Genomic DNA, 115,343 nt, shown 5'->3' with positions numbered 1-115,343 from the left:
GTAATGGAGCAGTTCCATTTAGAATTGATCAGCGGAGAAGAAGGAATTAACCGCCCGATTACGATGAGTGATTTATCACGGCCCGGTATTGAAATCGCCGGTTATTTTACATATTACCCGAGAGAACGGGTGCAGCTTTTAGGAAAAACGGAGCTGTCATTTTTCGATCAGCTTCCTGAGGAAGATAAAAAACAGCGGATGGAATCGCTGTGCACCGATGTGACGCCGGCTATCATACTTTCCAGAGATATGCCGATTCCGCCGGAGCTTGTAGAAGCGTCCGAGAAAAACGGTGTGCCGGTGCTCAGATCGCCTCTGAAAACAACCAGACTGTCAAGCCGGCTGACGAATTTTCTTGAGAGCCGTCTCGCGCCGACAACCGCCATTCACGGCGTGCTCGTGGATATTTACGGCGTCGGTGTGCTCATTACGGGAAAAAGCGGCGTCGGTAAAAGTGAAACGGCGCTGGAGCTCGTCAAACGCGGCCATCGCCTCGTCGCGGATGACTGCGTCGAAATCCGGCAGGAGGATCAGGACACGCTCGTCGGGAATGCGCCTGATCTGATTGAGCATCTGCTCGAAATCAGGGGGCTCGGCATTATAAATGTCATGACGCTGTTCGGAGCGGGCGCCGTCAGAAGCAACAAAAGAATCACAATCGTCATGGACCTTGAGCTTTGGGAGCAAGGGAAACAATACGACCGTCTCGGGCTGGAAGAAGAAAAAATGAAAATCATTGATACGGAAATTACAAAACTGACCATTCCCGTCCGCCCGGGGCGAAATCTCGCCGTTATTATCGAAGTTGCCGCGATGAACTTCAGATTGAAGCGGATGGGCTTAAATGCCGCCGAGCAATTTACGAATAAGCTGGCGGATGTCATTGAGGACGGCGAACAAGACGAATAGGAGTTGGCAATGATATGAACGAAGCAGGTACACCAATCAATCCGATTGCCTTGCAGCTCGGGCCTTTATCCGTGCACTGGTACGGAATCATTATCGGTGCGGGTGCGTTATTAGGGCTTTGGATGGCCATGAGGGAGAGTGAAAAGCGGGGGCTGAAAAAGGACATTTTTATTGATCTTGTTCTTTTCGCCATTCCGATCGCAATCATTTGCGCGCGGGCATACTATGTGCTTTTCGAGTGGAGTTATTACTCGGAACACCCCGGGGAAATCATTAAAATTTGGAAAGGCGGCATCGCCATTCACGGCGGATTAATCGGCGCGATCGCAACAGGCATCGTCTTTTCAAAAGTAAGAGGCATTTCATTCTGGAAGCTCGCGGATATTGCCGCACCGAGTATTTTGCTCGGCCAAGCCATCGGACGCTGGGGGAACTTTATCAACCAGGAGGCTCACGGCGAAGCGGTCAGCCGTTCATTTTTGGAAAGTCTGCACCTCCCGGATTTCATCATTAATCAGATGTACATAGACGGACAATATTATCACCCGACTTTTCTGTATGAATCGCTGTGGAGCTTTGCGGGAGTCGTGATTCTGCTTCTGCTCCGCCGCGTGAACCTGCGCAGGGGCGATCTGTTTTTGACGTATATTATCTGGTATTCGATCGGCAGATACTTTATTGAGGGAATGCGGACGGACAGCCTGATGCTCACGAGCCAGCTTCGGATCGCGCAGGTTATTTCCATTGTGCTGATTGTTCTTGCGATTATTTTAATGATTTTCAGACGTGTGAAAGGGTATGCCGAAAAGCGGTATGCGGATACAGACTGACGTCTGAAATCGGAAAGGACATAAGATGACTGATAAACGTTTAACCGCCATTTTATTCGATCTCGACGGCACGCTGGTTGACACGAATGAACTGATTATCGCTTCTTATCTTCATACGCTTGATCATTATTGCCCGGGGCAGTATAAACGGGAAGATGTGCTTCCGTTTATCGGCCCGCCTCTGTACGAAACGTTTTCAGGCATTAATGCCGAAAAGTGCGATGACATGATCAGCATGTACAGAGCATTCAACCATGAAAAGCACGATGAGCTCGTCACGGAGTACGAAACGGTTTATGAAACGCTTGATGAATTGAAAAAAGCGGGCTATCAGCTCGGTATTGTCACCACAAAGCTGAGGGATACAGTCAATATGGGATTGAAGCTGACAGGCATCGGGGCGTTTTTCGATACTGTCGTCACGCTTGATGATGTAAAGCACCCGAAGCCTGACCCCGAGCCTGTGAGGCTTGCGCTCAGCCGGCTGGGGTGCGATCCGTCGGAAGCCATGATGGTCGGTGACAATTATCACGATGTCATGGCGGGGAAAAACGCCGGCACGAAAACAGCCGGCGTCGCGTGGACGATTAAGGGCGCACAGGCGCTTTCCGCTTATGAACCCGATTATATGCTTGAGAAAATGAGTGATTTATTGCACATCACCGGAGTGAAGTAATCAGTGAGAAAAACAGACCGCCATCCGGTTTCAGGTGCAAATTCATTGTGGCATGTTTATCAGACGGTTCCCTTTCTGAAGGTGATGAAAAATTTCATCATCATTCAGATCGCAAGGTATACGCCGTTTCTAAGCGTGAAGAACTGGCTGTACCGCACCTTTTTGAAAATGAAGGTCGGAAAACAGACGTCATTCGCGCTGATGGTAATGCCGGATATCATGTTTCCCGAAAAAATCACTGTCGGAAAAAACAGCATCATTGGCTACAATACGACGATTTTGGCTCATGAATATTTAATACATGAGTACCGGACCGGTTTTGTCACAATCGGTGACGAGGTGATGATCGGGGCAAACACAACGATTCTGCCCGGCGTTACCATCGGGAACGGAGCCGTCGTATCGGCCGGCACGCTTGTACACAAAGATGTCCCGGCCGGGGCGTTTGTCGGAGGAAACCCGATGAAGCTGATTTATACGGACGAAGAAATGAAAAAACGAATGGGAAACCCCGCTGATTAACGTCAGCGGGGTTTTTTTAGGACTTGATCACAATGGCCTGGCTGCCCATCTGCTTCCAGGCTTTTTCGAATTCAGTCCGGTCAGTTTTTCTGTTTTTATAGCCATAAGGGTCATTGACGTATACATAATCGTGATCATAACCGGTGACGGCTACGCTGTGCATGCTGTACGTAATGTCGACTTTTCCGTTCGGCGTATTCCAAGTCTGCATATTATCAACCGGTTTGAAGGAAGTGGTGATAATCACCCAGACCGGCCGTCCTTTTTCAAGCTGCCGGTACACTGAAGAAATGTCTTTTCCCGTAAGGTCATATACTTTGTTTCCCGCGTACTTTTTGGCAAGTTTATCAATCGGCTCATGATAAACGCCTAAACCCGGGCCGTTCTCCATGTCTCCGGCGAATCCTTCGTTCGGATCTCCTTTCAGCCCGCTGCTGTATGTGAGCGGAACCGTATTGATTTGATCCGCCAATGTATTTTTTGATACATGATATCCGGCATTATTCAAAATCATAGCAAGGCTTGTTACCTCACAGCCATTGTACAGTCTGGGTGAATCCATCTGTCTGTACAGAACGACATTCAGTGGTGATGCGCTCCCTTTTAATGGTGTTTTCTCATCAGGCTCGTCAGACTGCTGATTGAAAAAATTCAAATGGATATCGTTTGTATAGATGTTGTACCCCAGATAGACAAGGACGGCTGTCAGAATCAGCACACATAATGTTCCAAGCGTCTTCATGATTACTCTCCCTTGTTTCTGATGAAGCTATTTAATGTATTATAGCATTTCTGTTCAACCTGATTGGATTGTTCCGATATGTTTACAGATTTATTCATGATTTAGTCATGATTATGGGAAAGAATAGGAGGACATTGGGCGTTGCAATCCGTTCTTTTATCTGCTAACATATTATCATATTAGCGAACTAAAGGATTCGGAATTTTTCTTCAGAAAAAGCGGGGGTGCTAAAGGGAATGTTTATGTTTGAGAAACCGCATGGCATGAGAGATACGCTGCCCGGTTTATACGAAGCAAAGAAGAAAGTCCGTTCCACACTAACGGATTTAATTGATAAATGGGGTTATCAGTTTATGGAGACACCGACTCTTGAATTCTATGAAACAGTGGGTGCCCAGTCAGCCATTGACGAACAGCAGCTGTTTAAGCTTCTCGATCAGGACGGAAAAACGCTTGTGCTTCGGCCTGACATGACCGGACCGATTGCCAGGGTGGCGGCGTCTAAGCTGCACAAAAACAATCATCCGCTCAGAGCGGGGTACGCGGCAAGCGTCTACCGCGCTCAGGAGCGGGAAGGCGGACGTCCGGCTGAATTCGAACAGGTCGGCGCGGAGCTGATCGGCGATGGATCAACAAGCGCGGATGCCGAGGTGATTGCGCTCGCGGCCGGCGCTTTGAAAAACGCGGGATTGCGCCAATTTAAAATCGCGATCGGCCATGCCGGGCTCGCAGATGAGCTGTTTGTCGAGGTTTTGGGAAATGCCGAGCGGGCGGATGTTCTGCGGCGCTTTCTCTTTGAAAAGAATTACGTGGGGTACAAAGAACATGTCAAGTCGCTTCCGCTTTCTTCAATAGACAAAAGCCGGCTGCTCGGACTTCTGGAATTGCGCGGCGGAAAAGAGATCTGCGCCAAAGCGGGGGAGATCATCGGCATCTCCGGGCAAAGCGTGATTCAGGAGCTGGGAGACCTGTGGGACATTCTTGAAGATTACGGGTGTGCCGAGCATATTCGCCTTGATCTGAACATGGTAAGCCATATGAGTTACTACACGGGGATTTTATTCGAGGTGTACGCGGCAAATGTCGGGTTTGTCATCGGAAGCGGCGGCCGTTATAACAATCTTCTCGGCCATTTCGGCAGCCCTGCTCCCGCCACGGGCTTCGGGCTCCGTATCGACAGGCTGATTGAAGCGCTCGGCATCCGGGGAGAAACAAGTGATGCGGACGCCGTTATTTTCAGCAAGGAGCAGCGGCCGCAGGCCATTTTATTCGCGGAGGAAGAAAGGGCAAGAGGCAGAAAAGTCGTCCTGCAGGATTTGGCGGGCATTGAAAATATCGATCATATGACAAAATCATTCGCAAACGTCACCTACTTTATCGGTGCCAGAAAGGAAGAGCAGAATGGGTAAGGTACTCACAATGGCTATGCCAAAAGGACGGATATTTGAGGAAGCGGCCGGATTGCTGAGGCAGGCCGGATACAGGCTGCCCGGGGAGTTTGAAGAATCGAGAAAATTGATCATCGACGTTCCGGAAGAAAATCTCCGCTTTATTCTGGCAAAGCCGATGGACGTCACGACATATGTCGAGCATGGCGTCGCTGATGCCGGTATCGCCGGAAAGGATGTCATGCTTGAAGAAGAGCGTGACGTATATGAGGTGCTCGATCTGAATATCAGCAAATGCCATCTCGCCGTTGCAGGGCTTCCGGGAGCGGATTGGAACGGAGTCGCTCCGAGGATTGCGACAAAATATCCGAATGTTGCGTCAAGTTATTTCAGAGAACAGGGCGAGCAGGTGGAAATCATTAAGCTGAACGGTTCCATTGAGTTGGCGCCTTTAATCGGGCTTGCTGACAGAATCGTGGATATCGTATCAACAGGGCGGACATTAAAGGAAAACGGTCTCGTAGAGTCGGAACATATTTGTGACATCACATCGCGTTTTATTGTCAACCCGGTCAGCTACCGCATGAAGGACGATGTAATCGACGAAATGGCGGCCAGGCTGGCAAGGGTTGTGGAAGGAGACACGGCAAAATGAAAATAACCGCAATAAAAAAAAGCGAGCGGTTTTCACTGAAGCGTTCTATTGACAGCGGAACCGAAGAGCAGCGAAAAACCGTCAGAGCGATTATTGAAGACGTCAGAAAAAACGGCGACAAAGCCGTTTTGGCCTATACAAAAACATTTGACGGGATCAGCCTGGACCAGATGGCGGTGAGCGGGGACGAAATCGCCGAGGCGTACCGTCTGCTTGATGATCAGCTGCTGGAAGTGATCAGGCAGGCAATTGCCAATATTAAAGAATATCACGAGCGCCAGCTGCAATCCTCTTGGTTTTACCACCGCAAAGACGGCACGATGCTCGGACAGAAAATAACGGCGCTCGATTCCGCGGGCGTATATGTGCCGGGCGGGACGGCCGCTTATCCGTCCTCCGTTTTAATGAATGTCATCCCCGCTCTTGCTGCGGGAGTGGAGCGGATCGTTCTCGTCAGCCCTCCGGGAAAAGACGGCCGCCTTTCGCCGGGCGTTCTGGTTGCGGCGTCTGAGCTCGGGATAAATGAAATTTACAAAGCGGGGGGCGCACAGGCGATTGCCGCGCTCGCTTACGGAACGGACACGATACAGCCTGTTGATAAGATTACGGGCCCCGGCAATATATTTGTGGCACTCGCGAAGCGCGAAGTCTTCGGTGATGTGGATATTGACATGATTGCCGGTCCCAGTGAAATCGTGGTCCTGGCAGACGATACGGCGGTGCCGCAAGAAGTCGCCGCTGACCTGCTTTCACAAGCCGAACACGATATGCTCAGCTCAAGCGTGCTTGTCACCGATTCAAGGAAGCTTGCCGAAGCGGTATCCGATGAGGTGGATAAACAGCTTCAGACGCTGCCGCGTAAAGAGATCGCCGAAGCGTCGATCATGGATCACGGGCGCATTTATATCTCGGAATCGATGGAGGATGCGATAGACACGGTGAACGCGCTGGCGCCCGAGCATTTAGAAATCATGACGCATTCGCCGGAGGCTTTGCTTGGAAGCATCAGACACGCGGGAGCGATTTTCTTAGGACGATACAGCGCTGAACCGGTGGGAGATTATTTTGCCGGACCGAATCACGTTCTGCCGACAAACGGCACGGCACGGTTTTCAAGCCCGCTGAATGTCACAGATTTTCAAAAGAAATCGAGCATCATCTCTTACAGCAGGAAGGCTTTTGAATCCCATGCGGACAGCATTGCCGCCTTCGCGAGACTGGAAGGGCTTGAAGCGCACGCAAAATCGATTGAAGCGAGAAACGGAGGAAGTGACCGATGAGAAAAGCGGAACGCGCCAGAAAAACAAATGAGACGGATATTAAGCTGGCTTTCGGGATAGACGGAGAAGGAAGAGCAGATATCAGCACGGATGTGCCGTTTATGACCCATATGCTTGATTTGTTTACAAAGCACGGGCAATTCAATTTAACCGTTGATGCAAAAGGCGATACGGAAATAGATGATCACCACACGACTGAAGATATCGGCATCTGCTTAGGGCAGGCTCTTTTGGAAGCGCTTGGTGATAAAAAAGGCATCAAACGGTACGGATCAGCGCTTGTGCCGATGGACGAAGCGCTCGCCCAAGTTGCCGTAGACCTGAGCAACCGGCCGCACCTTGAGATGCGCGCTGCATTTCCGCAAGCGAAAGTCGGCACGTTTGATACCGAGCTTGTACATGAATTTTTATGGAAACTGGCGCTCGAAGCGAGAATGAATCTGCACGTGATCGTTCATTACGGTACGAATACCCACCATATGATAGAAGCCGTGTTTAAGGCGCTTGGCAGAGCGCTGGATGAAGCGTCATCCATTGATCCGCGGGTTAAGGGTGTACCATCAACGAAAGGAATGCTGTAAATGATCGGTGTAATTGATTACGGAATGGGCAATTTATTCAGCGTGTCAAAGGCGCTGGAACGCGTCGGCGTCCCGTATCTCGTATCAGACCGGCCGGAAGAGCTGGAAAAAGCGGATGCTTTTATTCTTCCCGGTGTCGGATCGTTCAGTGACGCCATGGACAATTTACACAGCATGAAGCTTGATCGATTCATTCACCGCATGGTTGAGGAGGGGAAGCTGCTTCTCGGCATCTGCCTCGGCATGCAGCTTATTTTCGAAAAAAGCAGCGAAAACGGCACTGCAAAAGGACTTGGCTTATTAGCCGGAAAAGCAGTGAGACTAAAAGACAGGGACGCTGAAGGAAACAAGCTGAAGGTGCCGCATATGGGCTGGAATCGGCTGACGTTTCACCAAACGTCTCCTTTGCTTTCAAAAGCGGAAGAAGGCTTCGTTTACTTTGTCCATTCCTATTATATAGACGGGATGGAAGACGGAGATCTTCTGGCAAGTGCCGAGTACGGCGTTCGAGTACCCGCGGTCGTCGGGAAACGCAATGTCTTTGGGACGCAGTTTCACCCGGAAAAAAGCGGCTCGGCCGGAATGGCGATCCTAACACAATTTACAAAAATGGCAGCGGAACAGAAGGTGAAGAAATGAGCGCTTTTACATTATATCCGGCAATCGATATGAGAAACGGCAAATGCGTCCGGCTCATCCAAGGTGATTACGGCAAGGAAACAATATACGGAGACTCGCCTTTAGACATGGCGGCGCAATTTGCAAAAGAAGGTGCGGAATGGATTCATCTTGTGGATCTTGACGGCGCGAAAGCAGGCAAGAAAGTAAATGACCGGCATGTTCTTGACATCGTGCAGCAGCTTGATGTCAAAGTCGAGATCGGCGGCGGCATCCGTTCTGAAGCAGACGTGTACGGTTACTTATCACAAGGCGCCGATCGTGTCATTCTCGGCAGTTCGGCCGTTTCTGATCCGGCGTTTGTGAAAAGCATGCTGAAACAATACGGCGGGAAAATCGCCATCGGTCTCGATGCGAGGAACGGGTATGTCTCGACGGAAGGCTGGCTGGAAACATCCTCCGTAAGAGCGGCCGATCTGGGCCGTGAATTGGCTGTGGAAGAAGCGGAAACCTTCATTTTCACGGATATTGCAACTGACGGCATGCTGTCAGGACCGAACATTGAAAGCACCGTCCAGCTCGCAAAAGCAACGGGAAAAACCGTCATCGCTTCAGGCGGGGTCAGCTCAGTCGCTGATCTAAAAGCGCTGGCCCGCTACAAAGACGCCGGTGTATCGGGAGCGATTATCGGAAAAGCGCTGTATACTAAACAATTTACATTGGCCGAAGCGCTCAGCGGGGTGAGGGACGCATGATAACGAAACGAATCATTCCGTGTCTTGATGTGAAAGAAGGACGCGTGGTCAAAGGCATTCAATTTCTCGGGCTGAAAGATGCCGGCGATCCTGTCGAGCTGGCTGAAGCATATGACAGGGAGGGCGCTGACGAGCTCGTTTTTCTCGACATTTCCGCTTCTCATGAAGGCCGCAAGACGATGACAGACGTCGTTGAACAAGTTGCTGCAAAACTGGCAATTCCGTTTACGGTCGGCGGCGGAATCAATCAATTAAGCGATATGAAACGAATGCTTCGCGCCGGCGCTGATAAAGTATCCGTTAATACAGCGGCCGTCCTCCGGCCCGAGCTGATTACGGAAGGGGCGGACTTTTTCGGCTCGCAATGCATCGTAGCGGCGATCGACGCAAAGTATGACGAAGACTCGGGTTGCTATAAAGTGTACACACACGGCGGCAGAAAGAAAACCGAGTGGGAAGTCACAGCCTGGGCAAAAGAAGCCGTCAGCCGGGGTGCGGGTGAAATCTTGCTGACAAGCATGGACGCAGACGGAGAGAAAACGGGCTTTAACCATACGCTCACAAAGCTTGTTACACGTGCCGTCCCGGTGCCCGTCATTGCGTCAGGGGGAGCCGGCAGCGCGCGCCATATGCTTGAAGCGTTTACGATCGGTGAAGCGGACGCCGCGCTTGCAGCTTCAATATTTCATTACAAAGAAACATCGATAAAAGAAGTGAAAGATTATATGAAGAAACACGGGGTGAATGTGAGATGAAACGGGCAGATGAACTGCGGTTTGACGAGGCCGGACTGATTCCCGCCATCGTACAGGATGCGGCAAGCAAAGAAGTGCTGACACTGGCTTATATGAATCGTGAATCATATGAAAAAACGATAGAAACGAAAGAAACCTGGTTTTACAGCCGTTCACGGCAGGAGCTGTGGCATAAAGGAGCGACGTCGGGGAATACCCAAAAGGTAAAAGCTATCCGCTATGATTGTGATCAAGACGCCCTTGTCGTGCTGGCGGAGCCTTCAGGACCCGCATGCCACAAGGGAAGCTACAGCTGCTTTACTCCGGAAAAAGCGGACGTGCAGGATCGTTTCGGCATCTTAAATGAACTGGAAAGCGTAATCGCCAAACGGCAGACGGAGATGCCTGACGGGGCTTACACAACGTACCTGTTTCGGGAAGGTGTCGATAAAATCCTCAAAAAAGTCGGCGAAGAAGCCGCAGAGGTTATTATTGCCGCGAAAAACCGCGATCATGAAGAATTAAAATGGGAAGCGGCGGATTTGCTTTATCATTTGCTCGTTCTATTGCGAGAGCAGTCGCTTCCTCTGGACGACGTGCTTGCCGTCCTTGCGAAACGCCATTCGTCATCTGAGTAAAACAAACCTCACGGAGAGATTCGTGAGGTTTTTTACATGCCAAACCTAAACATTCATTAAAATATTCCTTATTTCTCAACCGGAGGCAGATGAATTTGATAATATTGACTAATAGAGTTTATTTTGGTTTTTATTAAAAATGTACGTTTTGTTCATATTCCGTTCATGCTCATCCGTTATAGTATAAACAGTGATATAGGAGGAAAACATATGCCGAATAAACAACCGAAACCAAAAGGGAAATTCAGTTCATTCTTTTCATTAGTCAAAAAAACAAAACCATCATACGGAATGCTGGCCTTCGCGCTGTCTCTCAGTATTGTGACAACGCTCGTCAGCCTGCTGATTCCGCTATTGACAAAGCAGCTCGTTGACGGTTTTTCCATGTCGTCGCTGTCAGGCATGCAAATCGGGATCATCGCAGCCGTATTTATCGTACAGGCCGCATTAAGCGCCTACGCCACATACGCCTTGAACTACAGCGGCCAGAAAATCATCTCGGGGCTGCGTGATATGTTATGGCAGAAATTAATTAAACTGCCCGTCTCTTATTTTGACAAAAACGCCACGGGCGAAACGATCAGCCGTGTCACCAATGACACGATGGTGGTAAAAGAGCTGATCACAAACAATATCAGCGGATTTATTACCGGAATCATTTCCGTTATCGGATCACTGACGATCTTATTTATCATGAACTGGAAGCTGACATTGCTCGTGCTGATCGTCGTGCCGCTGGCTGCGGTTATTTTAGTGCCGATCGGCCGGAAAATGTTTAAAATATCTCGGGAAACACAGGATGAAACAGCGAGATTCACCGGATTGTTGAACCACATCCTCCCGGAAATCAGGCTTGTGAAAGCGTCAAACGCTGAAGAAGCGGAATACGGCCGCGGAAAAGCGGGCATCATGGCGCTCTTTAAACTCGGTCTGCGTGAAGCGAAGGTGCAGTCACTTGTAGGCCCGCTTATCACACTCGTATTAATGGCGGCGCTGGTCGCTGTCATCGGGTACGGCGGAATGCAGGTATCATCAGGTGAACTGACAGCCGGCGCACTCGTTGCCTTTATCCTGTATTTGTTTCAGATCATTTTAAGCCGATGGGCCAGATTACTTCATTTTTCACACAGCTTCAAAAATCCGTCGGCGCAACAGAACGGATGATTCATATTCTTGCAGAAAAAGAAGAAGACATCCAGACCGGGAAAGCGATTGAAAACGCGGATCAGCCGATTAAGCTTGAACAAGTCTCATTCGGCTACAAAACAGATCAAACCATCTTAAAAGACATTACGGCAACGATTGAGGCCGGCAAAGTCACTGCGATTGTCGGACCGAGCGGCGGCGGAAAAACAACGTTATTTAAACTGCTTGAACGATTCTACAATCCGACGGCCGGCAGTATCCTGCTCGGGAATGAACCGATTGATACGTATTCCCTTGAATCATGGCGGGAGCATATCGGCTACGTGTCTCAAGAAAGTCCGTTAATGTCAGGCACCATCCGCGACAATATCTGCTACGGATTAAAACGCGAGGTGACCGATGAGGAACTGAGAAAAGCGGCCGACATGGCCTACGCCCTGCAATTTATTGAAGATTTACCGAAGAAATTTGAAACCGAGGTCGGTGAACGGGGGATTATGCTGTCAGGCGGACAGCGCCAGCGCATCGCCATTGCCAGAGCGCTTCTCCGCAATCCGAGCATTCTTATGCTTGATGAAGCGACATCAAGTCTGGACAGCCAATCTGAAAAATGGGTGCAACAGGCGCTGGAAGTCTTGATGGAAGGCCGCACCACCATCGTGATCGCCCACCGCTTATCCACGGTTGTGGATGCAGATCAGCTTCTCTTTGTCGAACAGGGTGAAATCACCGGACGGGGCACACACCATGAATTAATGGCATCCCATTCGCTGTACCGTGATTTTGCGGAGCAGCAGCTGAAGCTGAATGCCGACTTAGAAAACAAAGCTGTGTAAAGCAAGACTTTATGAAAAGAAAGCAGCTGAAAAGCTGCTTTTTATTTTACAGCTTAGCCGATATGGCACAGTGACGGACCGTTTTGAGAGTCTGCTGAAGATACAGGAGACTAAAAAATTTGAAAAAGCAGAAGGAGGGATTTTCATGGCTGTCATATTGGTTGCGGATGATGACCGCCATATCCGTGAGCTTGTCCGCCTTATGATGGAGCAGAGCGGATTTGACGTCGCAGAAGCGGAAGACGGGGAAGCGGCGGTGCAGCTGATAGAATCAACACATATTGATCTCATCATACTGGATGTGATGATGCCGAAAATGGACGGATTTGAAGTCAGTGAAGCCGTCCGCAGCTTTACGGATATTCCGATTTTGATGCTGACGGCAAAAGGCGAAACGCTGGATAAAGTGCAGGGTTTTACTTCCGGAGCGGACGATTATCTCGTCAAACCGTTTGAGCCGCTTGAGCTGGAAGCAAGGGTCAAAGCATTGCTGAAACGCTACCGGATCACCGCTGAAAAACTGCTGACCATCGGAACGGTCACATTAGATAAGCAATCCCGTACTGTAACGCGCGGCGGCGGTTCGGGAATGACGCTGCCCCGGCGTGAATTTGAGCTTTTATTTAAGCTCGCCGGTTATCCGAATAAGACGTTTTCAAGAGAGCATTTAATAGAAGATATTTGGGGCTTTGATTATGAAGGTGACGAGCGGACGGTTGACGTTCATATTAAAAGGCTGAGAGAACGGTTTCCTGAAAAGGACTATCCGTTTGCCATTCATACGGTGCGGGGTCTCGGCTACCGGTTTGTGGTGACAGAATGAAACGGATTCTCAGAACGGCGGGAAGAATCATCATCCTTCTCGTATTCACTGCATTTTTATGGCTTGCTGCCCACTTGATCGTTCAGGGCTTCGGTGTTATATGGCCAATTTTGCTGACGCCGTTCGTCGAGCAAATTCTGACACTTTGGCTTGTGTTCGGCCTGCTGTTTTTAACGATGTTTATTTTTTCAAAGTCAGCGCGTAAACGACATCATGCGATCTGGGATTCGCTCACCGCCACGATCAAGCAATGTCGAGCGGCAACTTCACCGCGGCCGCTTCCCGGAAAATGGAGAAAATTGAGCGGGATCACCCCGTGACGAAGTTGGCTGATGAACTGTCGACACTCGCCGCGGAACTGAGTGAAATGGAAAAACTGAAACAAGAATTTATTTCAAACGTTTCCCATGAAATTCAAACCCCGCTTACTTCATTAAAGGGCTATGCGCACCTCTTAAAAAAACCGGATTTATCATATGAGGAGCGGGGGCGCTACTTACACATCATCGAGACAGAAACAGAACGATTATCAAAAATCAGTGAAAATCTGCTGAAGCTCACCGCACTCGAACGTCAGACCGAACCGATACAAAAAAAACCGTTCCGCATTGACAAACAGCTGCGGCGCACCATATTGACTTGTGAGCCAGAGTGGTCCGCCAAACAGATTGAGTTTCTCATTGATTTACAGGAGTCGTATGTGTACGGAGATGAAGCGCTGCTCAGCCAAGTCTGGATGAATCTCATTCACAATGCTGTGAAATTTACCGGAGAAGGAGGCCGCATATCCGTTAAAATTACAGATTTGCCGGAGGCTGCGGCCATCGAAATCGCCGACAACGGAATCGGAATGGAGCCTGAGCAGGCAGAGCGCGTATTTGAACGGTTTTATAAAGCGGATAAAGCGAGAAACGCGGGGGGAAGCGGGCTCGGCCTGTCCATCGCCAAAAAAATCGCTGAGCTGCACGGCGGTTCGATAGAGGTTGAAAGCAAGCGCGGCGAAGGAACCCTTTTCCGCGTCATTCTTCCTGCCGACCCTCATGAAACAAACAGCTAAAATCTGGTCGAACCAGCCAGTAAAAAACGAAGCCGATCCTGTCTTTTGAACTATTGAGGCGAAACCGTTTTATGGTATACTACTGACGGTAATACGTATAAAACGGAGGGTATTTGTGGGAAAACACACTTCTGAACATAAAAAGCACGCACAAATTGTCCAGCTGCTTCAGGATGGACAATATTTTTTTCATAAAGGCTTAAAAGCATATAAAGAGCGGAATTTAAAACGGGCCAGCAAACTGATTCAGCGAGCCGTTCATCTCGAACCGAATGATTCCGAAATGCTGTCCCGGCTGGCCGTCATTTATTCTGAAATGGGGCACTACCAGCAGTCAAATGAGCTGTTCGACTTTATTTTGGTGAACCTGAAAGAAGAAATGCCCGAGTGTCATTATTTTAAAGCGAATAATTTCGCGCATTTGGGGCTCTTTCAGGAAGCATACAAAGAAGCGGCGGCTTATTCTGATGCCGATCCGGACGGAGAATTCAGCGAAGAGATTGAAAACCTGATGGAGCTTCTGGATTTCGGCGAAGCGGGTGAAAACGAATCGCTCTATGACCAAGATGAACTGCTGATCAGGCAGGACCGGGCAAAAGCGCTTCTTGAGAGCGGCCAGCTTCATGAAGCGGTTGTCATGCTTGAAGAGATTACAGCCGATTACCCCGAGCTTTGGTCCGCATACAACAACCTGGCGCTCGCTTATTTTTACTCAGGCAATGTAACAAAAGCGAAACAGACGGTATTTGAAGTGCTTGAGAAAAACGAAGGCAATCTCCACGCCCTGTGCAACTACCTTGTATTCTGCTATTACGAGAGGGAAGATGAAAAAGTCGGAGAATTGAGCGAAAGGCTCGCCAATGTGTATCCGATATTATTCGAACAGCGTTACAAGCTGGGGGCGACGCTTGCGCTTGTCGGCAGACATGATCTTGGCTATAAGTGGCTCCGTTCTCTATACAAAAGCGGATTTGAAGGCGACGACACGTTTTATTACTGGCTTGCCGCCTCAGCATACGGGACAGGCCGTACAGAATTTGCCGAAACCATTTGGAGAAAGGCCGAAACTGAATTTCCCGAATCAGACCGCCCCGCGCCTTGGGCGGAGCGGCAGGAACCGCTGCCTGCTTCACTTGAACAGCGGCTCGCCGCCTATTATATCAGCAGCGCTCAAGGAGAGCGGCACCAGCTTGAAAAAGTTCTGGCTGCAAAACGAGCCGCTACGCCGTTTGAACAGGAATTCGTCAGACTGCTGCTTTCCGGTGAAAAAGGCGCTTCAGGCGTCTCCCGTGATGCTTTGTTCACGTATCGGACGGTCAAGCTGCTGGAGAAAGCGGAAGCCGACAGTTTAAAGACTGACGTCATGAGCTGCTGGGTTTTTCACGTTATTCAGCACATCCGCGCTGCTGCTGCCGTACAGAATGAGCGGGCATGGGCCGCAGCCATTGCATACGTATGGAAGGAAGCAAACGGCGAAAAAACGACGAAAAAAGAAACCGCCGCCGTTTACGGTATATCCGCGGCAACACTCTCAAAATACATCAGACAAATAGATGATATATTAGAATAAAACCGATTCTTTCTATATAAAGAGTCGGTTCTTTTTTTATCAGAAAGTGATAAAACAGAACTTTACTGCCGAAAAAAGAGATTTTCATACGTATTTTTTTGCTTTTTGAATCAAAAACAGACCGCAATCATCATTTATTTTGCAAATGATGAATTTTGCAATCACATTGAAATATAACTGTAATAAAAATTGTCGAAACATGATGGTATAATGATTCTCGTACATAAGAGATTAGTTTTTTTTACATGTGCTGTATAATCTATACCAATTAACCAGTTTCAAAGATTCATACATAAAAATCATCAGCCTCACGGTATGTGAGGGAGCGTAACTTTGATGTTCATAATAGAATTCCAAATGAGAACAGGTTTTAAAGTAAAAGGGAGGAAAGAAAAAGTGAAAAAGAGTTTATTAACACTTGGTTTGGCTTCCGTCATCGGGACAAGCAGTTTTTTGATCCCGTTTACAAAAACTGCATCGGCGGAAACATTAGACAGCAAAAAAGCAAAAATCGAAAGCAAGCAATCTGAGGTGGCTTCAAGCCTCGAAGCGAAAGAAAAGGAATTATCTAAGCTTCAGGACAAGCAGGCTAAGATTGAAAAAGAACTGAAAGACATTAACGCCAAAGCGTTGGATACAAGTAATAAAATCGAAGATAAAAAAGCTGAAAACGAAAAAACGAAAAAGCAAATCGCTGATTTGAAAAAAGAAATCAAAGAAACAGAAGCGCGCATTGAAAAACGCAATGAAATCCTGAAAAAACGCGTTCGTTCTTTACAGGAAAACGGCGGTTCTCAAGGATACATTGACGTTCTTTTAGGAGCGACAAGCTTCGGAGATTTCATTTCCCGTGCGACTGCGGTATCTTCTATCGTTGATGCGGATAAAGACCTGATCAAACAGCAGGAGCAGGATAAAGCGAAACTCGAAGATGCTGAAGCTGAACTTAACGTGAAGCTTAAAAAAGTCCAAGATGATCTTGCGAAGTTAGAGTCTATGCAAAAAGACCTGAACAAACAGCTTGATCAGAAAGACAAGCTTTTCGACGAAGCGAAAAACGGTCAGAAAAAAGCGGCTTCCGCTATCTCTGATCTGAAAAAAGAAGCGTCACAGCTTGCAAACGAAAAAGCTGACACTGAAAAAGAACAGAAGCGCATTAAAGAAGAGCAGGCTGCAGCAGCTGCCCTGATCAAAAAACAGGAAGAAGCGCAAAAAGCCTCTGAAGACCAAAACCAAAAAGATGACAGCCAGCCGGCACCTGCGGTTAAAACTGTGAAAAAAGCGGCTGTTTCAACTGAAACATCCGATTCATCTGACAGCTCAAGCAAACCGAGCAATTCAGGCGGATCATCTCATAACAGCGGCGGTTCAGATGATTCTGACGGCGGATCTGTTATCTCAAATTCAGGCGGTATTGAAGGCGCGATCAGCGTAGGATCAAGCCTTGTGGGTCAATCTCCGTACAAATTCGGCGGCGGACGCACACAATCTGATATTAACAACCGTATCTTTGACTGCTCTTCATTTGTACGCTGGGCTTATGCTAACGCAGGCGTTAACCTCGGACCTGTAAGCGGCACAAGCACAGATACGCTAATCGGAAGAGGTGAGGCAGTCAGCGCGTCTGACATGAAACGCGGAGACTTAGTATTCTTCGATACGTATAAAACAAACGGTCACGTCGGCATCTACTTAGGTAATGGGACATTCCTGAACGATAATACATCTCATGGTGTATCCATCGATTCTATGAGCAACCCTTACTGGAAAAAAGTATTCAACGGCAATGTAAGACGTGTCGTGCAATAATGAATAAGACAAGGGCCTTCCATCCCGGAAGGCTCTTTCTTTATTTGTATACCCGCTCAGGAGATGCCTAATCACGTTTTCTCAGAAAAATGAGCAAAAAGATAGAGAATCGCCCTCAGATTTTATAGGATATGGGTAAGGAATACGATTGATGGGGATTCTTATTCATATAGGGTGCGCCCCATTTCGAAAAGGAGTGAATCATGGTGTCAGAAGAAAAAATTTATGATGTGATCATTATCGGCGCGGGTCCGGCGGGGATGACCGCTGCCGTTTACACATCACGAGCGAACTTATCCACATTAATGATCGAAAGAGGAATTCCGGGCGGCCAGATGGCCAACACAGAGGATGTTGAAAACTATCCGGGTTTTGAAAGCATTCTCGGCCCTGAACTTTCTAATAAAATGTTTGAACATGCGAAAAAATTCGGTGCGGAATATGCGTACGGCGATATTAAAGAAATTGTCGACGGTAAAGAATATAAAACGGTCAAAGCCGGTTCAAAAGAATATAAAGCGCGCGCCATCGTCATTTCTGCCGGAGCGGAATACAAAAAGATCGGCGTTCCCGGTGAAAAAGAACTTGGCGGCCGCGGCGTATCGTACTGTGCGGTATGTGACGGCGCATTCTTCAAAAATAAAGAGCTTGTCGTAGTCGGCGGCGGAGACTCGGCTGTGGAAGAAGGCGTCTATCTGACACGCTTCGCTTCAAAAGTCACCATCGTTCACAGACGTGATAAATTGCGTGCGCAAAGCATTCTTCAGGCGCGTGCCTTTGACAATGACAAAATTGATTTCGAATGGAATAAAACCGTAAAAGAAATCCATGAAGAAAACGGAAAAGTCGGCAGACTGACACTTGTGGATACTGTGACGGGAGAAGAGGAAGAATTCAAAGCTGACGGCGTCTTTATTTATATCGGCATGCTTCCGCTTTCTAAACCGTTCGAAAACTTGGGCATCACAAATGAAGAAGGCTACATTGAAACAAATGATCAAATGGAAACGAAAGTTCCCGGCATTTTCGCTGCGGGAGACATTCGTGAAAAATCACTCCGCCAGATCGTTACGGCGACAGGTGACGGAAGTATTGCGGCCCAAAGCGTTCAGCATTATGTGGAAGAGCTTCAGGAGACGCTCAAAACCGTTAAATAATCGCTGTAATGTTCAGTTTTTGAATCGTTACTGGCTTTTAATTCCGCTGTAACACGGGTGAAATACTGATGTTTTAAGATGAATGTAGTAATTGACCCCCTTTTTATATGAATACACCTTGGCACGGATTCCAGTATCCGTGCCCTTTTTTTGTAAATTTTTGTTTTCTGTCAAATAAAAGAAAAGGATGTCGGTGTCTCTGCATTGTGAGAGACATGCCGAAACGGTATAATGAAGAGACGATGATTTGTTGAGAAGGTTAGGTGACGTACTTGTGCAAAGAGTGACAAATTGTGTGCTGCAGACAGATGATCAGGTTCTCCTTCTCCAAAAGCCGAGACGGGGCTGGTGGGTCGCGCCCGGCGGGAAGATGGAGAGCGGTGAATCAGTCAGAGATTCCGTCATTAGAGAGTACAGAGAAGAGACGGGAATTTATATATTAAATCCGCAGTTAAAAGGCGTGTTTACCTTTATTATTAAGGAACAGGAACAAATCGTGTCAGAGTGGATGATGTTTACTTTTGTCGCCGATTCCTACACGGGGCGGAATGTCGCTGAATCAGAGGAAGGCATTCTGAAGTGGCATGACGTGAAAGATATCCACAGCCTTCCGATGGCGCCCGGAGACGGACATATCCTTGATTTTATGATCAAGGGCCAAGGGCTTTTGCACGGCACCTTTACGTATACGCCGGACTTCGAGCTGCTCAGCTATCGTTTAGATCCGCAGCTTATCAAATAAAAGAAAGACCTCAGGGGGGAGAGAGATGAGTGTGAATGAAAATCATGATATTCAGCTCGTCATCATAACGGGAATGTCTGGAGCGGGGAAAACCGTCGCCATTCAAAGCTTTGAGGATCTCGGCTATTTTTGCGTCGACAATCTGCCGCCTTCCTTGCTGCCGAAATTTTTGGAACTGATGAAAGAATCAAGTTCAAAAATGAGCAAGGTCGCGCTTGTCATGGATCTGCGGGGACGTGAATTTTTTGACAGGCTGATTGAGGCGCTGGATGAAATGGCGGAAAATCCGTGGATTACACCGCGCATTCTCTTTTTAGATGCGAAGGATTCCATCCTTGTGACGAGATACAAAGAAACGAGGCGTTCTCATCCGCTGGCCGCTACCGGGCTTCCTCTCGAAGGAATCGCACTGGAGCGCCAGCTGCTTGAAGAATTGAAAGGGCGCTCTCAGCTGATCTATGACACGTCGGATATGAAACCGCGTGATCTGCGTGAAAAAATCGTGGCGCATTTCGCCACGAACCAAGGTGAGACCTTTACAGTGAACGTGATGTCATTCGGTTTCAAATACGGTCTTCCGATAGATGCCGATCTCGTGTTTGATGTAAGGTTTCTGCCGAATCCGTTCTACATTGAAAGCATGAGGCCGCTTACGGGGAAAGATGAGGAAGTCTCATCTTATGTGATGAAGTGGAATGAAACAAAAAAGTTTATCGAAAAGCTTGTTGATCTGCTCGGCTTTATGCTTCCGTCTTATAAGCGGGAAGGAAAAAGCCAGCTTGTCATCGCGATCGGCTGTACGGGCGGCCAGCACCGCTCTGTTACACTCGCTGAGTATCTGGCTGATTACTTTAAAAAGGATTTCTATACTCATGTTACTCACCGGGACATTGAAAAGAGAAGCCGGAAATGAATAAGAAGCCGAAAATCGCAATCTTCGGAGGCGGAACGGGTTTGTCCGTGCTGCTCCGCGGATTAAAGCATAAGCCCGTTGATATTACGGCGATTGTGACCGTTGCCGATGACGGCGGAAGTTCAGGCCGTCTGCGGGATGAACTTCAAATTCCGCCGCCGGGTGACATCCGTAACGTACTGGCTGCTTTGTCAGATGTTGAGCCGCTTGTTGAAAACCTGTTTCAGCATCGTTTCAACAAAGGAAGCGACTTAACCGGACATTCGCTCGGCAATTTGATTTTGGCAGCGATGACGAATATAACCGGTGATTTCTTTCACGCTGTTACCGAAATGAGCAAAGTGCTGAATGTCCGCGGCAGAGTATTGCCGGCTGCCAACACCAGCGTCGTTCTTCATGCCGAAATGGAGGACGGGCAGGTCGTCTCCGGAGAATCGACCATTCCTTCTTACGGCCAGCGCATTAAACGGGTGTTTCTTACGCCTGAAAAAATTGATCCGCTGCCGGAGACGATTGACGTGATCCGCCAGGCCGACTTAATCATTATCGGCCCGGGAAGCCTGTATACAAGCATTCTCCCGAACCTGCTCGTGCCGAAAATCGGAGAGGAAGTCGTCAAGGCTGCGGCCAAAAAAGTATATATCTGTAATGTCATGACGCAGCCCGGCGAAACGCTTCAATACAGCGCAGCCGACCACGTTAAGGCGCTGAACGATCATATGGAGCAGCCGTTTATCGATACGATTTTAATCAATAATGAAGATATCCCTGACGAAATCAAAAGCAAATATGCGAAAGAGCTGGCCCGGCCCGTTGAATTTAACGTTGAAAAGCTGAAAGCCATGGGGCTTGAGGTCATCAGGGACCAGATTATCACGTATAAAAATGGCGTAATCCGTCACGATACACATAAAGTGGCTTCTCTTCTCGTTGATTTATTAAGGGACTAGAGGTCTTTTGAAATGAGGTGGCTCATATGTCATTTGCATCGGAAACAAAAAAAGAACTGACGAATCTGGAAGTAAAGGACTGCTGCGCCAAGGCGGAGCTGTCCGCTCTGATTCGGATGAACGGTTCACTGTCATTTTCAAACCGCCATCTCGTGCTTGACGTTCAAACCGAAAATGCGGCGATTGCCCGCCGCATTTATACATTGCTGAAGAAACAATATGATGTATCGGTCGAACTGTTAGTCAGAAAAAAAATGCGGCTGAAAAAAAACAATGTTTATATTGTACGCTTTTCTGAAAACGCAAAGCTGATTCTGGAGGAATTGAAAATCCTCGGAGAGAACTTTGTATTTGAACGGAATATTTCTGAGGAACTGGTGGCGAAACGGTGCTGCAAACGTTCTTATATGAGAGGGGCGTTTTTGGCGGGGGGATCTGTGAATAATCCCGAAACATCGTCATACCACTTGGAAATCTTTTCGCTTTATAAGGAACATAACGATTCATTATGCGCGCTGCTGAATGAATTTCATCTGAACAGCAAAACGCTTGAACGGAAAAAAGGCTATATTACGTACTTAAAAGAGGCGGAAAAAATCACCGAATTTCTGAATGTCATCGGCGCCCACAATTCACTGCTGCGCTTTGAAGATGTGCGGATTGTCAGAGATATGAGAAACTCAGTGAACCGCCTCGTAAATTGTGAAACAGCCAACTTAAACAAAACCATCGGGGCTTCGCTCAGACAGGTGGAAAATATTAAATACATTGATGAACGGATCGGTCTTGAAGCGCTGCCGGAAAAGCTTCGCGAAATTGCGCAGCTGCGGATTGATTATCAGGAAGTCACGCTGAAAGAACTTGGGGAAATGGTTGCAAGCGGGAAAATCAGCAAATCCGGCATCAATCACAGGCTGAGAAAGCTCGATGAAATCGCAGAACAGCTGCGTACAGGACAAAGCATCACTTTGAAATAACCGTACAGAAAAGGGGAGATCTTATGGTTCAGGAGAAAGTGGAAGTGCGTTTAAAGACGGGATTGCAGGCGCGTCCCGCTGCATTGTTTGTACAGGAGGCAAATCGCTTTACATCAGATGTGTTTCTTGAGAAAAACGGCAAGAAAGTGAATGCCAAAAGCATTATGGGGTTAATGAGCCTGGCGGTCAGCACGGGGACGGAAGTCACTCTGATCGCTGAAGGCGAGGATGAAAAGGAAGCGCTTGAAAAGCTGTCCGCTTACGTGCAGGAAGAAGTGTAAGCGCTTTGTAAGGAGGACGGAACGATGAATGAGTTCCTGAAAGATTGTTATCAAACGATAGGATGGGAAAAGGAGTCACTCGATTTCAGCACCCTGCCCGAATTTTTAAAAGCGCTCGCGTATCGGTTTCCGTTTGAAAATCGCGCGGTTTTGTCCAAAAAAGAATATGACGTCACGAAAGAAGGACTGTGGCGGCATATGGTGAAAGAGCCTCATGGCGGACTTTGTTATGACTTGAACGGACTGCTTTATTTCATACTGAAGGACGCCGGATTTGACGTCAAATTGATCCGCGGAACGGTTTGGAACAACGGATGGGAGCTGCCCGGCACACATGCGGCCGTGCTTCTTTCCGCCGAAGGAAATGAATATATCGCTGATACAGGCTTCGGCCTCAATCTCGCTATGCAGCCCGTTCCGCTGTCCGGCGCCGAGGCGGTATCTGCCGCCGGAGCGTTTCGTGTGAGAAAAGAACAAACGGAATTCGGGACACACGTGCTTGAAATGAACAAAGGGGACGGCTGGCAGACAGGTTACGCATTTTCACTTGAAGAAATCGGTGAAAAGGACCTCAAGGCCATGAAACAAACGATCTTTGAACATGAGCGGTCTCCATTCAATAAACGCCTGCTTGCTTCTAAGCGGACGCCGGAGGGGCACATGGTTCTGTCTGAACGCAATGTAACGATTCAAAAACACGATGGCCCGGCGGAAAAAAGTGAAATTGACCGATCAGAGTTTGAAGAAAAATTTATTACACACTTTATGTAAAGCTGAAAAAAACGGCCTCCCGCAGGGAAGCCGTTTTTTTCGTTATCTGATTTTTGTAAAGGTCTGATAATGGTCCGTTGTTTTGTAAATCAGCCAGTCGCTTGAGTAAAGAATCCGGTCTGAATTTCTGAAGCCTGATGTATAGTTAATATCCGCTTCACGCCATGTTCGTCCGCTTTTGCCCGGGAGTTTGCCTTCCCTGTTTGAGAAGATGTCTCCGCCGATGCTTTTCCCCGGAGCGACGTCTGCAAGGTTCCCTTTTGATGCCACCCAGCCGAGGGCTTGTGCTTCTGATTTTGTAATGTAATTATCAGGTAGCTTATGATATGTCTGAAGATAATCCGCAACCCCGTCAAACGTGTTGATAACCTGTGCTTCTGTGTGTGCCTTGTGAGAAGATGTTTCCGTTTTGGCAGCTGTTGAAAACAGCATCCCCGCCGCGGAGACAAGCACCAGTAAACAAACGGAAATCCACGATAATCGTTTTTTCAAAGCAATACCTCCCATTTTCATCATGTGAAGCTGATTCCTTTTCATTGTATCAGCAACGAAAGAAAGGAATAGAAAGAATTTAAAAATAGTACTTTTTATCTAGCGAAAAATAAACCCCGGCTGAACCAACCGGGATTTTTCTTCTTATTGAAATTCCTTAGTAAGGTTTTTCGGCGTTCTTCCGTATACGGCGTCAATCATGTTTTGAGCGGCTTGTGTGAACATATTCAAGCGGATTTTAGCCGTTGCTGACCCGATATGCGGAAGCAATGTGACGTTTTCCAGCTGTAAAAGCGGATTGTCTTCTGAGACCGGCTCTTTTTCAAACACATCTAAACCGGCGCCTTTTATCCAGCCCTCCTGCAATGCGCGGATGAGCGCTTTCTCATCAACCGTCTTTCCCCGGGAAATATTGACGAAAAATGCCGTATCTTTCATCAGTCTGAATTCCCGTTCTCCCATCATATGATACGTTTCGTCAGTAAGCGGCGTAATTAACAGCACAAAGTCTGACGTTTTCAGCAGTGTGTCTAAGTCGGCATATGTAACGCCAAGCTCTTTCTCAGCATCCGGTTTTCTGCTGCGGTTATAGTATAACACGTCCATATCAAAGCCGAATTTTGCCCGTTTGGCGGCTTGTTCACCGATTCTGCCCATGCCGATAATTCCTAACGTCTGATGGTGGACATCCATACCGAAAAGGGATTCTTCCTCAACAGTTCCCCATTTGCCGGCGCGGACGAATCGATCCAATTCGGCAACCCGTCTGGCGGAAGACAGGATTAATGAAAAAGCCAGATCAGCAACAGTGTCGTCCAAGGTGTATGGCGTATGCGTGCCGACGACCCCGCGTTTTTTCATTTCTTCTATATTAAAATTATCGTAGCCGACTGAATTATTGCTGACGACCTTCAGCTTCGGCGCGTGATCGAGTAAATCACTGTCAATCGCCGTTCCGGATGTCAGCAGGCCTTCAGCATCCTTCATTTTTTCGTACAGTTCTTCTTTTGAAATGGTATCTTCTTTCCAGATGTCATAGCGGCAATGTTCGCCTATCATTTGTTCGACTTCCGGCGGTATCGGTTTCGCGATGAATACATATGGTTTCAACGGGCTTCTCCTCCTTTGTCTTTCTTCTCTATTTTATTATAAAAGAGAAGCGGTAAAGTGAGAAATATTCAAACACATTTGAATAAATTTCTGGTTCTTTTGAACTTAAAATGAAAAGAGGAAAAGGTATTTCCCCCAAACCATAACAGAATCCGCCTATATTTCTGAAGGCAGAATGAGCGAAACGGCTGCTTTCAAAAGCTTTATAGGTTGGTATAAAGATAAATTTTATTATTTTTGAAAGATATAAATGAATATAATCTGAATTTACAGTTAAATTATCGTGTCTTTTTTTGAAAGCCTTTTCCACGCCTTTTTCTGTGCTATAATTCCTTACTGTAAGCTGGGTAAGAAGGCTTGCAATACAATCGGATGGGAGATGATTAGAAAAATGGTTTCTTTATCAAGCATTTTGGAGCACAACCAGCAGTTTGTCCAAGAAAGGAAATATGAGCCTTACCAAACGACAAAATTCCCGAAAAAAAAGCTTGTCATCGTATCCTGTATGGATACAAGGCTGACGGAGCTTCTGCCGCAGGCGATGGGACTCAGAAACGGTGATGCCAAAATCATAAAAAACGCGGGGGCCATTGTTTCTCACCCATTTGGAAGTGTCATGCGGAGTATTTTGGTTGCCGTTTATGAACTGGAAGCTGAGGAAGTCTGTATCGTAGGGCACCGCGAGTGCGGAATGTCGGGGTTAAATGCGGCTTCCATATTAAATAAAGCAAAAGATCGCGGCGTGGAGGAGAAATGTCTCAGCCTTCTTGAGCATGCGGGAGTCGACTTGGAAACATGGCTGACCGGTTTTCACAGCGTTGAAGAAAGCGTGGCACACAGCGTGAATATGGTCAGGCATCATCCGCTCTTGCCTGAAGAGGTGCCTGTGCACGGGCTTGTGATCGATCCGGGGACGGGGACGCTGGATGTTGTCGTTGACGGTTATGAAACGGTCAAAGGGGGATGCAGCTGACGATGCAATTTTCCGGCAGATATCAGGGATACAATTTGCAGAAATTTCAGAAAGACTTGATCGCGGGAATTGTGGTTGGGATTGTAGCAATTCCTCTGGGAATGGCTTTTGCCATCGCCTCGGGGGTCGGTCCGGAATACGGGCTTTATACCGTTATTGTGGCCGGAATTCTGATTTCACTGTTGGGCGGCTCTAAGTATCAGATCGGGGGGCCCACGGGGGCGTTTGTTCCCATTTTATTTGCCATTGTGATGCAGTATGGTTTTGAGAATTTACTTGTAGCCGGTTTTATGGCAGGCGTGATGCTCGTCCTGTTCGGCGTATTTAAACTCGGGAAGATTATGAAATTCGTGCCGAAGCCGGTGATCGTCGGATTTACGGCCGGAATCGCGGTGCTGATCTTCTCGGAGCAGATTGCCCATTTTCTCGGTCTGCGCAATGTTCAAAAGCATGAAAGCTTTATCCTCAACATTGCGGAGATCGGCAAGAAGCTCGAAACCTTTAATTTGTACAGCATTTTCATCGCCGGTATCGCTTTGGCCATTTTGCTGTTATCAGCAAGGCTGATGCCGAAGATTCCCGGCGCGCTTGTGGCGCTGCTTGTATCTACAGCCGCGGCGGTTGTGTTTTTTCCTGACAGGATGGCGACAATCGGTTCTGCTTACGGAGAAATTCCGAGGTCGCTCCCGGCTTTGCAGCTTCCGGATTTCTCCATTGATAACATGATTATGATGTTTCCGTCGGCTCTGATCATTGCGCTTCTCGGCGGACTTGAGTCCATCTTATCAGCGATGGTCGCGGATAATATGAAAGGATCACGGCATGACAGCAATAGGGAGCTTGTCGGGCAGGGCATCGCCAATATGGCCGCGCCGCTTTTCGGCGGCATACCGGCAACGGGAGCGATTGCGCGGACCGCCACAAATATTAAAAACGGCGCAGTTTCTCCGATTTCCGGTATTGTCCACGGAGTCACCGTCCTTCTCGTCCTGCTCGTCTTCGCACCGCTTGCCGTTCATGTACCGCTGGCAAGCATGGCGCCGGTGTTGATGGTTGTGGCTTGGAACATGAGCGAGCGGAGGGAAGTCGCCAATATGATGCGGCTGAAAAACACTGATTCATTCGTGCTGGCGGTTACCTTTTTGCTGACGGTTCTGTTTGATTTAATCATCGGCGTTTCCGCCGGTCTCGTGCTCGCTTTTGTTTTCTTTATCAGGAAAATGAGCGAATCGACAAGCATCAAAACACCGCATGCCGCCGTCAAATCGGTGAAAAATGATTCATCCGTCAGCACATATTCCATTGAAGGGCCGCTGTTTTTCGGTTCCATTGATTCATTGGAATCGTCATTGCTGGAGAGGCTTCAGGAAAAGCCGAAGACGCTTATTCTGCTGATGAATAATGTGCATTACATGGATACCTCCGCAGAAGCGGTGCTGGGGAATGTGATGAATCGGATCAAACGCCATAACGGCAGATTGATGATCGTCGGATTGCAATCACAGCCGAGGGAGCTGATCCGTAAAACGGGGCTGTTCCATAAAATCGGAAAACAGCACTTCTTTGAACATCAGGACGAGATAACGGGATAAATTCAGGCGCGGCCTGTCCAAGAAAAAAACGGACAGGCCGTGTTTTTATTTGGTTTCAAAGCGTTTGATCAGTTTTTCCTGATGGGCTTTCATCGCCTCTTCTAAGGTGATCCCGTACTTATCGGCGAGGATGGCGAGGTTTCCGAGGACATCACCCATTTCTTCAATCAGCTCCTGCCTGCGTTCAGCCTGTGTCGCGTCCTTTTCATCCGGCCGGTCTCTCCCGATTTCATATGCTCTTACCGCCCGGGCGAGCTCACCCGCTTCTTCCATTAAAAAGCCGATTCTGATAAATGGCCCGTATTCCGTCCATCCTCTTTTTTCGTAAAAGTCTTTCATCCATTGTTCCGTTTCAGCCATCTGCATGTGAAACACTCCTTATGTCCTGTATGATTCTTATTGATATTATCATATAGAGATGGGACAATATATAGTGTGTTTTGATTTTTGATGTACATATATAGATGCGGAGATGAAAAAATGAAAACCATTTGTGTATTTGCGGGGTCAAACCCGGGGGTAAATGAAGAGTACAAACGCAAAGCGGCCGAACTCGGTGAATATATGGCGGAGCAGGGAATCGGCCTTGTTTACGGCGGTTCACGGGTCGGTCTTATGGGAACCGTTGCCGATGCGTTAATGGCAGGCGGCGGAAAAGCTGTCGGTGTCATGCCGAGCGGACTGTTCAGCGGAGAGATTGTTCATCAGAATCTGACGGAGCTGATTGAAGTCAGCGGCATGCATGAGCGGAAAGCGAAAATGAGTGAGCTGGCTGACGGCTATATTGCCATGCCCGGCGGATTCGGAACATATGAAGAATTGTTTGAAGTGCTGTGCTGGACCCAGATCGGCATTCATCAAAAACCGATCGGACTTTATAATGTAAACGGCTATTTTGAACCGCTGATCAATATGGTCAAATACAGTATAAAAGAAGGCTTTTCCAATGAGTCTCATCTTCAATTGATTCATACATCATCACGTCCGGATGAGCTGATTGAACAGATGAATCAGTACACATACCCGATTTTAGATAAGAAATGGCGGGAAGTGTAAAGGGAGATTCTATAAGCAGTCATCAGGATCAATATGAATCTGCTCCCATTGGCCGGAGCTGTTTTTTCTCAGTTGTTTTGCTAACCTATCTGTATCATTCGTGAGCTGAAAATAGACAAAACGATAATGATGGCCGTCTGTTCCGTCAAAGTCAATTGTTTTGACATAACCATTCTGCCGGACAGGCCATCTTTTTTTAATAAGCTTGCACCATTTGCCGAATTTGATATCAAGGCTGCTTTCTGCATTGTGCTGCCACAAATGATAAGCGGCACACAAAAAATCTTCGCCATACCAAGTCATTCGTCCGATCTGAAATCGTCCATTATGTTTTTCCAGCTGGACAACGCCGTGATAATAAGCGAAAAACGTGACGTTTTGATTTGAACCTTGAATGGTTTCGATCTCAACGAAATATCGCAAGTCTTCAAGCCGGTTCAATTTAATCAGATGGGTCTGGCCAATACCTTCGAATGAGGCAAGAAAAGCTTTGTAGGAATGTTTCTTATGATAGGACGGGGTGAAAAAGGCATAGGCCAGCGGAAAGGGAATGTGTGCCTGGCCGACTGTACCGCATCCCCCGGCTTTTTCGCGCGTAAGATTTTCGGCTTCACGTAAAACACTAAAATAATGTAAGATCGTTTTGTCCGGAGCCAAAGAGAGGGATTGGGGCAGATGAATGCTTTTCACAGGCTTATCAATATAAGGATCAAAAAAGGAACTTTCAATTGCTGTGTTCAGGACAGGAAGACAAGAGGGCCTGAAATATGTTTCGGCATCAACTGCTCTGAAGGAAGATTGTTCGTAGCTTGCATCTAATCCATCCTGATCGGAAAGTTCTCCGCCCATAAAATACCTTTTCTTTCTGGGAAAAGACCGTCTTCTCCACTTCATTGCGCTCACGCCTTTCTTGATGATAAGACATATGTATGGGAATAAGATGAGAAAGAGACTGCGGATAGTTTTGAAAGAAGAACATCCATTTCCTCAGAGGAGATGGATGTTTTTTGCGGTTTGCATAGTGTATGCGTTTACAACTTTTGTTGCACGATTGTTTCTTCCGATATGATATCATCCTGCTCAATCGTTTGTTTTTTTGAACCGATTCCAAATATACCGACTGTCAGTGCACAAAGAAGCCAGCAGCCTGTAAAGAACAAGAAGACACTTAAAAATCCGTATCCCGAATACAGGAAACTGACGACAAAGGGACCGGCTACATTCGCAAGACGTCCCACGCCGTAAGTGAGGCCGTTTCCAGACGCCCTGGCTTCAACCGGATATAATTCCGGCGTATAGGCATATGCGATCGAACTGAAAGTACGTTCAAACATGTGCATGAGAAATCCGCATATGACAATGACCATCGGCAAAGGATTGATGCCGTAAAAGAATCCAAGCGCCATAATCATTAACGATAAAACAGAAATGGCCCATTTTCGTTCCACACGGTCTGAGATTTGCGACGCAATGAGAGCGCCCAGCGGGGCACCGATCGTACCGAGAGTGACGTATACGATAGACTCATCCATTGATACGCCTTCTTTTACCAAAAGGGTCGGAACCCACGTGCCGAAGCCTTGAATTGCAATCGTGGAAGCTGCCCACATCGTCATCAAAACAAAAGTCCTTCCTGCTAAAGGCTTTTGAAATAGCGTCCGTTATGGAACGGATTTTACAGGGGTTTGTCGGCCTTTTAGAGCCGGAGCTGGTTCAGGCAGTTCACCTTTTTCTTTTTCAGCCTTTGCCTCAAGCTCAAGCAGAATACGGTGTGCTTGTTCGCTTTTTCCTTTCGTATCCAGCCATTTCGGGGATTCATCCAGTTTTTTGGCGATCAGCGGAAAGAAAATACCGATTGCTCCGAAAAGAAAGATAAACCGCCAGCCATAAGGGGCGGCCGGCACGACCATTTTAGCCACCCAGCCGGCGGCAGGAATTCCGCATATGCCGATTGTAATACAGATGGCCTGGTATTTCCCCTTAGTTGCGGATGGGAAAAATTCGCTGATATACGTACTTGCCACAATCGTCGTGGCGCCGATGCCTAAACTCGTAAGAAATCTAAAAACACCGAGTATTTCAGGGCTCCAAGCCAGAGAAGAGAGGAGGGAGAAGGAAGAGAAAAAGGTGACAACCAGGATTAAGCCTTTTTTCCTTCCGAACCGGTCTGAAAACCATCCTCCGGCAGAGGCACCGATAAACATTCCGAAATAGGAGACAGACGTGATAAAAGCGATGGTATGAGTGGATATATTCCACTCCTTTAAAAGTGAAGGCGCCGCATATGAAAACGTATTTAAATCGATAAAATCAAAAAAGTAAGCGAATGAAAGGATAACGAGCACCGCTTGATGAGCTCTTGAAAAAGGCAGTCTGTTTAATCGATTAGACGCGTTTACATTGATCATCTCGTATTCCTCCGTTTATCTTTGACTTGTCTGAAGGCTTGTATTAACCAATGTGATTCAGCGTATTCATGTTGTAACTTTGCTTTGTAAACACATAGCCTTCAGAGATTTTTCTTGCTGTGCGTACTACTTTAATCGTTGTTCCAGCCGGATCAGCAACTGCTTCGGTTTTTAAAATGCCGCTTGGATGCCCTAAGCGGATCGTTTTGCCGGAGAATGAAAATTCAGATAATAATGTATCTTGCAATAGCATGCCGGCGGTCGTACATACCGCCCCTGTAATGGCTAAAGCTTGATGCGGTTTTTGCATGGACATCATACGAATGACAAGGTCCATCTCTTGAGCATGTCTCTTTATCCCTTTTGTATCAATATAATCCGCTGGAGATGAGATTAAAGTTAGTTTTGGCACGGCGGGTGATTTTGCCGCAGCCTCATGTCTTGAAGCGAATCTGCATTTCTCTGCTGCAATCGATCGGATCACTTCAAGTTTTTCAAGTATATCCGGTGTATATTCGTCCGGAAGTTCTATGCCGGTAAGCCCCGCGTCCTCTGCTTTTACAAAGACAAGCGGATTGGCGTAATCGATAATCGATACCGCGATATTTCCATACGGTGTATCGAGAACATCAATAGGCTGACCAGTCGGAAACAGCTTTCCGGTCACCGCTCCTTCAGCCTGGTGAAATGAAAGATAAATAGGAGAAGCTGTGCCCGGAACCCCCGGAATCGAGCAGTTCCCCTGGTAATGAAATGTTCCATTCTTGACTTCAACTTCTGCTATGAACACTTTTTGTGTGTTTGTGTTTAAAATTCTGACTTTTGTAACTGGCTCTTTCACTTGAACGAGCCCTTGCTCAATAGCATAAGGGCCTACGGCAGAAGAAATATTTCCGCAATTGCCTTTGAAGTCGGTAAATTTGTCAGTCAAGCTGACCTGAGCAAACGTATACTCAACATCTGCGTCCTTTCTGGCGGATTTATTAATAATGGCTGCCTTGCTTGTGAGAGAATGGCCGCCGCCGAGACCGTCAATTTGTCTCTCGTCAGGGCTCCCCATAATGTCTAAAAGAAAATCACTCCATAGGTTTGTATCGTTTGGCATGTCTTTTTGATGAATAAAAACGCCTTTGCTGGTGCCGCCTCTCATGACGGTTACAGGAACTTTTTCCATGCTGTCTCATCCTTACATCATTTTGTGTGGAAAAAAGGTACCGGTCCCTTGGGAAATATCGTATGATAAATGAGGATTATAAGTAAAACATATAATTTTTATAAAGTTGAATAAAAAACTTTTATAATAGGAGAAAATTCTATAGCAGAAAAATATTTGAGGGGATTTCATATGGATGAAAAGGATTGGGTTGTACTCATAACATTATTCGAAGAAAAAAATATGACAAAGGCAGCAGAGCGGTTATATATGACGCAGCCGGCGTTAAGTTATCGTCTCAAAAACTTGGAAGCGCAATTCGGAGTGCGCCTTTTTTATAAAAAAAAAAAGGGATGGAATTCACTTCAGAAGGTGAATATCTCGTTGAATATGCGAAAGAGATGCTGCGGGAATTCAGAAAAATGAAGGATGATATCCTCAATATGAGCCATGAAGTCAGCGGGGTTCTCAGATTAGGAGTCTCGAGCAATTTTGCTCAGTATAAGCTCCCGGCGATTCTGAAACGGTTTTCTGATCAGTATCCGTCTGTTCAATTCCACGTCAATACGGGATGGAGTGCAAAGGTTATGGATCTGCTTCATCATTCCGGTGTACACCTTGGGATTATGAGGGGAAATTATGATTGGCAAGGGGAAAAACAACTGTTAAATGAAGAGAGGCTGTACCTTATTTCGAAAACTGAAATCAACAGTGAGGACCTTCCCAAATTGCCGATGATTTATTATCAAACAGATGCTTCTTTGAAAAGTTTGATTCAAAAATGGTGGAATAATCAATTTTCCGAGCCGCCTTTCATTGCAATGGAGGTAGACAGGCAGGAAACCTGTAAAGAGATGGTGAAAAACGGCCTCGGTTATTCTGTTGTGCCGGAAATCTGTCTTCAGCCTTCTGATGAATTATACACCTTGGCGCTTTCCTATAAAAATAACGAGCCTGTGATACGCGATACGTGGCTCATGTATGATTCTTCAGTGTTAGAATTGTCTGTCGTAAAAGCATTCATTACTTTTTTGAATGAAGAGAAAGCATAAAAAAAACCTGCAAGAGGTTGAGTCTCTCTTGCAGGCGGGATATTACTTCTGGTCTTCCGTATTGCGTGTCAGCACTTTATCGATTAAGCCGTATTCTAAAGCTTCATCAGCTGATTTGAAGTTGTCGCGGTCCGTGTCGCGCTCGATCACTTCAAGCGGCTGGCCGGTACGTTCAGCAAGCACTTTGTTTAATTTATCGCGAAGCAAGAGAATGCGTTTAGCAGCGATTTCAATTTCAGTCGCCTGTCCTTGCGCTCCGCCAAGCGGCTGGTGAATCATGACTTCACTGTTAGGAAGCGCGTAACGTTTGCCTTTTTCTCCGGCAGCAAGTAAGAATGCTCCCATAGAAGCGGCCATACCGATGCAGATCGTGGATACTTTCGGTTTAATGAACTGCATTGTATCATAGATTGCCATACCGGCAGTGATTGATCCGCCAGGGCTGTTAATGTAAATGGAAATATCTTTTTCAGGGTCTTCCGCTTCAAGGAATAAAAGCTGTGACACGATGGAGTTTGCAACGTTGTCATCAATCGCAGATCCAAGCATGATAATACGGTCCTTCAAAAGACGGGAGTAAATGTCATAAGCTCTTTCTCCGCGGTTCGTTTGTTCAATGACTGTAGGTATTAAATTCATAATGCTCCTCCTTCACCTTTTAGGTAAGTATGTATTTACATGATACATTTTTGGTCAATAAAGGTCAAACAAAACGCTGACCAAAATGCCAACCTTTTCTTCTAAAACCATTTTTCCCAGAAAACAAAAAGTTCAAACAGCAAAGTGAAAATGGAAGTGATCAATGGTCAATAGGCTGCTGTATGCCGAGCTGCCCTATACCGCGCCCCCGGAGCTTGAGAAAATTATATGGCCGGGGCATTCGAAATAGACCGCAGACGCGTCAGCACCGCACCTGATTAAGTTGTCCGTCCTTCCAAAAGCCGTACCGGCAAATACGTTTCCGGCGGAATATCATCAAATTCGCCTTCAATTTCTTTAGCTAAAATCTCGATGGCTGTTTTGGAAATCAATTCGATCGGCTGCTGGATGATTGTCAATTCCGGCAGAATTGATTGAACGGTCTCGGTGCCGTCATAACCGATCACTTTTAATTGATTGGGGATGTCTTTTCCCCGTTTTTTAGCCTCGGTCATAACTGCGGCTGCCATGATATCATCGCTGGCAAAAATTCCATCGGTGTCAGGCTGTTCATCAAATAATGTTGAAATGATGTCATGGTAATCTTGATAAAAGGGCACTTCGTATGTAATGGGCTGCCGTCCGTGTTTATGCATGACATCTTCGTATGCTTTTCTTCTGAGGTTTGCCGGTGTAGTGAGTTCAATCGGACCGTTGATATGGACGATGTGCCGGCACTCTTTTTCGATCAGCAGTTCCGCCGCTTTTTTTCCGCCGTCATAATTGTCTGAGCCGACGACGGGAATCGAGTCCGATAAGTAATGGTCAATGGCGACAATCGGCAGATTTTGCTTGTGGTAATTGAGAATTCCCCGGTTATAAGTCACGGCGATGACGCCGTCCACTTGGTTTCTAATCAGCATTTCCAAATATTTTTCTTCTTTGTCTTTCCGATGTAAACTGTTGCAAAGCAGCAGTTTGTAGCCCATGGACGTACAAATGCTTTCAATATGAAAGGCGAGTTCGCCGAAAAACGGGTTGCTGGAGTTCGGAATGATAAGCCCTATTAAATTGGTTCGTTTTCGGAATAAGGAGCGGGCCAGATCGTTTGGAAAGTAATTGATTTCTTCCATCGCCCTGTACACTTTTTCTTTTGTTTTTTCGCTGATATAGCCGCGGTTATTTAATACCCGCGAAACGGTTGTAGAGGAAACTCCCGCTATTTTTGCAACATCATGAATGTTAGGCTTCATTCCCTTGCCCTCCTGCTTTACTGAAATGGCTTACAATTCTCGTCACGCACTTATTTTAGAGAATCGGGCTGACATGTGCAAGGAAACTCCATGTGTCTGTTTTCATGTGAGCAGGATTAGTTTTAATAATCAGAAAAATATATGTCAACCGATTGACATATGAAACCGGTTGACATACAATTCTTTTTGAAAGTGCTTTACAAAAAAGGATATTGCTGCCGCAAAAGTGAAAGGGGCGAACAGCGGCAAAAAAGAAAGCGCTTACCAAACACTCGCATGAATCTGCTGAAAAAGAAGTAGGAAGTACGTGGCTCAGCAAGCAGTTCGGGAACGGAGATTAAGAAATATCCATGTCCGATCAAAGGAGCGGTGAACATGAAAAGCGCAAAAAGTCTGTATTGGCAACTGAGTGCTTATTTTTTCTTTTTCTTTTTTACTTGGTCTTCCAGCTATTCTTTATTTGCGATTTGGTTAGGGCAAGAAATCAATTTAAACGGATCAGCGACAGGCATTATCTTTTCTGTAAATGCCGTATTTGCCCTGTGCATGCAGCCTCTTTACGGTTTTATCTCTGACAAATTGGGGCTGAAGAAAAAGATATTGTTTATGATCAGCTTTCTTCTCCTATTTACAGGTCCGTTTTATATTTTCATCTATGGACCGCTCCTGCAGTACAACGTCTTCCTTGGCGCGGCTGTCGGAGGCTTGTATTTGGGTGCCGCTTTTTTAGCGGGGATAGGCGCGATTGAAACTTACATTGAAAAGGTCAGCCGGAAATATCAATTCGAGTATGGAAAATCAAGAATGTGGGGCTCGCTGGGCTGGGCGGCCGCTGCATTTTTTGCAGGGCAGCTTTTCAATATCAATCCCAATATCAACTTCTGGATTGCGTCTGTATCAGCCGTCATTTTAACGGCCATTATCATGTCTGTGAAAATCGAAATGACCGACCATGAGAAAAACAGAGCGGATTCGGTCCGGTTAAAAGATGTGGGTCGTCTCTTTTTAATAAAGGATTTTTGGTTTTTTATGATGTACATTATCGGCGTGACCTGCATTTACGGCGTATATGATCAGCAGTTCCCGATCTACTATGCGTCTTTATTTCCTTCAGTGGCGATAGGCAACCAAGTATTCGGCTATCTTAATTCGTTCCAGGTATTTTTGGAGGCCGGCATGATGTTTCTTGCGCCTTTTATCGTCAATAAGTTCGGAGCGAAAAACAGTTTGATTTTAGCGGGGTTTTTAATGGCTTTCCGCATCGTCGGGTCCGGAATTGCAGTTGAGCCAGTAGGAATTTCATCAATGAAACTCATCCACGCACTGGAACTGCCGATTATGCTGATCGCCGTTTTTAAATATTTGGCGGCCAATTTTGATACGCGTCTGTCGTCCGTCCTTTATCTCGTCGGTTTCCAATTCGCATCTCAGGCAGGCGCGTCGATTCTGTCGCCGCTGGCGGGAGGATTATATGACAGTGCGGGGTTCCGGCAAACCTATCTCATCATGGGAATCGTCGTCTTTGGTTTTACCGTCATCTCCATATTTACTTTATTGGGCCCGAAACAAAATAGCAGGCGCGTGCAGCATTTACAAAAAATCGGATAGAGAGGATGTCGCAAATGGATAGAATTCAGCAGGCGGAAGAAGCCTTGAAGAAAGCCGAGGGTAAAGTGAAACAAAGATATCGGCTGGGGTACCATATTATGCCCCGGGCGAATTGGATCAATGATCCGAACGGACTTATTCAGTTTAAGAGAGAATACCACGTTTTTTTTCAGCATCATCCGTTTGATGAGAACTGGGGGCCGATGCATTGGGGGCATGTAAAGAGTAAAGACCTCATTCATTGGGAGCACTTGCCGATTGCCTTAGCGCCGGGCGACGCATTTGATCAAAGCGGCTGTTTTTCGGGAAGCGCGGTCGATGATCGTGGAAGACTTGTCTTAATCTATACCGGGCATAACATGATTGACCCCGAGAAAGACCTTTTCTATCAAACTCAAAATATCGCTGTCAGCCAAGATGGTGCAGTGTTTGAAAAGCTTCAAGATAACCCTGTTATTGCGGAACCGCCGGAAGACAGCTCCCGCCATTTTCGCGACCCGAAAGTGTGGAAGCATCGCGGAGACTGGTATATGGTAGTCGGCAATTCCACAAAAGAAAACGTCGGGCGGGTCATTTTATACCGTTCATCTGATTTGCGTAATTGGGAATACGCAGGTGTTCTCGCCCAAAGTGACGGTCATCTCGGCTATATGTGGGAATGTCCTGATTTCTTTGAATTAGGCGGCAAACATGTCCTGCTAATTTCGCCACAGGGTATTGAAGCCGACGGTGATTCCTATAAAAATTTACATCAAACCGGTTATTTAATTGGTGACTATAATGATGAAACAAATAAATTTACACACGGCGCTTTTAAAGAACTGGATCACGGCCATGACTTTTACGCCGTTCAAACATTACTGGATGATAAAGGACGCAGAATTGCCGTCGGCTGGATGGATATGTGGGAATCCGAGATGCCGACAAAAGCGGACGGATGGTGCGGTGCTTTGACACTGCCGCGGGAACTGACATTGCGTGATGATCATAAACTTTTGATGAATCCCGTGGAAGAAACCAAGCAGCTGCGAAAAATGAAATATCGGGAATGTGCCGGCCGGTCCGTTTCAGGCAGTTACTTGGCAAAGACATCCGAAGAGCTGCTGGAAGTCCAAGTCGTGTATGATGTAAACGATTGCGATGCCGAAACGGCAGGTATTAAAATTCGCGGCCTTGATGAAGAGGAACTTGTGCTTAAGTACAATCTAACGGATAAAAAATTGACACTTGATTGCACCAAGATGGGGAAAGCGAAAGACGGTGTGAGAAGAGTGCGGATGGATGCAAGCGGCAAGCTGGCGCTGCGAATATTTATTGACAGGTCTTCGATTGAAGTATTCGCCAATCATGGAGAAGCAACGATGACAAGCCGTATCTATCCGAAAGAGGGCAGATTGGGGCTTGAGCTGTTTTCTGAGAAAGGCGCTGTAAAGGTTGAGGAATTCACCTATTGGACGTTAAAAGACATTTGGAAAAAAAGCTGAAACATTGCAGCGTTTCGGCGGCGTGTCTGCTCGCAAACCAATAGCCGTTATATGATGCGGGATTATGCTGCATGAGAACGCTGCATAATCCTGTCACGATACGCCGTAAATCACGTTTCATTGAAAAAGTATTGCTTTCTGCACGTTTCTTTATTATAATATAAAGGTATCTGATTGAAATAACGTGCGCTCGTAGCTCAGTTGGATAGAGCGGTGGTTTCCGGTACCACGTCTGTCGGGGGTTCGAATCCCTCCGAGCGCGTAACAGTTAAAAACCTCGCAGATGAATCAATCTGTGAGGTTTTTTTGTTTACCTTGTTTTGAAGCTGTTAATGAATGTGTCTCTGTTATTTTCAGCTCCGGCAATCAGCTGCGCACTTTCACTGATCCGCTGTGCGAGAGCTTTTTGCGCCTTGCCTTCGAAGCTGTTCAATAGGGCTGAATAAACTTCAGTTAATTCATCTTTCAATGTGTTTAAATCGAATTTTGGCTGAAGCGTTCGGCGCACTGTTTCCAGTTTTGTCCCCGCTGCCTGCGTCATGGCGGTTTTCAGCATCTGCCGCTGCAGCATTTTCCTCATGGGATCATCTTTTTGTTCCAGAAGCTTGTCTAATGTCGTCATAAAAATCATCTCCTATAAACGTAACCAGTTTGCCAGCATGTGATCTTTTTCTTTAAAGTCATCCGCTATTGTATGTAAGAATCCGCCGATCTCTTCAAGATCCGTGATCGCCGTCTGCAAAGAATCAATAAACGCCTGCTCAGCCTGAGTGTCATAAAAAATCGGGCCTTTATCGTAGGATTGCGCAATATCTTCTATTGTATTGGTCACATCCTGTGCCTGAAGCTGATCAAACAAGCCGTGTCCGACTTGGCCGTAAAATTCCGTTTTCAGCTCGGCGATTTTTTCATCGTGCTCCTGATAGGCGTTCTGCGCTTCTTTTTTCATTGTCCGCAAATCCTCGGTCATGGCCTGCACCTTTTCAGCCAGCTTTTTGGCGATCGCGGGCGTTACTTTAATCGCGTCTCCGCTTCCGATCGCACCGGCCGGGAGGAGAGCTCCGAGGTTTTTATCGAAGACTAATTCATCTCCGTTCGGATTTGCGATGTTTCCGTTTCGGTCAAACATAAAATTTGCTTCATTTAAGCCGTGTGTATCCGGATTTCTCAGAATGACGGTAGTGAAGAAATAAGCGAGATTCTTGCCGATCTGCTCGCTCAAGCTCCCATCAAGCCGCAGCTTTCGGCTGAACTGTGAGAGTGAGGGGTTTTTCGTATAAATCGTTGTCCCGTTATGCCGGTCATATTCGTTCCAATAACCTGCCCCGACCATGTCGTCCGGATTGATGATTGATCGTATGTAAGGATCGTATAAGCCGCTGTTGATGTCTTTCTGTGTTTCTTTATCATGCAGTTTTACGACAGAAGGACTGTTAAAAGCGACTGCGTAAATATCATTGTTGACCGCACTGTATTCCGCTTCTGCGCCTCCCAGTGAATGGCCGGTTGTTGAAACGATTGTTGATGTTCCGTATTTGCGTTTGACTTGTTTCACGAGCTGATCTGCCTGATCAATTTGCGATGTTTTCGTCAGCAGCTTATAGTTTCCCGTTGTAAGCATGGCGTCTTGAGTAGGTGTTCCATTATATTTTCCGAGTGTTTTAGATGTGTCTTTGGCGCCTTTTTTAACAATATAATGGGCTTCTTTTTTCGGATCATTTCCGAAAACAATGTTCCCGCCGTCTGCTTTTACGCCGTCATTGATCGGATCTTTTCCGATATCGGTTCCCGCAAAGGCGATGACGACGTTTTCGGGGTTATCAGACTTCGCCCACTTGCCGTCTTTTGTCTTTACACCTTTTGAGAATACAAAGGCATCAAGACCCGTATCAGAATCCTGCTCAACTTTCTCAATGTACCAATATGACGTCTTACTGATTTTATAGGGGGTTTTATATTTCATGTGCAGGGCTAACATTTTATAGTGGTAGGCCGCCTGACTCAAACGGTAATATTCTTTATCTGTAACATTTGAGACGGTTATTTCTTTTCCTTTTGGCATATATACATCACCTTTCATATATTGTAAAATAAGTTCGAAAGGATGATACGCATGAGAAAATACATTATTATCCTAATTGTTATAATTATAGCAGTGGGAGGTTTTTTCGTGAAGCATCAATATGACAAACATAAGAACGAAGAGAAACTTGTGAATGAGGCGCAAGATCATATGAAGAATTACTTAAAAAAAGACTATAAAAATGTGCAGGAAGTTCACTTTTCCAAAGACTACAATATCGATCCGACAGGCGGAGTCGAAGTTTCAGGTTACATAAATAATAATAAAGAAAAAGAATTTTCCGGTATATACGATCCAACGAACAAAGAGATAGGTATTTCAGTGGTCAATGCCGAAGAAAGATAAAATACCCACCTCAGGATGAGTGGGTATTTATTTTGTTTAATTATCTTACAAAATTCGTGATATGTTTCTCATACAGTTCAAACCTATTCCTGAGATCAATCGCCTCTACCGTCTCATTTGTCGAGGTATCCCCGATAATTAACGGTAACTGCGTACAAATATCATGACAACTCAACGATAGGAAAAACGTCAGATAGCATTTTACTCGCTTTAAGTTCCAATCTTAACTTGTCAGCAACAATCGCGATGAATTCTGAATTGGTTAGCTTTGCTTTTGGCATGCTGAAAGTATATTCATATCAAGTTTTCGCTCATTTCGTTTACTTAAAAACGACAGTTATTTATAGGAAAGGGTTGATTTCCAAATGAAAAAGAAAAAGTACATAATTATCCTTATTTTAATAATTATAGCAGTTGGGGGTCTTTTTATGAAGCATCAGTATGATCAAAAGAAAAAAGAGATTGCGTTATTCGAAGAAGCCCAGAATCATATGGAAAAGTTTTTAACAACGAACTATAAAAATGTGGATGATATCCATTTTTCTGAGGATTACTATATTAATCCAATGGGTGGTATTAGTGTTAAGGGTTATACTAACGGAAAAAAAGAGTTTGAAGGTCTATATGATCCAAGTAATAAAGAAATATTGTCATATACGGTTGATGCCGAACCCAAAGAAGAATGTAAAGATAAGCTTTGTACAAGATAAATTAGCCCGCTCAAATCGAGCTGGGCTAATTTTGTTTTATTGCCTACCCTCTATCTCCTCGATATAAAACAAATCTTCCATAGGCACATTTAATCCTCTGTTAATAATGAATAGTGTTGTGATATCATATCTTGATATTTGTTTTAAATCTGCTTATCGCAGCCTCATAGAGCTAACCTAACTCAGCCAATTCTTTCTGGCTTTGAATTCCCTTCCTCTTCATAACTTCATTTAACCTAGATCTAACTATAAGATTTTTTAGAAATTCACACACCCTTTAGGCAAGTGTAACTAACGCTTATATAAAAGTATTCTCGACTTTTGATACATTCATGTTTTTTAGACATGTACAACACCCCAAAAGTAGATATAAATTTAATATAAGAAAGGATGAGTTTGTGAATAAATACATAATTATCCTGGTGTTTGTAATGGTTATAGCGTCAGGAGGTACCTACTTGAAGTACCAACATGATAAAAAAGAAGCAGAACAAGAACTTTTTAACCAAGCGAAAGATAAAATGGAAAGCTATATAAAAGCTAATTACAAAAATATAAAGCACATTACATACGATAACGATTACAAAATAGATCCTATGGGGGGAATTTCCATCGAGGGTTACTTGAATGGTAATAAGGAAAAAGAATTTTTCGGACTTTATGACAAAACGAATGATGAAATAGGGATATCTTTAGTCGATGCTGAAGAGAAACCTGAGTGTCAAGAAAAAGAATGTGAATACTAAAAGGCGCTGGAATAGAGAAAACCTCTTTATGATTCCTTTCTAGTTCGCGAGCCGCATGTGAGCATGGACCTAAGGAGCGCCAGAGTAAATGAAAAAGACAAGGGTTTCGGCATTTGCCGTCCTTGTCTTTTTTATTAAACACCTTTTTACCGGGTGAAGCATCTCATCATTTGACAGTCCATTTTAACAGCGTTACAATTAATCATGTAAATAGTTACATGTATATATAAACATAATGTCTTGGGAGGTGATACGTCCTGAATGAACCTTCTTTAAAAAAAGTGATGTCTCTGCAAATTAAAGTGGATGAACCGATCGTTGCTGGGCAGACTGGATTAGGGAAAAGGCAGCTGATCCTGATTCGGGGCGGAACGGTCAGCGGCGCCGTAAAGGGGCGTGTTCTCCCGGGCGGGGCAGACGCCCAGATCATCCGTCCGAACGGCCGGGTTGATCTTTCTGCTAGGTACGCGCTGGAAACCGAAGAGCACGAAGTCATTTATGTTGAGAACAACGGCATCCGCCAAGTCAGTGAACCGTTCCGCCAGCAGGCTGCAGAGGGGCGCATCATTGATCACGAGCACGTGTATTTCCGCACTGTGCCTGTGTTTAAAACAAGCAGTAAGGCATATCAGCATCTGCAGGACCGGATGTTTATCGGGGCTGCGGTCAGATTGCCGGATGACATTCGGTTGGATATTTATGAAGTTCAATAATAATAATATGGAGAGTGAGTTAGCATGGAAAACTTTATCGGAAGCCATATGATTTACACGTATGAAAACGGCTGGGAGTATGAAATTTATATTAAAAATGATCATACGATCGACTATCGGATTCATAGCGGAATGGTAGGCGGCCGCTGGGTGCGCGACCAAGAAGTGAATATCGTAAAGCTGACAGAAGGCGTATATAAAGTGTCATGGACTGAACCGACAGGCACAGACGTTTCATTAAACTTTATGCCGAATGAAAAACGGATGCACGGGATTATTTTCTTCCCGAAATGGGTTCATGAGCATCCGGAAATCACGGTGTGCTACCAAAATGATTACATTGATGTGATGAAAGAGTCACGTGAGAAATATGACACGTACCCGAAATATGTCGTTCCCGAGTTTGCGGATATTACGTATCTCAACAATGCGGGAATCAATAACGAAGCATTGATTTCAGAAGCGCCGTACGAAGGAATGACTGATGATATTCGCGCGGGAAAATTAAAATAATAGAAAAAACCCGGCAGCTTGGCCGGGTTTTTTTGTATGAGTCAATCCGGCGGCTTTTACGACAGGTTTTTCGTCATGATAAAGTCGATTTGTTTATCATTCCCCATATAAAAAGAGTGTTCTCCGGTGTGAATAAACCCCATTTTTTGATAAAAGGCGATTGCATTTTCGTTTTTTTCCCATACGCCCAGCCAGATGTTCTTTTTATTGTGTTCAGTTGCGATTTTTACAGCATGATTCAGCAGAAATTTTCCAAGTCCGTGTTTCTGATAGTTCTTTCTTATATAAATTCTCTCAATTTCTAGAGAATCTTCACTCATTTTTTCTGATTGAGCTTCGTTCATGTTGACTTTTACATATCCGGCAAGGTCATCGTCATAATAAACAAAATAGAATTTCGAAGAGGGATTGGATAATTCCGTTTTCAGCTGTTCAGAGCGAAATGCAGTTTCCAAATAAGCTTTCATATTTTCAGGTGAATTTTGATCTTTAAATGTATCATTGAATGTTTCAATGCTTATCTCTCGGAGTGCTGTTATATCGTTAAGGCTGCACTTTTTTATTTTGATACTCATCTTCATACATCTCCTTTCTTCAGTTGATTTATGTTGTATTTGCAATGAAAATACCGTATAGTAAACATAACGTAATTTTATTGTATTTGCAACATAAAATTATAAAATGAGGCTGATCAAGTGAAATACGTTTTTTATGTTTTGGGAATCATCATATTGACCTTTGGTATTTCTGTCACTATTCAATCAGATCTTGGAACATCGCCTTTTGATGCGCTTATCGTGGGACTATCTGTAAATGCAGGCCTTACCGTGGGAAGCTGGGAAGTCATTATAGCTTTCCTGTTAATTTGCTGTAATTCAATGTTAAAAAGACAAAGACCGGAATTTTCAGGAATGATTACCGCGTTTATCACGGGAATCGGGATTGATTTGTGGCTTTTTTTCCTGCATCGAATCATCACGCCTGAACTATGGTACGGAAAAGCGGGGTGTTTTGCAATCGGTTTGGTTGTGATAGGGATAGGCACCGCGACTTATCTGCACACAAATTTCGCACCGATCCCGGTTGACCGGTTAACGTTAATTATCCGCGAATTAACCGGAAGAAGCATCTTTTTTTCAAGAACGGTCATTTACTTCGTATTTTTCATATTGGCATTGATCTTAAAAGGACCGGTAGGCGTTGGAACGTTTTTCACCGTTTGTTTAGGAGGAATGATCCTTCATTTCTTTATGCCGATTACCGGAAGATGGATAGACAGCATCTTAACAGTATCTCAAAAGCAGGAAGAAACTAAAACCCGGTGACGGCCGGGTTTTTTGCTGTTATTCCTTATTTTTAAGAGGAGGCCCTGCTGCGGCAATCTGTGCGATTTTGCGGTTAACGTCTCTATCGTATAGTCCGCCGTGATAGCAGATGACCTTTTCGATATCATAGGATGCCAGTTTTGCGACGGACCGATAGGCTTCTTCCATGTCAGGAGTTTGAGGCGGATTCGGCCCTTGAAGCTCCCCGCCTCTGACGATCAGGGCGTCTCCGGCGATAAGCGTTTTCGAGGCCGAATGATACAGGCTGATATGCCCCGGTGTATGCCCGGGTGTATGGATCACGGTCAGCCCGCCGGCCAGTTGATCTCCGTCTGTAACGGTATGAGTGACGGTCAGTCCGGACGTCTGCTTGCCGTCGGAAGACATTTGCGCAGCGAGGGAATTCGGAAGTGTTTTAAGGAGGGGAAGTTCTCCCTGTATATAAGGTTTATCAGCGTCATGGGCATAAATTTCAATGTCCGGAAATTTCGTTTTCAGCTGTGCGGCGCTTCCGATATGATCAATGTCCTGGTGGGTGAGCAAGATGCCGTTTAATTCCCCGGGTGAAAATCCCGCAGCTTCCAGCTGCATTACGATGTTTTTCACCATACCGGGCATTCCCGTGTCAACGAGAATCAAATCATTGTCTGTATGAAACAGTGTCGGTGTCATCGTGAATTGTCCATCCGGCATTGCCGGGATCGGGATGTGTAAATGAATAGGGATACATTTCGCTTTTTCTGTCATTTGTTTGCCGAAAGCTTTACTTTCAGCGCACCTCCAGTTCATATATCAGATTTAAAATGCATTCATCATGGCGCCTATCTTCTGTGCGGCGCTCTCTGAGAAGAATGTTTTCATGTGTGAGCCGGTCTCAGCTGCCGTTTCTTCCGCATAAGCAAACATTTTTTCTTCATATTGTTTTACCGCTTTGTCTGTATCAGCATTGTGTAAGATAGAAAGCCCGAGTTCCGCCGCATCCAGCATAGTCAGATTGGCTCCCGCCCCGGCAAACGGCGTCATGAGATGGGCGGCATCACCGATCAGCGTGACACCTTGTTTGTGCTCCCACTTATGCTGCACGGGCAGGCTGTACAGTCTTCGCGGCAGAATGGTTTCTCCTGCGTATTGGATGTAATGTTTCAGGTCGTCGCTCCAGTCCTCAAAAAGCTCCAGAAGTTTCTGCTTCGCTTCCTCGGGCTGATCATAATCTATGTCGTTTTCATCTATCCAATACCTGCCGGCGGCAAAGCATAAATAGACCCGGACTGTGCCGTCTCCATTGAGCTGGGCCATAATCGCTTTCCGGTCATCAAGGGCATACATGCTTCCCGTGCCGTGAAAACCGGCGAGGTCAGGGAAGTCAGCCGCCGCATTCATAATATGAAGCTCAATCATGCTGATTCCGGAGTATTCAACAGGCGCATCGCTGAGAAGGGGACGAACCCGGGAAAAGGCGCCGTCCGCCGCAATGATAAGATCAAAGACGTCTGTATGTCCGTTTTCAAATTCGAGCTTATGACCTCCTTTCTCAAGCGGAACGGCATGAGAAAGCTTATGTCCCCATTTGATCGTGTCCGTTTTCAGCGATTGCAGCAGCAGTCTGCGAAGTTCGGTTCGGTCAATTTCAGGCCGCCCATGATCCGTCAGTTTTTCAGGTTCTGTCTCAGCAAAAACGGTTCCTTTTTTATCTGTGATTTTCAGCGCCTGCCCTTCATAACGGCAGATCGACCGGAAGGAGCCGAGAAGGCCGGCCGCCTGCAGCGCTTTTTGTCCGGTTTGTTCATCTAAATCAAGCGTTCCGCCCTGCTGCCGCTCAGCCGGTGATGTCTCCTGCTCATAAATGACCGGGGCGAGCCCTCCCTGCTGCAGAATGCGCGCCAGTGTCAGACCGCCGGGCCCTGCACCGATAATCGCAATTCGTTTTTCTTGGCTGTTCATATTTATACTCACCTCAATTTTTTAACTGCCGGTTTATCCGGCTTCTTGCAGTATAATAGGTTTGTATGAACTCAATATGAACTTGTAAAAAGGGGAGGGGTTTTCATGAGCGGTCAAAGAAAGCTCGTTTTTTACGGAGCTGTCAGCGCAGATGGCTATCTTGCGCGGGAAAATCATTCTTTGGATTGGCTGATCGGAACTGAAGGTGAAGAAGACACCGATTATGCAGACTTCTATGAATCTGTCGATACGATCATCATGGGCAGAAAAACATATGAGGAAATATTGGTTTTATTCCCTGATGAATTTCCATATAAGGGGAAAGAATGCTATGTGTTTTCACGGACATTGACCGGGCGTACTGAAGATGTGCGGTTTATTCATGAAGAACCTGCCGATTTTATACAAGCGTTGAAACGCCAAGATGGCAAGCGGATTTGGATTGTCGGCGGGGGCGATCTGCTGCAGCCGATATTGAAAGAGGAGCTTGTCGATGAGTTTATCATTCAGGTCGCTCCCGTTCTGCTTGGCCGGGGTATTCCGTTATTCAGACCGGGAGAGACGGAGACCGCATTGAAGCTTACGGATGTCCGGCGCTACAAGCAATTTGCGGAATTGCGTTATGAAGTGAGATAGAATGAAATATATGAAAGAAACCCAGTAAGGTTACCGGGTTTCTTTTTCATGTTTGTTTTTATTTTTTGAAATTGTGTGGGCCGGCCCGCATGAAAATCCTGCAACCATGATCACAGCCCCTATCCACCTCACGGCATAGAAATCAGTGCCGCGCAGGAAGAGATAAGAAACTAAGAGCATAAGCGCTCCGATAATAACGGCAGCTGTGCCGATAATATTTGATTTCTCCATATAAAAACTCCTTTATGAATGGTTAGATTATTAGTTGTAATAGAATATAACATATAAGGATTAATATGGAAATGGGTATTCTGCGAAACCGAATGACCAGGTTGAAGCTGACTGATGTCTGAAGTGGGATGAAAACGAAACCCCAAGGGAACCGATCCCTTGGGGGTTTTTTTATGCTTGAAACAGAATGCGGCGTTTGGCTGAATCGGGATCGCTTTCCGTCGAGACGGATGTGTTGAAAATGATGGTCTCACGCGAACCTGTTTCATACTGAGGCCAATGGAGCTGATCAGTGTCCGGTTTTCCGGTTTTTGCAAAAGCGATCCATGCGGATTGAATCAGCTTGGAGAGCTGTTTTACATCTTCGCTGAGCGGTTCCTTCAGCGTCTTTTTCAAAGAATCAAAGTTTCCGAACACAAACGGCAATTCCAGAGCGTGAACCGCTTTATGAAACGGCGGTGTTTCGCCATGCCAATCAAAGCGGTACATCCAGACGGGCGCGTATTGCGATTGTTCTTGTGCAAAGGCAACGGCAGGCCGCCAGAATTTCAGATCCGTCATCATATCAATTTGTCCTGTTAAAGAATGCGGATATAAATCTGCCGCTAGCTTGGCGCTGTTCTCTCCGAGATGATAAAGCAAATATTCTTGCTGTTTTTTCTCGGAATGAATGTCTGTATCAGGGGTGAAAAACAAATATGCTTCATCACGATTGGTTCCAATGATCATTGGTATGCCTTCCGCGGCCCCGTCTGCTATGGCTTTGGCCGGTTCCGCAGGCAATGTGGCCGGATCGATGGCGGGCTGAAACAAAAGATGAAAAATGCTTTGATCTATTGTATTCCGCAACTTATCCGCAGTCTTGAGAATGTCATTAACGGAAAGCTCCTGCAATTGATCAGTGCCGGCTTCTTGAATAAATGCTGTTGTGATCTCTTTTGCCACGTCCGCCGTCATCGTCTGAGAGGCGCCGCTTTCCAGTATGGCTTTATGAAACAGGCCTTTTGCGTCAGGCATGGCCATAAGTGAGGCGATGCTCATGCCGCCAGCCGATTCACCGAATACCGTGACATTATCAGGGTCTCCTCCGAATGCGGAGATATTGTCCTTCACCCAGCGCAGCGCGGCGATCTGATCGAGCATGCCGATATTGCCGGGATATGTGTCATCAATAGAAAACAAATGTAAAAAACCGAACGGCCCGAGTCTGTAATTAAGTGTCACCACAATGACATCTCCGTCAGCGGCAAGAGCAGATGCGTCGTAAGTCGGTTCGCTTCCGGCACCTAGGAAAAATGCGCCGCCATGAATCCATACCATGACAGGCCGTTTCCCGCCCTCTGAATCGGGAGCGAACACATTGAGGTAAAGGCAATCTTCAGATTGAGGCGGTACATCTCCGGAAAATGACATCGACAGCAAATCAGCCGGCTGCGGGCAAACCGGCCCGAACGAGTCGGCATTTTTTACGCCGTCCCAAGGTACGGGCGGCTCCGGCGCTTTAAATCTCAGCTCTCCCACGGGCGGCTTTGCATACGGTATGCTCTTCCATGTGCGGACACCGTGACCGGCAGTTCCCTTCAATGCGCCGCAGCGGGTTTGAACAGTAAGTTCTGTCATTATTTCATCCCCCTTTTTCATTTCATTATAAACGGAGATGATGACAAGATGGAAATAAAAGCCCTTTCATCAGCATATGATTAGTAACGCTTCCGTTCTAAAAATGATCTGACTTCCTGAACGGACAAGCCGAGTTCTTTCGCTTCCTGCATCAGCGCTTTCCACTCCTCAATATTGGATTCAGTCAGTTTTCTGTTGCGGTAGGGTGCGGGCTCCGGCCGTTTTTCAGTCAGTTTGTTCGTAAAGGTGAACAGTTCTTCTTTCGGCATGCCTGACTGCACGGCCTGCACAAGATGGATGCGCCACTCATCTTCCGTGTCTCCCATGTGATGCAGCATCGTCTCGGCATCAAAAAGCTCCGTCAGATCGACCTGCAGGGTGGCGGACACTTTTTTTAGAAATTGAATAGACGGATTTGAATGAACCCCCCGTTCTATCTTGCTTAAATAAGATTTAGAGACACCTGCTTCGACTGCTAGCTGATTAATTGAGTAGCCTTTTCTTCTGCGGTATAAACGTATTATTCTTCCAATCATTATGCTGAATTCTCCCCTGTATACTGGCATTTTTTTGTTCATTATAAGAAATTTTTTGTTCTTTATAAAATTTAAAATTATAAGGTAAGTGCAGTAAATAAGAGGAAAATCATGATAACGTTCTCTAAAAAGAACTAAATGGCTTAATTTGAAATTTTCAAATTTCGAGCTTTTCTTTTATAATCCAATCATTAACAGAAGGGGGCGTTTAAGCCTGATGCATCAAGGATGAGGCTGTATATTACATGAATGAGAATATGAGTTTTAAAGAATTATTTGACATTATTAAGCGCAGATTTTTACTGATTTTTATCATGACAGCAGTAGTGACGCTGGTGACGGGATACATCCAATTTCGAGTGATTTCGCCCGTTTATCAGGCGTCAACCCAGGTGCTCATTCATGAAACAAGCGGTGAAAAAAAATCAAATCTCAGCGACATCCAGCTGAATCTCCATTACAACAACACGTTTCAAACGATAATGAAAAGCCCGGTTGTGATTGAGAAAGTGAAGCGGAAGCTCCATCTTTCCGAGACGGCATCCGCTTTGAAAGCAAAGATCACGACAAGCAGCGAAACCGATTCAGAAATCATCACCGCAGCGGTGCAGGATGAGAATCCGAAACAGGCCGCCGCAATAGCGAACACGCTGATGAAAACATTTAAAAAAGAAGTCCGCGACAGGATGAATATAAAAGGCGTCATCGTTTTGTCTGAGGCAAAAGCATCGGAAAGCCCGATGGTCAAGCCTTCGCGCATCCGGAATATCATGATGGCATTCGGTGCGGCCCTTATGGCCGGTGTGACGCTTGCGTTTTTTCTCCACTTTCTTGATGAAACCGTTAAAAGCGAGCGGCAGCTCAGCGAAAAAACAGACTTGCCTGTTTTAGGGGTTGTGTATGATATCAAAAATCAGAAGACACGGTCTGATGAAAAACATTTCGGGGAGTGAGGCATTTGGGATTCAGAAAAAAGAAGTCAAGACGGGGATTGGCTCAAATATGCGTTTTACACCACAAATCATTGGTAGCTGAACAATACCGCACCATTCGGACAAATATTGAGTTTTCCTCTGTACAGACCCATTTGCGCTCTATTCTCGTCACTTCTTCCGTTCCGGGAGAAGGAAAATCATTCAGCGCCGCCAACCTTGCCGCGGTATTTGCGCAGCAGGAAAAAAAGGTGCTGCTCGTCGATGCGGATTTACGAAAACCGACGATACATGAGACCTATCAGCTTGAAAATGTACAAGGCCTTACGAATGTGTTAGTCGGAAACGCTTCCCTCGGCGAAACGGTGCAAAAAACACTGATAGATAATCTTTATGTCTTAACGAGCGGTCCGACGCCGCCGAATCCGGCTGAGCTTTTGTCCTCTAAAGCGATGGGAGAGCTGATTCAGGAGATGTACAGCCGATACAGTCTGGTCATTTTCGATTCACCTCCGCTTTTGGCGGTGGCGGACGGACAGATTTTAGCGAACCAGACGGATGGAAGCGTTCTCGTCGTTTTGAGCGGAAAAACAAAAATGGATACCGTCCAAAAGGCGAAAGACGCGCTTCAGCAGTCGAAGGCGAAGCTTTTGGGCGCGCTTTTGAATAAAAAGAAAATCAAAAAAACAGAACACTACTCGTATTGAGCGGTGAAGGTGATGTCTCCTTACCTTTATCAACGGAGGCACTCGGCTCTGCTGTGGGCAGCGATTTTCGCTGCCTTAGATGCTGGTCGTCGGTGGCGGGGTGTGAGGACGGGTTAAATGCCCAATTTATCTTAAAATGCCGCGTTTTTATCGGCTTAGCTGTTATGCCTGTTTTTTTGCGAAAACCGTATCAGCTAAACCGATAAATGAGGAGGGGAAAGATTGACTTACCGGAGAAGACTTTCAATGATTTTTGCATTGGATACGTATCTCGTTTTACTTTCCGTTGTTATAGGATATCAATTTTTTGAGGATTCTTATCACTTTTATGACTCCGGAGCGCTCCTGCTGACCGCGGTGAGCATGCTGATCAGCCACCATGTATGCGCTTTTATGTTTCACCAGTATAAGCAGGTATGGACGTATACGGGAATAGGGGAGCTGCTTGCCCTGCTGAAGGGGATCACTCTGTCCGCAGCGGTGACGGCCGCCGTTCAATATGGGGTGTTCCACACGATTTTGTTCCGGCTTTTAGCCGTCAGCTGGATGGTTCAGCTATTGTTTATCGGAGGCAGCCGGATGATTTCGCGCGTGCTGAAAGAAACGATCGGCAAGAAGCAAAATGACTCTTCACGGGCGCTGATTATCGGCGCTGGCGCGGGGGGGACGCTGCTCGCCCGTCAGCTTACGCAGAAAAACGATCTCGGAATCATGCCTGTGGCTTTTATTGATGATGACCAGACGAAGCATAAGCTCGAGATTATGGGGCTGCCCGTCATCGGCGGAAAAGAAAGCATTTTGCCGGCGGTGCAGAGGCTGAGAATTCACCATATCATCATCGCCATTCCGTCTCTGCGAACCCATGAGCTTCAGACTTTATACAAAGAATGTGTGCAGACGGGCGCCCATATTAAAATCATGCCGCAATTTGATGAGATCCTGCTCGGAACGCAGGCTGCCGGACACATCAGAGATGTAAACGCCGAAGATTTGCTCGGCAGAAAACCGGTCACTCTGGATACGAGCAAAATTTCTGACAGCATAAAGGGAAAAACGATTCTGGTCACGGGTGCCGGCGGCTCTATCGGTTCTGAGATCTGCCGCCAGATCAGCTCGTTTCGTCCGCGTGAAATCGTCCTTCTCGGCCACGGGGAAAACAGCATTTATTCCGTGCATGGCGAACTGTCAGCACGCTTTGGGAAAGAGGTGCTTTTTCACGCGGAGATCGCCGATATTCAGGATAGAGATAAAATCTTTACCTTGATGAAAAAATACGAGCCGCACGTCGTCTATCATGCGGCTGCCCATAAACATGTGCCGTTAATGGAACATAACCCGGAGGAAGCTGTCAAAAACAACATCCTCGGCACAAAAAATGTCGCCGAGGCCGCCGATATGTGCGGAACGGAAACGTTCGTGCTGATTTCTTCTGATAAAGCGGTCAATCCGGCCAATGTTATGGGGGCGACGAAGCGGTTTGCGGAAATGGTCATCATGAACCTCGGAAAAATCAGCCGCACCAAATTCGCCGCCGTCCGTTTCGGAAATGTGCTCGGAAGCCGGGGCAGCGTCATTCCGATTTTCAAAAAGCAGATTGCAAAAGGCGGACCCGTCACCGTCACGCATCCGGCGATGACAAGATATTTTATGACGATCCCCGAAGCGTCAAGACTCGTCATTCAGGCGGGGGCGCTTGCAAAAGGGCGGCAGATTTTCGTTCTGGATATGGGAGAACCCGTCAAAATCGTCGATCTGGCAAAAAACCTGATTCATTTATCAGGCTATACGACAGAACAGATTCCTATTGAATTCTCCGGCATCCGGCCGGGAGAAAAGATGTATGAAGAACTGCTGAATCATAATGAAGTACATACGGAACAGATTTTTCCGAAAATCCATATCGGAAAAGCGGTAGACGGGGATTGGGCCGTGCTTATCCGCTTTATGGAAGAATTCAGCCGTCTGCCTGAGGAAGAGCTGAGAAAACGGCTGTTTGAGGCAATCGAATCAGTACATGAAGAAGCGGCCGCGGGCGTGTGATGGGAGGTCAGAAAGATGACGAAAAAAGTATTATTCTGCGCCACTTTCGATTATCATTTTAAAGCCTTTCATCTTCCGTATTTTCAATGGTTTCAGGATATGGGCTGGGAGGTGCACGTCGCGGCAGGCGGTGATATGAATCTGCCGTTCGTGAATGAAAAGTTTTCCGTTCCGATCCGGCGCTCACCGTTTCATCCCGAAAACCTTTCTGTTTACAGACGGCTGAAACGGCTCATTCAGGATAACGGCTATGACATGATTCACTGCCATACGCCGGTCGGCGGCGTGCTCGCCCGCCTTGCCGCGAGACAAGCACGCCAAAAAGGGACAAAGGTGCTCTACACCGCGCATGGTTTTCACTTCTGTGAGGGAGCGCCTCTGAAAAATTGGCTTCTTTATTACCCGATCGAAAAATTTCTTTCTTCTTATACGGATTGCCTGATTACCATTAATGAAGAGGATTACGAACGGGCCAAGCAAATGAAAAAAACCGATTGCGACGCGAAAAAAATACACGGCATCGGCGTTGATACGGACAGGTTTCGGCCTGTAAGCCGGGCAGAGAGTGAACGTCTGAGAGAAAAACACGGCTTCACCGCCGGAGAATTTATCCTCGTTTATCCAGCTGAATTAAACAGCAATAAAAACCAGGGTATCCTCATTGAGGCTGCGGCATTGCTGAAGAACAGCATCCCTGAGCTGAAGCTTGTATTTGCGGGAGAAGGCGCGATGGAAGAGTCGTACAGAAAAAAGGCTGAATCACTCGGTGTATCCGATATTGTGCGGTTTTACGGTTTTTGCCGGGACATTCATGAACTCATTCAGCTTGCTGATCTGTCTGTCGCCTCAAGTATCCGGGAAGGGCTCGGCATGAATGTCCTTGAGGGAATGGCTGCCGAAAAGCCCGCCGTTGCCGCAGATAACAGGGGGCACCGTGAGATCATCGAAGACGGCGTGAACGGTTTTCTCGTGCCGGCCGGAGACAGCGCGGCGTTTGCCGATCGGATTGGAAAGCTGTACCGCTCCCCCGGCCTGCGAAAAGCAATGGGGCAAAAAGGGCGCCGTACGGCGGAATGCTTTTCAGAAACACGCACGGTAAAGGAAATGGCGCATATTTACGCCGGTTATATGGATAAAAAGGAGAAAAGCGTATGAATGCAGGAGCACAACCGAAAATTTCCGTCATCATGGGAATTTATAATTGCGAACAGACATTGGCGGAGAGTATTGAATCCATCCTGAGCCAATCTTATAAGAATTGGGAGCTGATTATGTGTGATGACGCGTCAACTGACGGAACGTATCAGATTGCGCGCCGTTACGCGGATCATTACAGCGACCGGATTACGCTGATTCAAAATAGGACAAATCAACGGCTTGCCGCTTCTTTGAACCGCTGTCTGACATACGCGTCGGGGGATTATATCGCCAGACAGGACGGAGACGATATCTCCGCCCCTAGGAGACTGGAAAAACAGGCCGCTTTCTTAAACAAGCACGCCCACTATCAAGTCGTAGGCACGGGTATGCTCGTATTTGACGAATTCGGCGTGAGGGGCGCCCGGCTTTTGCCGCCGGTGCCGAAACCGGAAATCATGGCGAAAGGCACACCGTTCTGCCACGGCACCATTATGATGCGGGCCGAAGCGTACAAAGCGCTCGGCGGCTACCGGTCAGTCAGGCGGACGCGGCGGATGGAGGATATCGATTTGTGGCTGCGCTTTTTTGAAGAGGGCTTCAGAGGGTACAATCTCCAAGAAACGCTGTATAAAGTGAGAGAGGACAGCGATGCGTTTAAACGGAGGTCGTTCACGTATTCCATTGATAATGCTGTGCTCGTTTTTCAGGCGTGCAGACGGCTGAAGCTGCCGTTTTCCCATTACGTGTATATCGCAAAGCCGCTCATCCGCGCCATTACGCCGCCCGCGGTCATGAACCGTTATCATAAAAACAGGGACATCCGCCAAAAAGAAGGGCTTGCCGAACATGACTGACACACCTGTGCGGGTGCTGCACATCTTCAGCGGGATGAACAGAGGCGGCGCAGAAACGATGATGATGAATTTGTACCGGAAGATGGACAGAACGAAGGTGCAGTTTGATTTTTTAACCCATAGGAACGATCCGTGCGCTTATGATGAGGAAATTCTTACTCTCGGCGGACGGCTTTTTTATGTGCCGAGCATCGGCAGCACAAATCCGATAACATTTGTGAAACAGGTCAAACGGGTGATTCAGGAAAAAGGCCCGTTTGCCGCCGTGCACGCCCATACCGATTTTCAATCGGGATTTATCGCGCTGGCTGCGCGTTTAGCCGGTGTCCCGGTGAGGATCTGCCATTCTCACAGCACGTCGTGGCGGGGGCGGTCGTCGCGGCTTGCCGGGATGCAGCTATTTGTATTCAGACGGATGATCACGGCAAACGCCACCGCGCTGTGCGCCTGCGGGGAAGAGGCGGGACGTTTCTTATTCGGTAAAGAAAAAGATGTGCATCTTTTGCCGAACGGCATTGATCTCGATTTATTTGCCGGCGGGCGTGCGGACACAGAATCGGAAAAAAGGAAGCGGGGCATTGCCGGCGGCCGTTTGGCAATCGGACATATCGGCCGCTTTACAGAGGAGAAAAACCACCAATTTCTGCTCCGGCTGGCCGCTGATATGAAAGAGCGGGGCATCGGCTTTCAGCTGATTCTCGCCGGAGACGGTCCGCTTCGCACCGATATGGAAAAACTGGCGGAGAAGCTGGGGCTTGATGATGATGTGCGTTTTATCGGCGTAGAGGAGCGCGTTCATGATCTGCTGAAAACGCTGGATGTATTAGTCATGCCGTCTCTATATGAGGGGCTGCCTGTCACGCTCGTTGAAGCGCAGGCCTCCGGGGTGCCGTGCGTGATATCAGACGGCATAACAGAAGAAGCCGATGCCGGGCTCGGACTGGTCAGCAGGCTCAGCCTCAAAGAGCCGCCCGAACAATGGGCAGCCGCAATTTTACGGGCAGCGGAGACGCCGGTGCCTGACAAGGCCCGCATTAAAGAAACCCTCGGACGGCTGGGATATGATGCGGGAGAAAATGCGGGGGCTGTTATGAAGCTTTACAATATGAATTGTGAAAAGGAACAGTAACGAATGATTGTATATGTAGTCAATATGGGAATTGTTTATATTTGGTCATGGTTCGCGAAAATGTGCGGCGGGCGTGATCAATCGCTTTCGACCGGGTACCGCCCGAATCAGCTCGTCATGCTGGTTCCGCTGCTATCGCTGGTATTGGTCTCCGGGTTACGCTACAGAGTCGGAACGGATTTTCAGACGTACGCGCTGATGTACAAACTGGCGGGCAATTACGGCAGCATATGGGAGATTTTCGGGTTCGGAGCGAAAAAAGCCGCTGTTGATCCGGGGTTTACCGCTTTCATCTGGCTCATGAATTTTATCACGAAAGATCCGCAAATCATGTATTTCACCGTAGCGGTCGTGACGTGCAGCTTTATTTTAAAAGGGCTCGCCGAGTTCGGGCGTCCGTTTGAGCTGAGTGTGTTTTTGTTTTTAGGCACGTATCATTATTACGCTTCTTTTAACGGCATCAGGCAGTATATGGTGGCGGCCGTGCTGTTTTGGGCCGTCCGCTACGTGATCAGCGGAAGCTGGAAGCGTTATTTTTTGATCGTGCTGATGTGCTCGCTCTTTCATTCCTCGGCCCTGATCATGATTCCGGTTTATTTTATCGTCAGAAGAAAGGCATGGTCGCCCGCGATTTTCGGGCTGTCGGCATTGTTTCTTCTCATGACGTTTCTGTATCAGAAGTTCATTTCGCTGTTTGTCGTCGTGCTGGAGAACAGCTCGTACGGCCATTATGAGAAATGGCTGATGACCAATACGAACGGGATGAACGTCGTAAAAATCGCGGTGCTGCTTCTGCCGCTGTTTTTGGCTTTCTGCTACCGGGAGCGGCTGCGGAAGCTCTGGCCTGGCATTGATGTCATCGTGAATTTCTGTCTGCTCGGCCTGCTGTTCGGTCTGCTGGCGACAAAGGATGTTATTTTTGCCCGGTTTAATATATATTTCGGCCTGTACCAAATGATCCTGATCCCTTATTTTGTGAGGATTTTTGATGAAAAATCGAATGCCCTGATTTATATCGCCATTATTGTCTGTTATTTTCTTTACAGCTATTTGCTTATGCCGGTCGATTCGTCTGTGCTTCCGTACAGAACGATTTTTTCCCGGTAATGGATACTGGAGGTTTATATGGAAACACCCGCGGTCAGTTTATTAATTGCTGTGTATAATACGGAAACCTATTTAGAAAAATGTTTAGATTCATTGCTCAATCAGTCGCTCGCCAATATCGAAATTATCGCCGTCAATGACGGGTCAACGGATCAAAGCCCGGCCATTCTTGAAACCTATCAAAAGCGGGATGAGAGAATACGGGTCATTCATCAGAAAAACCGGGGGCTCGGCGCGGTCCGCAACAAGGGCATTGAGGCGGCGCGCGGCGAATTTATCGCTTTTATTGATGCGGACGACTGGGTTGAACCGGATTATTGCCTGCGCATGTATGAAAAAGCGAAGGCTGATCAGGCTGATCTCGTCATTTGCGAATATGCGGCTGAATTTGCGGATACGGGGAAAACTGTCGTATCAACGATCGCTTCAGCGTATGAGGGCCGTCCGAAACAACTCTACCTGAAAGATTTATTTGAGGGAAGAGTCAGCGGATTTTCATGGAACAAGCTGTACAACAGAACCATGATCGAACATCATCGGCTGCGCTTTCCGCTTCGTGATGAGCTGGAACACGTGGAGGATCAGTACTTCAGCCTCCGGGCGCATGTATTCGCGGATGCGGTCTCGTACGTGGATCAGCCGCTCTATCATTATCGGATTCACTTGACTTCCATTGTGCAAAGCTATCAGAAAAAGCTGTTTGACTCAGGTCTGGTTCTCTATCGGCTGAACGAGGCTTTTTTGCGTGAAAACGGCTGCTTACAGGAATACCGGCAGGAGCTGGACTTTTTTATCGTCCAGCACGGAACAGTCTGCCTGCTTAATGAATGGAAGCGGAATAACGGCGGACGTTTTTCTGAGAAATGGCAGAATATCAGCCGGATATGCGCTGATCCCGTGTTCCGCCTGAGTCTTTCCAAAACAGGAACGGCGCCGTTTGACGCTAAACGCTCATGCCTTCTGCTTTTGGCGAAGCTGAAGCTGATTCCGTTCGTATCGCTGGCATCAGCCGCGTATCAGCGGGCAATCGAGTACAAAATGAAAATCAGAGGGTGAAGACATGTCGATACAATCTTTAAAAATCAATCTCGCGGAATGGCTTTTGCTTAAGGTGAAATACCCGTCTCAATTTCATTTCGGAACGGCAGCGGACGGGGCGGGGCATACAGCGGCAAGAAAAAAGATCATTCTGACGCTGCTTCCGTCCCACGATAATCTCGGCGATCACGCCATCGCCTACGCAAGCAAAACGTTTCTTGAACGGGAGTATCCCGATTTTGACATCATTGAGGTGGATATGAAGGATATATACAGATCCGCAAAAGCGCTGATCAAAAAACGCCACCCCGATGATATGGTATTCATCATCGGCGGCGGGAACATGGGTGATTTGTACCGTTATGAGGAATGGACGCGCCGTTTTATTATAAAAACATTCCATCAGTATCGGATCGTTCAGCTTCCGGCGACGGCTCACTTTTCTGATTCAAAAAAGGGGCGGAAGGAACTGAAACGCGCCCAAAAAGTGTATAATGCGCATCCCGACCTTTTGTTAATGGCAAGAGACGAGACGACGTATCAATGGATGAAGCGTCATTTTCCCGGAAAAACAGTGCTCAAACAGCCTGACATGGTCTTATATTTGGATAAAAGCGAACGGCGCCTCCCGCGGGAAGGGATCTACCTCTGCTTACGTGAGGACCGGGAGAGCGCGCTGACCGCTGAGGAAAGAACGATGGTAAAAGAAGCTTTGGCTGAAGAATACGGAGAGCTGCATTCCTTTACCACGACGGTCGGCCGGAGAGTCAGCCGCCATACACGGGAAGAAGAGCTGGAGGCGCTGTGGAATACACTGAAAGGCGCGGAAGCCGTCGTAACTGACAGGCTTCACGGGATGATTTTTTGTGCGCTGACGAAAACGCCTTGTGTCGTCATTCGTTCTTTTGACCATAAAGTGATGGAAGGCTTTCAATGGCTGAAACATATACCGAACATGACATTGCTTGAACGTCCGGAGCCTGAAGCCGTGACGGCCGCTGTAAACCGGCTGCTGAGCGGCAAGTATGAGGAAGGCGGTTCTATGCGCAGTGTTTATTTTGCCGGGCTGCGCTCGAAAATCAGCGGTGATGCCCAATGAACGCGCCGCTGGTAAGCGTAATCGTCCCGATGTATAAGACAGAGCCTTTTATTAAAGCATGCGCGGTATCTTTAACAAAACAGATGCTGAGAGACATCGAAATTATTTTCGTCAATGACGGCTCACCGGATCAGTCCGGCCGGATGGCCGAACAATTCGCCGCAGAAGATGCGAGAATCCGGGTGATTCATCAAGAAAACGGCGGTCTCAGCTCGGCCCGCAATGCCGGAATTAAAGCCGCCCGCGGCCGTTATATCGGCTTTGTGGACGGCGATGACTATGTGACGGAAACGATGTTCGAGCGGCTTTATGAAGAAGCGGAGAAGAACCGGCTGGATATCGCCGGATGCGGCTATTATAAGGAAACGCCGTCTAAGGAAAGAGCGTATATGCCGCCGTCCATTCCGCCGGGCCGCGTCTTCACAGCGGCTGAGATGACTGATCTGCTGACCTGCGCGCACGAACATCGGTTTATTTGGTACGTATGGCGTTATATATACCGGAGAGAAGTATTGCAAGGGCTGCTGTTTCATGAAGATATCCGATTTGCCGAGGACTCTCCGTTTAACTTGGCAGCGTTCCGCCATGCAGCACGTGTCAAAGTGATAGATGAAGGGCTTTATATTTACCGGGAAAACCCCACAAGCCTTACAGAAACTCCGTTTAAGCCACACTTAGATGACGAACTGCAAAAGCAATATGAAGCGAAAATGGCTTTTTATGAGGCGAACGGGCTGACGGACGCCTGCCAAAGCGATATCAATACGTATTTGTGTAAGCATCAGATCCCGATGCTGATCGCCAATGCATGCGCCGCCCCGCAGCCGTCACATGAGATTACGGCGCACATCGGCAGAATTTTAACGTATGACATGGTAAAAACGGCGGTGCGCAGCACGCCGTGCCGGCATAAACAGCTGCTGGCCGGGGAACGTGTGGTGCTCGGTCTGTGCAAAATGCGCCTTCCGCTGCTTCTGCATGCATTTTTCGATCGGAAAACGAAAGAGAAAGGCAGTGCGGAAGGAGCATGAAATTTGCCATTAATTTCGGCGCCAATGTGACGGCGTTTTTACTATCGGTGTTTTTATCAGTATGGATGACCCCCTTTATTGTCAAAACATTAGGTGTAGAGGCTTTTGGGTTTGTCCATCTGACACAGAATATCATTAACTATTTCTCTATTATTACCGTTGCGCTGAGCTCTGTCGTTGTGAGGTTTTTCTCCGTCGCCGCCCACAGGGGGAACAGGGATGAGGCCAATGCGTATGTAAGCAATTATTTAGCCGCGTCTGTCGTGATTTCGCTATTGCTCGCTGTGCCGCTCGCCGGGACGGCTTTTTTTATTGACCGCATCATGAATGTTCCGGCCGGGCTGTTAACGGATGTGAGGCTCTCTATCGTGATCGGCAGTGTGCTGTTTATGCTGACGTTTTTTATGGCAGGTTTCGCGACGGGGCCGTTTTTTGCCAACAAGCTTTATATCACAAGCTCCATTCAGGCCGTGCAAATGCTGGTCAGGGTGCTGTGTGTGCTCGCTCTGTTTACGTTCCTTCCCCCGAAGATCTGGCAGATCCAGCTCTCGGCTTTAGCCGGTGCCGTCTGCGCGGCCGTGCTGACGTTTTTCTTTTTTAAGAAATTGATTCCGTGGTTTTCTTTCAGGCGGAAAGCCTTGTCATTACAGACGAGCAAAGTGCTGTTTTCGGCCGGTGCATGGAGCTCTGTCAACCAGATCGGCGTGCTGCTGTTTCTGCAGATTGACCTGATGACGGCAAACCTTGTGCTGGGGCCGTCGGAAGCGGGCATTTATGCGGCGATTATCCAATTTCCGCTTCTGCTTAGAAGTCTTGCCGGGACGCTCGCTTCGCTGTTTGCGCCGGTTTTGACTTCCTGCTATTCAAAAGGCGATATGGAAGGTCTCCTGTCTTACGCCAATAAGGCCGTGCGGCTCAACGGGCTTCTGCTCGCGCTTCCCGCCGCCTTATTAGGAGGGCTTGCCGAACCGTTTCTGTCGATTTGGCTGGGCCCGTCGTTTGTGCAGACGGCGCCTATTTTATACATTCACGCCGCGTATTTGGCGGTCAGTCTCTCTGTCATGCCGCTATTTTACGTATGGACGGCTTTTAATAAACAAAAAACGCCCGCCGTCGTTACTTTATGCTTAGGCGGACTGAATGTTCTATTGGCCGTTGTTCTCAGCGGGCCGGCTCATCTCGGCCTGTACGGCATCACCATTGCCGGAGCTGTCTCTCTCATTTTGAAAAATGCCGTCTTCACGCCGCTGTATGTTTCGCATATTACCGGCTTTCAGAAAACCGCGTTTTACAAAGGCATGTTCGGTCCGTTGGCGGCGGCTGTATTTGCCTGGGCTGTCTGCCGGGGAATCCAGCTGTTTTCACCGCTTGACAGCTGGACCGGCCTGATTGCCGCAGGGCTTGCCGTATGCGTGAGCTATGCCGCATTCGCTTTTTTCTTCATTTGTACGAAGGAAGAAAGGCGGCTTGCTTTACAGAAATGCCGAAAAGTGAAAGGAGCTGTTCAGATTTGAAGGCGAAACGTGTATTTGATATAACGGCCGCGATTTTGTTATTGTGCGGCGCAAGTGTCATTCTTCTCTTCGCCATGGCCGCCGTCAGATTCGCCATCGGGTCGCCGGTGTTCTTTAAACAGACGAGACCCGGGTATAACGGGCGTCCGTTTACTTTGTATAAACTCAGGACGATGACGGATGCGCGTGACGAAAACGGTGCGCCGCTTCCGGATCATCTGCGTCTGACCAGAGCGGGAAAGCTGATCAGAAAACTGAGCATCGATGAGCTTCCCCAGCTTTTTAATGTGATCAAAGGCGATATCAGTCTGGTCGGCCCCCGCCCTTTGCTGATGGATTATCTGCCGCTTTACACGGCGGAGCAGGCGCGGCGGCATGAGGTGAAACCGGGCATTACGGGCTGGGCGCAGATTAATGGGAGAAATGCGATTTCCTGGGAAGAAAAATTCAAGCTCGACGTGTGGTATGTCGATAACCGCACATTCCTTCTCGACTTGAAAATACTGCTGTTAACTGTGAAAAAGGTTCTCGTGTCAGAGGGGATACATCAATCCGGCCATGCGACGGCAAAGCGCTTCACAGGCAGCGGAGATATGTCATCGTGAAAAAGGTCGTGCTGATCGGAAACGGCGGACACGGAAAAGTTGTAAAGGAAATCGTGAAGGCTCGTTCCGATATGGAGCTTGCGGGCATATTGGACGACGGATTCAGCGGTATTACCGTTCGGGACGGTTTGTATACGGGCCGAACGAAAGACGTGCACATGCTTCGGAAACTCGTCCCGGGAGCCGTATTCACGATATGCATCGGTCACAATGGTGTAAGAAAGCAGCTCGCTGAAACGCTTGGGCTTGAACATGATGATTACACCGCTCTCATTCACCCCGGGGCAATCGTCAGTGATACGGCTTCCGTCGGACACGGAACGGTTGTGATGGCGGGCGCCGTCATTCAGGCGGGCGCTGACATCGGCGCGCATTGCATCATCAATACAGGTGCGGTTGCCGATCATGACAATGCAATCGGAGATTACGTCCATCTTTCCCCGCGCGCTGCGCTTGCCGGCGGAGTGAAAGTCGGGGAAGGAGCGCACATCGGAATCGGCGCGTCTGTCATACCGCGGACAGACATCGGTCCTTGGTCGGTTATCGGCGCGGGGGCTGCCGTCATCAGCCGGATTCCCGATCATGTGACGGCGGTCGGCGTTCCGGCCCGCGTCATCTCCTCTATTCATAATGAAAAAGGATGATTTCATGCAAACAAACAAACGGATTTATTTGTCTCCGCCTCATATGAGCGGAAAAGAACAGGAATACATCGCGGAAGCCTTCCGTTCCAATTGGATTGCGCCGCTCGGTCCGCTCGTCAATTCGTTTGAAGCGCGGCTCGCGGAATATGCGGGGGTGAAAAGCGCGGCGGCCGTAAGCTCGGGAACGGCGGCCATCCATCTTGCCCTGCGGCTTGCGGGTGTGAAAAAAGGAGACGCTGTATTTTGTCCTTCCTTTACGTTTGTCGCCACGGCGAATCCGATTGTGTATGAGCAGGCAGAGCCCGTTTTCATTGATTCGGAATGGGAGACGTGGAACATGTCGCCCGCCGCGCTTGAGCGGGCGCTCCGGGATGCAAAACGGTGCGGCAGGCTCCCGAAAGCGGTGATCGCCGTCAATCTTTACGGCCAAAGCGCAAAAATGGATGAATTGTTACGCCTTTGCGACGCATACGGAGTTCGTCTGATTGAAGACGCAGCCGAGTCCTTAGGATCAACATATAAAGGCAGACAGAGCGGCACGTTCGGCCGTTTCGGCATTTATTCCTTTAACGGCAACAAAATCATTACAACATCGGGAGGCGGCATGCTCGTGTCTGACGATGAAGCAGCTATTGAAAAAGCGAAGTTTCTTGCGTCACAGGCGAGAGATGCCGCCGTTCATTACCAGCACAGTGAGCTCGGTTATAACTACAGGCTCAGCAACATTCTCGCAGGCGTCGGTATATCGCAGCTGGAAGTGCTCGAAGAACGCGTCCGGGCGAGGAGAGAAATCTTTCACAGGTATAAGGAAGCGCTGGAAACGTATCCGGGCATCCGCATGATGCCGGAGCTTGAAGGAACGGTTTCAAACCGATGGCTGACGGCTCTGACGCTTGATAACGGCGTGACGCCTGAGGAAGCCGTCGCCTGTCTTGCCGAACAAAATATTGAGGCCCGTCCGCTGTGGAAACCGCTGCATACGCAGCCGCTTTTCTCATCTTCCGTTTTTTATCCTCACAGCGATCATGAACGGGTCTCTGAGAACCTTTTCAGCCGGGGCATTTGTCTGCCGTCCGGGTCTGATTTGTCTATTGAAGAGCAGCAGCGTGTCATTGACGCACTAGCACAACTGTTTGAAACGAAAGGGGAGAAAACATGGACAGCCGCCATGTCATGAGCCGATTAAAAGAGACGCTGACAGGTCTGCTCAGCGTCATACCGCCCCAGTCTGACATCATTTATGCCGACTATCCCCTCTATGGAAATGTAGGGGATTTATTGATTATGAAAGGGACGGAGGCGTTTTTTAAAGCGCACGGCATCCGCGTGAAACAGCGCTGGAATCCTGACAATTTTCCGTTCGGGCGCAGGGCGGATAAAAAGACGATCATCGTCTGTCAGGGAGGCGGGAATTTCGGGGATCTCTATCCGTACTATCAGACGTTCAGAGAAAAAATCGTCAAAGCCTTTCCCGAAAACAGGATCGTCATTCTGCCCCAATCCATCTATTATCAGGATGAAACACGGCTGCGAAAGACAGCGGCGCTTTTTGCGGAGCACAAGGATCTGCACCTGTTTACGAGAGATCATGTGTCACACGAGACTGCGAAACGCTTTTTTTCGGCGAATCACATCGGACTTCTGCCTGATATGGCCCATCAGCTGTATCCGATCAAGACGGCAGCGGCTCCGTCACGCGGCAGGCTTCATTTTATCCGCACTGACGCGACTGGCAGCATGTGCTGTCAGCAAGCGACCGCCGGGGAATCGCTTTTTTCCAGACGCTGAATGTCCTGAATAAAAAAGCGGGAAACCTGCTGCCGATTGCGCGGTTTTGGAAATTCTATTCGGATTTCCTGACGAAAAAAGCGGTCCGGTTTTTCAGCAAGTACGAATCGGCGGAAACGTCAAGGCTTCACGGCCACATCCTGTCCTCGCTTCTTGGGAAACCGAATACTGTCATTGATAATTCATACGGGAAAAACGCCAACTATTATCACACCTGGACACACGAAGCGCCGGACGTCCGTCTGATCGAGACTGCAGGCACGAAGGAAAACCTTCCGCTTTGAATGAGCGGAAGGTTTATTTTGTTTCTCCCCGTTTTACTTTGTTATACGCCTCATCCAAATGCTGAATTCTTTTGAGCACAACCGAGTTTTTCGTCAGCTGATCCTGTACAAGGGTTGAGACGACGGAGCGGTAATAGCTGTTCATCGCATGAATTCGGTCTTCATTCGGATTCATTTCAATATGCTGTGTAAAGTTTTCAATAAAATAAGGAACAGAAAAAAGTTCTGACATCTATAAAGCAACTCCTTTTAATAAGTATATACGGTATGAAACCAATCATGTACAATGAAAAAAGGGGAGTGAGCATGATGGATATCAAACTTCAGCAAACACAAATTTTAAAGCCTCAATTGACTCAAGAGCTTAAACAGGCCATCACTTTACTCGGATACAATTCCGCGGAACTGGCCGGGTATATTGATGAGCTCTCTCTGGAAAACCCTCTGATTGAACGAAAGGAAACAGACACGCCGCCACTATCTTACCATAAAACAAATAAAAACAGGATGAAAGAACAGGACGTAAGCCAGCAGATCAGGCTTACGCGCAAAACGCTGCAGGATTCGCTCAAACAGCAGGCCATAGACATGAAGCTGTCCGATGCTGAAAAGAAAATTTTTAATTATCTGATATATTCCTTGGATTCTAACGGATATTTAAAAGAGGACATACAAGCTGCCGCCGACCATGTATCCGCTTCACTAGAGGAGACGGAAGCCGTTCTGGCAAAGCTTCAATCGCTTGAGCCCGCGGGAATCGGCGCCAGGTCTTTGCAGGAATGCATCCTTCTTCAGCTCCGCCGTCTGCCCGAGCGGAACGAACAGGCGGAATGGATTGCCGGCGCCTATTTTGAGCTTTTTGCAAGAAAGAACTGGAAAGCGCTTACATTGAAAACGGGCATTCCGCTCAAAGACATTCAGGACATCTTTGACATGATCAGCGCGCTTGACCCGAGGCCGGGGCTCCGTTATGCGCATGAGGAACCGGGTTTTTACGTTGAACCGGATATTTTCATCACGGTGAAAAACGGCATCATTCAAGCGCGGCTCAACAGCCGTTCGTTCCCGGATATCCAGCTTCATGCCCATTATCGGCCGATGCTGTCAGCCGCCGGATGCCGTGACACGAAAGATTATCTGTCGGCAAAATATCAGGAATGGCGCTGGCTGAACCGGGCTTTATCGCAAAGAAAACAAACGATCACGAGAATTATCGGCGTCCTGACTGAACGGCAGGCATCCTTTTTTCTCACAGGAAAAAGCGGCATGCAGCCGCTGACCTTAAGAGAGGTGGCGGAAACGCTGGAGCTCCATGAATCAACGATCAGCCGGGCCATCTAAGGAAAGTACGTGCAGACGCCGTACGGACTGTACGATATGAAAACATTTTTTTCGGCGAAAGCTGAATCATCGGGAGACGGCAGCGCCTCAAACTATGCCGTAAAAGCACACCTGGAAGCATTGGTCCGTAAAGAAGACAAAAAGAAACCTTTTTCAGACCAAAAGCTTGCCGACCTGCTGCTTGAACAATATGACATCCGAATTTCAAGACGCACCGTCGCCAAATACCGTGACCAATTAAATATCCCGCCGTCATCGGCGAGAAAACGATACAGCTGAAACCTCCCCGAGCCAATTCCCGGGGAGGTTCTCTTTGTTAGGGGATCATCCATGAAAACAGATGATGCTGTAAAAATGTAATGAGGCAGACGAGCAAAAGCAAAAACAGACTGTGCTTAATCGTGAAGCGGAAAAGCTCTGCTTCCTTGCCTGCCAGACCGACAGCGGCGCAGGCCACCGCAATGGATTGGGGAGAAATCATCTTTCCGGTGACGCCGCCTGATGAATTGGCGGCGACAGAGAGAACCGGATCCATCCCGACAGAGAGCGCCGTCACCTTTTGCAATCCGCCGAACAATAAATTGGCCGACGTATCAGAGCCGGTAATAAACACGCCGAGCCAGCCGAGCACCGGCGAAAAAAAGGTAAACATCGCGCCAGTCATGGCAAGCGCAAGACCGAGTGTCGCGCTCATGCCGGAAGCATTCGTGACATAAGCAAAGCCGACAACAGATACGATGGTGACGATCGGAAGCGCTAGTTCTTTTATGGTTTCTATAAATGCCCCGCCCCATGACTTCCACGGCATGCCGAGTGCGAACTTGGAGATGACGGCCGCAATCAGAATCGCCGTGCCCGCTGAACCGAAAAATTCAAGCTTGTACACGGCTTCAATCGGCGTGCCGTCAGCCTGAAGAATCTGCTGATTTACAAATGGGACGGGAGGCGTGAAGGTCAATGCTTTCCCGGCTGCATTCAGCCAGGAAAGCCATATTGACGTTCCTTCGTAATGACCGGTCAAGGCGGCCTTCACGCCGGGAATCCCCCAAACGGATATCATGGCCGTCAGAAGAAGGAAAGGAGACCATGCTTTAAAAACCGCAGCCCCCCCGTACACGGCCGGCGTGACGTCAGCGGCTGCGGCTGATTCCCGTTCTGCCGCGAAACGAAAGGCCGTTTTCGGTTTCCAAAATTTCAAAAACACGGTGAGCGCGGCCATGGACACAAGCGCCGACAGCACATCAGGCAGCTCAGGCCCTAAAAAGTTTGAGCTTGCGTACTGCACGGCCGCAAAGGAGACGCCGGAAACAAGAATGGCCGGCCAGACTTCAAAAGCCTTTTTAAATCCGCTCATCAAAATGATTAAATAAAGCGGAATAAATACGGATAAAAACGGCAGCTGCCGGCCGACCATTTGAGAAATTTCCATAGCCGGTATTCCGGTCGGACCTTCGACGGCGGTAATCGGAATGCCGATCGCGCCAAAGGCAACGGGCGCGGTATTGGCAATCAGGCAGATCCCCGCCGCATAAAGCGGCTGAAAACCAAGTCCGACGAGCAAAGCGGCCGAGATCGCGACGGGAGCGCCGAAACCGGCGGCGCCTTCTAAAAACGCTCCGAATGAAAAGGCGATGAGCAGCGCTTGTAAACGGCGGTCATCTGTAATCGCCAGCACCGAACTTCGGATAATCTCAAATTGTCCTGTTTTCACGGTGATTTTATACAAAAAGACGGACGTGATGATAATCCAGCCGATCGGAAGCAGCCCGTACACCGCTCCCTGCGAAGCGGACAGCACCGCTTTTTCCGCCGGCATTCCGTAAACAAATACAGCGATTAAAAGTGAAACGGCTAATGTCAAAAGACCCGCTATGTACCCCTTCATCCGTTTCACCGCCAGCGCCCAAAAAAAGAAGATAATCGGCACGAGCGCGCAAGCTGCCGATAAAAGCAAATTTCCCCCTAAAGGAGCATACCCCTGTGTCCATTGCATCCCTAAAAACCCCTCCTTATGACATGTAAACGATTACTTTTTATGATAAGGTCATCTGATGACCGGGTTAATTAGCATTATATTTTGAAGGTTTTGAAAATACAATACTTTTCTGAAACAAATTGTCTGAACCTGTCGGCGGCTCGAAAAAAGAAGTATAATAGACGATAAACATCAAGATTCACAAGTGACGGGGTGATCGCGTTGAAATATAAACAAATTAAAACGAAAAAAATCTACGAAGAAGTCGCTGATGCATTGCTTGAGAAGATAAAAGCGGGCGAGCTTAAGCCGGGTGAAAAGCTTGATTCCGTTCAGGCGCTTTCTGAGAGTTTTCAGGTCAGCCGCTCGGCAGTCAGAGAAGCGCTGTCAGCTTTGAAAGCGATGGGGCTCGTCGACATGAAACAGGGAGAAGGCACATACATAAAAGAATTTGAACCGGCCCATATTTCCCAGCCGCTTTCTTCCGCCCTCTTAATGAAAAAAGAGGACGTCAAACAGCTGCTCGAAGTCAGAAAGCTGCTTGAATTGGGTGTCGCCGCCATGGCCGCTGAAAAACGAACAGAAGAAGATTTACAGAAAATCCGCCAAGCTCTCATGGAGATGAAAGACATCGACGGAGACGAAGAATTGGGGGAAAAAGCAGATTTCTCCTTTCATATGGCGCTGGCGGAAGCATCACAAAACGGTCTGCTCAAGCATCTCATGAATCATGTCTCCGCGCTGCTTTTGGAAACGATGAGAGAAACGAGAAAGATTTGGCTGTTTTCTAAACAAACGAGCGTGAAAAGATTATATGAAGAGCATGAACGCATTTACAGCGCCGTCGCCGCCGGAGACGCGGATGAAGCGGAAGCCGCGATGACGGCGCACCTGACGAATGTGGAAGAAGTGCTGGGGGCTTATTTTGAAGAAAATGTATAAAAGCTGACTTGTGAAAGGGGATAAGATCACATGCAGGCCGAATCTTTTTTTTCTGACCATGTAAAGAAAGCCCTTACAAACGATCCTCCCGGGGAATGGATGCCGGATGTTCCGAAAGCGTGCATCCCTCTGCATTCCGGCTATCCCGATCCCGCACTCGTTCCTGATAAGGAGCTGAAAGAAGCTGCATCCCGTCTTCTCGATGAGGAACGCGATCTGCCGCTGCATTATATGGGAAGTCCGAGGCCGGCCGTTTTAAAAAAGCAGATTCAAAAACGATTAGCTGTCCGCGGCATTCACTGCCGGGACGATGAACTGATCGTGACCTCAGGCGCCTGTCAGGCGATAGATCTGGCTGCCCGGGTTTTTCTCGATGAACAAACCGCCGCTGCCGTTGAAGCTCCTGCCTACATGGAGGCGCTCGAGATTTTTAAAAATTACACACCGCATATGATGAGCGTTCCGGCAGATCAAGAGGGCCTGCAAACAGAAACATTAGCCCTCATGCTTGAGGAAAGAAAACGCAAAGGGCTTGTGCTTCCCCGTCTTCTGTACACGATACCCGCTTTTCAGAATCCTGCGGGAACTGTGATGTCAGCAAAGCGGAGAACCCGCCTGCTTCAGCTGGCCGAAACGTATGATTTTCTCATCTTGGAGGATGATGCATACGGAGAGCTGGGATTCACTGATATCCCGCCGCCTTTAAAGGCCATGGATCAGAACGGCCGGGTACTGTACGCCGGTTCATTATCAAAAGTCATCGCCCCGGGTATGAGGATCGGCTGGATTGCAGGGAACGCTTCTTTCATCAAGGCTTTGTCATGGTTTAAAAAAGACTTGGACCACCCATTTTCTCAAGCGGTGACCGCCGTCTATCTGGAACAAACGAATGTTGAAGAACGGCTCGCCGCCTTGCGGGAAGCATACCGGAGCAAACGTGACGTTTTACTCGCCGCATTAGAGCAATATCTTCCGGAATCCGCATCCTGGAACGTGCCGGACGGCGGTTATTTTGTTTGGGTGAGAGTGCCGGGTGCGGATACGTCCGCACTGCTGGCGCGGGCTCTTTCTTCAGGCGTTTCCTATGTACCCGGAAAATATTTTTTTCTGAACCAGAAAGACGGTGCGGAATATCTCCGCCTGTCGTTCAGTTATGCAGGTAAAGCTGCGATAAAAGAGGGTGTGCAAAAGCTGGGGCGCCTGCTGGAAAACGAGGTGTAAAGCAGCATGAGAAGCTTTCGGGCTTCTCTTTTTTTGTGCCCTTAGCGCATCGGACAACAGGATTTTTCAGAAAAACCTTCCAATCCATATTCAGAATAGTGTAGGATATTTATAGAGCTTTCCCAAAAACAGGTCATCAGATGACCGGATCAATATATTGAGGATGAAAGAGGGGTTCATCATGAAAGTCTCATTATTTGTCACGTGCCTTGTGGATATGTTCCAGACCAATGTCGGAAAGGCGACGGTTGAGTTGCTGGAACGGCTCGGGTGTGAGGTGGATTTTCCCGAGGGTCAGATTTGCTGCGGTCAGCCGGCATACAACAGCGGGTATGTGACGGATGCGAAAAAAGCGATGAAGCGGATGATTGCCGCGTTTGAGGAAGCGGAGTACGTCGTCAGTCCGTCAGGCTCCTGTACGACGATGTTCCGTGACTATCCGCATCTGTTTCAGGACGATCCGAAGTGGGCGGCAAAAGCGCAGCAGCTTGCAGACAAAACATATGAGTTAACAGATTTTATTGTCAATATTCTCGGGGTGGAGGATGTCGGTGCGGTGCTGCATAAAAAAGCGACATTACATACATCGTGCCACATGACAAGGCTGCTCGGCGTGTCGGAGGAGCCGATGAAGCTTTTGCGCCATGTGAAGGGGCTTGAGTTTACTCCGCTTCCCGGAAAACATCAATGCTGCGGGTTCGGCGGAACGTTTTCCGTGAAAATGGCGCAAATCTCCGAACAAATGGTGGATGAGAAGGTCGCCTGTGTGGAAGACACGGAGGCCGAGGTGCTGATCGGGGCGGATTGCGGCTGTCTGATGAATATCGGCGGGCGTCTTGACCGGAAAGAAAAAAACGTCAGAGTCATGCACATCGCCGAAGTGCTGAACAGCAGATAACGAGAAACAACAGGGGGGTAAAATCATGGCGATGAAAATCGGCACCGCCGCTTTTAAAGAGCGGGTATCAGAAGGAATAGATAATGAGTTTATGAGAGGAGCCGTCTCCGGAGCGCAGGAACGGCTCAGGACAAGAAGGCTTCAGGCGGCAGAGGAATTGGGAAACTGGGAGGATTGGCGTTCGCATGCGGAAGAAATCAGGCAGCATGTGCTGGACAATCTTGATTTCTATTTAGAACAGCTCGCCGAAAACGTCGCCAAAAGAGGCGGACACGTCTTTTTCGCCGAAACGGCGGAAGAAGCGTCCTCATATATCCGCGATGTCATTCGGCAGAAAAACGCCAAAAAAATCGTGAAATCCAAATCCATGGTGACAGAAGAAATCAATATGAACGAAGTGCTTGAGGAAGAGGGCTGTGAAGTCACAGAAACGGATCTGGGCGAATACATTCTCCAGATTGACGATCACGACCCGCCGTCACACATCGTTGCTCCCGCTCTTCACAAAAACAAAGAGCAGATCCGTGACGTGTTTAAAGAAAGACTCGGATACAAGCAGACGGAAAAACCGGAAGAGCTCGTTATGCACGCGCGCAGCGTTCTCCGGAAAAAATTTCTCGAAGCGGACGTCGGCATCACGGGCTGCAACTTTGCAATCGCGGATACTGGTTCAGTCAGTCTCGTGACAAACGAAGGAAACGGCCGCCTTGTGTCCGCGCTGCCGAAGACGCAGATTACCGTAATGGGAATGGAGCGGATCGTTCCTTCATTTTCTGAGTTTGAAGTGCTTGTCAGCATGCTGACGAGAAGCGCCGTCGGCCAGCGGCTTACAAGTTACATTACGGCGCTGACGGGCCCCCGGCGGGAGGGAGAAGCTGACGGACCGGAGGAATTCCATCTAGTGGTTGTGGACAATGGGCGTTCCCGCATACTCGGCACGGAATTTCAATCGGTGCTGCAATGTATCCGCTGCGCCGCCTGCATTAATGTCTGTCCCGTATACCGGCATGTCGGCGGACATTCGTACGGGTCCATCTATTCGGGCCCGATCGGCGCCGTCTTATCGCCGCTTCTCGGCGGATACGACGAGTATAAGGAGCTTCCGTACGCATCCTCCTTATGCGCGGCCTGTACGGAAGCGTGCCCCGTTAAAATTCCGCTGCACGAGCTCCTGCTCAAGCACCGGCAGAACATCGTGGAAAAAGAGGGCAAAGCGCCGTTCAGCGAAAAACTGGCCATGAAAGCCTTCGGGCTCGGCTCATCATCCCCGTCTCTTTATAAAATGGGATCAAAATGGGCGCCAGCCGCCATGATGCCGTTTACGGAAGATGACAAAATATCAAAAGGACCGGGACCGTTAAAGGGATGGACAACAGTCCGGGACTTCCCGGCGCCGCATAAATCGAGATTCCGAGATTGGTTTAAAGATCGGGAAACACAAAAGGAGGAAGAATGATGATGAAAGGGACGGTTAAACATCAGGAATCCTTTTTAAACCGGATTGCCGAAAGCCTGGGCAGAGAGCGCAGAAAATCAGGCGTGTCCCTGCCTGAATGGAAGTATCAGCCTCAATATGAAACGCACGCGGACTGTACGGAAGATGACCTTGTCATGATGCTGAAAGACCACTGTGTCAACATTCATACGGAGCTGATCGAAACGGATGCCGCCGGGCTTTACGCCGCTTTGCGCACGCAGGTGGAACGCTTTGAAGGGGGGCCTGTCATTATCCCGAAAGACAGCCGGTTTGAAACATACGGCCTGCAGAGCCTTATGACAGAAGAGTGGCCGGATGAAGGGATTCCGGTTTGGGAATGGGATGCGGAACAAGGAGCGAAAAATATTGAAAAAGCGGAACAGGCGAATGTGGGCATCACATTCAGCGAGATCACGCTTGCGGAATCAGCCACCGTCGTTTTGTATGCGTCAGAGCATGCCGGCCGTTCTGTCAGCCTGCTTCCGACCACCTATATCGCAATCATCCCGAAATCTTCCATTGTGCCGAGAATGACGCAGGCCAGTGATATATTGAAACAGCAGATCAGAGACGGCGTCACTGTTCCTTCCTGCATCAACTATATTACCGGACCGAGCAACTCGGCCGATATCGAAATGGATTTGGTTGTCGGCGTCCACGGACCCGTTAAAGCTGCTTATATCCTTGTGAATGACCGATAACAAAAACAACCCCCGGTTCAGTCCGGGGGCTGTTTTTATATAAACGCGTTAATGATCATGATAAAACAAATCGCACTGACAGAAATAATCGTTTCCATCGCCGTCCATGTCAGGAATGTTTCTTTCACCGTCATTCCGAAGTATTCTTTAATAAGCCAGAAACCGGAGTCGTTGACATGAGACAGAATCAAAGAACCCGCTCCTGTTGCTAAAACAAGAAGCTCGCTGCTGACGCCCGGCATGACAGATGCAATCGGTGCGACAATGCCGGCCGCCGTCATCATGGCGACAGTCGCTGAACCTGTGGCGACGCGTATGACTGCCGCGATCGTCCAGCTTAAAAGAACGGGAGAGAAGCTTGAATGCTTCGCCAGATCAGCGATATAAGTGCCGACGCCTGAATCAATCAGGACGTTGTTAAAAGCGCCGCCGGCTCCGATCACAAGCAGAATTGAAGCGATCGGTCCCAGACAGTCATTGCTGAATTTTAAAATGCTTTCTCTGTTAAAGCCCTGATAAAAACCAAGGCTGAAAAAGGAGTAAACCGTGGCGATCAAAAGCGCCGTGACAGGATCGCCGATAAATTTAAAAGTTTCATAGAGCGTGCTTTTTTCCGGAAGCGCAATTTCGGCAAGCGTTGCCATAAGCATCAGGATCACCGGTACCAATATCGTAAACAATGTATTTGCGAATCCAGGAAGCTTGTGTTTCTCATTCCGTTCAATAAATTGTTTTTTCAAAAGTTCGGGAACGGGTTTGTGAATGCGCTTACCAATCCATTTTCCGTAAAGCGGCCCCGCGATGATGGCAGTCGGAATGCCGACGATTAAAGAATACAAAATCGTTTTTCCGACATTTGCGTGATAAATGCCGACAGCCGCCATCGCCGCCGGGTGGGGCGGAACCAATCCGTGCACGACGGAAAGCCCCGCAAGGAGCGGAATCCCGATCGTCACTAATGAAACGCCGGTTTCAATCGCAATCGTAAACAAAAGCGGCACGAGCAGGACGAAGCCGACCTGGAAAAAGACCGGGATGCCTACGATAAAAGCAACGGCCATCATTGCCCAATGCACTTTCTTTTTGCCGAAGCGGCCGATCAGGGTGTGAGCGATCCGCTCCGCACCCCCTGATTCAGCCATCATTTTACCGAGCATCGTACCGAGAGCCAGCACGATCGCAAGCAGAGACAGCGTATTGCCGAGCCCGGTTTTCATCGAAGTGATAATGTCCGGAAGATGCATGCCCGTTGCGAAACCGACAAGGATGGATGTAATCAAAAGACTGATAAAAGGATTTAACTTAGCGACTGTAATCAATAAGAGTAAAACGATAATAGCGGCAATGACAATAAACAGTAACATGACCTTTTCACCCTTTCAAAGAAGAATTAACGGCTTTGTTTGAGCTGAAATTCACTGATGACGTCAAATTCATCTTTGAGCTTGTCATACAGCCGCTCGTATAAGTAAAACAGCTCAATATATGTTTCGCTGTTTTTGACATTTGGTTCATGGCGGTGAGAAATTCTGATCCAGTCCTGAACATCCTCAATCCGTTCCATTTCGCCAAGGCTGTGTAAAGCGAGGACGGCAGCTCCGAGCGCCGAGGCTTCATAACTTTCCGGTACGAGAACTTCCCGCCCCATCGTATCGGACAAAATCTGTCTCCACAGCGGCGACCTCGCAAATCCGCCTGATGCCCGCACGTCTTTTGCGGGACCCGCCAAATCTCTCAGTGCGACCCCGATTGAAAAGACGCTCATGATGACGCCTTCCAGCACCGCTCTGATAAAATGCTCCCGTTTATGGCGGAGGCTGATGCCGAAAAACGTTCCGCGGGCATTCGGATTCCAAAACGGCGCGCGCTCTCCTGATAAAAACGGCAGAAACAGCAATCCCTCAGAACCTGCGGGCACTTTATCCGCGATATCAATCATTAAATCGTACGGATCAACGCCCAGCCGCTTCGCCGTTTCGACTTCCGGAGAAGCGAATTCATCACGAAGCCAGCGCAGCATAATGCCTCCGTTATTCGTCGGGCCGCCGATGACCCAATGCTTGTCAGTCAACGCGTAACAGAACGTCCGCGCTTTTTCATCCGTAATCGGCGTATCCGTCACCGAACGCACGGCACCGCTTGTTCCGATCGTAACGGCTACCTCGCCTTTGCCGATCGCGCCTACTCCCAGGTTCGCGAGCACGCCGTCATTTGCGCCGATGACAAACGGGGTATCCGCATGAATGCCCATCCGTGCCGCGATTTCCGGCGCAAGGCCGCGCAGCTGATGAGTGGTCGGCACGATGTCCGACAGCTGATCTTCCCGGATTCCGGCAATCCGGAGCGCTTCTTCATCCCAGGAAAGCGTCTCTAAACGGAACAGCCCCGTTGCCGAAGCAATGGAATAATCGACGACATATGTCCCGAAAAACTCGTGCAGAATATATTCCTTAATACTGATGAATTTGGCGGTTTTCGCGAATGTCTCCTTATCCTGCTCTCTCATCCACACAATTTTGGAAAGCGGGGACATCGGGTGAATCGGTGTACCCGTCCTTTTATAAATATCGAAACCGTTCATCTCTTTTATAATCCGTTTTGATTGCTCAGCGCTGCGGTTGTCCGCCCAAATGATGCTTTTGGTCAGCAGGCCGCCGTGCTGATCGACAGCAATCAATGAGTGCATGGCGGTGCTGATACCGATTGCAAGCAGGTTGTCAGGACTCAGTCCGGCCTTTGTGACGGCGCCCCTGATGCTTCCGATAACCGCTTCCAAAATGTGCTCAGGATCCTGCTCGGCCCATGCCGGCTTTGGCTGTATTAAATCATAGTGAACCGAATGCTTGGCTAACACTTTGCCTCTTGGTCCGAACAGAACGGCTTTCGTACTGGTCGTGCCGATATCCAGACCGATAACAGCTTGGGTTTCCTTCATATATATCCCGCCTAATCTAATTGAATAATAAGATAGATTGATAATGTATGCCCTTACAAAGTCAATTATAGGAATAATTTTTTTATAAATCAACGATGAAGAAGAAAAATTTTTTCATAAAATTGCCTCATTTCCCGCTGTATCGGCATTTCTCTTTTGAAAAATAAATATTCAGAAAGCGATTACAAACGTTTGTGCGCGATCATTTTTCTGATTTTCTGCAAGTTGGCGAGCGTTTTCTCCTGCCGCAGACGGGCAGTTGCGAAATACAGTGTATCAATGACTGTCAGCTGGGCGAGTCTTGCGGACATCGCTTCCGTTCTGAAGGCCGTCTCCCTTGTTGATGTATACAGCACAACGTCGGAAATCTGGGTGAGCGGCGATTTTTGATAGCTTGTAATGCCGATCGTTCCTGCGCCGAGCGATTTGGCCGTTTTCACTGCGTCGAGCACATCTTTGTTGCTCCCCGAATGAGAAATGCCGATGACCGCGCTTCCGGGACCGAGAAGACCCGCTGACATCGCCTGAAAGTGAGAATCCGTATGCGCGATGCAGTTTATGCCCGTACGCATAAACTTATGATACGCGTCAGTGGCGATCAGCCCGGAGCCGCCGTTTCCGTAAAATTCGATTCTGTCTGCGCTGTGAATCATCTCTACCGCCTTTTCAACATCGGCCGGATCTAGTAAATGGAAGGTATCAGTCAGGCCGGAAATATTTGCGCGGAAAACTTTCTGAATGATGACTTCGATATCGTCATCGGGGCTCATTTCTTCATGAATGTGCTGTACCGGCTCCTGAACGATCTCCTGAGCAAGCGTGATTTTTAAATCCTGATAGCCGGTAAAACCGAGACGCTTGCACAGCCTGAAAATCGTCGCTTCAGAGCTTTTCGTTTTTTCCGCCAGCTGAATGATGGAGAGGTGAACCACGTCTTTCGGTTCCTTCACGATATGGTCTGCAATCGCTCTCAATTTTGGCGACAAGCCTTTGCTGGCAGCCTGAATCTTCCCGATGCTGCTTGAATTGACAGGGGTCATGCTATAACCTCCTTACTCGAATGTAAACGCATACTTTTATGATAAAGCAAGTTTCAATATAAGGAAAACAGAATTTTAAAATTGTTTTTTCGATTTAAAATATAAAAAAAAGAGAAAGGCCGCCGATGATAAAAAGTGAGGAGGAATCTGGATGAAAAAAGCATGGATTCTCGTCATTTCATTCGGCATTGCGCTTGCCCTGTTTTTATACGCAAATACAAAGGTAAAAGCGGAAAGCGCGGCACCCGGAAAGCAAAGCCCGGTTTCCGGATTTCTGCTGAGATTTTTAAATGACTTGGAAGGGCAATAAGCGGCAAAAATTATGTATTGACTTTGAAAATAGAAGACTGTATATTATGTTACTATATTCAGAAAATAAAAACTCAAGAGATTCATTTAACATAAAACACTGTGAACGGGAGCAGTAAAAGAATCCAGTCAGAAAAAGAGAGCCGCGGGGTGGTGCAACGCGGACTGATTGTTCTTTGAACTCGCCCGGAAGTGGCAGGGCGGAACGGAATTGTCGGAATATTCCCTATGTCCTAACGGCTGACCTTCGTTAAAAGGTTTAAAAGCTGGATTCCGGATATTCGGGATCAACAAGAGTGGTACCGCGGCTGCCTGAGGCACGCCGTCTCTTTTCTAAAAAGAGGCGGCGTGCTTTTTTATGTGATGAACAATTTTTTGCGAGAGGGCGTGTGATAGATGGAAAAGGACAAGCAAACGTTAAAACGGACGATGTCGTCCAGACACATTATGATGATGGCGCTTGGAGGCGCGATCGGAGCCGGGCTTTTTAAAGGCAGCAGCACGGCGATTGATGAAGCCGGGCCGTCCGTATTATTGGCCTATCTCCTCGGCGGAATTATTCTGCTGTTTATTATGCAGGGGCTGGCTGAAATGGCTGTCCGAAATAAAAATGCAAGGACGTTCCGTGATTTGGTTCAGCAGTCTCTCGGTTCGTACGCTGCATACTTTTTAGACTGGATTTATTGGAAAATGTGGGTGCTCAATATTGCCGCAGAAGCGGTAGTAGCCGCAATTTTTATTCAATATTGGCTGCCGGAATGTCCGATATGGATATTGGCTCTAATCATTTCCATCGTTGTTACGGTCGTTAATATGCTTTCTGTTAAGCTGTTTGCCGAGACAGAGTACTGGCTCGCGCTTATTAAAATTACGGTGATTGTCATCTTTATTTTATGCGGTATTCTGCTGTTATTTTTCTCATTCGGCAATCACACGGCACCGGGGCTGTCTCATCTAACGAACCACGGCGGGTTTTTCCCGCATGGAGCGGGGGGCGTCATTACGGCGATGCTCGTTGTGATCTACTCATACGGCGGAACGGAAATCATCGGCGTCACGCTGGCGGAGACAAAAAATCCTGAAAAGGTGATTCCGAAAGCTGTCCGCAGCACGTTAACGCGGATTGTCGCTTTTTACTTGCTGCCGTTTTTCATCATCGTCAGCCTGATTCCTTGGAATCAAGTTAACAGCGTTCCCGAAAGCCCGTTTGTCATCGTATTTAAGATGATCGGAATTCCGGGTGCCGACCATATTATGAACGCCGTCATTCTTCTTGCGATTATCTCGTCCATGAACTCGGGACTGTACGGATCATCCCGCGTCTTGTTTACGCAGGCTTCTGACGGCCGGGTGCCGAAAGTCTTTTCAAAACTATCAAAGAAAAAGGTCCCCGTTTATGCGATTCTTACATGTACGTCGTTTTTATATGTAGGCGTTCTGATTTCTTTATTTGCAGGAAGCCAGACGTTTAATTATTTGATGGGGTCACTAGGCTATACCGTGCTGTTCATTTGGCTGATTATCGGGTTCGCCCATCTGAAATCAAGAAAACATGCAGCGGAACAGCCCGCTTATTACGTAAAATGGTTCCCGTACACCACATGGTTCGCGGTGCTTGCGCTTTTGGCCATCCTGATCGGCGTGATTGCCACGACATCAATCGTCATTACATGCATCACGGCGGCCATCTATCTGCTCATTACGGCTGCGTATCTTGTGAAAGGGAGACGCCAATAAATAAAAAACTCTTGCCCCGCGGCAAGAGTTTTTTTAATGAACGGCCTTTTTTTCTGCGGCCAAAGCAGGTGTTTTCAGTTTCTTCGGTGTTATATTCACAAAACAGATGCTTGTGACGATCAGAAGCAGTCCGGCCAAAAGGCTGACGGTCAGCGGCTCATGCAGGAAAATCGAGCTGACGACAATGGAAATGAGCGGGATCAGGAAGGTGTAAGAGGCAACCTTGCTTGCTTCCCCTGAACCGACAAGCGTAAAAAAGACGAGCCAGCCGAGCGCGATGACAAATACCGAAATAAATAGAAGGCTGAGAATGAACGGAGCTTTCCATTGAATCGCTGAAAAGCTTTCCGAAAAACTGCCTGAGCTGACAAGCAGCCCGCCGCCGATCAGAAGCTGAAGAGCGACCATCCAGATGGAATCCACGCGTCCTCCCGTTCTTTTCATAAATACCGTGCCGAGCGCCCAGCTGACCGCAGAGCCTAATGCCAGAAGAATGCCGGCGATGGAAATATGGCCTCCGAAACCGGCTGCGCTGATGACGGCGACACCGGCGAAGCCCAGAATAAGACCGGCTATTTTCAAAGGAAACATCGGTTCCCCGAGCCACAGCCAAGAAAAAACGCCCATTAAGACCGGCTGGAAAAACACAATGGCTGAAAATAAGCCGGCGGGCAGGTAGTTCAAGCCGACCGTTTGCAGGCCGTAAAATAAAGTGATATTTAAAATAGCAGAAATAAGATAGATCGGCCACGTTTCTTTAAAACGCAGCTTTTTAAAACGGGGCACCGCAACCATTAACAGCAGCAGTCCGCCGATCAGCGTGCGGATTCCGGCAAACAGAAGGGGCGGCGAATAGGCGAGCGCTGCCTTTGTCAGCGGCCAGTTAATCCCCCATACCGTGACTAAAAACGCCAGCATGAGAGCCGTCTGTATTCTCGAAAGCTGTTTCACGTCGTTCACTCCTTGTAGAACAATTCCATCATATGATACGGTAATCAGTAAGATAAATAAAATGAATCTTTTTTATAAGGAGCATAAGTAAAACGTTATGACGATTACACAACTGCGGGTTTTTGTTCAAATTGCTGAAACGGGAAGTTTTACAAAAGCAGGGCAGGCGCTGAATATGACGCAGCCCGCCGTCAGTCATGCCATCTCGGCGCTTGAGACGGAGCTCGGCATCAAGCTGATCATCCGGGAACGCCGCAACGGCTTAAGGCTCACGGACACGGGCAAAAAAATTCTCGTACATATCAGAGAGGTGCTCAAAGGCATAGAAAAAGCGGAGCAGCTGGCGGCCGCGGAAAGAGGGCTTGAACAGGGAACGATTCACATCGGCACATTTCCGGCCGCTTCCGCTTATTTCATTCCAAAGCTGATCAGCGTGTTTAAAAAACGGTATCCGAAGCTTGAACTGGTGCTGCATGAAGGAACGGCGGACGAAGTGAAGGAGTGGCTGCAATCCCGGATGATTGATGCGGGCATTTTGCTTTTTCCGACAGAGGATATGGATTATTTCCTGTTGAAAAAAGACAAAATGGCAGCGGTTATGCATAGGGATCACCCTCTCGCCGCACGCTCAACCGTAACAATAAAGGATCTGGACGGCGAACCGATGGTGGTCTGCGACGGCGGTTACACGTCCCCTTTTTCCGGTTTGTTTAAACAAGCCGGTGCCGAACTTTGCGCGCCTTTACCGTTTTTAATGTCAGCACATCCATTAATATGGTGCGGGAGGGGTTAGGCATGGCAATCTTATCGGAAATGTCTATGGCCGGCAATCCTCTTCCGGAAGAAGTGGTGATTAAAGAGTTTACCCCGGATGTATTCAGGGAGGTGCAGCTGGCGGTTCCTTCTATAAAAGACGCCTCACTTGCCGCCAAGCTTTTTATTGAAATTGCCGAGGAGCTGTTCATCCGTAAGAAAACCGCCGCTGACTGATTGTTCGAAGATCATCGAATCAAATTGTTTAACTCACGGGAAAAGCTGTGGTAAGGTGTGTGGTAGAGACCTTGTTTAAGATCTGCTTACACTAAACCATAAAGGAGAAAACGATGGCTGAACATACATTGAAAGATACTGCGTTTTCCGTATTGAATTTATCGCCGGTCGTACAGGGGGGAACGGTTGCTGAATCGTTCCGCAACAGCATGGATTTAGCGCGCCGCGCCGAGGAGTGGGGCTATAACCGCTACTGGCTGGCGGAGCATCATAATATAGAAGGAGTTGCCAGCTCGGCAACGTCAGTGCTGATCGGCCACATTGCCGGCGGCACGAAAAAAATCCGCGTCGGTTCAGGCGGCATTATGCTGCCGAACCACTCGTCGCTTGTGATCGCGGAGCAATTCGGAACCCTTGAAACGTTATATCCGGGGCGGATTGACCTCGGGCTCGGACGCGCTCCGGGAACCGACCAATTAACGGCGAGAGCTTTAAGAAGAAATATAAACAGCGGAGAAGATTTTCCGGAGCAGCTTGAAGAATTGAGAAATTACTTTAAACCGTCAGGCAATGTGCGTAATCAAGTCCGCGCCATTCCAGGCGAAGGGCTGGACGTGCCGATCTGGCTTTTGGGCTCAAGCGGCTTCAGCGCGCGTCTTGCGGGTGAGCTCGGGCTTCCGTTCGCCTTTGCGGCTCACTTCTCACCGAAAAACACCGTGCCCGCCCTTGAGATGTACCGAAGCTCCTTCCGCCCGTCAGACGTACTGGATAAACCGTACGCGATGGTCGGCGTCACCGTCATTGCCGCGGATACGGATGAAAAGGCGGAGCATCTGGCGACATCGCATTATCAAAGATTTTTAGACCTCGTACGCGGTACACCGAATCAGCTGAAACCTCCTGTTGAAGACATGGATCAAATCTGGTCGCCGTATGAAAAAGCGATGGTCAATGAACAGCTCAGTTCAACGATCGTCGGCGGACCTGATCGTGTGAAGGAAAAGCTGGAAAGCTTCATCCGGACAACACAGGCGGATGAAATCATGGTGAATTCTGAAAGCTTTGAGCATGCCGACAGAATGCGGTCGTTTGAAATTATTGCTGAATTAAAAAACAGCTGAGCAAAAAAGCAATGTGCCGTGCACATTGCTTTTTTCATTCGCCGATCCGCCTGACGGAATTCCGGATGACGAGTTCCGGTTCATACACGACGTCATCTTGCTTCGGTTTTTTATGTTCTAAGCAGTCGATGACGTATTTTGCCGCCGCTTTCCCCATAATGGATTTCGGGTGCTTGACAGAGGTGAGCTTCACCTCGGAAATCTGGGCGAAATGTGAATCATCATAGCCCATGACTGACACGTCATCAGGCACCTTTAAGCTGAATTCTCTGAGAAGATTAATTGTCTTCAGCGCAATTTCATCATTATAACAAAGAATGGCCGTCGGGTATGATCCGCTGTTTTGCTCAAGGGTATCCTTAATCTTTTGGAGAAGCACGGTTTCTTTTTCCTCAGTCGTGTAAGTTACGATCATGTCCGGAGACGGGAAGATCCCGCGCTCCCGATGCGCCTGCAGATAGCCGTTCATCCGTTTGACGCCCTGCGTGTCATCCGCTTTAAAAATTCCCATAATGTGCGTGTGGCCGAGGGACATGACGTATTCGCAAGCCATCATGCCGCCTTTGACATCATTGACGGAAAAGCTCGGTGCGGCCAGCTCCGCATAAGAAGCGTTAATCATGGCAAACGGAATGCCGTTTTTCTCCAGATTGAGATAATAGCCGATGTTGGGCGTCTGCAGCGCGCTTTTCGTAGGCTCGACAATCAGCCCGTCTATATTTTTAGACAGCAGGTTTTCAAGGCCGCGTCGTTCACTTTCTGTATTGTTGTTGGTGCTCGTCAGCAGCATGGAATAGCCTTGTTCGCTTAAATAAGATTCGATTCCTCTGATGATGCTCGGGAAAATATAGTCTGATATGTACGTTGTAATGACGCCGATCGTTTTGTTTGAATGCATGGCTGATTTCGCCGTGCGTGAAGCGACAAAGGTGCCTCCGCCCTGAACGCTGTACAGCAGCCCCTGCGAGACCAAATCCCCGATCGCTTTTCTGATGGTATGGCGGCTGACGCCGAACTGCTGCATCAGCTCATTTTCCGTAGGCAGCTTTTGGTCAGGCTGTATTTTCCCTTGATTCAGCCATGAACAAATTTCTTCTTTTACTTGAGCATATTTCGGTAGCATATCAATTCCTCCAAAATGTATACGGACAAATTCCAGTATAACATAGTAAGCCCTTTCATCAAGTCGTAAAAACAATTGACAGATTCTGAAAAACTGCTTATTCTTTATTTCTACGTACTAATTTTCCTTATTTTTAGATAAAATTCTTTATAAGTACGTACAAATGTAATAGTGCTCTGATTTGTAAGCGTTTTTATTCTATTATTCGCGGGAGGGTAAAAATTCATGAAGAATCACCCGGCACCAATTGGCTCAAATGTACCTGTCACTCGGGAGCATTCGAAGTGGTTTGTCATTCTTATCTCATGCGCGGCCGGACTGGGAGGGCTTTTGTACGGTTATGACACGGCGGTTATTTCCGGCGCCATCGGTTTTCTGAAAGACTTGTACCGTTTAAGTCCTTTTATGGAAGGACTCGTGATTTCAAGCATTATGATCGGCGGTGTTTTCGGCGTCGGTATTTCCGGATTTTTGAGTGACCGTTTCGGACGGAGAAAGGTTCTGATGGCAGCGGCCCTTTTGTTTGCGGTGTCAGCGGTTGTCTCTGCGCTTTCTCAAAGTGTGTCTTCCTTAATTATCGCCAGAGTCATCGGCGGTCTGGAGATCGGAATGGGCTCCTCGCTTTCTGTCACCTATATTACCGAAGCCGCTCCTCCGGCCATACGCGGCAGTCTGTCCTCACTGTATCAGCTGTTTACGATATTAGGGATCTCCGGCACTTATTTTATTAACCTCGCCGTCCAGCAGTCCGGCTCATATGAATGGGGGGTGCACACCGGCTGGCGGTGGATGCTCGCTTACGGCATGATTCCGTCTGTCATCTTTTTTATCGTGCTGCTTATCGTGCCGGAAAGTCCGCGCTGGCTTGCAAAAGCGGGGCGCAGGAATGAAGCTCTCGCCGTGCTGACGCGCATTAACGGCGAGCAGACCGCGAAAGAAGAAATCAAACAAATCGAAACGTCTTTACAATTAGAAAAAATGGGTTCGTTGTCTCAGCTGTTTAAACCGGGGCTGAGAAAAGCGCTTGTGATCGGGATTCTGCTGGCTCTGTTCAATCAGGTCATCGGCATGAACGCGATTACGTATTACGGGCCGGAAATCTTCAAAATGATGGGCTTCGGGCAGAATGCGGGGTTTGTCACGACATGCATCGTCGGTGTCGTCGAAGTGATTTTCACCATTATCGCGGTTCTTTTAGTCGATAAAGTTGGCCGGAAAAAGCTGATGGGGGTCGGATCAGCCTTTATGGCGCTGTTCATGATCTTAATCGGGGCATCCTTTTATTTTCAGCTGGCAAGCGGTCCGGCTTTAGTCGTCATTATATTGGGATTCGTCGCCGCTTTCTGCGTTTCAGTCGGGCCGATTACGTGGATCATGATTTCAGAAATCTTCCCGAATCACCTCCGTGCACGCGCCTCGCCGGTATTGCAACAATATTCTTATGGGGGGCGAATTGGGCGATCGGCCAGTTTGTGCCGATGATGATCAGCGGGCTGGGTCTTGCGTACACCTTCTGGATATTCGCCGTCATTAATATTCTCTGTTTCTTGTTCGTCGTGACGATCTGCCCTGAGACGAAAAATAAATCATTAGAAGAAATAGAAAAGCTCTGGATAAAATGAAAGCGTTTTACGACAAAATCCCGCTCCGGCGGGCTTTTGTCTGTCACCTTCATTCCGTTTCTGTATATAATGACTGTATCAAGGAGATACTGGTAAATGTTGCGAAGAATGTCGAGGAATTGACCTTTAACAGTTGAATTAACAATGTCAGCCTGTTAAAATAATTAAAGAAAGCAGACATAATTTTTTTTGGCTATGATGGGACGTTTTTTGTCATAGCGGGACATTTTCTGTCCAGTATGAATAGGAAGGAACGTTTGAGTCATGAACCAGTTAATACAAGCTCAAAAAAAATTATTGCCTGATCTTTTGCTTGTGATGCAGAAAAGATTTGAAATCTTGCAGTATATCAGGCTTACTGAACCGATCGGCCGCAGAAGCCTTGCAGCCAGTCTCGGATTGACCGAGCGCGTTCTCAGAAGCGAGGTTCAGTTTTTGAAAGAACAGAATCTCATCGATATAAAAACAAACGGCATGACACTGACGGAAGAGGGCTATTCACTGCTTTCGATTCTGGAAGATACGATGAAGGATGTTTTAGGATTGACGCTTTTGGAAAAGACATTAAAGGAACGTCTTAATCTGAAAGACGCCATTATCGTTTCCGGAGACAGCGACCAATCTCCTTGGGTCAAAAAAGAATTAGGGAGAGCGGCCGTCGCATGTATGAAAAAGAGATTTTCAGGCAAAAATATCGTCGCTGTAACCGGCGGTACGACAATTGAAGCTGTCGCCGATATGATGACGCCGGATTCAAAAAACCGCGAGCTCCTGTTTGTGCCTGCAAGAGGCGGTTTAGGTGAAAACGTCAAAAATCAGGCGAACACCATATGCGCGCATATGGCGGAAAAAGCTTCAGGCACTTACCGGCTTTTGTTTGTTCCCGGACAGCTGTCACAAGGCGCCTACTCATCTATTATTGAAGAGCCTTCCGTAAAAGAGGTGCTTCACACGATTAAATCAGCGAGTATGCTCGTTCACGGAATCGGCGAAGCTAGAACAATGGCGGAACGAAGAAACACGCCTTTGGAAGATTTGAAGAAAATAGATGACAATCATGCGGTGACAGAGGCATTCGGCTACTACTTTAATGCGGACGGAGAAGTCGTTCACAAAGTGCATTCAGTCGGAATGCAGCTCGATGATCTCGGCGCCATTCCCGACATTATCGCAGTAGCGGGCGGATCATCAAAAGCAGAAGCAATTGAAGCTTATTTTAAAAAGCAGCGAAACACGGTTCTCGTCACGGACGAAGGAGCCGCAAAGAAGTTATTAAGGGATAAAAGTCCCTCAATATAAATATCTCTCACTTATTTAAAGGAGGAAACAATCATGGCAGTAAAAGTCGGTATTAACGGTTTTGGTCGTATTGGACGTAACGTATTCCGCGCAGCATTAAACAATCCTGAAGTTGAGGTAGTAGCGGTTAACGATTTAACAGACGCTAACATGCTTGCTCATCTTTTACAATATGATTCCGTACACGGAAAATTAGACGCAGAAGTTAAAGTTGACGGCAGCAACCTTGTTGTTAACGGCAAAACAATCGAAGTTTCTGCTGAGCGCGATCCTGCGAAACTCAGCTGGGGCAAACAAGGCGTTGAAATCGTAGTTGAATCTACTGGTTTCTTCACAAAACGCGCAGACGCTGCGAAACATTTAGAAGCTGGCGCGAAAAAAGTTATCATCTCTGCACCTGCTAACGAAGAAGATATCACAATCGTTATGGGTGTTAACGAAGACAAATACGATGCGGCTAACCACCATGTTATCTCTAACGCATCTTGCACAACAAACTGCCTTGCGCCGTTTGCAAAAGTACTTAACGACAAATTCGGCATCAAACGCGGTATGATGACAACTGTTCACTCTTACACAAACGATCAGCAAATTCTTGATCTTCCGCACAAAGACTACCGTCGTGCGCGTGCAGCAGCTGAAAACATCATTCCTACATCAACTGGTGCTGCTAAAGCAGTTTCCCTCGTTCTTCCTGAACTGAAAGGCAAACTGAACGGCGGAGCTATGCGTGTGCCGACTCCAAACGTTTCTCTTGTTGACTTAGTTGCTGAACTGAACAAAGACGTAACGGCTGAAGACGTAAACGCAGCTCTTAAAGAAGCGGCTGAAGGCGACCTTAAAGGAATCCTTGGCTACAGCGAAGAGCCATTAGTATCCGGAGACTACAACGGCAATGCTAACTCTTCTACAATCGATGCTCTTTCTACAATGGTTATGGAAGGCAGCATGGTAAAAGTAATCTCTTGGTACGATAACGAAAGCGGCTATTCTAACCGCGTTGTTGACCTTGCAGCTTACATCGCAAAACAAGGTCTTTAATTCATAGCTCCCGGAAAGGGCCGGACTTGGTTCTTTCGGACAGAAACGCTATAATGAAAGCGGACAAGGGAAGGGGACGGACTCCCTTTCCCTTTTTCCATGAGGACCGGCTTTCAGAAAGCGCCGGATTGCTGCAGAACGTCCGCGTTTTGCAGTTTCCGCGGCACTTTCGTTTTCGGGGCCGCCTGCCCTGGCTCAGAAGACGATCTGCCCCGTGCCGAGAAGCTGCAATCTGCCCCGCGGCGGAAGCATCATGAGGCGGTTTCACGTTTTTCGTGCTATGCAAACCATTTTGAAGGAGGATCTCCTAAGGCATGAATAAGAAAACAGTAAAAGACATCGACGTAAAAGGCAAAGTCGTATTCTGCCGCGTTGACTTTAACGTTCCAATGAAAGACGGGGAAGTAACAGACGATACTCGTATCCGCGCTGCGCTTCCAACAATCAAACACCTTGCAGACCAAGGCGCGAAAGTCCTTCTTGCGAGCCACCTAGGCCGCCCGAAAGGTGAAGTGGTTGAGGAGCTTCGTTTAACTCCTGTCGCTGCGCGCTTAGGCGAACTGCTTGGCAAAGAAGTGAAAAAAGCGGATGAAGCTTACGGAGATGCTGTAAAAGCACAAATTTCCGATATGAAGGACGGAGACGTTCTTGTATTGGAAAACGTACGTTTCTACCCTGGTGAAGAGAAAAATGATCCTGAGCTTGCAAAAGCATTTGCTGAGCTTGCGGATGTATATGTCAATGACGCATTCGGTGCTGCCCACCGTGCTCACGCATCTACAGCCGGAATTGCCGAGCATCTGCCGGCGGTTGCAGGATTCCTGATGGAAAAAGAGCTTGACGTTCTCGGCAAAGCCGTGACAAATCCTGAGCGCCCGTTTACGGCGATCATCGGCGGAGCGAAAGTAAAAGACAAAATCGGCGTAATCGAAAGTCTGCTTGATAAAGTGGACAACCTGATTATCGGCGGAGGTCTTGCTTACACATTCGTAAAAGCCCTTGGATACGAAATCGGTAAATCTTTGCTTGAAGAAGATAAAATCGAGCTTGCAAAATCATTCATGGACCGCGCGAAAGAAAAAGGCGTGAAATTCTATATGCCTGAAGATGTGCTCGTTGCAGACGATTTCTCTAACGATGCAAACGTGAAAATGGTGCCGATCTCTGAAATCCCTAGTGATTTAGAAGCAATCGACATTGGTACGAAAACACGCGAAACGTATGCTGACGTTATCAAAAACAGCAAACTTGTCGTGTGGAACGGACCGATGGGCGTATTCGAAATCGACTTGTTCGCTCAAGGAACAAAAGCGGTTGCGGAAGCATTGGCAGAGGCGAAAGATACATACTCTGTCATCGGCGGAGGAGACTCTGCGGCAGCCGTTGAAAAATTCGGCCTTGCTGATAAAATGAGCCATATCTCTACAGGCGGCGGCGCATCTCTTGAATTCATGGAAGGCAAAGAGCTTCCTGGTGTAGCTGCACTGAACGATAAATAAAAACTGCTATAAGGAAGTGGAACAGATGAGAAAACCAATTATAGCCGGTAACTGGAAAATGAACAAAACTCTCGGCGAGGCTGTCAGCTTCGTTGAAGAAGTGAAAAATTCCATTCCAGCAGCAGACAAAGCGGAAGCCGTTGTTTGCGCACCAGCTCTTTTCTTAGAAAAGCTGACTTCTGCTGTTAAAGGAACTGACTTAAAAGTCGGCGCCCAAAACATGCATTTTGAAGAAAACGGTGCGTTCACAGGCGAAATCAGCCCGGTCGCTCTGAAAGACCTTGGCGTGGATTACTGCGTCATCGGCCACTCTGAGCGCCGTGAAATGTTCGCTGAAACTGATGAAACAGTTAACAAAAAAGCGCATGCCGCTTTCAAACACGGCATTGTGCCGATCATTTGCGTAGGTGAAACGCTTGAAGAGCGCGAAGCCGGAAAAACAAATGATCTTGTTGCCGATCAAGTGAAAAAAGGTCTTGCGGGTCTTTCTGAAGAGCAAGTTGCAGCTTCCGTTATTGCGTACGAGCCAATCTGGGCAATCGGAACAGGCAAATCTTCTACAGCGAAAGATGCAAACGACGTCTGCGCGCATATCCGCAAAGTTGTTGCTGAAAGCTTCAGCCAAGAAGCTGCTGACAAGCTCCGCATTCAATACGGCGGCAGCGTAAAACCTGCAAATATTAAAGAATATATGGCAGAGTCCGATATTGACGGTGCTTTGGTCGGCGGCGCAAGCCTTGAACCGCAGTCATTCGTTCAATTATTGGAGGAAGGTCAATATGAGTAAAAAACCAGCTGCACTCATCATTCTTGATGGGTTCGGATTACGCAATGAAACAGTCGGAAACGCAGTCGCACAAGCGAAAAAACCGAATTTCGACCGTTATTGGAACCAATACCCTCATCAGACGCTGACGGCATCAGGCGAAGCAGTCGGACTGCCTGAAGGACAGATGGGGAACTCTGAAGTCGGACATTTGAATATCGGCGCCGGACGTATTGTGTACCAAAGCTTAACACGCGTGAACGTTGCCATCCGCGAAGGTGAATTCGAACGCAATCAAACGTTCCTTGACGCCATCAAAAACGCGAAGGACAACGACAAAGCGCTGCACCTGTTCGGTCTTCTTTCTGACGGAGGCGTACACAGTCATATCAATCATTTATTCGCGCTGCTGAAGCTTGCGAAAAGTGAAGGGCTGACGAAGGTGTATATTCACGGTTTCCTCGACGGCCGCGATGTAGGTCCGCAAACAGCGAAAACTTACATTCAGCAGCTGAATGAGCAAATCGAAGAAATCGGTGTCGGCGAAATCGCCAGCATTTCCGGACGCTACTACTCCATGGACCGCGACAAACGCTGGGACCGTGTGGAAAAAGCGTACCGCGCAATGGCTTACGGCGAAGGCCCGTCTTACAAGAGCGCAATGGATGTAGTGGACGATTCTTATGCGAACGGCATTCATGATGAATTCGTCATTCCGTCCGTCATCACAAAAGAAAACGGCGAACCTGTTGCGAAAATTCATGACGGCGATTCTGTAATTTTCTATAATTTCAGACCTGACCGCGCCATCCAGATTTCGAACACGTTTACCAACAAAGATTTCCGCGATTTCGACCGCGGTGAAAATCATCCGAAAAACCTGCATTTCGTCTGCCTGACTCACTTCAGTGAATCTGTTGACGGATATGTGGCTTTTAAACCGGTAAACCTTGATAATACGGTCGGTGAAGTATTAGCACAGCACGGGTTAAAACAGCTTCGCATTGCGGAAACTGAAAAGTATCCGCACGTTACGTTCTTTATGAGCGGCGGCCGCGAAGAAGAATTCCCGGGCGAAGAGCGCATCCTCATTAACTCGCCGAAGGTCGCAACATATGACCTGAAGCCTGAAATGAGCGCGTATGAAGTGAAGGATGCTCTTGTAAAAGAAATCGCGGCTGACAAGCACGACGCGATCATCCTGAACTTTGCAAACCCTGACATGGTCGGCCACTCCGGAATGGTCGAACCGACAATTAAAGCAATTGAAGCAGTGGACGAATGCTTAGGCGAAGTGGTTGACGCCATCATCGCTAAAGGCGGCCACGCCATCATTACCGCTGATCACGGTAATGCAGACATTCTGATTACAGAAACAGGCGAACCGCACACTGCCCATACGACAAACCCAGTCCCTGTCATTGTGACGAAAGAAGGCGTGACGCTGCGCGAAGGCGGAATCCTAGGCGACCTCGCACCAACGTTATTAGACCTTCTCGGTGTTGAAAAACCGAAAGAAATGACCGGAACATCTTTAATTCAAAAATAAGCGTAAATCAAAAGGAGAGACAAACTCATGCCATACATTGTTGATGTTTATGCACGCGAAGTCCTTGACTCCCGCGGCAACCCGACAGTTGAAGTTGAAGTATATACAGAAACAGGAGCTTTTGGCCGCGCATTAGTGCCAAGCGGAGCTTCTACAGGTGAATACGAAGCGGTTGAGCTTCGTGACGGCGACAAAGACCGTTACCTTGGAAAAGGCGTGTTAACTGCTGTTAACAACGTAAACGAAATCATTTCTCCAGAGCTTCTCGGCTTTGACGTAACAGAACAAAACGCAATCGATCAGCTTTTGATCGAGCTTGACGGAACTGAAAACAAAGGCAAACTCGGTGCGAACGCAATCCTTGGCGTATCTATGGCTTGTGCGCGCGCTGCTGCTGATTTCTTACAGATTCCTCTTTATCAGTACCTTGGAGGCTTCAACTCAAAAACGCTTCCTGTACCGATGATGAACATCGTAAACGGCGGAGAGCATGCTGACAACAACGTAGACATTCAAGAATTCATGATTATGCCTGTAGGCGCGCCTAACTTCCGTGAAGCGCTTCGCATGGGCGCTCAAATCTTCCACAGCCTGAAATCAGTTCTTTCTGCTAAAGGAATGAACACAGCTGTAGGTGACGAAGGCGGATTCGCTCCGAACCTTGGTTCTAACGAAGAAGCGCTTCAAACAATCGTTGAAGCAATCGAAAAAGCCGGCTTCAAACCTGGCGAAGAAGTGAAACTTGCTATGGATGCTGCATCTTCTGAGTTCTACAACAAAGAAGACGGCAAATACCATCTGTCTGGCGAAGGCGTTGTGAAAACATCTGCTGAAATGGTTGACTGGTATGAAGAAATGGTTTCTAAATACCCAATCATCTCTATCGAAGACGGACTTGACGAAAACGACTGGGAAGGACATAAACTTCTTACAGAGCGTCTTGGCAAAAAAGTTCAGCTTGTCGGTGACGACCTTTTCGTTACAAACACGAAAAAGCTTGCTGAAGGTATCAAAAACGGCGTAGGCAACTCTATCCTGATCAAAGTAAACCAAATCGGTACATTGACTGAAACATTCGATGCGATCGAAATGGCGAAACGCGCGGGCTACACTGCCGTTATCTCTCACCGTTCTGGTGAAACTGAAGACAGCACAATCGCTGACATCGCTGTGGCAACAAACGCAGGACAAATCAAAACAGGTGCTCCGTCACGTACGGACCGTGTTGCGAAATACAACCAGCTTCTTCGCATCGAAGATCAGTTGGCTGAAACTGCTCAATACCACGGTATCAACTCTTTCTATAACTTGAATAAGTAATGAAAGAATGCCGGGAGATATTCTCCCGGCTTTTTTTATGCCTTCGGACTTTTCCCTCCTTTTTCATCATTTTCATTTGGTTAATAATATTCATTTTTTTCCTTTTTAAAGGAATCATTGTCCATCAATCGAAAGGAAGAGGTGTAATAAGAGGAGGGATTTTGATGAAATTTTCATTTATATCAGCTGCGGTGGCAGCAAGTGTTATATGGGGCGCGTCTGCCGGACCGCTGTCCGAAACCCATGCTCATTCAACAGTGAAGGCGCCGGTTTTTGATACTGACGAGGCATTGGACACCATGCATGCTCTGAGTGAAACCATCGGGCCGAGGGAAACGGGAACTGCGAAAGAAAAGGAAGCGGCTGAATACATATCGAATCGCCTGAGGGCTCAAGGCGCCGCTGTCCAAGTACAGACATTTCAATTGAAAAAGTATTTTTCAGGTTCAGTCACAGCAGGAGAGCATGAATTCCCGCTTCGCTCCGCTGATCAATCTGCTGTTGAAAAAGAGCTGAGAATAGAGGGCGCGATCTTTGACGGCGGCCTCGGATTACGCGATGACGTAACGGGAGCAAAAGGAAAGATTGCAGTAATCCGTGAGGGGAAGATCCCCATTTCGCAAAAGATAAAACATGCCGAACAAGCGGGAGCCAATGCAGTTATTATTTATAATCAGGCAACAAAACCGCTTGCTGTCCGCCCGCATAGCGGGAAAGGAATAACAATACCGGCGGCCGGTATGAAAAAAGAAGACGGTGAAGCATTGCTGCGGGAAAAGCAGGCAGTCATTCAATTTAAGAATTATAAAAACCGTACCTCACAAAATATCATAGGAACTCGCAAAGCGGCACAGGCCAACCCTTCTGATGCTGATATTATTTATGTCACAGCGCATTATGACAGCGTAAAAGGAGCGCCCGGAGCGGACGATAACGCCTCAGGCACATCTGCCGTTCTGGAAATAAGCAAGCAGTTTACACACATACCGAAAGATAAAGAAATCCGCTTTATCCTGTTCGGTGCAGAAGAATTATGGTCTGCGGGTTCATCTTATTACGTCAGTACACTTACGAAAGATGAAAGAAAGCACAGCCAGGCCAATTTTAATGCCGATATGATTGCGACTGACTGGAAAGAAGCGAGCCAAATGTGTGTCACCACTCCTGACGGCAGGGAAAATCCGAGTGTCCGGTATGCTGAAAAAGCCGCTGAACAATCCCGGCTGGTCAAGCCAAGCCTGATTCAGCTCGGTTACTCAGACCACGTCTCTTTTTATGAAGCGGGAATTCCGTCGGCTAACTGGATTTGGCTCAGCCCCGATACACATGAGCCGGGGCCCTGGTATCACACCGAGAATGATAATATGAAACATATCAGCAAAGAACGATTAGAGAAAGCGGGAGCACTCGTTACCGGAGCTGTAACTGAGGCTGTGAAAGAATAAAAAAACAGGCTGCGGCCTGTTTTTTTATATTGTTTTCTGTATATTCTCTCAATTAGGGGAGATTTTCTCACTTGTTACCAAATATGTACCATTTAATAGGATTTTATTTTATGAATAAAGGAAAAATAAATATATAATACCTAATTTATAAAAGGATGTAAAACCCATTCAACAAATTTTAACTTTTGTTATAATTGCGATATCGATCGATATTTGTATTAAATTGTAAAAAATAATACTCTTTTCTATCTATTAGGGGGCGAAAAATGAATACTGTCACAAAAGAAGCCAGCAACCTTGGTCAAAAACGGCTGTTACATCTGATTGAAACGAAGCAGGCGATTGTAGGCGTGTTAGGCATGGGATATGTGGGATTTCCTCTTGCACTGGAATGTGTTGATAAAGGATACAATGTTATCGGATTCGACAAAAACAGTGAAAAGGTTTCCTTGTTAGCCGCCGGAAGCAGCCATATTCAAGATATAGAGGACGACAGACTGAACTCTGCTTTACAAACAAAACGATTTCAAGTCAGTGCCGACATGTCGCTTATCCAAAAATGTGACATCATTGTGATATGTGTGCCGACACCCCTGGACAAAAAAGACAAGATCCCCGATTTATCCTACATCGACAGTGCAGTTGACAGCATGATCGCTTATGGACGACAGCATCAGCTTTTAATTTTAGAAAGCACCACCTACCCTGGAACAACGAAAAAAAAGATTGCCGAAAGAATGGCATCAAGCCGCCGCATGGAAATAGGAACAGACTTTTTTACGGCTTATTCACCGGAAAGAATCGATCCGGGCAACAGTCAATATGAAGTATCAGATATTCCTAAAGTAGTCGGCGGGATTACACAGACTTGCACAGAACTCGCCTCAGCGTTTTACAGCACCATCGTTACCAGCATTCACCCGGTCACCTCACCCGAAGTAGCTGAAACAGCTAAACTCCTAGAGAATACCTATCGTTATGTCAATATAGCTCTCATCAATGAAATGGCGCTTAATTGCCGTGAACTCGACATTGATATATGGGAAGTCATCTGCGCGGCGGACACGAAGCCGTTCGGCTTTCAAAAATTTATCCCGGGCCCCGGGGTCGGAGGCCATTGTATCCCGATTGATCCTTTTTACTTCAAATGGATTGCGAATGAAAAAGGGCTGCAGACAAAATTAATTGATCTGGCAGACGAAATCAATTCTAACATGCCGATTTCTGTCTCTGACTATGCCCTGAAACTGGCGGGCAAAGACAAATGCAGCATTTTAATAATAGGAGCCGCCTATAAAAAAAATACAAATGATCCGCGTGAATCCTCAGTGTTTACGATAATGGAAGAATTGATGGGCAAGGGATGCACGATTGATTATCATGATCCGTTTATCAGCAAGATCAGCTTGAATGACGGAAGCCGCAAACAATCTGTCCCTTTCACAAAAGAACAAATCAATCAATACGACGTCATCATCATTCATACAGACCACGATGTGATTGACTACAGTATTTTGAAGGATGCCTCACCGATTATCTTTGACACAAGAAATGTATGCAGGGAAAAATCAGCCGACAATTGCAGAGTTGTCACTTTATAGGAGTGAACGGTCATTAGTAATCGATTTATCTCTTTTCACAGACCTGATATGACAAGCGAAGAAATCGCAAGCGTCACCGAAACAATTCAATCGGGATGGATTTCGAAAGGCCCGAAGGTAATAGATTTTGAAAAAAAGCTGGGAGAATGTATAGGAGCCGAACACGTCATCAGCTGTAATTCAGGAACCGCTGCATTACACATGGCTTTATTGGCGCTCGGTGTGGGAGAAGGCGATGAAGTCATCGTGCCGAGCTTCACGTTCTGTTCCAGTGTCAATGTCATCCTGCACGCCGGAGCCGTTCCTGTGTTTGCGGATATATGCGAGAAAAGTCTGTGTGCAGATCCTGAAGATGTCAGGAAGAAAATAACGCCGCGCACAAAAGCGGTAATTGCGGTTCATTTTGCCGGCTATCCGGCTGATCTGGAAAACTTGCAGTCCATTTGTAAAGAACACGGATTATACCTGATTGAAGACGCCGCTCATGCGCTCGGTACAAAATATAACGGAAGTATGATCGGCACCCACGGCGATGCGGTGTGCTTCAGCTTTTACGCTACCAAAAATATTACGACGGGGGAAGGCGGAGCCCTCGTCATGAAAGACGAACAGGCCGCAGAAAGAGCGAGGCTGTACGGCTGGCACGGCATCACAAAAAATGCCTGGAACCGGTACGGTGAAAAAGGCAGCTGGAGATACGACGTTTTACTGCCGGGTTTTAAATATAATATGACGGATATTCAGGCCGCACTCGGTCTGGTTCAATTGAAACGCGCAAATGAAATTCAAGAAAAACGGGAACAGATCGCTCAATTTTATGTCCGTGAACTGTCAGGCCAAGCTGACAAAGCAGCGCTTCCGCTTTCTGACATTCCAAACGGCATAACGCACTCATGGCATTTATTTATTTTACGGATTCGAGAAAACGGCGGCATGGACAGAGATCTGTTTATTGAGAAAATGAAAGAAAAACAAATCGGGCTGAGCGTGCACTTTATTCCCGTGCATATGCATCCTTACTATAAAAAACATTTTCCTGCTGAGCTTCCGGTAACTGAACGTGTTTTCCGGGAGATCGTATCACTGCCTCTTTACAGCCAGTTATCAGATGAGGATTGCAGCTATATTGTTAAGTCTATAAAAGAAGTTTTGACTATCAGCCAGGAGGTTGGATCATGAAGAATATTGCGATTATCGGAGGGGCCGGTTTTATCGGAAGCGAACTGGCGGCGTTATTACAGACTAAAGGGTATCACACCATTATTGCAGACCAAAAGAAGCCGGCTTTTGACACTGAATACCGCCACACGGATATTCTTGACCGGACGTCGCTGCGCGAATCACTGAGGGGAGCGGATGCGGTTGTCCATTTGGCGGCAATGGTCGGAGTGGACAGCTGCCGAAGCAATGAAGAAGACGTCATACGGGTCAATTTTGAAGGAACGAAAAACGTCGCCGAGGTATGCGGTGAATTGGGAATCAGCACACTTCTTTTCTCATCGAGCTCAGAAGTGTTCGGAGATTCACCTGATTTTCCTTATACCGAGACAAGCAGAAAGCTTCCGAAATCGGCTTACGGAAAAGCCAAACTGCAATCAGAGGAATATTTAAGAGAACAAGCTTCCGATAAACTTCATATTCGGGTCGTCCGGTACTTTAATGTATACGGACCGAAACAGCGCGAGGATTTTGTCATAAACAAGTTTTTCAGTCTGGCCGAGAATGGCTCAGAGCTGCCTCTTTACGGAGACGGCGGACAAATACGCTGCTTCAGCTATATCAGTGATATCGTCAACGGAACTTATCTCGCGCTCGTTCATGAAGGAGCCGTCTTTGAAGACTTCAATATCGGGAACGACCAGCCGATCACGATAAAAGAACTGGCTGAGAAAGTCAATGTGCTCTCAGGCAGAGAGAAGGATAACTATCTGTTTAAGAAGCTCGGTGAAGACGGCGTAAGAGGAAAAGACATCGAGATTTTTAAACGGGCGCCGTCAATCGAGAAGGCGAAACGTTTGCTTGGATATTCTCCGAAAGTAAGTCTGAATGAAGGCCTGGAGATCATTAAAGATGAAAGACAAAAGCACAAACTTTCACTTTCCTAAAAACCCGGAAGAGGTCAAATATCCAATTTATCCGGGCCAGTTTTCAGTCAGGAGCCGTCTGCGCGCAGTGAAACACTTGCTTTGGGCTGAACAAAGCGGACTGACTGAAAAACTGGAAAAACGTTACGGAAAAGGGGTTGTGCTGACCTCCAGCGGGAGTGCGGCACTGGTGCTCGCATTAACTTATTCGGGAGCTGGGCGGGGAAAAGAAGTGATTTTCTCATCCTTCAGCTGCCCGAATGTCATTGATGCCGTGCTGCAATCCGGTGCGGCGCCTGTTTTTGCGCAGCTGGATGAGCATCTTTCCTTATCGTTCGAGGATGTCAAAAAAAAAGCGACGCGACAGACTTGTGCGATTATCCTCACGCATGTATACGGCCGGAGAGAAAATACCGCAATCATTGACTGGGCGAAGGAAAACGGAATTGTTGTCATTGATGATGCCGCTCAAGCCATGTTTACAAAACAATCGGATACATTTGCCGGCGGTCTGGGTGATTTCGGCGTTTTAAGCTTTGGTCCGTCAAAGCCGCTTGCGAGTATCGGAGGCGGCGCGTTAATTGCGCCGAAAGAATTGCTGCAGCAAAACGCAAATCCCCCGATGGAACGGCGCAGCCAAGTGACGGCTGACTATCGCTTCTATATCAGAAATCAAAGAATACAAGCTGTTATGAAACGGAAACGGCATCATCCCATTTCATATCTTTATAGAAAAGCGGGCGTGATGCCTTCCATGAAAGCCACAAAGCTCGAAGCACTGCCGGATAAACCGGCTGTTGTACCGGTGCTGCGCATGCATCCGGCAAGGGAAGCCATAATTGACGATCAGCTTTCACGTATGGATCAGCTCGTAACAGCTTCACTCCAAAACGTGGAGGCGGCAGGAGAAATCTTTGCAAAGGCGGAAGAGACATACGGCATAAGAATGATCCAGCCTCAAGAAGGAGAACATCTGAATTATTTAACGATCGTATTTCCCCGGGATGAAGAGCGGTATGGGTGTTCCGTTTATTTAGCTGAAAGAGGCATCCAAACATGCTGGAACTATCTTCCTCTCGAACATATTCCGATTTATGAAACATATGCGGGAGATGGAGAGGAAGATCCGCTTTGGAAAAGAGTTCTTTCTCTGCCGTTTAAACCGCCTCTGCGCCAAGAGCAAATCAGATATATAGCCGAATCCGTTTTATCATATTGTGAACAAAAGAATAAGACTGAATAGTGGTGATAACTATGCAAAAAACAGCAGTATGCACGACCCGCGAGGCATGGGATCGAGCCGCTGACATGTATCAGGCGGGATTGTTTCAAAGCTATGATTGGGGAATTCTCATGGAAGAGCTTCCCGGCACGTCATTTCACCCTGTCAGACTGACAACGGACGGTGGACAAGTCATCTATCTTCCGCTTTTTGAACAGAAGGGCGTATTATCCGGCAATATGATCGGATACGGCGGCGTTATTTCAGACCGCCCCATCTCATTTGCATGGCTTCAAAGTGAAATCAAGGCCATATTCGGCCGGAACATATCCCGGATGCTGCTTCCGTACGGTCAGACTTCTTTTACAGAAGAAAGCGGAGAAGCGTGGACGGAGAAGGCGACACAGATCCTTACGCTTCCGGACACGTTTGACGAACTTTGGACGGGCATTTCCGGAAAAGCCCGGACGGCAGTCAGGTACGCTGAAAAAGAGAACACGGTCACCCGTCTGATCGGGCGAAAAGAACTTGGAGCGTTTTATGAACTCTACAAAGAACATACGGCGGCAATCGGCGCGGCTTATGTCCTGAGTGAAGGCTTTTTCCAAAAGCTGCTTGACCTATTTTCAGACCGGATGTTTTGGATAGGGGCATATCAGGAGGAAACACTGATCAGCAGCAGTATTTTTCTCTATGACCGCTCCCATTTCTATTATTGGCAGAATGTAAACAGCCCGGCGGGAAAAAAAGCGCAGGCCTCTTACTTATTGATGCGCGACGCCCTGCAATTCGCCATTTGCCGCAAGCTTCAATGGGCTGATTTTGGCTATTCACACAGTAAAGAAATCGCGAGACCGAAACGATATTGGGGAGCTGAAGAAAAACAATGCCGACTTTTTGCGAAAACGGAATGAAAACAATAAGCGGCCATCAATCCAGTTATCTGCCATGGTACGGTTTTTTTGAAAAAATGTATAAGTCGGATCTGTTTGCCATTCATGACACAGCTCAATTTGAAAAAAAAGGATTTCTCAACCGCAACAGAATCAAAACGCCGCAAGGCCCCAGATGGCTGACGGTGCCTTTACAGATGAAACAGTATAAAGACATAGAGCTTCGGAACATGAAAATCGATCAGACACAGGATTGGCAGAAAAAACATTGGATGGCAATTAAAATGAATTATGCGAAAGCCCCCTATTTTGAGCGCTACCAGCATTTTTTTCAGGATGTCTATCAGCGGGAGTGGGAATATCTCCATGATCTGAATATGCACATTATTGAATTTTTCCGAAAAGAGCTCCGTATTGAAACGCCGATGTGTTATGTTTCAGAGCTTGAATGCCGGAAGGAGAAAAAAAGCGATTTTGTTTTAGCGCTTTGTCAGGAGCTTGGGGCGGATCGTTATTATTCAGGCAGTCAGGGTTCCGACTATTTAATAGAAAGCGATTTTGAAAGAAACGGTATTGTCATTGAGTATCAGCAGATCAGACATTTTGGCTATCCTCAATTATTCGGGGAGCATATCCCTCACCTCTCCGTGCTTGATATGCTGATGAACTGCGGTGCGGATACAGCTGAAATGTTAGTCAAAGGAGGGCAATATGATGAAAGTAATGGTATTTGCAGCGCATCCCGACGATGAAATTATCGGCGTCGGCGGCACGCTCGCCAAACATGTCCGCCAGGGTGACAGCGTGTCGGCGGTCATTATGGCGGAAGGCAAATCATCAAGAAAAACCGATTATGAAAAGCCGGAAGAGTCCGTTATGGAGCATTCCCATCAAGAAACGGAACAGGCGCTCAGCACTCTGGGCATCCATGATTTTGTCAGGCTGAACCTTCCTGATAACAGAATGGATTCAATGGATTTGCTGGATGTCGTGAAGGAAGCGGAGAAACAAATCAGCCGTTTTCAGCCTGACATTGTGTATACCCAGTACGGGGGTGATATTAATATTGACCACTCCGTCGTATTCAGAGCGGTCATGACGGCAACCCGCCCGCTTCCCGGCCATACGGTAAAACGGGTTTTCGCCTATGAAACATTGTCTTCGACAGAATGGAATTATTGTCAGAAGGATCAGTTTCATGCCAATTTCTTCGTTAATATTGAAGACGAGCTTGAAACGAAATTGAAATCGATGGCGTGTTACGGCTCGGAGCTCAGAGACTTCCCTCATCCCCGTTCTTTGCAGGCGATAGAACATAATGCCCATGTGTGGGGAGCAAAATCGGGTTTTTCCGCTGCGGAAGCATTTATGCTTGTGAGAGGGACATGGTGACTGTCCTATGATTGCTCAAATTCCGTTTTTCGGACTTGATCCGAAGCAAATCGATGAAAAATGGGTGGAAGCGGGATACGGTCTGGAAGCGAATATTTTTGACGGCCATTCCTTTGAGGAAGCGGATTACAGCAAAACATTCAATCAGACGCTGGAATATGCAAAACAGCTTGATCCTTCATTATTGACGCTGCATTTCCCGACAGATCACGCCGATTATGTGCATGAAGAGCAAATTAAAAAACAGCTTTATCACTTTGCGGAGCTTGCTGTTAAATACGGCGCCAAAGGCATAACCGTCCATGCGAATCAATTTATGACGGTTGAAGAATTTCAAGTCTATGACCTGGAGGGCAACCGCAAAAAAATTGTTGAATTTTTCGCAGAGTTTGATGAGCAGCTGAAAGGAACGGACATTTGGATCGGTGTGGAAAACCTTCCGATCATCGGGAATCTGGGAGAGGATTTTGATCCGATTTTCATTTATCCTGAAGATTTTACAGAACTGGTTCAGCTGGATCTGAAGCATGTCGGTATTACGTGGGATCTGTGCCACTGGGCGATTACCTATCAGACTCACTTGTCTTCAGCGCTTATGTTCAGAAATGACCAGCTGAGATACCCGGATTTCTTTCAGTTTCTTTCGATAAAAGAGAGCATTAAGCATTATCACTTCAGCTCATTTCGCCAGCTGGCGTTCCCGCATGGTGATGTCCGCTGCTTGGAGGGCCGCCATCCGCGTGAAGGGACAATCGCTGAAGAGCTGCTCAGACGGGCTGCCGATACTTTGCAGGAGCTTTATCGGGATCAAGATACCGGCATTGTATTTGAGGTAATGGAAAAGGATTATACAAAAAGACGTGAATCATGGAGAACGCTGGAATGGTTCGGCGGTGTTTCTGATGAGGATCAAAAAAGGGCCTGATATGACGTATCGAACACCGAACTATGCAAAGCTTTGGTGTGCCCAGGTGTTTTCTTCAGCGGCGGACGGTGTCTGGCTCATTGCCCTGCCGCTGTTAGTATTAGAATTGACCGGCAGCAAAATTCTTGTCGGTGTTATCTCTTTTATCGAACTCGTGCCGTTGACATTCGGAGTGCTGGCCGGACCGCTGATTGATTTATTCCGAAAAAAGTCGATCTTGTATTTGTGCAACACGGGCCGTGCCGTCATTATGATCCTCTTGGCGGTGCTCAGCGCGAACGATTTATTAACCGTGTGGATTGCCGGGGTGTGCGCATTTTGTTTATCACTGCAATCGATGCTGTTTGCTCCGGCGAAAGTCGCCATCATTCCGCTGCTCGTCCGCAAACAGCATCTTGATCAGGCGACATCTCTGATCAATACGAGTGACTTGATCGGACTGATTGTCGGAAAATTGATCAGCGGTATCATGATTGCGGCTGTTCCGTTCGGACTTCTGTTTGCCATAAACGGAACTGCTTTTTTTATCTCCGCGGTATTGATCACATTCATTCGTATTTCAGAACAGCCCGGTGAAAAAAGCAGCGGCGCTGAAGATCTAAAAGCCGGATACAGAATGCTGAAAGGAAATACGGCATGGCTGACATCGGTCGGATACTTTTTCGTCGTGAACCTCGTCATTGCCGGTTTCATTTCAGTAATGGGGCCGATTCTTGCTGTGGAGCGTTTTCAGCAGAACTATTCTGTATGGTTTGCCGTCATGTATTCAATGTTTCAGGCGGGAATGCTTTTGGGCAATCTGGCCGTATTTTTCAAATGGAATACAAAACGCTTGAACCGGCTGTACCCGCGGACGTTAACGGCAGCGGGGCTGCTCATTATGCTCCTGTTTTTCCCCCTTCATGGGTTTGAGTGCATCATCTTCCTGGTGCTTGGCATCATCATCTCGTATATTGATGTGCAAACGGTGCTGTATTTCCAAAAGACGGTTCCGGCCGCATATTTCGGAAGAGTCTTTGCACTGATTTTTTCAATTGTAAAAATGGGAGAACCGCTGTCGGCCGCTGTCTACACAGGGCTTCTGCTGTTGATGAATGCGGACTATGTTTACGCAGCGGTCGGACTGACCCTTATAGTCGTTTTTGCTATTTTATCAGTCAGGCAAGGGAGTCAAAGAAATACAGAGAAACAAGCGGATCAATCTGTCTGAACTTTATACGAAGGGGCGCCGATATCAGCCGGCGCCCCTTTTTATCATAAGTCCATATAAAGCCTTATCATATCCCGGCATTGAATGCCGTTTTCAAAAATGTCTTCATCATAATGTCTGATAAAAAAATCATGGTCGACAGCCTGAATGCGGAATCCGCATTTTTGATAGAGTGACAGCTGATGAATACTCGAATTTCCAGTGCCGATTTCAATCGTGTCAGCTCCCGATTGTCTTGCTTTTTCAATGGCATCCCGCACCAGAAGCTTTCCGAATCCCCTGTTCTGCAGCGATTCTTTTACTGCGATGTTTACGATTTCTATCGTTTTAGGCCTTGTTTGCAATAAGACATAAACCCCTGCAAGCTCGTCTGATGCCCAAGCCGTATAGCACTCGCCTCTTGCAAGATAATCATCGACAATCTCCCGCGACGGATCGGCCAGCAGCAGTAATTCATACAGTGCTTCATCCGGCTCTCCGGCTTTTCGGATGCTCAATTTTTGCATGTCTGTTTCTCCTCCTTCATTGTGATCGACAGCTATTTTTTCAAAATAACTCCAAAATCATTCTACTTTATTATAAAATATGAAACATAGGAAAAGTTATACAAGTTTTGCAGATTGAATAGGAGGAAAGTCATGTTTTTTTGTAAGTATTGCGGCCAGCAGAACAATGAAGAGGCGCGTTTCTGTAAAGAATGCGGAAAGCCGATCGGGAAAGGAAGCCGACAGACGGCTGAAAAAGCGGCTGAACCTGCATCACAGCCGAGAAAGCCCATTCCTAAAAAAACGCTCTTCCTATGGGGAGGCATCGCTGCAGCGCTGATCTTATTGATTGCCGCATATAAAACCGGAGCCTGGCTGACATCTGAAAAAAGGCTCACGGATCAATTCGAACAGGCGGTTCATGACGGAGACACGAAAAAGCTCGCAGCCCTTCTCACCCCTTCAGACAAAAAACTGAAGCTGAATGAGACCAATGTCAAACCGCTCCTTGCATACGCAAAGAAACACGATGAACTGCTGGCATCGCTTCGCGGCGATTCGTCGGAAAAAGATGCCGTATACGTCAAAAAGGAGGGAAAAACCCTTCTCTTGTTTGACCATTACGAGCTGAAAGTAGACCCGGTTTATTTCCGCATCACAAGCAATTATAAAGGCGCCGATCTTTATATCAACAGCGAGAAAACAGGCACGGTCAAAAAAGCCGATGACACCCAAACATTCGGCCCCTACGCACCGGGTGTCTATACGGCGGAAGCCAAGCTGAAAAATGATACAGTTGATGTTGTCAAAAAGCAAGAGGCGGAGGCAGCCGGCAGCCGGAATGTTGAGTTTAACCTGCCGCTGGACGCCGAGGATGTGACGTTTACTCCGGCAGACAGCTTCAAAAACGCAAAAGGCGATCTGCTGATAAATGGCAAATCCGTTCATAAAGATCCTTTTACATCGGTTACATACGGCCCGCTCTTAACTGACGGTTCCATGACAGCAGCCGTGGAGGCTGATTTTCCTTGGGGGCAAACGAAAACCGCCGATGTTCCGATCAACAGTACTGATATGGAATTAACGCTTATCCCGGATCAAGATACACAAAAAACAATCATGGACACGATTGTCAAAACAACGAAGCAGTATACGAAAGCCATGGCAGACGGAAATACTGATCAGATGACCGAGGCCGGTTCAGCGTGGAAAGAGCAGACGAAAGAAGTGGTTTCAGGCATGAAGAGTTCCGGCACTTTTTTGAAAGATCAGTATAAAGAGACAAGCTTTGATCTTGATTCATTTGCGATTTCTCAAGAGAACGGCCGCTGGCAAGTAACCGTTACAGGTAAAGAGCTCCATCAGTCGGCGTATTTCGACGGGAATACGAAACCTGATATGGAAGAGGCGGAACCGAGCTTTCATTATGTACTCTCATATGATACAAAACATAAAAAATGGGTTTTTGAAAAAGCTGATCCAGCCTCAGATTCTTCTGGGACAAATGTGAAAAAAATAAAAAACGACCAGCCGAAGACCTACACATCCGCATGGGCATCATCCAAAGGAAACACAGCTTCAGGCAGCCTCACAAATGAACAAGTCACATCGTTTATGGTTGATTACCTGACAAACCAATCAAGCGCTGTCAGCCTTAACAATTTTGCCATCATGGCGGGTAATTTAGAAGAGGGAAGCCCTTTGTATGCTGATCAGCAGAAACTCGTCAAAAAACTGCACAGCGAGGGAACGACAGAAGTATTTAATGAAGTAAATGTAAAAAGCTTTTCGCAGAACGGTTCCCATCTGACGATTCATACGTACGAGGAGTTTTATATTACGAAAACCGGCGGCAGTCCAAAGCTCAGAACATACAATTGGACGTATGGCGGCGTTGTGAAAGACGGAAGAATTTATTTAACATCCATTCAATAAAAAAATCCCCGCGCCACTCAGGCAGCGGGGATTTCCGTTTTTAAAAGAAAAAATAATTCATGAGTTCTTTTATATAATGCTTGATCGTGAATTGAAAGGTTACGCAAATGATCAAATAGATGACGATAACAAAATAAGTGATATCCGCCTTAGCCGTAAGCTGATGCTGATAGCTCGCCAGCATGAGCGGGGGCACGGCAAACGCCGCTCCTAAAAGACCGACGACCAGAATGGTAAAGCAAACGGTTGTGTGCAGCAGCATAAAAATGAGTGCGAGAAGCAAAATAGCTGTAAACGGAATCAAAAATGCTCCGAATCTGGACAGCGAATCTTTAAACGACACCTGCGCGCCGCCTGCTTTTAAAGCGATAAAAATCAAAAGATATAAGCAGAAAACGCATAATGCAAAGGTAAGCGCCGGTTTGATCACAACTGCGGTAAAACTGACGTCACGAAAGCCGTCTGATAAAAGAATATACAGCATAATCGGCGGCACCAGGCAGAAAAGCACCATGTTGATGATGCTGCTGACAAGCTGTTCGCCGCCTGTCGTTTTACATGTCTGATACGGTTTCTTTAAAACATCAAGCACGAATAAGGCAAATTGCTTTGAAGCCTGCTTAGCGGCGGCCCCGGCCTGCGCGCCCTGGCCCTGCATCTGGCCTGCGCCTCCCTGTCCGGGCTGGGGCGCCCCGCACTTTTCACAAAACTTTCCGCCATCCGTTTGATGGCCGCATTGAGGACAATACATTATAAAACTCCTTTTACATGAAATATAGGGATTTTGTTCAATATTTACATTATAAAAGAAAATAGGACGGATGTAACGGAGATTTCTAAAGATATACAATTCAATGTCTTTGTTATTTGATAATAGAGAAAAAGTGCCCATTATGGTAGAATTTTAATGGAACTATTGATTCGGAGTGATAGAGGAAATTAACAGATGCTTAAAAAATTAAAAATGCTTTATCGGCTGTTGAAATTCGGCAAACATTTATGGAGATAGCACATGGAAAAAAACCGTCCTGATCAGGGCGGTTTTTTTCTTTTTCCGGATCGGCCGGCTGAGGTTACAAAAATCAGACCTCCGGGTAAGAATCATGCATAAGAAACAGCGGAAAACAAAACATAAACCAATAATGGCAAGCCATAAGGAGGTACGCATGTTTTCATTTATCATTCATGTCTTCATTTCCCTGTTTGCAGTGTCCAATCCCATCGGAAACGTGCCGATCTTTCTTTCGCTGACAGAGGGGTACCCGGAGAAAGAACGGACAGCGATCGCACGCAAGGCTTCCGTGCTGTCGTTTATCATCTTGGCGGCCTTTTTAATCTTCGGCCATCTGATCTTTAAACTGTTCGACATTAACATTCATGCTTTACGTATCGCGGGCGGCATTTTTATTTTCGGCATCGCTTATAATCTTTTGAACGCGAAACAATCCCATGTCCAGTCCCTTCACCATGAAGAGAAAGGGGAAAGCAAGGAGAAAGCCGATATTTCCGTGACGCCATTGTCGATTCCGATTATTGCCGGTCCCGGTACGATCGCAACGGTCATGAGCCTGTCGGCCGGCCATGGCGGCATCTTCCATTACATCAGCGTGCTTATCGGCATTGCGGCCGTCATCGCGATGACGTTCATATTCTTTCACTATTCATCCTTCATCAGCAACAAGCTCGGGAAAACCGAAATGAACGTCATTACCCGGCTGATGGGACTGATTTTGGCGGTGGTGGCGATCGGCATGATCGGCGCCGGCCTGAAAGGCATGTTTCCGATATTGGTTTCCTGAACTGAAAAAAGCAGCGCCCGGTTATGTTCGGGGGCTGCTTTTTTCTATTTTCGGCACATGCTGAAACACTTCTTCACTCTCAAAAAATTCTATCAAACGGCTCAGCCAGTCATAATAATGGAGCCAGTCCGTCAGTTCGTCCAACAGCTGACGGGCTTTTTCTTCAACGCCGGGACTGAGGTTTTCCGATTCCAGAAGCTCAGTCAGTTCGCGGTTCAGCTTTTTATACAGCATTTTGTTTTTGCTGACCGTCTTTGTCCAATTTGCCGTAAACAGGGAGATAAACGTCTGGTAATAATCACGCTCCACGTCGTAAAGATCTTTCCGAACGCCTTTTTCAAACACTTTTTCAGCCAGATTGGCATCGGTCATCTCACGGACTACCTGGCTCATTCTCGTTTTGCTCATTCCGGTCGCCTCTGACAGCTCATTTAACGTCATCGGCTTGCGGTTCATATAAATAATACCGAGCACACGCCCGAGGGTGGCCGGCATTCCGAATGTATGCATATTCTCGGCGATTCTCTCAATGAGATGCTCTTCAGCATGCCTGATGATATCAAGAGCGTTTTTTTCCACAGCTGATCATCCCTTCACTGGCTTTTCATGGAGACAATATATCATATTTTTTACAGTTGTTGAAAAAGACAATGCGGCAGGATATGCGAGCTATCGGGAGAGATTGTAAGAACGTCCGCATTGTCAGCGGGATAACATGAAATAATACGTATATTATATATAATTTCAACACATTGTAAACTTTTTATTTTATAAATTTCATCTTATAATAAAGATTATACTTTTCAGAAAAATAACGGAACCCTTCGGAGGTGCACGGATTGCTGAGATTAGAAAATGTTTCAAAAGTCTATAAAGGCGGTAAAAAAGCTGTCAACAGCATTGATTTAACGATCGAAAAAGGCGAGTTTATTTGTTTTATCGGGCCGAGCGGCTGCGGTAAAACAACGACGATGAAAATGATTAACAGACTGATTGAGCCGTCATCAGGAAAGATTTTCATCGATGGCGAAAATATCATGGAGCAAGATCCTGTGGAGCTGAGACGGAAAATCGGCTACGTCATTCAGCAGATCGGACTTTTCCCCCATATGACCATTCAGCAGAACATTTCCCTCGTGCCGAAACTGCTGAAATGGCCGGAACAAAAGCGGAAGGAACGGGCGCGTGAGCTATTGAAGCTCGTCGATATGGGCCCGGAATATTTAGACCGCTATCCTCACGAACTGAGCGGCGGACAGCAGCAGAGAATCGGCGTGCTGCGCGCCCTGGCGGCGGAACCGCCTCTTATTCTCATGGATGAACCGTTCGGAGCGCTTGATCCGATTACGCGTGATTCGCTTCAGGAAGAATTCAAAAAACTGCAAAGAACGTTGAATAAAACGATTGTGTTTGTGACCCACGATATGGATGAAGCGATTAAGCTGGCTGACCGGATTGTCATTTTAAAAGCGGGAGAGATCGTTCAGGCCGGCACGCCTGATGACATTCTCAGAAATCCGGCTAATGAGTTTGTCGAAGAATTTATCGGCAAAGAACGGTTATTGCAATCAAGACCGGACATTGAACGCGTCGAGCAGATGATGAACAAAAAGCCTGTCACCGTTACGGCGGACAAAACGCTTTCGCACGCGATACAGGTGATGCGGGAACACCGTGTCGATTCCCTGCTTGTCGTTGATGACCTGAATGTGCTGCAAGGATATGTTGATGTCGAAATCATCGATCAGAACCGGAAAAAAGCGAGCCTCGTCGGCGACGTGCTCCGCTCTGATCTGTATACGGTCGAGCAGGGTACACTGCTTCGCGATACCGTACGCAAAATTTTAAAGCGGGGAATGAAATATGTACCCGTTGTTGATGAACAAAGGCATTTAGTCGGGATTGTCACGAGAGCGAGCCTTGTCGACATCGTTTACGATTCAATCTGGGGCGAGGAAGACCAGCTGGTGACAGGCTGACAGGGGAGGAACTCTTACAATGAATGAAATGATCAAGTTTTTGCAGACGAACGGCGGAGAACTGTTATATAAAACGTGGGAGCATTTATACATTTCGATCATCGCCGTCATATTAGGCATTCTCGTCGCCGTACCGCTCGGAGTGGCGCTGACGAGGATGAAAAAGGGCGCAGGCGCCGTCATCGGCGCCGTCAACATTGTGCAGACCTTGCCGAGTCTTGCGATACTGGCGTTTTTTATCCCGCTGTTAGGGGTGGGAAAGATGCCGGCGATCGTCGCGCTGTTTTTCTATTCGGTGCTGCCGATTCTCCGAAACACATACACCGGCATTCAAGGCGTAAACAAAAATCTATTAGAATCGGGAAAGGGCATTGGGATGACCGTCTGGGAGCAGATCAGGCTTGTGGAACTGCCGCTTGCCATTCCGGTGATCATGGCGGGCATCCGCACATCCACCATTTATCTGATCGGCTGGGCGACGCTTGCTTCTTTTATCGGAGGCGGCGGACTCGGAGACTATATTTTTATCGGCCTGAACCTCTATCAGCCTGAATATATTATAGGCGGCGCCGTGCCTGTCACCATTTTAGCCATTATCATTGATTATCTGCTTGCGGTGACGGAACGGAAGGTGACGCCGAAAGGGCTGAAAGGATTGAAGGAAGTATCATAAGGAGTTGGCTGTTTTGAAAAGAAAACAAACGAGATGGATGTGCGCGCTGGCGCTTTCGGCTGCTCTGCTTTTAGGCGGCTGTTCTCTGCCGGGGCTTAGCGGAGCCTCCGATGATACGATCAAAATCGGGGCGCAAAGCATAACGGAATCCGAAATTATCGCCAATATGCTTGCACAGATGATTGAGCATAATACAGACTTAAATACGGCATTAATTAAAAACCTCGGATCGAACTATGTCCAGCAGCAGGCGATGCTCGGCGGTGAAATCGATATCGCTGCGACGCGCTACTCAGGAACAGATTTGACAAGCACCCTCGGCATGGAAGCGGAAAAAGACCCGAAAAAAGCGTTATCTATCGTTCAGAAAGAATTTGAGAAACGCTTCCATTACAAATGGTTTGATTCTTACGGATTTGAAAACACATACGCTTTTACCGTCTCGAAAGAGCTTGCGGAAAAAGACCATTTAGACAAAGTGTCTGACATTAAAAAGTATGCGGATCAATTTAAGCTCGGCGTAGACAATGCGTGGCTGAAACGGAAGGGCGACGGCTATAAGGGCTTTACCGACACGTACGGCTTCGAATTCGGCACAACCTATCCGATGCAGATCGGACTTGTATACGATGCCGTGAAAAACGGAAAAATGGACGCCGTCCTCGCCTATTCAACGGACGGACGGATTAAAGCGTACGATCTGAAAATTTTAAAAGACGACAAGCAATTTTTCCCGCCGTATGACTGTTCGCCGGTCATTCCCGACAGCGTGCTGAAACAGCATCCGGAACTGAAGGGCATTGTGAATAAACTGATCGGCAAAATCGATACGGAAACGATGCAGGAATTGAATTACGAGGTGGACGGCAAGCTGAAAGAACCGTCCGTCGTGGCTAAAGAATTTTTGGAGAAACATCATTATTTTGAATAAGAAATGAGGTGGGGCAAATGGAAGTGCTGCAGCAGCTCGGCACTTATTATTCTCAAAACGGCGCCTATGTGCTTCAGGAGTTTTACCGCCATTTTCTCATGTCGGTATACGGCGTTTTATTTGCGGCGATCGTTGGGATTCCGCTTGGCATCTTCATTGCCAGATACAGAAAATTAAGCGGCTGGGTATTCGCGGTGACAAACGTGATTCAGACCGTGCCGGCGCTTGCGATGCTTGCGGTGCTGATGCTCGTCATGGGGCTAGGTGCCAATACGGTGATTTTGTCGCTGTTTTTATATTCGCTTCTTCCGATCATCCGGAATACGTACACGGGAATCGCCAGCATTGAACACGCTTATCTTGAATCGGGAAAAGCGATGGGCATGACCAAATTTCAAGTGCTCCGCATGGTGGAGCTTCCCCTTGCGCTTTCCGTCATTATGGCGGGGCTGCGGACGGCGCTTGTGATCGCGATCGGCATTACGGCAATCGGAACGTTTGTCGGCGCGGGCGGACTCGGTGACATCATTGTCAGGGGATCAAACGCCACGAACGGCACCGCGATTATTTTAGCCGGCGCCATTCCGACGGCGCTGATGGCCGTTATCGCAGATCTTGTGATGGCGTGGCTGGAGCGGTCGCTTAGCCCGGTGAAGAAGAAAAAACGAACCAAAGCGCCGAATGCGGCATAAGAAAAAAACGCCTTGCGGGTCAGGGCGTTTTTTCTTATGGCTTCGGAACGTGCTTGAAAATTTCTTCGCTTTCGAAAAACTCGATCAGACGGCTGATCCAATTGTAGTAATCAAGCCAATCCTTTAATTCTTTCAGCAGTTCGTTGATTTTTTCCTCAGCTTCTTCCGGCACGCCGTTTTCAAGGGCGGCTGTCAGTTCGCGGTTCAGCTTTTTATGCATCATTTTATTTTTGCTGACGACCTTGCTCCATGTGGCCGTAAACAGCGTAATAAAGGTTTGGTAATAATCCTGCTCGACATCGTATAAATCTTTGCGGACGCCTTTTTCAAACACTTTTTCCGCCAGATTGACATCAAGCATTTCTCGGACTGCCTGGCTCATTCTCGTTTTGCTCATGCCGGTCGCTTCTGATAATTCAGTTAAGGTCATCGGCTTGCGGTTCATATAAATAATGCCTAAAATGCGCCCCACTGTCGCGGGCATCCCGAATGTATGCATATTTTCAGCGATTCGTTCGATCAAATGATCTTCAGCTTGTTCGATTACATGTAACGGATCTTTCTCCAACAGTTTCAATCCTTTCAGTCAGCAATTCCGATGTCAATATACCATATTTTTAAACCGGCGGAAATGCTCTTACGAGAGAATTTGGAAGTAATTCGAAGCAATAAGAAGAACTTTGCCGGTCAATACGGGTAAATCAGCGCTTACACATACTTTATATATAATATGGACAAATTGTAAACTTTTTATTTTATAAAGTTTAATTTATAATGGGAAACGTTCAATTGTCTGAAAAGTTAAATACGAATTTAACAAATTGAATAAACTTAATTGTGGAGGTGTGGGTATTTGCTGACATTAGAAAATGTCTCCAAAACGTATAAAGGCGGAAAAAAAGCAGTCAACAGCATCAATCTGAATATCGATAAGGGCGAATTTATTTGTTTTATCGGACCGAGCGGCTGCGGCAAAACGACGACGATGAAAATGATTAACCGCTTAATTGAACCGTCCGAAGGCAGAATCTTGATTGAAGGCCGGAACATTATGGAACAAGACCCGGTGGAACTCAGAAGAAGCATCGGCTATGTCATTCAGCAGATCGGGCTGTTTCCGCATATGACCATTCAGCAGAACATTACTCTCGTTCCGAAGCTTTTAAAGCATCCTGCCGACAAACGGAAGGAACGGGCGCGGGAGCTTCTAAAGCTCGTTGATATGGGGCCTGAATATTTAGACCGTTACCCTCATGAACTGAGCGGAGGACAGCAGCAGCGAATAGGTGTATTACGGGCACTTGCCGCAGAGCCGCCGCTTATCTTAATGGATGAACCGTTCGGGGCGCTTGACCCGATTACGAGGGATTCCCTTCAGGAAGAATTTAAAAAACTGCAAAAAACCTTACATAAAACCATCGTATTTGTTACCCATGATATGGACGAAGCCATCAAGCTTGCGGATAGAATCGTCATTTTGAAAGCGGGAGAAATCGTCCAGGCCGGAACGCCCGATGAAATTCTCAGATTTCCGGCGAATGAATTTGTAGAGGAGTTTATCGGCAAGGAACGGCTGATCCAATCATCCAGCCCTGATATTGAACGGGTGGAGCAGATCATGAATCCCGATCCTGTAACGATAACACCTGAGAAAACGCTGTCAGCCGCCATTCAGCTGATGCGCGCCGAGCGGGTGGATTCGCTGCTCGTCATTGATGAGAAGAACGTTCTCCAAGGTTATGTCGATGTGGAAATGATTGACCGCAAACGAAAACAGGCGGCACTCGTCGCGGAAGTGCTTGAGCGGGACCTGTACACGGTCAGAAGCGGCACCCTGCTTCGCGACGCCGTTCATAAAATTTTAAAAAGAGGCATGAAATTTGTGCCCGTCATTGATGACGCCGGCCGTTTAACGGGAATCGTGACAAGGGCCAGCCTCGTTGACATCGTCTATGACTCCATTTGGGGAGAAGAGAATCAGCTTGCGGTAATGTCATGAGGAGGATTAATTTTTATGAATGAGACCGTGCAATTTTTACAGGCAAACGGCGGAGAGCTGCTTTATAAAACATGGGAGCACCTGTACATCTCATTAATCGCCGTCATGGCGGGCATTCTCGCCGCCGTGCCGCTCGGCGTACTGCTGACGAGGATGAAAAGAGGCGCCGGCGCCGTCATCGGCATCGTCAACATCATTCAAACCTTGCCGAGTCTGGCCATTCTCGCGTTTTTTATTCCGCTTTTAGGGGTAGGAAAGGTCCCGGCCGTTGCGGCGCTGTTTTTCTATTCAGTGCTGCCGATTCTCAGAAACACGTATACGGGGATTCTCGGCGTCAACCGGCATCTTCTTGAATCGGGTAAAGGGATCGGCATGGCCGCATGGGAGCAGATCAGGCTTGTAGAGCTCCCGCTTGCCGCCCCGGTCATCATGGCGGGCATTCGGACATCCTCGATTTATTTAATCGGCTGGGCGACGCTCGCCTCCTTTATCGGCGGAGGCGGACTTGGAGATTACATTTTTATCGGCTTGAACCTTTACCAGCCGGAGTATATTATCGCAGGCGCCGTTCCGGTCACGATTTTGGCGGCCGCCGTCGATTACGCGCTGGGGATGACGGAACGGAAAGTTACGCCTGACGGGCTGAAGGACTTAAAGAACGCTTCATAAGGAGGAGGTCTCTATGGGAAAAAGATGCAAAAAACGGCTGCTCGCATTCGCCTGTATCGGC

At 47.5% G+C, this 115,343-nt stretch carries 108 protein-coding genes, 1 tRNA gene, 9 pseudogenes and 1 other annotated feature (2 of these 119 cut by a window edge); of the genes and pseudogenes, 89 read left to right on the top strand and 29 right to left on the bottom strand.

Annotation, left to right across the window (positions count from 1 at the left end):
• The 4 genes in view from hprK to ACW5MY_RS16650 are tightly spaced (at most 25 nt apart) and all read left to right on the top strand, a layout consistent with a single transcriptional unit that may run on beyond the window.
• Positions 1–909: the 3' portion of an HPr(Ser) kinase/phosphatase gene (gene hprK / locus ACW5MY_RS16665; protein WP_013353746.1), read on the top strand. Its footprint begins 24 nt before the window's first position; only the last 909 of its 933 coding nucleotides appear in the window; its start codon lies off the left edge, out of view; its stop codon occupies positions 907–909.
• Positions 910–923: 14 nt separating this feature from the next.
• Positions 924–1,739 (top strand): prolipoprotein diacylglyceryl transferase, encoded by an 816-nt coding sequence (lgt, locus tag ACW5MY_RS16660; protein WP_013353745.1) that lies wholly within the window; start codon positions 924–926, stop codon positions 1,737–1,739.
• Positions 1,740–1,764: 25 nt separating this feature from the next.
• Positions 1,765–2,415, top strand: coding sequence for a pyrophosphatase PpaX (gene ppaX / locus ACW5MY_RS16655; protein WP_013353744.1), 651 nt, complete (start codon positions 1,765–1,767; stop codon positions 2,413–2,415).
• Positions 2,416–2,418: 3 nt separating this feature from the next.
• Positions 2,419–2,937 carry an acyltransferase gene (locus tag ACW5MY_RS16650; RefSeq protein WP_013353743.1) on the top strand — a complete coding sequence of 173 codons (519 nt, stop codon included), beginning with the start codon at positions 2,419–2,421 and terminating at the stop codon, positions 2,935–2,937.
• Positions 2,938–2,953: 16 nt separating this feature from the next.
• Here the strand turns inward: ACW5MY_RS16650 and ACW5MY_RS16645 are convergent, their stop codons facing one another.
• Complete coding sequence (locus ACW5MY_RS16645) at positions 2,954–3,679, bottom strand: C39 family peptidase (RefSeq protein ID WP_013353742.1); 726 nt, start codon at positions 3,677–3,679, stop codon at positions 2,954–2,956.
• A gap of 236 nt (positions 3,680–3,915) precedes the next feature.
• Between ACW5MY_RS16645 and ACW5MY_RS16640 the strand changes: the two genes are divergently transcribed.
• From ACW5MY_RS16640 to ACW5MY_RS16545, 20 genes and pseudogenes are all read left to right on the top strand, one after another.
• Complete coding sequence (locus ACW5MY_RS16640; protein ID WP_013353741.1) at positions 3,916–5,088, top strand: ATP phosphoribosyltransferase regulatory subunit; 1,173 nt, start codon at positions 3,916–3,918, stop codon at positions 5,086–5,088.
• Complete coding sequence (gene hisG, locus ACW5MY_RS16635) at positions 5,081–5,722, top strand: ATP phosphoribosyltransferase (RefSeq protein WP_013353740.1); 642 nt, start codon at positions 5,081–5,083, stop codon at positions 5,720–5,722. The genes ACW5MY_RS16640 and hisG overlap by 8 nt, the downstream gene beginning before the upstream one ends.
• On the top strand, positions 5,719–7,002 hold the full coding sequence (gene hisD / locus ACW5MY_RS16630) for a histidinol dehydrogenase (protein WP_013353739.1): 1,284 nt from the start codon (positions 5,719–5,721) through the stop codon (positions 7,000–7,002). The genes hisG and hisD overlap by 4 nt, the downstream gene beginning before the upstream one ends.
• Positions 6,999–7,583 carry an imidazoleglycerol-phosphate dehydratase HisB gene (gene hisB, locus ACW5MY_RS16625; protein WP_013353738.1) on the top strand — a complete coding sequence of 195 codons (585 nt, stop codon included), beginning with the start codon at positions 6,999–7,001 and terminating at the stop codon, positions 7,581–7,583. The genes hisD and hisB overlap by 4 nt, the downstream gene beginning before the upstream one ends.
• Positions 7,584–8,222, top strand: coding sequence for an imidazole glycerol phosphate synthase subunit HisH (gene hisH / locus ACW5MY_RS16620; RefSeq protein WP_013353737.1), 639 nt, complete (start codon positions 7,584–7,586; stop codon positions 8,220–8,222). It begins immediately after the preceding gene.
• Positions 8,219–8,956 carry a 1-(5-phosphoribosyl)-5-[(5-phosphoribosylamino)methylideneamino]imidazole-4-carboxamide isomerase gene (hisA, locus tag ACW5MY_RS16615; RefSeq protein WP_289393948.1) on the top strand — a complete coding sequence of 246 codons (738 nt, stop codon included), beginning with the start codon at positions 8,219–8,221 and terminating at the stop codon, positions 8,954–8,956. Before hisH ends, hisA begins: the two co-directional genes overlap by 4 nt.
• Positions 8,953–9,711: an imidazole glycerol phosphate synthase subunit HisF gene (gene hisF / locus ACW5MY_RS16610; RefSeq protein ID WP_013353735.1), complete on the top strand. Its 759-nt coding sequence runs from the start codon at positions 8,953–8,955 to the stop codon at positions 9,709–9,711. The genes hisA and hisF overlap by 4 nt, the downstream gene beginning before the upstream one ends.
• Complete coding sequence (gene hisIE, locus ACW5MY_RS16605; protein ID WP_013353734.1) at positions 9,708–10,328, top strand: bifunctional phosphoribosyl-AMP cyclohydrolase/phosphoribosyl-ATP diphosphatase HisIE; 621 nt, start codon at positions 9,708–9,710, stop codon at positions 10,326–10,328. The genes hisF and hisIE overlap by 4 nt, the downstream gene beginning before the upstream one ends.
• A 210-nt stretch (positions 10,329–10,538) precedes the next feature.
• A pseudogene (locus ACW5MY_RS16600) lies at positions 10,539–12,310 on the top strand (ABC transporter ATP-binding protein).
• 145 nt (positions 12,311–12,455) lie between these two features.
• Positions 12,456–13,133, top strand: a complete 678-nt coding sequence (locus ACW5MY_RS16595) for a response regulator transcription factor (protein WP_013353732.1) — start codon at positions 12,456–12,458, stop codon at positions 13,131–13,133.
• A pseudogene (locus ACW5MY_RS16590) lies at positions 13,130–14,190 on the top strand (sensor histidine kinase). The gene ACW5MY_RS16595 and the pseudogene ACW5MY_RS16590 overlap by 4 nt, the downstream one beginning before the upstream one ends.
• Positions 14,191–14,305: 115 nt before the next feature.
• Positions 14,306–15,760, top strand: coding sequence for a tetratricopeptide repeat protein (locus ACW5MY_RS16585; protein ID WP_013353730.1), 1,455 nt, complete (start codon positions 14,306–14,308; stop codon positions 15,758–15,760).
• Positions 15,761–16,156: 396 nt separating this feature from the next.
• Positions 16,157–17,569 carry a C40 family peptidase gene (locus tag ACW5MY_RS16580; RefSeq protein ID WP_041481743.1) on the top strand — a complete coding sequence of 471 codons (1,413 nt, stop codon included), beginning with the start codon at positions 16,157–16,159 and terminating at the stop codon, positions 17,567–17,569.
• A gap of 206 nt (positions 17,570–17,775) precedes the next feature.
• Positions 17,776–18,726 carry a thioredoxin-disulfide reductase gene (gene trxB, locus ACW5MY_RS16575; RefSeq protein WP_029575303.1) on the top strand — a complete coding sequence of 317 codons (951 nt, stop codon included), beginning with the start codon at positions 17,776–17,778 and terminating at the stop codon, positions 18,724–18,726.
• A 274-nt stretch (positions 18,727–19,000) separates the two neighbouring features.
• Positions 19,001–19,468 carry an 8-oxo-dGTP diphosphatase gene (locus ACW5MY_RS16570; RefSeq protein ID WP_013353727.1) on the top strand — a complete coding sequence of 156 codons (468 nt, stop codon included), beginning with the start codon at positions 19,001–19,003 and terminating at the stop codon, positions 19,466–19,468.
• Between the two features lie 25 nt (positions 19,469–19,493).
• The gene (gene rapZ / locus ACW5MY_RS16565) at positions 19,494–20,381 is read left to right on the top strand and encodes an RNase adapter RapZ (RefSeq protein WP_289393946.1); all 888 of its coding nucleotides are present in this window, start codon (positions 19,494–19,496) and stop codon (positions 20,379–20,381) included.
• Positions 20,378–21,331 (top strand): gluconeogenesis factor YvcK family protein, encoded by a 954-nt coding sequence (locus ACW5MY_RS16560; protein ID WP_013353725.1) that lies wholly within the window; start codon positions 20,378–20,380, stop codon positions 21,329–21,331. Before rapZ ends, ACW5MY_RS16560 begins: the two co-directional genes overlap by 4 nt.
• Positions 21,332–21,357: 26 nt before the next feature.
• Positions 21,358–22,308 (top strand): DNA-binding protein WhiA, encoded by a 951-nt coding sequence (gene whiA / locus ACW5MY_RS16555; RefSeq protein WP_007407421.1) that lies wholly within the window; start codon positions 21,358–21,360, stop codon positions 22,306–22,308.
• Positions 22,309–22,331: 23 nt separating this feature from the next.
• Positions 22,332–22,589 carry an HPr family phosphocarrier protein gene (locus ACW5MY_RS16550; RefSeq protein ID WP_013353724.1) on the top strand — a complete coding sequence of 86 codons (258 nt, stop codon included), beginning with the start codon at positions 22,332–22,334 and terminating at the stop codon, positions 22,587–22,589.
• A 24-nt stretch (positions 22,590–22,613) separates the two neighbouring features.
• A complete protein-coding gene (locus ACW5MY_RS16545; protein WP_013353723.1) occupies positions 22,614–23,360 on the top strand; it encodes an arylamine N-acetyltransferase family protein in 747 nt (248 codons plus the stop codon).
• A gap of 42 nt (positions 23,361–23,402) precedes the next feature.
• On the opposite strand, the gene ACW5MY_RS16540 is transcribed toward ACW5MY_RS16545, so the two are convergent.
• Together ACW5MY_RS16540 and ACW5MY_RS16535 are read right to left on the bottom strand one after the other, a co-directional pair.
• A complete protein-coding gene (locus ACW5MY_RS16540) occupies positions 23,403–23,792 on the bottom strand; it encodes a ribonuclease (protein ID WP_232469747.1) in 390 nt (129 codons plus the stop codon).
• 204 nt (positions 23,793–23,996) lie between these two features.
• A complete protein-coding gene (locus ACW5MY_RS16535; RefSeq protein WP_013353721.1) occupies positions 23,997–24,962 on the bottom strand; it encodes a 2-hydroxyacid dehydrogenase in 966 nt (321 codons plus the stop codon).
• A 382-nt stretch (positions 24,963–25,344) separates the two neighbouring features.
• Here ACW5MY_RS16535 and ACW5MY_RS16530 point away from each other — a divergent pair, with 382 nt between their 5' ends.
• Together ACW5MY_RS16530 and ACW5MY_RS16525 are read left to right on the top strand one after the other, a co-directional pair.
• Positions 25,345–25,935, top strand: a complete 591-nt coding sequence (locus ACW5MY_RS16530; RefSeq protein WP_088030702.1) for a beta-class carbonic anhydrase — start codon at positions 25,345–25,347, stop codon at positions 25,933–25,935.
• A 2-nt stretch (positions 25,936–25,937) separates the two neighbouring features.
• Positions 25,938–27,527, top strand: coding sequence for a SulP family inorganic anion transporter (locus tag ACW5MY_RS16525; RefSeq protein WP_013353718.1), 1,590 nt, complete (start codon positions 25,938–25,940; stop codon positions 27,525–27,527).
• Positions 27,528–27,572: 45 nt separating this feature from the next.
• Here the strand turns inward: ACW5MY_RS16525 and ACW5MY_RS16520 are convergent, their stop codons facing one another.
• A complete protein-coding gene (locus ACW5MY_RS16520; RefSeq protein WP_013353717.1) occupies positions 27,573–27,893 on the bottom strand; it encodes a MazG nucleotide pyrophosphohydrolase domain-containing protein in 321 nt (106 codons plus the stop codon).
• Positions 27,894–28,007: 114 nt separating this feature from the next.
• Between ACW5MY_RS16520 and ACW5MY_RS16515 the strand changes: the two genes are divergently transcribed.
• The gene (locus ACW5MY_RS16515) at positions 28,008–28,583 is read left to right on the top strand and encodes a TIGR00730 family Rossman fold protein (RefSeq protein ID WP_013353716.1); all 576 of its coding nucleotides are present in this window, start codon (positions 28,008–28,010) and stop codon (positions 28,581–28,583) included.
• A gap of 9 nt (positions 28,584–28,592) precedes the next feature.
• Here the strand turns inward: ACW5MY_RS16515 and ACW5MY_RS16510 are convergent, their stop codons facing one another.
• From ACW5MY_RS16510 to ACW5MY_RS16500, 3 genes and pseudogenes are all read right to left on the bottom strand, one after another.
• The gene (locus ACW5MY_RS16510; protein WP_014471069.1) at positions 28,593–29,432 is read right to left on the bottom strand and encodes a hypothetical protein; all 840 of its coding nucleotides are present in this window, start codon (positions 29,430–29,432) and stop codon (positions 28,593–28,595) included.
• Positions 29,433–29,614: 182 nt separating this feature from the next.
• Positions 29,615–30,991: pseudogene (locus ACW5MY_RS16505) on the bottom strand (MFS transporter).
• Positions 30,992–31,034: 43 nt separating this feature from the next.
• On the bottom strand, positions 31,035–32,165 hold the full coding sequence (locus ACW5MY_RS16500; protein WP_289393940.1) for a 2-methylaconitate cis-trans isomerase PrpF family protein: 1,131 nt from the start codon (positions 32,163–32,165) through the stop codon (positions 31,035–31,037).
• A 171-nt stretch (positions 32,166–32,336) separates the two neighbouring features.
• Here ACW5MY_RS16500 and ACW5MY_RS16495 point away from each other — a divergent pair.
• Positions 32,337–33,196: pseudogene (locus ACW5MY_RS16495) on the top strand (LysR family transcriptional regulator).
• A gap of 42 nt (positions 33,197–33,238) precedes the next feature.
• Here ACW5MY_RS16495 and clpP read toward each other — a convergent pair.
• Both clpP and ACW5MY_RS16485 read right to left on the bottom strand, forming a co-directional pair.
• The gene (gene clpP / locus ACW5MY_RS16490; protein WP_003151513.1) at positions 33,239–33,835 is read right to left on the bottom strand and encodes an ATP-dependent Clp endopeptidase proteolytic subunit ClpP; all 597 of its coding nucleotides are present in this window, start codon (positions 33,833–33,835) and stop codon (positions 33,239–33,241) included.
• Positions 33,836–34,113: 278 nt separating this feature from the next.
• Complete coding sequence (locus ACW5MY_RS16485) at positions 34,114–35,088, bottom strand: LacI family DNA-binding transcriptional regulator (RefSeq protein ID WP_289393939.1); 975 nt, start codon at positions 35,086–35,088, stop codon at positions 34,114–34,116.
• Between the two features lie 375 nt (positions 35,089–35,463).
• Between ACW5MY_RS16485 and ACW5MY_RS16480 the strand changes: the two genes are divergently transcribed.
• From ACW5MY_RS16480 to ACW5MY_RS16470, 3 genes are all read left to right on the top strand, one after another.
• Complete coding sequence (locus ACW5MY_RS16480; RefSeq protein ID WP_013353710.1) at positions 35,464–36,696, top strand: MFS transporter; 1,233 nt, start codon at positions 35,464–35,466, stop codon at positions 36,694–36,696.
• Positions 36,697–36,710: 14 nt separating this feature from the next.
• On the top strand, positions 36,711–38,180 hold the full coding sequence (locus ACW5MY_RS16475) for a glycoside hydrolase family 32 protein (RefSeq protein ID WP_462061630.1): 1,470 nt from the start codon (positions 36,711–36,713) through the stop codon (positions 38,178–38,180).
• A 186-nt stretch (positions 38,181–38,366) separates the two neighbouring features.
• A tRNA-Arg gene (locus ACW5MY_RS16470) sits at positions 38,367–38,442 on the top strand.
• Between the two features lie 48 nt (positions 38,443–38,490).
• On the opposite strand, the gene ACW5MY_RS16465 is transcribed toward ACW5MY_RS16470, so the two are convergent.
• Together ACW5MY_RS16465 and ACW5MY_RS16460 are read right to left on the bottom strand one after the other, a co-directional pair.
• Positions 38,491–38,802 (bottom strand): hypothetical protein, encoded by a 312-nt coding sequence (locus tag ACW5MY_RS16465; RefSeq protein WP_013353708.1) that lies wholly within the window; start codon positions 38,800–38,802, stop codon positions 38,491–38,493.
• Between the two features lie 12 nt (positions 38,803–38,814).
• Positions 38,815–40,242, bottom strand: coding sequence for a lipase (locus tag ACW5MY_RS16460; protein ID WP_013353707.1), 1,428 nt, complete (start codon positions 40,240–40,242; stop codon positions 38,815–38,817).
• 51 nt (positions 40,243–40,293) lie between these two features.
• Between ACW5MY_RS16460 and ACW5MY_RS16455 the strand changes: the two genes are divergently transcribed.
• Positions 40,294–40,608 (top strand): DUF1433 domain-containing protein, encoded by a 315-nt coding sequence (locus ACW5MY_RS16455; RefSeq protein WP_013353706.1) that lies wholly within the window; start codon positions 40,294–40,296, stop codon positions 40,606–40,608.
• A gap of 161 nt (positions 40,609–40,769) precedes the next feature.
• Here ACW5MY_RS16455 and ACW5MY_RS16450 read toward each other — a convergent pair.
• A pseudogene (locus tag ACW5MY_RS16450) lies at positions 40,770–40,907 on the bottom strand (hypothetical protein); the annotation flags it as partial.
• A 66-nt stretch (positions 40,908–40,973) separates the two neighbouring features.
• Here ACW5MY_RS16450 and ACW5MY_RS16445 point away from each other — a divergent pair.
• From ACW5MY_RS16445 to ACW5MY_RS16430, 4 genes are all read left to right on the top strand, one after another.
• The gene (locus tag ACW5MY_RS16445; protein ID WP_013353705.1) at positions 40,974–41,318 is read left to right on the top strand and encodes a DUF1433 domain-containing protein; all 345 of its coding nucleotides are present in this window, start codon (positions 40,974–40,976) and stop codon (positions 41,316–41,318) included.
• Between the two features lie 458 nt (positions 41,319–41,776).
• Positions 41,777–42,064, top strand: a complete 288-nt coding sequence (locus tag ACW5MY_RS16440; protein ID WP_014471065.1) for a DUF1433 domain-containing protein — start codon at positions 41,777–41,779, stop codon at positions 42,062–42,064.
• A 257-nt stretch (positions 42,065–42,321) separates the two neighbouring features.
• On the top strand, positions 42,322–42,777 hold the full coding sequence (locus ACW5MY_RS16435) for a DUF3237 domain-containing protein (protein WP_038463075.1): 456 nt from the start codon (positions 42,322–42,324) through the stop codon (positions 42,775–42,777).
• A gap of 24 nt (positions 42,778–42,801) precedes the next feature.
• Entirely contained in the window at positions 42,802–43,290 is a 489-nt protein-coding gene (locus ACW5MY_RS16430; RefSeq protein ID WP_013353702.1) for a phenolic acid decarboxylase, read from the top strand.
• 56 nt (positions 43,291–43,346) lie between these two features.
• Here ACW5MY_RS16430 and ACW5MY_RS16425 read toward each other — a convergent pair whose 3' ends face one another.
• Positions 43,347–43,865, bottom strand: a complete 519-nt coding sequence (locus ACW5MY_RS16425) for a GNAT family N-acetyltransferase (protein WP_014471064.1) — start codon at positions 43,863–43,865, stop codon at positions 43,347–43,349.
• A gap of 120 nt (positions 43,866–43,985) precedes the next feature.
• On the opposite strand from ACW5MY_RS16425, the gene ACW5MY_RS16420 reads away from it, so the two are divergent.
• The gene (locus ACW5MY_RS16420; RefSeq protein WP_013353700.1) at positions 43,986–44,615 is read left to right on the top strand and encodes a YczE/YyaS/YitT family protein; all 630 of its coding nucleotides are present in this window, start codon (positions 43,986–43,988) and stop codon (positions 44,613–44,615) included.
• A gap of 18 nt (positions 44,616–44,633) precedes the next feature.
• On the opposite strand, the gene ACW5MY_RS16415 is transcribed toward ACW5MY_RS16420, so the two are convergent.
• Together ACW5MY_RS16415 and ACW5MY_RS16410 are read right to left on the bottom strand one after the other, a co-directional pair.
• The gene (locus ACW5MY_RS16415) at positions 44,634–45,287 is read right to left on the bottom strand and encodes an MBL fold metallo-hydrolase (protein WP_232469710.1); all 654 of its coding nucleotides are present in this window, start codon (positions 45,285–45,287) and stop codon (positions 44,634–44,636) included.
• A 126-nt stretch (positions 45,288–45,413) separates the two neighbouring features.
• Positions 45,414–46,556, bottom strand: coding sequence for an FAD-dependent oxidoreductase (locus tag ACW5MY_RS16410; protein ID WP_013353698.1), 1,143 nt, complete (start codon positions 46,554–46,556; stop codon positions 45,414–45,416).
• Positions 46,557–46,661: 105 nt separating this feature from the next.
• On the opposite strand from ACW5MY_RS16410, the gene ACW5MY_RS16405 reads away from it, so the two are divergent.
• A complete protein-coding gene (locus ACW5MY_RS16405) occupies positions 46,662–47,192 on the top strand; it encodes a dihydrofolate reductase family protein (RefSeq protein WP_013353697.1) in 531 nt (176 codons plus the stop codon).
• 30 nt (positions 47,193–47,222) lie between these two features.
• On the opposite strand, the gene ACW5MY_RS16400 is transcribed toward ACW5MY_RS16405, so the two are convergent.
• The 3 genes from ACW5MY_RS16400 to slrR form a co-directional block, all read right to left on the bottom strand.
• The gene (locus tag ACW5MY_RS16400; protein ID WP_013353696.1) at positions 47,223–47,423 is read right to left on the bottom strand and encodes a hypothetical protein; all 201 of its coding nucleotides are present in this window, start codon (positions 47,421–47,423) and stop codon (positions 47,223–47,225) included.
• Positions 47,424–47,594: 171 nt separating this feature from the next.
• Complete coding sequence (locus ACW5MY_RS16395) at positions 47,595–49,043, bottom strand: carboxylesterase/lipase family protein (protein WP_013353695.1); 1,449 nt, start codon at positions 49,041–49,043, stop codon at positions 47,595–47,597.
• Between the two features lie 80 nt (positions 49,044–49,123).
• Complete coding sequence (slrR, locus tag ACW5MY_RS16390; RefSeq protein ID WP_007407395.1) at positions 49,124–49,579, bottom strand: HTH-type transcriptional regulator SlrR; 456 nt, start codon at positions 49,577–49,579, stop codon at positions 49,124–49,126.
• Positions 49,580–49,824: 245 nt separating this feature from the next.
• Between slrR and ACW5MY_RS16385 the strand changes: the two genes are divergently transcribed.
• The 15 genes and pseudogenes from ACW5MY_RS16385 (at position 49,825) to ACW5MY_RS16315 (ending at position 65,491) form a co-directional block, all read left to right on the top strand.
• A complete protein-coding gene (locus tag ACW5MY_RS16385; protein ID WP_013353694.1) occupies positions 49,825–50,532 on the top strand; it encodes a YveK family protein in 708 nt (235 codons plus the stop codon).
• A 5-nt stretch (positions 50,533–50,537) separates the two neighbouring features.
• Positions 50,538–51,218: a CpsD/CapB family tyrosine-protein kinase gene (locus ACW5MY_RS16380; protein WP_289393937.1), complete on the top strand. Its 681-nt coding sequence runs from the start codon at positions 50,538–50,540 to the stop codon at positions 51,216–51,218.
• A gap of 222 nt (positions 51,219–51,440) precedes the next feature.
• Complete coding sequence (locus ACW5MY_RS16375; RefSeq protein WP_014472284.1) at positions 51,441–53,258, top strand: polysaccharide biosynthesis protein; 1,818 nt, start codon at positions 51,441–51,443, stop codon at positions 53,256–53,258.
• 15 nt (positions 53,259–53,273) lie between these two features.
• Positions 53,274–54,413: a glycosyltransferase family 4 protein gene (locus ACW5MY_RS16370; RefSeq protein WP_289393936.1), complete on the top strand. Its 1,140-nt coding sequence runs from the start codon at positions 53,274–53,276 to the stop codon at positions 54,411–54,413.
• A complete protein-coding gene (locus tag ACW5MY_RS16365) occupies positions 54,410–55,252 on the top strand; it encodes a glycosyltransferase family 2 protein (protein ID WP_013353690.1) in 843 nt (280 codons plus the stop codon). The genes ACW5MY_RS16370 and ACW5MY_RS16365 overlap by 4 nt, the downstream gene beginning before the upstream one ends.
• Positions 55,245–56,381, top strand: coding sequence for a glycosyltransferase family 1 protein (locus tag ACW5MY_RS16360; RefSeq protein WP_094247475.1), 1,137 nt, complete (start codon positions 55,245–55,247; stop codon positions 56,379–56,381). The genes ACW5MY_RS16365 and ACW5MY_RS16360 overlap by 8 nt, the downstream gene beginning before the upstream one ends.
• Positions 56,382–56,384: 3 nt before the next feature.
• Positions 56,385–57,488, top strand: a complete 1,104-nt coding sequence (locus tag ACW5MY_RS16355) for an EpsG family protein (RefSeq protein WP_094247476.1) — start codon at positions 56,385–56,387, stop codon at positions 57,486–57,488.
• An 18-nt stretch (positions 57,489–57,506) separates the two neighbouring features.
• On the top strand, positions 57,507–58,544 hold the full coding sequence (locus ACW5MY_RS16350; protein ID WP_013353687.1) for a glycosyltransferase family 2 protein: 1,038 nt from the start codon (positions 57,507–57,509) through the stop codon (positions 58,542–58,544).
• A gap of 4 nt (positions 58,545–58,548) precedes the next feature.
• Entirely contained in the window at positions 58,549–59,625 is a 1,077-nt protein-coding gene (locus ACW5MY_RS16345) for a polysaccharide pyruvyl transferase family protein (protein ID WP_013353686.1), read from the top strand.
• A complete protein-coding gene (locus ACW5MY_RS16340; protein WP_013353685.1) occupies positions 59,622–60,656 on the top strand; it encodes a glycosyltransferase in 1,035 nt (344 codons plus the stop codon). Before ACW5MY_RS16345 ends, ACW5MY_RS16340 begins: the two co-directional genes overlap by 4 nt.
• Positions 60,653–62,170, top strand: a complete 1,518-nt coding sequence (locus tag ACW5MY_RS16335) for an MATE family efflux transporter (protein WP_014471059.1) — start codon at positions 60,653–60,655, stop codon at positions 62,168–62,170. The genes ACW5MY_RS16340 and ACW5MY_RS16335 overlap by 4 nt, the downstream gene beginning before the upstream one ends.
• Positions 62,167–62,775, top strand: a complete 609-nt coding sequence (locus tag ACW5MY_RS16330) for a sugar transferase (RefSeq protein WP_014471058.1) — start codon at positions 62,167–62,169, stop codon at positions 62,773–62,775. The genes ACW5MY_RS16335 and ACW5MY_RS16330 overlap by 4 nt, the downstream gene beginning before the upstream one ends.
• The gene (locus ACW5MY_RS16325; protein WP_289393934.1) at positions 62,772–63,419 is read left to right on the top strand and encodes an acetyltransferase; all 648 of its coding nucleotides are present in this window, start codon (positions 62,772–62,774) and stop codon (positions 63,417–63,419) included. Before ACW5MY_RS16330 ends, ACW5MY_RS16325 begins: the two co-directional genes overlap by 4 nt.
• A 4-nt stretch (positions 63,420–63,423) precedes the next feature.
• Complete coding sequence (locus ACW5MY_RS16320) at positions 63,424–64,596, top strand: DegT/DnrJ/EryC1/StrS family aminotransferase (protein ID WP_289393933.1); 1,173 nt, start codon at positions 63,424–63,426, stop codon at positions 64,594–64,596.
• Positions 64,575–65,491: pseudogene (locus ACW5MY_RS16315) on the top strand (polysaccharide pyruvyl transferase family protein). The gene ACW5MY_RS16320 and the pseudogene ACW5MY_RS16315 overlap by 22 nt, the downstream one beginning before the upstream one ends.
• A 13-nt stretch (positions 65,492–65,504) precedes the next feature.
• On the opposite strand, the gene yvfG reads toward ACW5MY_RS16315, so the two are convergent.
• The gene (yvfG, locus tag ACW5MY_RS16310) at positions 65,505–65,723 is read right to left on the bottom strand and encodes a protein YvfG (protein WP_003151570.1); all 219 of its coding nucleotides are present in this window, start codon (positions 65,721–65,723) and stop codon (positions 65,505–65,507) included.
• A 77-nt stretch (positions 65,724–65,800) separates the two neighbouring features.
• Here yvfG and rpoN point away from each other — a divergent pair.
• Positions 65,801–67,111 (top strand): annotated as a pseudogene (rpoN, locus tag ACW5MY_RS16305) (RNA polymerase factor sigma-54).
• Between the two features lie 37 nt (positions 67,112–67,148).
• Here the strand turns inward: rpoN and lutP are convergent.
• Entirely contained in the window at positions 67,149–68,825 is a 1,677-nt protein-coding gene (gene lutP, locus ACW5MY_RS16300; protein WP_013353678.1) for an L-lactate permease LutP, read from the bottom strand.
• A gap of 204 nt (positions 68,826–69,029) precedes the next feature.
• Here lutP and ACW5MY_RS16295 point away from each other — a divergent pair, with 204 nt between their 5' ends.
• The 5 genes from ACW5MY_RS16295 to ACW5MY_RS16275 all read left to right on the top strand — a co-directional run bounded on the left by ACW5MY_RS16295 (position 69,030) and on the right by ACW5MY_RS16275 (position 74,046).
• Positions 69,030–69,749: a FadR/GntR family transcriptional regulator gene (locus ACW5MY_RS16295; RefSeq protein ID WP_013353677.1), complete on the top strand. Its 720-nt coding sequence runs from the start codon at positions 69,030–69,032 to the stop codon at positions 69,747–69,749.
• 30 nt (positions 69,750–69,779) lie between these two features.
• Positions 69,780–70,970 (top strand): aminotransferase-like domain-containing protein, encoded by a 1,191-nt coding sequence (locus ACW5MY_RS16290; RefSeq protein ID WP_289393932.1) that lies wholly within the window; start codon positions 69,780–69,782, stop codon positions 70,968–70,970.
• Between the two features lie 181 nt (positions 70,971–71,151).
• Positions 71,152–71,868, top strand: coding sequence for a (Fe-S)-binding protein (locus ACW5MY_RS16285; RefSeq protein WP_013353675.1), 717 nt, complete (start codon positions 71,152–71,154; stop codon positions 71,866–71,868).
• A 25-nt stretch (positions 71,869–71,893) separates the two neighbouring features.
• Complete coding sequence (locus ACW5MY_RS16280; protein ID WP_013353674.1) at positions 71,894–73,324, top strand: LutB/LldF family L-lactate oxidation iron-sulfur protein; 1,431 nt, start codon at positions 71,894–71,896, stop codon at positions 73,322–73,324.
• On the top strand, positions 73,324–74,046 hold the full coding sequence (locus tag ACW5MY_RS16275) for a LutC/YkgG family protein (protein ID WP_014471054.1): 723 nt from the start codon (positions 73,324–73,326) through the stop codon (positions 74,044–74,046). The genes ACW5MY_RS16280 and ACW5MY_RS16275 overlap by 1 nt, the downstream gene beginning before the upstream one ends.
• A 35-nt stretch (positions 74,047–74,081) precedes the next feature.
• On the opposite strand, the gene ACW5MY_RS16270 is transcribed toward ACW5MY_RS16275, so the two are convergent.
• The 3 genes from ACW5MY_RS16270 to ACW5MY_RS16260 form a co-directional block, all read right to left on the bottom strand.
• Positions 74,082–75,410, bottom strand: a complete 1,329-nt coding sequence (locus tag ACW5MY_RS16270; protein ID WP_013353672.1) for a GntP family permease — start codon at positions 75,408–75,410, stop codon at positions 74,082–74,084.
• A gap of 26 nt (positions 75,411–75,436) precedes the next feature.
• Complete coding sequence (gene gntK / locus ACW5MY_RS16265; protein WP_013353671.1) at positions 75,437–76,981, bottom strand: gluconokinase; 1,545 nt, start codon at positions 76,979–76,981, stop codon at positions 75,437–75,439.
• A 182-nt stretch (positions 76,982–77,163) separates the two neighbouring features.
• Entirely contained in the window at positions 77,164–78,021 is an 858-nt protein-coding gene (locus ACW5MY_RS16260) for a MurR/RpiR family transcriptional regulator (RefSeq protein WP_013353670.1), read from the bottom strand.
• A gap of 151 nt (positions 78,022–78,172) precedes the next feature.
• On the opposite strand from ACW5MY_RS16260, the gene ACW5MY_RS16255 reads away from it, so the two are divergent.
• Positions 78,173–78,331, top strand: coding sequence for a hypothetical protein (locus ACW5MY_RS16255; protein WP_014471053.1), 159 nt, complete (start codon positions 78,173–78,175; stop codon positions 78,329–78,331).
• Between the two features lie 92 nt (positions 78,332–78,423).
• Positions 78,424–78,663: a binding site (T-box leader), on the top strand.
• 63 nt (positions 78,664–78,726) lie between these two features.
• Positions 78,727–80,067 (top strand): amino acid permease, encoded by a 1,341-nt coding sequence (locus ACW5MY_RS16250; protein ID WP_013353669.1) that lies wholly within the window; start codon positions 78,727–78,729, stop codon positions 80,065–80,067.
• A gap of 33 nt (positions 80,068–80,100) precedes the next feature.
• On the opposite strand, the gene ACW5MY_RS16245 is transcribed toward ACW5MY_RS16250, so the two are convergent.
• On the bottom strand, positions 80,101–81,018 hold the full coding sequence (locus ACW5MY_RS16245) for a DMT family transporter (protein WP_013353668.1): 918 nt from the start codon (positions 81,016–81,018) through the stop codon (positions 80,101–80,103).
• A 97-nt stretch (positions 81,019–81,115) separates the two neighbouring features.
• On the opposite strand from ACW5MY_RS16245, the pseudogene ACW5MY_RS16240 reads away from it, so the two are divergent.
• Positions 81,116–82,008: pseudogene (locus ACW5MY_RS16240) on the top strand (LysR family transcriptional regulator).
• Positions 82,009–82,121: 113 nt separating this feature from the next.
• Positions 82,122–83,129, top strand: a complete 1,008-nt coding sequence (locus ACW5MY_RS16235; protein ID WP_013353666.1) for an LLM class flavin-dependent oxidoreductase — start codon at positions 82,122–82,124, stop codon at positions 83,127–83,129.
• A gap of 34 nt (positions 83,130–83,163) precedes the next feature.
• On the opposite strand, the gene ACW5MY_RS16230 is transcribed toward ACW5MY_RS16235, so the two are convergent.
• A complete protein-coding gene (locus tag ACW5MY_RS16230; RefSeq protein WP_013353665.1) occupies positions 83,164–84,252 on the bottom strand; it encodes a GntR family transcriptional regulator in 1,089 nt (362 codons plus the stop codon).
• Between the two features lie 225 nt (positions 84,253–84,477).
• On the opposite strand from ACW5MY_RS16230, the pseudogene ACW5MY_RS16225 reads away from it, so the two are divergent.
• The 17 genes and pseudogenes from ACW5MY_RS16225 (at position 84,478) to ACW5MY_RS16145 (ending at position 104,120) form a co-directional block, all read left to right on the top strand.
• Positions 84,478–85,874 (top strand): annotated as a pseudogene (locus ACW5MY_RS16225) (sugar porter family MFS transporter).
• Positions 85,875–86,138: 264 nt separating this feature from the next.
• Complete coding sequence (gene cggR / locus ACW5MY_RS16220) at positions 86,139–87,173, top strand: gapA transcriptional regulator CggR (protein WP_013353663.1); 1,035 nt, start codon at positions 86,139–86,141, stop codon at positions 87,171–87,173.
• 33 nt (positions 87,174–87,206) lie between these two features.
• Positions 87,207–88,214: a type I glyceraldehyde-3-phosphate dehydrogenase gene (gap, locus tag ACW5MY_RS16215; protein WP_003151611.1), complete on the top strand. Its 1,008-nt coding sequence runs from the start codon at positions 87,207–87,209 to the stop codon at positions 88,212–88,214.
• 314 nt (positions 88,215–88,528) lie between these two features.
• Positions 88,529–89,713, top strand: a complete 1,185-nt coding sequence (locus ACW5MY_RS16210) for a phosphoglycerate kinase (protein WP_013353662.1) — start codon at positions 88,529–88,531, stop codon at positions 89,711–89,713.
• 25 nt (positions 89,714–89,738) lie between these two features.
• A complete protein-coding gene (gene tpiA, locus ACW5MY_RS16205) occupies positions 89,739–90,500 on the top strand; it encodes a triose-phosphate isomerase (RefSeq protein WP_013353661.1) in 762 nt (253 codons plus the stop codon).
• A complete protein-coding gene (gene gpmI / locus ACW5MY_RS16200) occupies positions 90,493–92,028 on the top strand; it encodes a 2,3-bisphosphoglycerate-independent phosphoglycerate mutase (protein ID WP_013353660.1) in 1,536 nt (511 codons plus the stop codon). Before tpiA ends, gpmI begins: the two co-directional genes overlap by 8 nt.
• Before the next feature lie 27 nt (positions 92,029–92,055).
• A complete protein-coding gene (gene eno / locus ACW5MY_RS16195; protein ID WP_007409956.1) occupies positions 92,056–93,348 on the top strand; it encodes a phosphopyruvate hydratase in 1,293 nt (430 codons plus the stop codon).
• Positions 93,349–93,512: 164 nt separating this feature from the next.
• Positions 93,513–94,793, top strand: coding sequence for a M28 family peptidase (locus tag ACW5MY_RS16190; protein ID WP_013353659.1), 1,281 nt, complete (start codon positions 93,513–93,515; stop codon positions 94,791–94,793).
• Positions 94,794–95,059: 266 nt separating this feature from the next.
• Entirely contained in the window at positions 95,060–96,394 is a 1,335-nt protein-coding gene (locus ACW5MY_RS16185) for a nucleotide sugar dehydrogenase (protein ID WP_013353658.1), read from the top strand.
• A 48-nt stretch (positions 96,395–96,442) separates the two neighbouring features.
• Complete coding sequence (locus ACW5MY_RS16180) at positions 96,443–97,573, top strand: DegT/DnrJ/EryC1/StrS family aminotransferase (protein WP_013353657.1); 1,131 nt, start codon at positions 96,443–96,445, stop codon at positions 97,571–97,573.
• Positions 97,570–98,499, top strand: coding sequence for an NAD-dependent epimerase/dehydratase family protein (locus tag ACW5MY_RS16175; RefSeq protein ID WP_013353656.1), 930 nt, complete (start codon positions 97,570–97,572; stop codon positions 98,497–98,499). The genes ACW5MY_RS16180 and ACW5MY_RS16175 overlap by 4 nt, the downstream gene beginning before the upstream one ends.
• Positions 98,465–99,721, top strand: coding sequence for an aminotransferase class V-fold PLP-dependent enzyme (locus ACW5MY_RS16170; protein ID WP_289393928.1), 1,257 nt, complete (start codon positions 98,465–98,467; stop codon positions 99,719–99,721). The genes ACW5MY_RS16175 and ACW5MY_RS16170 overlap by 35 nt, the downstream gene beginning before the upstream one ends.
• 11 nt (positions 99,722–99,732) lie before the next feature.
• Positions 99,733–100,614, top strand: coding sequence for a GNAT family N-acetyltransferase (locus ACW5MY_RS16165; RefSeq protein WP_013353654.1), 882 nt, complete (start codon positions 99,733–99,735; stop codon positions 100,612–100,614).
• Positions 100,587–101,345, top strand: a complete 759-nt coding sequence (locus ACW5MY_RS16160) for a WbqC family protein (RefSeq protein WP_013353653.1) — start codon at positions 100,587–100,589, stop codon at positions 101,343–101,345. The genes ACW5MY_RS16165 and ACW5MY_RS16160 overlap by 28 nt, the downstream gene beginning before the upstream one ends.
• Positions 101,308–101,985 carry a PIG-L deacetylase family protein gene (locus ACW5MY_RS16155; protein ID WP_014471049.1) on the top strand — a complete coding sequence of 226 codons (678 nt, stop codon included), beginning with the start codon at positions 101,308–101,310 and terminating at the stop codon, positions 101,983–101,985. The genes ACW5MY_RS16160 and ACW5MY_RS16155 overlap by 38 nt, the downstream gene beginning before the upstream one ends.
• Before the next feature lie 7 nt (positions 101,986–101,992).
• A complete protein-coding gene (locus ACW5MY_RS16150) occupies positions 101,993–102,910 on the top strand; it encodes a TIM barrel protein (protein ID WP_013353651.1) in 918 nt (305 codons plus the stop codon).
• Positions 102,888–104,120: an MFS transporter gene (locus ACW5MY_RS16145; RefSeq protein ID WP_014471047.1), complete on the top strand. Its 1,233-nt coding sequence runs from the start codon at positions 102,888–102,890 to the stop codon at positions 104,118–104,120. The genes ACW5MY_RS16150 and ACW5MY_RS16145 overlap by 23 nt, the downstream gene beginning before the upstream one ends.
• 44 nt (positions 104,121–104,164) lie before the next feature.
• Here ACW5MY_RS16145 and ACW5MY_RS16140 read toward each other — a convergent pair whose 3' ends face one another.
• Positions 104,165–104,626 (bottom strand): GNAT family N-acetyltransferase, encoded by a 462-nt coding sequence (locus tag ACW5MY_RS16140; protein ID WP_013353649.1) that lies wholly within the window; start codon positions 104,624–104,626, stop codon positions 104,165–104,167.
• Between the two features lie 132 nt (positions 104,627–104,758).
• Between ACW5MY_RS16140 and ACW5MY_RS16135 the strand changes: the two genes are divergently transcribed.
• Complete coding sequence (locus ACW5MY_RS16135) at positions 104,759–106,540, top strand: zinc ribbon domain-containing protein (RefSeq protein ID WP_013353648.1); 1,782 nt, start codon at positions 104,759–104,761, stop codon at positions 106,538–106,540.
• A 40-nt stretch (positions 106,541–106,580) separates the two neighbouring features.
• Here the strand turns inward: ACW5MY_RS16135 and ACW5MY_RS16130 are convergent, their stop codons facing one another.
• Complete coding sequence (locus ACW5MY_RS16130) at positions 106,581–107,291, bottom strand: hypothetical protein (protein WP_013353647.1); 711 nt, start codon at positions 107,289–107,291, stop codon at positions 106,581–106,583.
• Positions 107,292–107,706: 415 nt separating this feature from the next.
• Between ACW5MY_RS16130 and ACW5MY_RS16125 the strand changes: the two genes are divergently transcribed.
• On the top strand, positions 107,707–108,339 hold the full coding sequence (locus ACW5MY_RS16125; protein ID WP_014471043.1) for an NAAT family transporter: 633 nt from the start codon (positions 107,707–107,709) through the stop codon (positions 108,337–108,339).
• A gap of 21 nt (positions 108,340–108,360) precedes the next feature.
• On the opposite strand, the gene ACW5MY_RS16120 is transcribed toward ACW5MY_RS16125, so the two are convergent.
• On the bottom strand, positions 108,361–108,918 hold the full coding sequence (locus ACW5MY_RS16120) for a GbsR/MarR family transcriptional regulator (protein WP_013353645.1): 558 nt from the start codon (positions 108,916–108,918) through the stop codon (positions 108,361–108,363).
• A gap of 260 nt (positions 108,919–109,178) precedes the next feature.
• On the opposite strand from ACW5MY_RS16120, the gene opuCA reads away from it, so the two are divergent.
• From opuCA to opuCD, 4 genes are read left to right on the top strand one after another with little or no spacing between them, the layout of a single operon-like run.
• Entirely contained in the window at positions 109,179–110,318 is a 1,140-nt protein-coding gene (gene opuCA, locus ACW5MY_RS16115; protein WP_013353644.1) for an osmoprotectant ABC transporter ATP-binding protein OpuCA, read from the top strand.
• A 19-nt stretch (positions 110,319–110,337) separates the two neighbouring features.
• The gene (locus ACW5MY_RS16110) at positions 110,338–110,991 is read left to right on the top strand and encodes an ABC transporter permease (protein ID WP_013353643.1); all 654 of its coding nucleotides are present in this window, start codon (positions 110,338–110,340) and stop codon (positions 110,989–110,991) included.
• Positions 110,992–111,028: 37 nt separating this feature from the next.
• On the top strand, positions 111,029–111,922 hold the full coding sequence (opuCC, locus tag ACW5MY_RS16105; protein ID WP_088030699.1) for an osmoprotectant ABC transporter substrate-binding lipoprotein OpuCC: 894 nt from the start codon (positions 111,029–111,031) through the stop codon (positions 111,920–111,922).
• 17 nt (positions 111,923–111,939) lie between these two features.
• Positions 111,940–112,614, top strand: coding sequence for a glycine betaine/carnitine/choline/choline sulfate ABC transporter permease OpuCD (opuCD, locus tag ACW5MY_RS16100; protein WP_013353641.1), 675 nt, complete (start codon positions 111,940–111,942; stop codon positions 112,612–112,614).
• Between the two features lie 34 nt (positions 112,615–112,648).
• Here the strand turns inward: opuCD and ACW5MY_RS16095 are convergent, their stop codons facing one another.
• Complete coding sequence (locus ACW5MY_RS16095; RefSeq protein WP_013353640.1) at positions 112,649–113,182, bottom strand: GbsR/MarR family transcriptional regulator; 534 nt, start codon at positions 113,180–113,182, stop codon at positions 112,649–112,651.
• A 285-nt stretch (positions 113,183–113,467) separates the two neighbouring features.
• Here ACW5MY_RS16095 and ACW5MY_RS16090 point away from each other — a divergent pair, with 285 nt between their 5' ends.
• The 3 genes in view from ACW5MY_RS16090 to ACW5MY_RS16080 are tightly spaced (at most 15 nt apart) and all read left to right on the top strand, a layout consistent with a single transcriptional unit that may run on beyond the window.
• Complete coding sequence (locus ACW5MY_RS16090; RefSeq protein ID WP_013353639.1) at positions 113,468–114,613, top strand: betaine/proline/choline family ABC transporter ATP-binding protein; 1,146 nt, start codon at positions 113,468–113,470, stop codon at positions 114,611–114,613.
• 15 nt (positions 114,614–114,628) lie between these two features.
• Positions 114,629–115,282 carry an ABC transporter permease gene (locus ACW5MY_RS16085; RefSeq protein ID WP_014471041.1) on the top strand — a complete coding sequence of 218 codons (654 nt, stop codon included), beginning with the start codon at positions 114,629–114,631 and terminating at the stop codon, positions 115,280–115,282.
• Positions 115,283–115,295: 13 nt separating this feature from the next.
• Positions 115,296–115,343 carry the start of an osmoprotectant ABC transporter substrate-binding protein gene (locus tag ACW5MY_RS16080; RefSeq protein WP_014471040.1) on the top strand. It continues 870 nt past the right edge of the window, so the window shows 48 of its 918 coding nt (coding positions 1–48); the start codon lies at positions 115,296–115,298; the stop codon falls past the right edge of the window.

This window comes from Bacillus sp. Bwzl_19 (assembly GCF_054900515.1).
This window is presented reverse-complemented; position numbering and strand designations above follow the sequence as displayed.

Excerpts from the sequence above, each read along its gene's own strand:
- ACW5MY_RS16560 (WP_013353725.1), top strand. The coding sequence starts at position 20,378 with ATGAATAAGAAGCCGAAAATCGCAATCTTCGGAGGCGGAACGGGTTTG.
- ACW5MY_RS16455 (WP_013353706.1), top strand. The coding sequence starts at position 40,294 with ATGAGAAAATACATTATTATCCTAATTGTTATAATTATAGCAGTGGGA.
- ACW5MY_RS16135 (WP_013353648.1), top strand. The coding sequence starts at position 104,759 with ATGTTTTTTTGTAAGTATTGCGGCCAGCAGAACAATGAAGAGGCGCGT.
- ACW5MY_RS16345 (WP_013353686.1), top strand. The coding sequence starts at position 58,549 with ATGTCGATACAATCTTTAAAAATCAATCTCGCGGAATGGCTTTTGCTT.
- ACW5MY_RS16645 (WP_013353742.1), bottom strand. The coding sequence starts at position 3,679 with ATGAAGACGCTTGGAACATTATGTGTGCTGATTCTGACAGCCGTCCTT.
- ACW5MY_RS16545 (WP_013353723.1), top strand. The coding sequence starts at position 22,614 with ATGAATGAGTTCCTGAAAGATTGTTATCAAACGATAGGATGGGAAAAG.
- ACW5MY_RS16395 (WP_013353695.1), bottom strand. The coding sequence starts at position 49,043 with ATGACAGAACTTACTGTTCAAACCCGCTGCGGCGCATTGAAGGGAACT.
- ACW5MY_RS16170 (WP_289393928.1), top strand. The coding sequence starts at position 98,465 with ATGAAAGACAAAAGCACAAACTTTCACTTTCCTAAAAACCCGGAAGAG.
- ACW5MY_RS16385 (WP_013353694.1), top strand. The coding sequence starts at position 49,825 with ATGAATGAGAATATGAGTTTTAAAGAATTATTTGACATTATTAAGCGC.
- lgt (WP_013353745.1), top strand. The coding sequence starts at position 924 with ATGAACGAAGCAGGTACACCAATCAATCCGATTGCCTTGCAGCTCGGG.
- whiA (WP_007407421.1), top strand. The coding sequence starts at position 21,358 with ATGTCATTTGCATCGGAAACAAAAAAAGAACTGACGAATCTGGAAGTA.
- hisB (WP_013353738.1), top strand. The coding sequence starts at position 6,999 with ATGAGAAAAGCGGAACGCGCCAGAAAAACAAATGAGACGGATATTAAG.
- ACW5MY_RS16480 (WP_013353710.1), top strand. The coding sequence starts at position 35,464 with ATGAAAAGCGCAAAAAGTCTGTATTGGCAACTGAGTGCTTATTTTTTC.
- ACW5MY_RS16355 (WP_094247476.1), top strand. The coding sequence starts at position 56,385 with ATGATTGTATATGTAGTCAATATGGGAATTGTTTATATTTGGTCATGG.
- hisF (WP_013353735.1), top strand. The coding sequence starts at position 8,953 with ATGATAACGAAACGAATCATTCCGTGTCTTGATGTGAAAGAAGGACGC.
- ACW5MY_RS16285 (WP_013353675.1), top strand. The coding sequence starts at position 71,152 with ATGAAAGTCTCATTATTTGTCACGTGCCTTGTGGATATGTTCCAGACC.
- eno (WP_007409956.1), top strand. The coding sequence starts at position 92,056 with ATGCCATACATTGTTGATGTTTATGCACGCGAAGTCCTTGACTCCCGC.
- ACW5MY_RS16270 (WP_013353672.1), bottom strand. The coding sequence starts at position 75,410 with ATGTTACTGTTTATTGTCATTGCCGCTATTATCGTTTTACTCTTATTG.
- hisIE (WP_013353734.1), top strand. The coding sequence starts at position 9,708 with ATGAAACGGGCAGATGAACTGCGGTTTGACGAGGCCGGACTGATTCCC.
- ACW5MY_RS16165 (WP_013353654.1), top strand. The coding sequence starts at position 99,733 with ATGCAAAAAACAGCAGTATGCACGACCCGCGAGGCATGGGATCGAGCC.
- ACW5MY_RS16520 (WP_013353717.1), bottom strand. The coding sequence starts at position 27,893 with ATGCAGATGGCTGAAACGGAACAATGGATGAAAGACTTTTACGAAAAA.
- hisH (WP_013353737.1), top strand. The coding sequence starts at position 7,584 with ATGATCGGTGTAATTGATTACGGAATGGGCAATTTATTCAGCGTGTCA.
- ACW5MY_RS16110 (WP_013353643.1), top strand. The coding sequence starts at position 110,338 with ATGAATGAAATGATCAAGTTTTTGCAGACGAACGGCGGAGAACTGTTA.
- gpmI (WP_013353660.1), top strand. The coding sequence starts at position 90,493 with ATGAGTAAAAAACCAGCTGCACTCATCATTCTTGATGGGTTCGGATTA.
- ACW5MY_RS16640 (WP_013353741.1), top strand. The coding sequence starts at position 3,916 with ATGTTTATGTTTGAGAAACCGCATGGCATGAGAGATACGCTGCCCGGT.
- ACW5MY_RS16460 (WP_013353707.1), bottom strand. The coding sequence starts at position 40,242 with ATGCCAAAAGGAAAAGAAATAACCGTCTCAAATGTTACAGATAAAGAA.
- ACW5MY_RS16125 (WP_014471043.1), top strand. The coding sequence starts at position 107,707 with ATGTTTTCATTTATCATTCATGTCTTCATTTCCCTGTTTGCAGTGTCC.
- ACW5MY_RS16510 (WP_014471069.1), bottom strand. The coding sequence starts at position 29,432 with ATGGGCGGAGAACTTTCCGATCAGGATGGATTAGATGCAAGCTACGAA.
- ACW5MY_RS16415 (WP_232469710.1), bottom strand. The coding sequence starts at position 45,287 with ATGACACCGACACTGTTTCATACAGACAATGATTTGATTCTCGTTGAC.
- ACW5MY_RS16485 (WP_289393939.1), bottom strand. The coding sequence starts at position 35,088 with ATGAAGCCTAACATTCATGATGTTGCAAAAATAGCGGGAGTTTCCTCT.
- gntK (WP_013353671.1), bottom strand. The coding sequence starts at position 76,981 with ATGAAGGAAACCCAAGCTGTTATCGGTCTGGATATCGGCACGACCAGT.
- ACW5MY_RS16430 (WP_013353702.1), top strand. The coding sequence starts at position 42,802 with ATGGAAAACTTTATCGGAAGCCATATGATTTACACGTATGAAAACGGC.
- ACW5MY_RS16540 (WP_232469747.1), bottom strand. The coding sequence starts at position 23,792 with ATGCTGTTTTCAACAGCTGCCAAAACGGAAACATCTTCTCACAAGGCA.
- ppaX (WP_013353744.1), top strand. The coding sequence starts at position 1,765 with ATGACTGATAAACGTTTAACCGCCATTTTATTCGATCTCGACGGCACG.
- ACW5MY_RS16340 (WP_013353685.1), top strand. The coding sequence starts at position 59,622 with ATGAACGCGCCGCTGGTAAGCGTAATCGTCCCGATGTATAAGACAGAG.
- ACW5MY_RS16550 (WP_013353724.1), top strand. The coding sequence starts at position 22,332 with ATGGTTCAGGAGAAAGTGGAAGTGCGTTTAAAGACGGGATTGCAGGCG.
- ACW5MY_RS16335 (WP_014471059.1), top strand. The coding sequence starts at position 60,653 with ATGAAATTTGCCATTAATTTCGGCGCCAATGTGACGGCGTTTTTACTA.
- ACW5MY_RS16190 (WP_013353659.1), top strand. The coding sequence starts at position 93,513 with ATGAAATTTTCATTTATATCAGCTGCGGTGGCAGCAAGTGTTATATGG.
- opuCD (WP_013353641.1), top strand. The coding sequence starts at position 111,940 with ATGGAAGTGCTGCAGCAGCTCGGCACTTATTATTCTCAAAACGGCGCC.
- ACW5MY_RS16465 (WP_013353708.1), bottom strand. The coding sequence starts at position 38,802 with ATGACGACATTAGACAAGCTTCTGGAACAAAAAGATGATCCCATGAGG.
- ACW5MY_RS16595 (WP_013353732.1), top strand. The coding sequence starts at position 12,456 with ATGGCTGTCATATTGGTTGCGGATGATGACCGCCATATCCGTGAGCTT.
- ACW5MY_RS16155 (WP_014471049.1), top strand. The coding sequence starts at position 101,308 with ATGAAAGTAATGGTATTTGCAGCGCATCCCGACGATGAAATTATCGGC.
- ACW5MY_RS16255 (WP_014471053.1), top strand. The coding sequence starts at position 78,173 with ATGAAAAAAGCATGGATTCTCGTCATTTCATTCGGCATTGCGCTTGCC.
- ACW5MY_RS16400 (WP_013353696.1), bottom strand. The coding sequence starts at position 47,423 with ATGGAGAAATCAAATATTATCGGCACAGCTGCCGTTATTATCGGAGCG.
- hisD (WP_013353739.1), top strand. The coding sequence starts at position 5,719 with ATGAAAATAACCGCAATAAAAAAAAGCGAGCGGTTTTCACTGAAGCGT.
- gap (WP_003151611.1), top strand. The coding sequence starts at position 87,207 with ATGGCAGTAAAAGTCGGTATTAACGGTTTTGGTCGTATTGGACGTAAC.
- ACW5MY_RS16140 (WP_013353649.1), bottom strand. The coding sequence starts at position 104,626 with ATGCAAAAATTGAGCATCCGAAAAGCCGGAGAGCCGGATGAAGCACTG.
- ACW5MY_RS16250 (WP_013353669.1), top strand. The coding sequence starts at position 78,727 with ATGGAAAAGGACAAGCAAACGTTAAAACGGACGATGTCGTCCAGACAC.
- ACW5MY_RS16445 (WP_013353705.1), top strand. The coding sequence starts at position 40,974 with ATGAAAAAGAAAAAGTACATAATTATCCTTATTTTAATAATTATAGCA.
- opuCC (WP_088030699.1), top strand. The coding sequence starts at position 111,029 with ATGTGCGCGCTGGCGCTTTCGGCTGCTCTGCTTTTAGGCGGCTGTTCT.
- clpP (WP_003151513.1), bottom strand. The coding sequence starts at position 33,835 with ATGAATTTAATACCTACAGTCATTGAACAAACGAACCGCGGAGAAAGA.
- ACW5MY_RS16370 (WP_289393936.1), top strand. The coding sequence starts at position 53,274 with ATGACGAAAAAAGTATTATTCTGCGCCACTTTCGATTATCATTTTAAA.
- lutP (WP_013353678.1), bottom strand. The coding sequence starts at position 68,825 with ATGCAATGGACACAGGGGTATGCTCCTTTAGGGGGAAATTTGCTTTTA.
- ACW5MY_RS16410 (WP_013353698.1), bottom strand. The coding sequence starts at position 46,556 with ATGAACAGCCAAGAAAAACGAATTGCGATTATCGGTGCAGGGCCCGGC.
- slrR (WP_007407395.1), bottom strand. The coding sequence starts at position 49,579 with ATGATTGGAAGAATAATACGTTTATACCGCAGAAGAAAAGGCTACTCA.
- ACW5MY_RS16475 (WP_462061630.1), top strand. The coding sequence starts at position 36,711 with ATGGATAGAATTCAGCAGGCGGAAGAAGCCTTGAAGAAAGCCGAGGGT.
- ACW5MY_RS16290 (WP_289393932.1), top strand. The coding sequence starts at position 69,780 with ATGCAGGCCGAATCTTTTTTTTCTGACCATGTAAAGAAAGCCCTTACA.
- ACW5MY_RS16350 (WP_013353687.1), top strand. The coding sequence starts at position 57,507 with ATGGAAACACCCGCGGTCAGTTTATTAATTGCTGTGTATAATACGGAA.
- ACW5MY_RS16130 (WP_013353647.1), bottom strand. The coding sequence starts at position 107,291 with ATGTATTGTCCTCAATGCGGCCATCAAACGGATGGCGGAAAGTTTTGT.
- ACW5MY_RS16180 (WP_013353657.1), top strand. The coding sequence starts at position 96,443 with ATGACAAGCGAAGAAATCGCAAGCGTCACCGAAACAATTCAATCGGGA.
- ACW5MY_RS16185 (WP_013353658.1), top strand. The coding sequence starts at position 95,060 with ATGAATACTGTCACAAAAGAAGCCAGCAACCTTGGTCAAAAACGGCTG.
- ACW5MY_RS16280 (WP_013353674.1), top strand. The coding sequence starts at position 71,894 with ATGGCGATGAAAATCGGCACCGCCGCTTTTAAAGAGCGGGTATCAGAA.
- ACW5MY_RS16425 (WP_014471064.1), bottom strand. The coding sequence starts at position 43,865 with ATGAGTATCAAAATAAAAAAGTGCAGCCTTAACGATATAACAGCACTC.
- ACW5MY_RS16405 (WP_013353697.1), top strand. The coding sequence starts at position 46,662 with ATGAGCGGTCAAAGAAAGCTCGTTTTTTACGGAGCTGTCAGCGCAGAT.
- ACW5MY_RS16525 (WP_013353718.1), top strand. The coding sequence starts at position 25,938 with ATGCAATTTTCCGGCAGATATCAGGGATACAATTTGCAGAAATTTCAG.
- ACW5MY_RS16235 (WP_013353666.1), top strand. The coding sequence starts at position 82,122 with ATGGCTGAACATACATTGAAAGATACTGCGTTTTCCGTATTGAATTTA.
- ACW5MY_RS16500 (WP_289393940.1), bottom strand. The coding sequence starts at position 32,165 with ATGGAAAAAGTTCCTGTAACCGTCATGAGAGGCGGCACCAGCAAAGGC.
- ACW5MY_RS16145 (WP_014471047.1), top strand. The coding sequence starts at position 102,888 with ATGAGGATCAAAAAAGGGCCTGATATGACGTATCGAACACCGAACTAT.
- ACW5MY_RS16360 (WP_094247475.1), top strand. The coding sequence starts at position 55,245 with ATGACTGACACACCTGTGCGGGTGCTGCACATCTTCAGCGGGATGAAC.
- cggR (WP_013353663.1), top strand. The coding sequence starts at position 86,139 with ATGAACCAGTTAATACAAGCTCAAAAAAAATTATTGCCTGATCTTTTG.
- ACW5MY_RS16175 (WP_013353656.1), top strand. The coding sequence starts at position 97,570 with ATGAAGAATATTGCGATTATCGGAGGGGCCGGTTTTATCGGAAGCGAA.
- ACW5MY_RS16085 (WP_014471041.1), top strand. The coding sequence starts at position 114,629 with ATGAATGAGACCGTGCAATTTTTACAGGCAAACGGCGGAGAGCTGCTT.
- tpiA (WP_013353661.1), top strand. The coding sequence starts at position 89,739 with ATGAGAAAACCAATTATAGCCGGTAACTGGAAAATGAACAAAACTCTC.
- ACW5MY_RS16320 (WP_289393933.1), top strand. The coding sequence starts at position 63,424 with ATGCAAACAAACAAACGGATTTATTTGTCTCCGCCTCATATGAGCGGA.
- ACW5MY_RS16365 (WP_013353690.1), top strand. The coding sequence starts at position 54,410 with ATGAATGCAGGAGCACAACCGAAAATTTCCGTCATCATGGGAATTTAT.
- yvfG (WP_003151570.1), bottom strand. The coding sequence starts at position 65,723 with ATGTCAGAACTTTTTTCTGTTCCTTATTTTATTGAAAACTTTACACAG.
- ACW5MY_RS16515 (WP_013353716.1), top strand. The coding sequence starts at position 28,008 with ATGAAAACCATTTGTGTATTTGCGGGGTCAAACCCGGGGGTAAATGAA.
- ACW5MY_RS16150 (WP_013353651.1), top strand. The coding sequence starts at position 101,993 with ATGATTGCTCAAATTCCGTTTTTCGGACTTGATCCGAAGCAAATCGAT.
- rapZ (WP_289393946.1), top strand. The coding sequence starts at position 19,494 with ATGAGTGTGAATGAAAATCATGATATTCAGCTCGTCATCATAACGGGA.
- ACW5MY_RS16275 (WP_014471054.1), top strand. The coding sequence starts at position 73,324 with ATGATGAAAGGGACGGTTAAACATCAGGAATCCTTTTTAAACCGGATT.
- hisG (WP_013353740.1), top strand. The coding sequence starts at position 5,081 with ATGGGTAAGGTACTCACAATGGCTATGCCAAAAGGACGGATATTTGAG.
- ACW5MY_RS16230 (WP_013353665.1), bottom strand. The coding sequence starts at position 84,252 with ATGCTACCGAAATATGCTCAAGTAAAAGAAGAAATTTGTTCATGGCTG.
- hisA (WP_289393948.1), top strand. The coding sequence starts at position 8,219 with ATGAGCGCTTTTACATTATATCCGGCAATCGATATGAGAAACGGCAAA.
- ACW5MY_RS16260 (WP_013353670.1), bottom strand. The coding sequence starts at position 78,021 with ATGACCCCTGTCAATTCAAGCAGCATCGGGAAGATTCAGGCTGCCAGC.
- ACW5MY_RS16160 (WP_013353653.1), top strand. The coding sequence starts at position 100,587 with ATGCCGACTTTTTGCGAAAACGGAATGAAAACAATAAGCGGCCATCAA.
- ACW5MY_RS16210 (WP_013353662.1), top strand. The coding sequence starts at position 88,529 with ATGAATAAGAAAACAGTAAAAGACATCGACGTAAAAGGCAAAGTCGTA.